Origin of the sequence: Microcoleus sp. D3_18_C4, from assembly GCF_036702355.1 — a bacterium.
Lineage (GTDB): Bacteria > Cyanobacteriota > Cyanobacteriia > Cyanobacteriales > Microcoleaceae > Microcoleus.
Map to the genome: position 1 here is coordinate 1 of NZ_JAUBTF010000005.1, position 115,343 is coordinate 115,343.

Annotated in this window: 77 protein-coding genes, 1 tRNA gene, 1 pseudogene and 1 CRISPR repeat array (1 of these 80 running past the window's edge); of the genes and pseudogenes, 46 read left to right on the forward strand and 33 right to left on the reverse strand. The window is 46.7% G+C overall.

The window, feature by feature from the left end:
• Nucleotides 1-41: 41 nt before the first annotated feature.
• The gene (locus tag QUA90_RS03610) at nucleotides 42-809 is read right to left on the reverse strand and encodes a hypothetical protein (RefSeq protein WP_333443871.1); all 768 of its coding nucleotides are present in this window, start codon (nucleotides 807-809) and stop codon (nucleotides 42-44) included.
• 33 nt (nucleotides 810-842) lie between these two features.
• On the opposite strand from QUA90_RS03610, the gene QUA90_RS03615 reads away from it, so the two are divergent.
• Nucleotides 843-2,273, forward strand: a complete 1,431-nt coding sequence (locus tag QUA90_RS03615; protein ID WP_333443873.1) for an SLBB domain-containing protein — start codon at nucleotides 843-845, stop codon at nucleotides 2,271-2,273.
• 24 nt (nucleotides 2,274-2,297) lie between these two features.
• Nucleotides 2,298-4,529 (forward strand): polysaccharide biosynthesis tyrosine autokinase, encoded by a 2,232-nt coding sequence (locus QUA90_RS03620; protein WP_333443875.1) that lies wholly within the window; start codon nucleotides 2,298-2,300, stop codon nucleotides 4,527-4,529.
• Nucleotides 4,530-4,776: 247 nt separating this feature from the next.
• Here QUA90_RS03620 and QUA90_RS03625 read toward each other — a convergent pair whose 3' ends face one another.
• Together QUA90_RS03625 and QUA90_RS03630 are read right to left on the reverse strand one after the other, a co-directional pair.
• Nucleotides 4,777-5,676, reverse strand: coding sequence for a S1 RNA-binding domain-containing protein (locus QUA90_RS03625; protein WP_333322989.1), 900 nt, complete (start codon nucleotides 5,674-5,676; stop codon nucleotides 4,777-4,779).
• 99 nt (nucleotides 5,677-5,775) lie between these two features.
• Nucleotides 5,776-6,522: a dienelactone hydrolase family protein gene (locus tag QUA90_RS03630; protein ID WP_333443877.1), complete on the reverse strand. Its 747-nt coding sequence runs from the start codon at nucleotides 6,520-6,522 to the stop codon at nucleotides 5,776-5,778.
• Between the two features lie 538 nt (nucleotides 6,523-7,060).
• Here QUA90_RS03630 and QUA90_RS03635 point away from each other — a divergent pair.
• Entirely contained in the window at nucleotides 7,061-7,222 is a 162-nt protein-coding gene (locus QUA90_RS03635; RefSeq protein ID WP_333443879.1) for a hypothetical protein, read from the forward strand.
• Nucleotides 7,223-7,504: 282 nt separating this feature from the next.
• A CRISPR array of direct repeats spans nucleotides 7,505-8,769; the repeat unit is 37 nt; unit sequence GCCGGAAAAAACCTAAAACCCTATCAGGGATTGAAAC.
• A gap of 81 nt (nucleotides 8,770-8,850) precedes the next feature.
• On the opposite strand, the gene QUA90_RS03640 is transcribed toward QUA90_RS03635, so the two are convergent.
• Nucleotides 8,851-10,077, reverse strand: coding sequence for a glycosyltransferase family 4 protein (locus QUA90_RS03640; RefSeq protein WP_333443881.1), 1,227 nt, complete (start codon nucleotides 10,075-10,077; stop codon nucleotides 8,851-8,853).
• Nucleotides 10,078-10,305: 228 nt separating this feature from the next.
• Nucleotides 10,306-12,624 (reverse strand): IMS domain-containing protein, encoded by a 2,319-nt coding sequence (locus QUA90_RS03645; protein ID WP_333443883.1) that lies wholly within the window; start codon nucleotides 12,622-12,624, stop codon nucleotides 10,306-10,308.
• A 458-nt stretch (nucleotides 12,625-13,082) separates the two neighbouring features.
• Between QUA90_RS03645 and pdhA the strand changes: the two genes are divergently transcribed.
• The 9 genes from pdhA to QUA90_RS03690 all read left to right on the forward strand — a co-directional run bounded on the left by pdhA (nucleotide 13,083) and on the right by QUA90_RS03690 (nucleotide 21,179).
• Entirely contained in the window at nucleotides 13,083-14,120 is a 1,038-nt protein-coding gene (gene pdhA / locus QUA90_RS03650) for a pyruvate dehydrogenase (acetyl-transferring) E1 component subunit alpha (protein WP_006634162.1), read from the forward strand.
• 243 nt (nucleotides 14,121-14,363) lie between these two features.
• Nucleotides 14,364-14,816, forward strand: coding sequence for a clan AA aspartic protease (locus QUA90_RS03655; protein ID WP_333322983.1), 453 nt, complete (start codon nucleotides 14,364-14,366; stop codon nucleotides 14,814-14,816).
• A 443-nt stretch (nucleotides 14,817-15,259) separates the two neighbouring features.
• Complete coding sequence (gene rpmI, locus QUA90_RS03660; protein ID WP_006634164.1) at nucleotides 15,260-15,457, forward strand: 50S ribosomal protein L35; 198 nt, start codon at nucleotides 15,260-15,262, stop codon at nucleotides 15,455-15,457.
• Nucleotides 15,458-15,476: 19 nt separating this feature from the next.
• Nucleotides 15,477-15,833 (forward strand): 50S ribosomal protein L20, encoded by a 357-nt coding sequence (gene rplT, locus QUA90_RS03665; protein WP_006634165.1) that lies wholly within the window; start codon nucleotides 15,477-15,479, stop codon nucleotides 15,831-15,833.
• A gap of 272 nt (nucleotides 15,834-16,105) precedes the next feature.
• Nucleotides 16,106-16,636 carry a tetratricopeptide repeat protein gene (locus tag QUA90_RS03670; protein WP_333053714.1) on the forward strand — a complete coding sequence of 177 codons (531 nt, stop codon included), beginning with the start codon at nucleotides 16,106-16,108 and terminating at the stop codon, nucleotides 16,634-16,636.
• A gap of 236 nt (nucleotides 16,637-16,872) precedes the next feature.
• The gene (locus QUA90_RS03675; protein WP_333213290.1) at nucleotides 16,873-17,250 is read left to right on the forward strand and encodes a response regulator; all 378 of its coding nucleotides are present in this window, start codon (nucleotides 16,873-16,875) and stop codon (nucleotides 17,248-17,250) included.
• Nucleotides 17,247-17,852, forward strand: a complete 606-nt coding sequence (locus QUA90_RS03680) for a chemotaxis protein CheC (RefSeq protein WP_333067864.1) — start codon at nucleotides 17,247-17,249, stop codon at nucleotides 17,850-17,852. The genes QUA90_RS03675 and QUA90_RS03680 overlap by 4 nt, the downstream gene beginning before the upstream one ends.
• On the forward strand, nucleotides 17,849-20,041 hold the full coding sequence (locus QUA90_RS03685; RefSeq protein WP_333322982.1) for a diguanylate cyclase domain-containing protein: 2,193 nt from the start codon (nucleotides 17,849-17,851) through the stop codon (nucleotides 20,039-20,041). The genes QUA90_RS03680 and QUA90_RS03685 overlap by 4 nt, the downstream gene beginning before the upstream one ends.
• 850 nt (nucleotides 20,042-20,891) lie before the next feature.
• Entirely contained in the window at nucleotides 20,892-21,179 is a 288-nt protein-coding gene (locus tag QUA90_RS03690; RefSeq protein ID WP_333443885.1) for a hypothetical protein, read from the forward strand.
• 403 nt (nucleotides 21,180-21,582) lie between these two features.
• Here the strand turns inward: QUA90_RS03690 and QUA90_RS03695 are convergent, their stop codons facing one another.
• Both QUA90_RS03695 and QUA90_RS03700 read right to left on the reverse strand, forming a co-directional pair.
• On the reverse strand, nucleotides 21,583-23,301 hold the full coding sequence (locus QUA90_RS03695; RefSeq protein WP_333443887.1) for an ATP-binding protein: 1,719 nt from the start codon (nucleotides 23,299-23,301) through the stop codon (nucleotides 21,583-21,585).
• Between the two features lie 17 nt (nucleotides 23,302-23,318).
• Nucleotides 23,319-23,708 carry a hypothetical protein gene (locus tag QUA90_RS03700; RefSeq protein ID WP_333385016.1) on the reverse strand — a complete coding sequence of 130 codons (390 nt, stop codon included), beginning with the start codon at nucleotides 23,706-23,708 and terminating at the stop codon, nucleotides 23,319-23,321.
• A gap of 204 nt (nucleotides 23,709-23,912) precedes the next feature.
• Between QUA90_RS03700 and QUA90_RS03705 the strand changes: the two genes are divergently transcribed.
• Nucleotides 23,913-24,959, forward strand: coding sequence for a M42 family peptidase (locus QUA90_RS03705; protein WP_333443889.1), 1,047 nt, complete (start codon nucleotides 23,913-23,915; stop codon nucleotides 24,957-24,959).
• A gap of 87 nt (nucleotides 24,960-25,046) precedes the next feature.
• Nucleotides 25,047-25,119, forward strand: a tRNA-Glu gene (locus tag QUA90_RS03710).
• Nucleotides 25,120-25,232: 113 nt separating this feature from the next.
• On the opposite strand, the gene QUA90_RS03715 is transcribed toward QUA90_RS03710, so the two are convergent.
• Complete coding sequence (locus QUA90_RS03715; protein WP_333443891.1) at nucleotides 25,233-25,724, reverse strand: helix-turn-helix domain-containing protein; 492 nt, start codon at nucleotides 25,722-25,724, stop codon at nucleotides 25,233-25,235.
• Between the two features lie 251 nt (nucleotides 25,725-25,975).
• On the opposite strand from QUA90_RS03715, the gene QUA90_RS03720 reads away from it, so the two are divergent.
• The 4 genes from QUA90_RS03720 (at nucleotide 25,976) to QUA90_RS03735 (ending at nucleotide 29,219) form a co-directional block, all read left to right on the forward strand.
• Nucleotides 25,976-26,878 carry a hypothetical protein gene (locus QUA90_RS03720; protein WP_333443893.1) on the forward strand — a complete coding sequence of 301 codons (903 nt, stop codon included), beginning with the start codon at nucleotides 25,976-25,978 and terminating at the stop codon, nucleotides 26,876-26,878.
• Nucleotides 26,879-26,972: 94 nt separating this feature from the next.
• Nucleotides 26,973-28,409 carry a tetratricopeptide repeat protein gene (locus QUA90_RS03725; RefSeq protein ID WP_333443895.1) on the forward strand — a complete coding sequence of 479 codons (1,437 nt, stop codon included), beginning with the start codon at nucleotides 26,973-26,975 and terminating at the stop codon, nucleotides 28,407-28,409.
• 44 nt (nucleotides 28,410-28,453) lie between these two features.
• On the forward strand, nucleotides 28,454-28,858 hold the full coding sequence (locus QUA90_RS03730; protein ID WP_333443897.1) for a hypothetical protein: 405 nt from the start codon (nucleotides 28,454-28,456) through the stop codon (nucleotides 28,856-28,858).
• A gap of 64 nt (nucleotides 28,859-28,922) precedes the next feature.
• Entirely contained in the window at nucleotides 28,923-29,219 is a 297-nt protein-coding gene (locus QUA90_RS03735; RefSeq protein ID WP_333443899.1) for a hypothetical protein, read from the forward strand.
• Between the two features lie 235 nt (nucleotides 29,220-29,454).
• Here QUA90_RS03735 and QUA90_RS03740 read toward each other — a convergent pair whose 3' ends face one another.
• The 6 genes from QUA90_RS03740 to QUA90_RS03765 all read right to left on the reverse strand — a co-directional run bounded on the left by QUA90_RS03740 (nucleotide 29,455) and on the right by QUA90_RS03765 (nucleotide 37,853).
• A complete protein-coding gene (locus tag QUA90_RS03740; RefSeq protein WP_333443901.1) occupies nucleotides 29,455-30,603 on the reverse strand; it encodes a beta-glucosidase in 1,149 nt (382 codons plus the stop codon).
• Nucleotides 30,604-30,747: 144 nt separating this feature from the next.
• A complete protein-coding gene (locus QUA90_RS03745) occupies nucleotides 30,748-32,631 on the reverse strand; it encodes a glycoside hydrolase family 2 TIM barrel-domain containing protein (RefSeq protein WP_333322969.1) in 1,884 nt (627 codons plus the stop codon).
• A gap of 208 nt (nucleotides 32,632-32,839) precedes the next feature.
• Entirely contained in the window at nucleotides 32,840-33,196 is a 357-nt protein-coding gene (locus tag QUA90_RS03750; protein ID WP_333322967.1) for an STAS domain-containing protein, read from the reverse strand.
• Between the two features lie 104 nt (nucleotides 33,197-33,300).
• Nucleotides 33,301-34,548: a UDP-galactopyranose mutase gene (gene glf / locus QUA90_RS03755; RefSeq protein ID WP_333443903.1), complete on the reverse strand. Its 1,248-nt coding sequence runs from the start codon at nucleotides 34,546-34,548 to the stop codon at nucleotides 33,301-33,303.
• A 129-nt stretch (nucleotides 34,549-34,677) separates the two neighbouring features.
• Nucleotides 34,678-35,979, reverse strand: a complete 1,302-nt coding sequence (locus QUA90_RS03760; protein ID WP_333443905.1) for a glycosyltransferase family 1 protein — start codon at nucleotides 35,977-35,979, stop codon at nucleotides 34,678-34,680.
• An 836-nt stretch (nucleotides 35,980-36,815) separates the two neighbouring features.
• Nucleotides 36,816-37,853 carry an aldo/keto reductase gene (locus QUA90_RS03765; protein ID WP_333443907.1) on the reverse strand — a complete coding sequence of 346 codons (1,038 nt, stop codon included), beginning with the start codon at nucleotides 37,851-37,853 and terminating at the stop codon, nucleotides 36,816-36,818.
• Nucleotides 37,854-38,275: 422 nt separating this feature from the next.
• Here QUA90_RS03765 and QUA90_RS03770 point away from each other — a divergent pair, with 422 nt between their 5' ends.
• The 7 genes and pseudogenes from QUA90_RS03770 (at nucleotide 38,276) to dtd (ending at nucleotide 42,919) form a co-directional block, all read left to right on the forward strand.
• The gene (locus tag QUA90_RS03770; protein ID WP_333067889.1) at nucleotides 38,276-38,677 is read left to right on the forward strand and encodes a fasciclin domain-containing protein; all 402 of its coding nucleotides are present in this window, start codon (nucleotides 38,276-38,278) and stop codon (nucleotides 38,675-38,677) included.
• A 37-nt stretch (nucleotides 38,678-38,714) separates the two neighbouring features.
• Nucleotides 38,715-38,951: a hypothetical protein gene (locus tag QUA90_RS03775; RefSeq protein ID WP_333443909.1), complete on the forward strand. Its 237-nt coding sequence runs from the start codon at nucleotides 38,715-38,717 to the stop codon at nucleotides 38,949-38,951.
• A gap of 171 nt (nucleotides 38,952-39,122) precedes the next feature.
• Nucleotides 39,123-39,282: pseudogene (locus QUA90_RS03780) on the forward strand (GTP-binding protein); the annotation flags it as partial.
• 86 nt (nucleotides 39,283-39,368) lie between these two features.
• The gene (locus QUA90_RS03785; protein ID WP_333385040.1) at nucleotides 39,369-39,596 is read left to right on the forward strand and encodes a hypothetical protein; all 228 of its coding nucleotides are present in this window, start codon (nucleotides 39,369-39,371) and stop codon (nucleotides 39,594-39,596) included.
• Between the two features lie 133 nt (nucleotides 39,597-39,729).
• Nucleotides 39,730-40,893 (forward strand): glycosyltransferase, encoded by a 1,164-nt coding sequence (locus QUA90_RS03790; protein WP_333385043.1) that lies wholly within the window; start codon nucleotides 39,730-39,732, stop codon nucleotides 40,891-40,893.
• Between the two features lie 124 nt (nucleotides 40,894-41,017).
• Nucleotides 41,018-42,157, forward strand: a complete 1,140-nt coding sequence (locus QUA90_RS03795; RefSeq protein ID WP_333323039.1) for a GTP-binding protein — start codon at nucleotides 41,018-41,020, stop codon at nucleotides 42,155-42,157.
• A 306-nt stretch (nucleotides 42,158-42,463) separates the two neighbouring features.
• Nucleotides 42,464-42,919: a D-aminoacyl-tRNA deacylase gene (gene dtd / locus QUA90_RS03800; RefSeq protein ID WP_333385046.1), complete on the forward strand. Its 456-nt coding sequence runs from the start codon at nucleotides 42,464-42,466 to the stop codon at nucleotides 42,917-42,919.
• 192 nt (nucleotides 42,920-43,111) lie between these two features.
• Here the strand turns inward: dtd and QUA90_RS03805 are convergent, their stop codons facing one another.
• Nucleotides 43,112-43,396 (reverse strand): hypothetical protein, encoded by a 285-nt coding sequence (locus tag QUA90_RS03805; protein WP_333385049.1) that lies wholly within the window; start codon nucleotides 43,394-43,396, stop codon nucleotides 43,112-43,114.
• A 43-nt stretch (nucleotides 43,397-43,439) separates the two neighbouring features.
• Between QUA90_RS03805 and QUA90_RS03810 the strand changes: the two genes are divergently transcribed.
• The 3 genes from QUA90_RS03810 (at nucleotide 43,440) to QUA90_RS03820 (ending at nucleotide 47,221) form a co-directional block, all read left to right on the forward strand.
• Entirely contained in the window at nucleotides 43,440-44,678 is a 1,239-nt protein-coding gene (locus tag QUA90_RS03810) for a HetZ-related protein (protein ID WP_333385052.1), read from the forward strand.
• Between the two features lie 535 nt (nucleotides 44,679-45,213).
• A complete protein-coding gene (locus tag QUA90_RS03815; RefSeq protein WP_333443911.1) occupies nucleotides 45,214-46,107 on the forward strand; it encodes a DUF2382 domain-containing protein in 894 nt (297 codons plus the stop codon).
• A 295-nt stretch (nucleotides 46,108-46,402) separates the two neighbouring features.
• The gene (locus QUA90_RS03820; protein ID WP_333322950.1) at nucleotides 46,403-47,221 is read left to right on the forward strand and encodes an ion transporter; all 819 of its coding nucleotides are present in this window, start codon (nucleotides 46,403-46,405) and stop codon (nucleotides 47,219-47,221) included.
• 18 nt (nucleotides 47,222-47,239) lie between these two features.
• Here QUA90_RS03820 and QUA90_RS03825 read toward each other — a convergent pair whose 3' ends face one another.
• Nucleotides 47,240-48,208, reverse strand: coding sequence for a TIGR03885 family FMN-dependent LLM class oxidoreductase (locus QUA90_RS03825; RefSeq protein ID WP_333322948.1), 969 nt, complete (start codon nucleotides 48,206-48,208; stop codon nucleotides 47,240-47,242).
• A 201-nt stretch (nucleotides 48,209-48,409) separates the two neighbouring features.
• On the reverse strand, nucleotides 48,410-49,261 hold the full coding sequence (locus tag QUA90_RS03830; RefSeq protein WP_333322946.1) for a DUF1206 domain-containing protein: 852 nt from the start codon (nucleotides 49,259-49,261) through the stop codon (nucleotides 48,410-48,412).
• Between the two features lie 1,445 nt (nucleotides 49,262-50,706).
• On the opposite strand from QUA90_RS03830, the gene QUA90_RS03835 reads away from it, so the two are divergent.
• Together QUA90_RS03835 and QUA90_RS03840 are read left to right on the forward strand one after the other, a co-directional pair.
• Entirely contained in the window at nucleotides 50,707-51,282 is a 576-nt protein-coding gene (locus QUA90_RS03835; RefSeq protein WP_333081830.1) for a DUF3611 family protein, read from the forward strand.
• 427 nt (nucleotides 51,283-51,709) lie between these two features.
• On the forward strand, nucleotides 51,710-53,341 hold the full coding sequence (locus tag QUA90_RS03840; RefSeq protein WP_333322944.1) for an alpha-amylase family protein: 1,632 nt from the start codon (nucleotides 51,710-51,712) through the stop codon (nucleotides 53,339-53,341).
• A gap of 24 nt (nucleotides 53,342-53,365) precedes the next feature.
• Here the strand turns inward: QUA90_RS03840 and QUA90_RS03845 are convergent, their stop codons facing one another.
• Both QUA90_RS03845 and QUA90_RS03850 read right to left on the reverse strand, forming a co-directional pair.
• Nucleotides 53,366-54,331, reverse strand: a complete 966-nt coding sequence (locus tag QUA90_RS03845; RefSeq protein WP_333322943.1) for an S-layer homology domain-containing protein — start codon at nucleotides 54,329-54,331, stop codon at nucleotides 53,366-53,368.
• Between the two features lie 50 nt (nucleotides 54,332-54,381).
• A complete protein-coding gene (locus tag QUA90_RS03850; protein ID WP_333322941.1) occupies nucleotides 54,382-55,305 on the reverse strand; it encodes a DUF2382 domain-containing protein in 924 nt (307 codons plus the stop codon).
• Between the two features lie 490 nt (nucleotides 55,306-55,795).
• Here QUA90_RS03850 and QUA90_RS03855 point away from each other — a divergent pair, with 490 nt between their 5' ends.
• The 5 genes from QUA90_RS03855 (at nucleotide 55,796) to QUA90_RS03875 (ending at nucleotide 61,304) form a co-directional block, all read left to right on the forward strand.
• Nucleotides 55,796-56,407 (forward strand): hypothetical protein, encoded by a 612-nt coding sequence (locus QUA90_RS03855; RefSeq protein ID WP_333443914.1) that lies wholly within the window; start codon nucleotides 55,796-55,798, stop codon nucleotides 56,405-56,407.
• 406 nt (nucleotides 56,408-56,813) lie between these two features.
• Entirely contained in the window at nucleotides 56,814-57,935 is a 1,122-nt protein-coding gene (locus QUA90_RS03860; RefSeq protein WP_333443916.1) for a hypothetical protein, read from the forward strand.
• 272 nt (nucleotides 57,936-58,207) lie between these two features.
• Nucleotides 58,208-59,212 (forward strand): mechanosensitive ion channel family protein, encoded by a 1,005-nt coding sequence (locus tag QUA90_RS03865; protein ID WP_333443918.1) that lies wholly within the window; start codon nucleotides 58,208-58,210, stop codon nucleotides 59,210-59,212.
• The gene (locus QUA90_RS03870) at nucleotides 59,209-60,534 is read left to right on the forward strand and encodes a DUF2254 domain-containing protein (RefSeq protein ID WP_333443920.1); all 1,326 of its coding nucleotides are present in this window, start codon (nucleotides 59,209-59,211) and stop codon (nucleotides 60,532-60,534) included. Before QUA90_RS03865 ends, QUA90_RS03870 begins: the two co-directional genes overlap by 4 nt.
• A 17-nt stretch (nucleotides 60,535-60,551) precedes the next feature.
• Nucleotides 60,552-61,304, forward strand: a complete 753-nt coding sequence (locus QUA90_RS03875; RefSeq protein ID WP_333443922.1) for a hypothetical protein — start codon at nucleotides 60,552-60,554, stop codon at nucleotides 61,302-61,304.
• 5 nt (nucleotides 61,305-61,309) lie between these two features.
• Here the strand turns inward: QUA90_RS03875 and QUA90_RS03880 are convergent, their stop codons facing one another.
• Nucleotides 61,310-61,450, reverse strand: a complete 141-nt coding sequence (locus tag QUA90_RS03880; RefSeq protein ID WP_333443924.1) for a hypothetical protein — start codon at nucleotides 61,448-61,450, stop codon at nucleotides 61,310-61,312.
• A 456-nt stretch (nucleotides 61,451-61,906) separates the two neighbouring features.
• On the opposite strand from QUA90_RS03880, the gene QUA90_RS03885 reads away from it, so the two are divergent.
• The 3 genes from QUA90_RS03885 to QUA90_RS03895 all read left to right on the forward strand — a co-directional run bounded on the left by QUA90_RS03885 (nucleotide 61,907) and on the right by QUA90_RS03895 (nucleotide 66,475).
• Nucleotides 61,907-62,668 carry a ZIP family zinc transporter gene (locus QUA90_RS03885; RefSeq protein WP_333085227.1) on the forward strand — a complete coding sequence of 254 codons (762 nt, stop codon included), beginning with the start codon at nucleotides 61,907-61,909 and terminating at the stop codon, nucleotides 62,666-62,668.
• A gap of 172 nt (nucleotides 62,669-62,840) precedes the next feature.
• A complete protein-coding gene (locus tag QUA90_RS03890) occupies nucleotides 62,841-65,252 on the forward strand; it encodes a bifunctional serine/threonine-protein kinase/ABC transporter substrate-binding protein (RefSeq protein WP_333443926.1) in 2,412 nt (803 codons plus the stop codon).
• Nucleotides 65,253-65,755: 503 nt separating this feature from the next.
• Nucleotides 65,756-66,475: a PHP domain-containing protein gene (locus QUA90_RS03895; protein WP_333322923.1), complete on the forward strand. Its 720-nt coding sequence runs from the start codon at nucleotides 65,756-65,758 to the stop codon at nucleotides 66,473-66,475.
• 346 nt (nucleotides 66,476-66,821) lie between these two features.
• Here the strand turns inward: QUA90_RS03895 and QUA90_RS03900 are convergent, their stop codons facing one another.
• Entirely contained in the window at nucleotides 66,822-67,988 is a 1,167-nt protein-coding gene (locus QUA90_RS03900; RefSeq protein ID WP_333443928.1) for a CO2 hydration protein, read from the reverse strand.
• Nucleotides 67,989-68,162: 174 nt separating this feature from the next.
• Nucleotides 68,163-69,677 (reverse strand): NADH-quinone oxidoreductase subunit M, encoded by a 1,515-nt coding sequence (locus QUA90_RS03905; RefSeq protein WP_333443930.1) that lies wholly within the window; start codon nucleotides 69,675-69,677, stop codon nucleotides 68,163-68,165.
• 128 nt (nucleotides 69,678-69,805) lie between these two features.
• Between QUA90_RS03905 and QUA90_RS03910 the strand changes: the two genes are divergently transcribed.
• On the forward strand, nucleotides 69,806-70,417 hold the full coding sequence (locus tag QUA90_RS03910) for a Uma2 family endonuclease (RefSeq protein ID WP_333443932.1): 612 nt from the start codon (nucleotides 69,806-69,808) through the stop codon (nucleotides 70,415-70,417).
• 144 nt (nucleotides 70,418-70,561) lie between these two features.
• Here QUA90_RS03910 and QUA90_RS03915 read toward each other — a convergent pair whose 3' ends face one another.
• Nucleotides 70,562-72,436 (reverse strand): NAD(P)H-quinone oxidoreductase subunit F, encoded by a 1,875-nt coding sequence (locus tag QUA90_RS03915; protein ID WP_333385093.1) that lies wholly within the window; start codon nucleotides 72,434-72,436, stop codon nucleotides 70,562-70,564.
• Nucleotides 72,437-73,059: 623 nt separating this feature from the next.
• Here QUA90_RS03915 and QUA90_RS03920 point away from each other — a divergent pair.
• The 7 genes from QUA90_RS03920 to QUA90_RS03950 all read left to right on the forward strand — a co-directional run bounded on the left by QUA90_RS03920 (nucleotide 73,060) and on the right by QUA90_RS03950 (nucleotide 79,626).
• Nucleotides 73,060-73,371 (forward strand): carbon dioxide-concentrating mechanism protein CcmK, encoded by a 312-nt coding sequence (locus QUA90_RS03920; protein WP_006635059.1) that lies wholly within the window; start codon nucleotides 73,060-73,062, stop codon nucleotides 73,369-73,371.
• 96 nt (nucleotides 73,372-73,467) lie between these two features.
• Nucleotides 73,468-73,809, forward strand: coding sequence for a carbon dioxide-concentrating mechanism protein CcmK (locus QUA90_RS03925; protein ID WP_006635058.1), 342 nt, complete (start codon nucleotides 73,468-73,470; stop codon nucleotides 73,807-73,809).
• 315 nt (nucleotides 73,810-74,124) lie between these two features.
• Nucleotides 74,125-74,430 carry a EutN/CcmL family microcompartment protein gene (locus tag QUA90_RS03930; RefSeq protein ID WP_006635057.1) on the forward strand — a complete coding sequence of 102 codons (306 nt, stop codon included), beginning with the start codon at nucleotides 74,125-74,127 and terminating at the stop codon, nucleotides 74,428-74,430.
• Between the two features lie 118 nt (nucleotides 74,431-74,548).
• Nucleotides 74,549-76,186 carry a ribulose bisphosphate carboxylase small subunit gene (locus tag QUA90_RS03935; protein WP_333443934.1) on the forward strand — a complete coding sequence of 546 codons (1,638 nt, stop codon included), beginning with the start codon at nucleotides 74,549-74,551 and terminating at the stop codon, nucleotides 76,184-76,186.
• A 289-nt stretch (nucleotides 76,187-76,475) separates the two neighbouring features.
• Entirely contained in the window at nucleotides 76,476-77,156 is a 681-nt protein-coding gene (locus QUA90_RS03940) for a carbon dioxide concentrating mechanism protein (protein WP_333443936.1), read from the forward strand.
• Between the two features lie 205 nt (nucleotides 77,157-77,361).
• The gene (locus QUA90_RS03945; RefSeq protein ID WP_333202721.1) at nucleotides 77,362-78,135 is read left to right on the forward strand and encodes a BMC domain-containing protein; all 774 of its coding nucleotides are present in this window, start codon (nucleotides 77,362-77,364) and stop codon (nucleotides 78,133-78,135) included.
• Nucleotides 78,136-78,585: 450 nt separating this feature from the next.
• The gene (locus QUA90_RS03950) at nucleotides 78,586-79,626 is read left to right on the forward strand and encodes a tetratricopeptide repeat protein (protein ID WP_333443938.1); all 1,041 of its coding nucleotides are present in this window, start codon (nucleotides 78,586-78,588) and stop codon (nucleotides 79,624-79,626) included.
• 287 nt (nucleotides 79,627-79,913) lie between these two features.
• Here QUA90_RS03950 and QUA90_RS03955 read toward each other — a convergent pair whose 3' ends face one another.
• The 10 genes from QUA90_RS03955 to QUA90_RS04000 all read right to left on the reverse strand — a co-directional run.
• Entirely contained in the window at nucleotides 79,914-81,269 is a 1,356-nt protein-coding gene (locus QUA90_RS03955; RefSeq protein WP_333443940.1) for an aspartate aminotransferase family protein, read from the reverse strand.
• 59 nt (nucleotides 81,270-81,328) lie between these two features.
• Nucleotides 81,329-85,669 (reverse strand): amino acid adenylation domain-containing protein, encoded by a 4,341-nt coding sequence (locus QUA90_RS03960; protein WP_333443942.1) that lies wholly within the window; start codon nucleotides 85,667-85,669, stop codon nucleotides 81,329-81,331.
• Nucleotides 85,670-85,733: 64 nt separating this feature from the next.
• Nucleotides 85,734-91,490, reverse strand: coding sequence for an amino acid adenylation domain-containing protein (locus QUA90_RS03965; RefSeq protein WP_333443944.1), 5,757 nt, complete (start codon nucleotides 91,488-91,490; stop codon nucleotides 85,734-85,736).
• On the reverse strand, nucleotides 91,487-94,726 hold the full coding sequence (locus QUA90_RS03970; protein ID WP_333443946.1) for an amino acid adenylation domain-containing protein: 3,240 nt from the start codon (nucleotides 94,724-94,726) through the stop codon (nucleotides 91,487-91,489). Before QUA90_RS03970 ends, QUA90_RS03965 begins: the two co-directional genes overlap by 4 nt.
• A 22-nt stretch (nucleotides 94,727-94,748) precedes the next feature.
• Entirely contained in the window at nucleotides 94,749-95,798 is a 1,050-nt protein-coding gene (locus QUA90_RS03975; RefSeq protein ID WP_333443948.1) for a TauD/TfdA family dioxygenase, read from the reverse strand.
• 173 nt (nucleotides 95,799-95,971) lie between these two features.
• Nucleotides 95,972-97,513: a condensation domain-containing protein gene (locus QUA90_RS03980; RefSeq protein WP_333443950.1), complete on the reverse strand. Its 1,542-nt coding sequence runs from the start codon at nucleotides 97,511-97,513 to the stop codon at nucleotides 95,972-95,974.
• Nucleotides 97,503-99,191 (reverse strand): pyridoxal-dependent aspartate 1-decarboxylase PanP, encoded by a 1,689-nt coding sequence (gene panP / locus QUA90_RS03985; RefSeq protein WP_333443952.1) that lies wholly within the window; start codon nucleotides 99,189-99,191, stop codon nucleotides 97,503-97,505. Before panP ends, QUA90_RS03980 begins: the two co-directional genes overlap by 11 nt.
• A gap of 97 nt (nucleotides 99,192-99,288) precedes the next feature.
• Entirely contained in the window at nucleotides 99,289-102,564 is a 3,276-nt protein-coding gene (locus tag QUA90_RS03990) for an amino acid adenylation domain-containing protein (protein ID WP_333443954.1), read from the reverse strand.
• Nucleotide 102,565: 1 nt separating this feature from the next.
• Nucleotides 102,566-107,305: an amino acid adenylation domain-containing protein gene (locus tag QUA90_RS03995; protein ID WP_333443956.1), complete on the reverse strand. Its 4,740-nt coding sequence runs from the start codon at nucleotides 107,303-107,305 to the stop codon at nucleotides 102,566-102,568.
• A gap of 34 nt (nucleotides 107,306-107,339) precedes the next feature.
• Nucleotides 107,340-115,343, reverse strand: partial view of an amino acid adenylation domain-containing protein gene (locus tag QUA90_RS04000; protein ID WP_333443958.1) — the 3' portion only. The gene runs 600 nt beyond the window's last position; the window shows 8,004 of its 8,604 coding nt (coding positions 601-8,604); its start codon lies off the right edge, out of view — the gene reads right to left on this strand; the stop codon is at nucleotides 107,340-107,342.

The window sequence follows — 115,343 nt, forward strand, 5'->3', positions numbered from 1 at the left end:
AAACCTTTTAAGTGGACATACAAGGGTAAAGTCTTGGCTGTTTAATAGTCTGTGTATTTACGCCGAGCTGTACTAGCACCACTACAACCTTTTTGCAATCCTATTAAAGCTATTAAAATGATAAATAATGATAAATATCTATACTTAGGCTCCTTAAAAGCATATAAAATCCATAAAGAAGCTGTATTAGCCATTTGAAACGAAAAAGGGTTTTTATGACCTAAAACTCCTGTCCAACAACCGTCCGGAGCTGCATTTGTTTTCACAACTGACCATAAAGCTAATAAACCAGTTAGCCATCTCAATAATCCATAAATTTCTGACCAGCTATACACTTTTCCTACATAAATAGAAACCAGTGTTACTCCCCAAATAGCAAAAATAGCCCTAAAAGTAATTTCAGGAGTTTGTGACCACAATCCCGATAAAGTCAGAATCAACAAAAACAAACCTAAAAAAATGTCTCCTGCTATCCATTTAATGCAGATATAAACTGTTTTTTGGGTAGTTTTAGTTAAGCGGGGAAATATCATTAATATCATAGCCCCATAAATGGCAATTTGACCAATCATCGTTGGGGGTGTAGTTTCTAAGTTGTAGAAAACGTTAGGATGGAGTTTGGTAAAGGGCATGGTCATGATACCCGATCCACCAGTTATGGTAAAAAAAAGTATCCCCACAAAAATCTTTTCTAATGTGGCACCCAATTTGGGATGGCGTGCGGCTAAAATATAAATAGTCACAAAAACTATAAGCGTTAAACACAATAGCATCAACGCAAACATCGGCACCCTTAAAATATCTCTCATGGCTTTACCTCTATCATAAATTTGTTAGTACCTATGAAATGGCTTACTCTCCCTGCTGTACAACTGCCACTGCTGGCGCTGGTACTCACTTTCTCCTACCCTCAAACCAACCTCGCTCAGTCGCCCGCCCCCGCAACAAGTATTAATACTGACTACTATCTAGGTGGTGGAGACAATATTAGAATTGATATCTACGATCTGCCCCAGCTTAGTGGGGAGTATCAAATTCCCGCTGGGGGAGCTATTCAAATCCCCATTATTGGTAGTATTGCGCTTCAAGGATTAACTTTAGAACAGGCAGCCCAAGTTATCAGTAGAGCTTATGGCCAGGTCGTAAAAAGACCTTTAGTTACAATCAGTTTACAAGCTGCCCGCCCGCTTAATATTTGGTTATCGGGTGAAATAAGTCGTCCCGGCTCCTACTTATTGCCCCTAGCTAATGGAGGCGGAAACAGACCATCAGTTCAGTTTCCCACGCTTCCTCAAGCTTTAGAAAAAGCTGGGGGTATTCGAGCTAGCGCTGATATTCGACGAATAATTGTGCGGCGTCGGCTTACGACTAACAAAGAAATAACTATCACTTATAATCTGTGGGATTATTTACAAACTGGTCAGACCAGCCAAGATATCACCTTGCGAGATGGAGATCAAATCTTGGTTCCCCCTCAAGAAACAATTAATTTAGCAGAAACAAATCAACTTAGTGAATCTAATTTTTCTATACCAGCAGAGCAACCCCGTACTGTTTCAGTATTCGGAGAGGTGAAGCGTCCCGGTAGATATGTAGCGATTGGTGGTGATACCCAAAATGGTGAAAGAACTAACGGACAGCCGACCATTATTCGTGCTCTACAACTAGCTGGTGGAATCACATCAATCGCCGATATTCGCCAAATCCAACTCCAACGTTATACTAGAAGTGGCAAACAACAAATTAGAACTATTAACCTCTGGCAATATTTGCAAGAACAAGATACATCTCAAGATACTATACTACAAGAAGGGGATATCATCTTTGTCCCAACAGCGACGGCGATCGATCCGGGAGAAGTTTCTGTTCTAGCTAATGCTAGCTTTGCTCCGGGGACTGTGCAAGTGAGTGTGATCGGAGAAGTCAATACTCCGGGTGGACTCAAATTACCTCCTAATACTACCTTAAATCAAGCAATTATGAGTGCGGGGGGTTTCAGACAAAGTCGCGCTAACTCTAGATATGTGGAACTGATCAGGCTGAACCCTAATGGCACTATATCCCGATCGCAAGTAGCAATTAATTTGAATCAAGGAATCGACGCTCAAAGCAACCCACTGATTCAAGATAATGACATAATTATAGTGGCACGTTCGAGGAATGCTATCTTGGTAGATAACATTAACACTGTTTTATCACCAGTTAATAATATTATTGGTGGAATTCTAGTTCCCACCCGATTCATAGAGCTACTCAGACTATTAGGAAATTAGGAATTAAATAGTAACATTTTTGCTATGGATAAAAAACTGTTGTCTTCCCTAAAGAATGACCTTAATGGTCAATATTTGTCTGTTTCCTCCGCTAATTACCTAGCTAGTACCCCAGCAGAGGATGACCAAGTTCTTGATATGAATTGGGTACTAGCTGTCGTCAAACGCCGCCTTCTAGTGATGGGCATAGTAGCTGCCAGCATAGCTACTTTAAGCGGTAGTTTCGTGCTTAGGGCTGCCAAAAATTCTATTACTGAGTATGAAGGAAAATTTACAGTTTTAGCAGAACCCATTACGGCTGACTATCGGCTATCAAAGCTCTTGGTCCAAGCTCAAAATAACAGTTTAGGCATCACAGACTTGAACAAAATTAAATCATCAGCGGAAGAAGGATCTTCGGTGGATTATCAAAGTTTATCGCGGGTTTTAAAAAGCCCAGAAGTGTTACTACCATTAGTTAATAAGTTGCAAACAAAATATCCAAACTTTGACTATAAAAATTTCAATAACCGCTTGATTATCCAACGCATTACTTTCTTGCGAGATGGGAAGCAGGGTGGTACTAAACTCCTAGATATTAGCTACCGCGATCGAGACCCCAAGCGCATCCAATATGTGCTGGATGAAACTGCCAAATATTACCTAGAATATATGGATCAAGAGCGTTTAAAAGTTAGCAAACAAAGTATTGATTTTATCGCTCGACAAATGCCGCCACTCCAGCAGAAAGTAGATAAATTGCAACAAGAATTACAAATGTTAAGGGTTCAGTATAACTTTAACCAACCAGAACTACGCAGCCGCAGTTTATCAGATCAGCTAGATATTTTAACTAATCGTCGCCTAGAAGTGCAAGGACAACTGGCAGAAAGTAGGCTTCAATATGAAAGCTACAAAAAAAGATCGTTAACGGGCGATAATCGTTGGATTGTTGATATTAGTCCCAAATCTTATGAAAATTTAATTAGCAAAGTAAATGAAATAGACTCACAATTAGCTTTAAGCTCTACTCAATTTTATGAAAATAGCCTTCCCATTCAATCTTTGCGGGAAAAGCAGCAAAGTTTGCGTGATTTAATGAAAAGAGAAGCTGATGCTGTCCTCTTGCAGATGCAGTCACAACTAAAACAGTTGGAAGCTCGCGAGCGGTTGATAACTAATAGCCAAAATTTAGTGCAAGCAAAAATTACTCAAATGCCCACAGCTCAACACCGCTATGATGACATACAATTAAAACTCGAACTAGCTAAAGATACTCTCAAACTCTTCCTCGAAAAACAAAAAACTTTACAACTAGATGCTGGTCAAATTGATGGCTCTTGGCAAATTATATCTAAACCACAGTTAGTCACAAACGAAAATGGTGATCTCAACCCAGTAACAGAAAAACCAACCCGCCGCCACCTAGCAATCGCGATCGTTATTAGCACTTTACTAGGCATTGCTATAGGTTTCCTAGTAGAAGTTTTAAATACTGTTTTCCATACTCCGGAAGAAATTAAATCAGCAACTAAACGCCCTCTTTTGGGAGTCATTCCGATCGCCAAAGCGATGAAAATTAAATCTCGTAGAGGTGAAAGGGTTCCCGCTCAATTTACTAGCGTAAGTTCAAATACTAACAGTGAAAGCTTAAAACGAATAATAGTTTCAAATTACAAAGATTTTCCTGTGGTAGAGGCATTTCACTACTTATACACAAATATTCAATTATTAAATGCGGAACACCCAATTAGTTCTTTAACCATCACTTCGACTCTTAAAGGTGAGGGTAAGTCCACTGTAGCACTTTATTTAGCTAAAACTGCTTCTGCTGTTGGTAAACGAGTATTATTAGTGGATGCTAATATGCGTGTGCCTCAACTGCACACATACCTTGGCTTATCAAATATGAAAGGTTTAAGTAATGTTTTAAGTTCTGATTTAAGCTTAAATGAGGCTATTCAGCGATTACCCGACGATGACAATCTTTTTGTCCTCACTGCTGGTAGTATTCCCCCCGACCCAATTAAATTACTTTCTTCGAGAAAGATGCACTATTTAATGGAACAATTCCTAGCCTTATTTGATTTAGTAATTTATGATACGCCACCTTTAATTGGTTTAGCAGACGGCCATTTACTAGCTTCTCAAACTGATGGTACAGTGCTGATTGTAAAAATAGAAAAAACCGATCGCGGTCTGGTAAGCAAAGCTTTAGATCAACTCAATGTAGCCGATTTTAAAGTATTGGGAGTAGTAGCTAATGGGGTTAAATAACGAACGCTAAAATGAAGTTAGATAGCTCATGGAAGAAGTAAGACAATTTTGGAGTTTTGATTGGCGACAGGTATTAACTTATTAGATAGGGGTTTGGAGTTAGCCTATAGTGGGATTGTTTTGGGAAACTGGTAGAAGAAGTCGATGTAAAATGCAAAATAAGTAATTCAAGCTAATTAAACGTAAAACATCGCACTTTTACAACCCCGACTTCTTAAAGAATTCGGGGTTGTAACTAAATCAAGACTTAAGAAAGAGTCTTTCTAGCACGTTCCGATCGCTCTTCTGCGGTATCCATAACATCCGCCATTTTATCCACCATTTCCCCTGGGTAATTTTCTAGTACCCGAGTAGAAAGCGAAATTCGGCCACGACTTTCATCGAGGTCAACCACGATGGCTTTCAGGGGTTGACCGGGAGCAAACACCTTTCCAAGGTTATCAATATATTTTTGGCTAACTTGCTTGATGTGCAGCAAACCGCTAACTCCTTCCAAGTCCACAAACACGCCAAAAGGCTTGATGCTGCTGACTTTTCCTTCCACCAACTGACCAATTTGCAAGTCCTTGAAGGCATTGGATTGAGTGGCCATCCGCTGGGAAAGTACGAGTTTTTCTCGTTCGCGATCGACCTCCAAAAAATTAACGCTCAAAGATTGACCGATCAGCGATTCTAGGTTATCGCGTTCCACTAAGTGCGATCGGGGAATAAAACCGCGCATTCCCTGAACATCTACTGTCACGCCGCCCTTATTTGCCCCAGAAACCCGCACCTGAAGAACTTTACCGGTTTCCTGCAATTCAACTAAATCTTCCCAAGCTTGCTGAATTTGTAACTGCCGCAGAGACAAAGTAACTTGGCCATCTGCATCTTGTTCGCGGATAATCAAAAAGTCCCGTTCCTCGTCCAGCGGAACCACTTCCGACAAATCCGTTACTGTTCTCAAAGCAGCCTCTTCGATCGGCAAAAAAGCCGAAGACTTGCCGCCGATATCAACATACGCGCCGTTTGAGTCGTACTCGAACACTTTGCCGCGCACTACTTGTCCCTTCTGGAACTCATAATTGTGCTGTTCGAGGGCTTTAGCAAAATCATCCATTGAAAAGGATGCTTTTGCGCTTTGAGAACCTGTAGATTTGGAATTCATGTCAGTTTAGTTGTCAGTTGTCAGTAATTTAGTTGGCAGTCGTCAGTAGAAAAAAATTTCCCACTCTCCCCATCTCCCTATCTCCCCATCTCCCACTCTCTAAGCTGGTTGAAGTTGCTGATGAAATAGCTGCTTCACCTGCACCCACGAGTCGGCTGCTGCCGTAGCGTCGTAACTGCCGCGGTGGTCGCAGAAGAAGCCGTGATCGGCATTGTAGCGGAAAATTTGGTGAGAAATACTGTGTTTTTGCAATTCTGCGGCGATTTGGTCAACTTGTTCTAAGGGAATGCTGGGGTCTTGAGTGCCAAAAAAGGCGTAGAGAGTGCCTTTAATGTCTGCTGTGCGGGCGATCGTAGGGGTGCCGCCTCCGGGGGTTTGGGTGGCGATACCGGCGCCGTAGAACGACGCTGTAGCCTTGATTTCGGGCAAAGTAGCGGCAAGGTAGGCGACGTGTCCTCCAAAGCAGAAACCGATGCAGCCAAAACTTTCTGGTTTAACAGAGGGTAGAGTTTTGAGGTAATCGATGGTGGCTTGGATATCGGCCAGAAGTTCGGCAGCGGTGGTTTTTTCTTTGTATTCTCTGCCGATTTGGATGGCTTCGGGGGTGTACCCGGTTTCAAAGCCGGGGGCTTGACGCTGGTAAATGGCTGGGGCGATCGCCACATATCCTTCTTTTGCTATTCTTTCAGTAACTTCGCGGATGTGGGAGTTGACGCCAAAGATTTCTTGAATTACGATAACTGCGGGAAATTGCCCTGGGGAGGTTGGCTGGGCTAGGTATGCAGCTATTTGCAAATCCCCGTTAGGAACTGTGATGTTTTTGGTGCTAATTTCGGCTTTTGTCATCGGGAGTTTTAAGGTAAATGCCACTCTACTAATTTTAAGTTAATTTGGGGATTTTGTATGCAATTTGCCAATAATATTTTTCGTAACCGCGATGCACAAATACCGCAAATATAGCAGGTAAAAATTCGCTTATTGTTGAAGGTTTAGGTGTCGCTGAATAAGTTGGTGCAAATCACTCATAGCAATTAATTGGGAATTCAATTTCGGTAAAATATAAGTTGTGGTCTGTGATTTTCTAAAGCATAGATTTTGATAAGTCTAGGAATTGGCAGCTTTTATATGGCTTTTTCGTAAGATTTTAGAGATAAGTGTCTAAGTCGTTAGCTGTTGAATATGAGCTAATTTTTTTTGATATATCGGAGTTGTTTTTTAATCGCTTTGCTTTCTGGTTGGCGGAATCGTTTGAGGAGATTGATGGAGGCTAGGACTCAAGTCTAAGTTACGATCGCCACGCCGAAGAAAGTCATGCAACCAGTTGAGGAAATTGATGGAGGCTAGGACTCAAGTCTAAGTTACGATCGCCACGCCGAAGAAAGTCATGCAACCAGTTGAGGAGATTGATGCAGGCTCGGACTTAAGTCTAAGTTACGATCGCCATGTCGAACAAAGTCATCTAACCCAAGGAAGAAGGAAGACAGTATTTGGTTTTTTCCGCTGTATGCTTGCTGTCAGGCTAAGATCGAACGTATTGGTGGCGTAGAGTCCGTTGAGCGCACAGTATTTTTGCTTAGTTTGCGTCAATGGGTAGGTGTTAAAATCTGAGGATCAAATTTTTCGGCTCAAACTCTTGCTGCACATGAGTTTGATGCCCCTAGTGTGAAAAAAAGATAGACGCAAAGTCTGAAAGATTTACAGGACAAGGTTTTGGAGTGAGTATGGAAACTTGGGTATTGACAAGCCGAAGGCTGGAATGGTACTTTTCTTTTAGAGGGACGCAACTGTACGTTGAAAACCAAATACACCAAGGCTTCTGGAACGGGCTGCCGGAAAAAACCTAAAACCCTATCAGGGATTGAAACGAGTCCCAAACCAGACAGAAAACATTTGAGTAGCCGGAAAAAACCTAAAACCCTATCAGGGATTGAAACTGGCCCGCCCCCCCAGCCGCGACAGTCAGAATTTGCCGGAAAAAACCTAAAACCCTATCAGGGATTGAAACTCATGAAGCTTGCCGAAGTCAAAATGGTCAAAAAAGACCGGAAAAAACCTAAAACCCTATCAGGGATTGAAACAGATTTAAGCGATTGTTCGGAATCTCGGTTGTAGCCGGAAAAAACCTAAAACCCTATCAGGGATTGAAACACTGAGCCCTTGGGATTTTTCATGAATCAACTTCACCAGCCGGAAAAAACCTAAAACCCTATCAGGGATTGAAACAGGCGAAAAATGGTGGCTTGAGGATGACGAAGAAGGCCGGAAAAAACCTAAAACCCTATCAGGGATTGAAACTTGGCGGGTGCGGTGCTGTGTGAGTGCGCGGGTGCCGGAAAAAACCTAAAACCCTATCAGGGATTGAAACGAATTGTCCGCAAGGGCGATCGGATGAACCACACCCCGCCGGAAAAAACCTAAAACCCTATCAGGGATTGAAACAGCTATTTTGCCCTTGTATTCTGGCTCATCTTGGAGCCGGAAAAAACCTAAAACCCTATCAGGGATTGAAACAAGAGGGCATCATGGAAAACTACAAAATTGTCAAGCCGGAAAAAACCTAAAACCCTATCAGGGATTGAAACTGGGTAAATATGATCGAATGCAGCTTTGCCGATTATTGCCGGAAAAAACCTAAAACCCTATCAGGGATTGAAACGGAGTCGGTACGGCCATCAGCAATTTATGCAGCTTTGGCCGGAAAAAACCTAAAACCCTATCAGGGATTGAAACTAATTCAAGCCCGATCGCTGGTTGTTATTGAGAGCCGGAAAAAACCTAAAACCCTATCAGGGATTGAAACTGGCTGTGGTCGATCATGTCGCGACTCTAGAGGGGAAAATGCCGGAAAAAACCTAAAACCCTATCAGGGATTGAAACAGGAACACCCCCAAACCACCGAGAGATAGCAGCCTCGGCCGGAAAAAACCTAAAACCCTATCAGGGATTGAAACCGTTTTGAGCGGTTTAATTTTAGCAAAGGCTATGCCGGAAAAAACCTAAAACCCTATCAGGGATTGAAACTTGAAACTCTTCAATTAAAATTAGGAAAAAGTTTAGCCGGAAAAAACCTAAAACCCTATCAGGGATTGAAACGCACTATCTTTTAGATACCTGTGGCAAGCATTTTACGCCGGAAAAAACCTATTTCCCCATCTAGGGCTTGAAACGCCCAAACTACAAAATTATTGGCTCAAAAATAGACCTCTCCTCTCTCTTTCTATCTCCTCCCATAACATCAAGCAATCGATCGACTACACGCCTCCAAGTAAAATTTTCAGCCACAAAAGCCGGGCCCGCAACCCTAGCTTTCGCAGCGATTCCAGGCTGTTCGATCGCCCTTTGCATCAAATCAGTCAAATGTTCCCACTCAGGAGCTAAGATAAATAACGTTTCCCCGTCACTTACCACACTCATAAATTTACTTTCAATCCGCAGTGCAAAGTCCGATCTCGTAAAATCATCTGTAGGGCCGCCCTCCGTGCAAATCACCGGCAAACCGCAAGCTGCAGCTTCCAACACCGGCAGATTAAAACCTTCTGCCAAATAGGGAGAAACATAAACATCTGCAGCTTGGTAAAACTCAGCTATTTGAGCAAAAGATAGCTGGCTACCAGTATAAATTAATCTTGGTAAAACCCTCGCTCTTTCCGCATCGTTGAGCACAACTCGGCACGCTTCGGCAATCTCGTCTCTCGACGGATAAAGCAGTTCAGAACCTTTTAAAACTAATCTCGCATCTGGATATTTGTCAACTACCGCAGCGAAGGCTTTTAATAAAGGGCGAATACCTTTGCGATCAGTTTGTCCTCCGATATTTAAAAATATAAAATAGTTTGACCAGCCGAAGCTTTCGCGCAGTGATTGACGCCGATCGCCCGCAGCAGGATAATAAATATTAGGATCGACCCCCAAAGGTACAACGGCAATGCGATCAGCCTCAACTCCGCTGCGAATTAAGCCGGCCTTTGACCAAGCTGAAGGTGTAATAATTTTGGTTTCTGAGTTAACGGGGGTTTGGGCGATCGACTTAACACCCATCGCCTGTAATACTGAACTGGTAACAATCCCCCATTCTGTGGCTGCAAATACCCAAGTTTGAGCGCTGCTGGATGCGGAGAAGTCCCACGGGCAGTACATTCGCAGGGTAACATCCGCTGGCTGATTTACCGCAGGACTCTTAATGCTGCGAAGTAATGTTTCATTTGGGCGATCGAACAAACTAATTTTCGTCTCCCAAGCTGCATCAATGTAGGGCATATCGCGGTGGAAAAGCTCAATTTGGCTTCGCGGGCGATTCCCTACGAGATAGCTGCGCCGCGCGTGCATTTCCAGCAGTTGAAATTGATTGGCTACGCAATAGGAATGATAAATAAAACGCCAGCCTTCAACAATAATCTGCAATTCAAAACTCCCGCTTTTGGAATTAAAAATTCACCTAATAATCAGAAACTGGTAATTAGTAATTAGCCAGCAAAAATTACCAATTACCAATTACCAGAAAGAATAGGTTTACAGCCAGAACCCCGATCAGGAGAAATTAAAAGAAGACTGTTCATTACTCCAATCCTCTTCCTCCCAGGTAGATGTCGGTATCCCAGGTCAACTGTCAACTGTCAACTGAACAATTCCTTACTTAATCACTTGCCAATCCATAATCCGCCACTGTCCCTCTTGACGGATCAAGTCGTAGCGCACGCGCAGGTTTTCGTTGCGGGAAGAAACGAGCTGATCGCGATCGAACACTTCGGCTTTTTCCGCGACTTGGGCTTCTACTTGAGCGCGATCGGGATTAGTCGGATTCGTCTTAACTCCATTAACTTGCAGCTTGTGTACATAACGCTGGTGCGCGTTGTTTCGCTGTTGAGCTTCTGCCATCAATTGCCAGCGAGACAAAGCCGGTTCTGTCAGAACTTGCTTTAATTCTTCGACAGCGTGATTCGGGCCCAAAGCCGCTGCTTTCGCCGACAGCCAGCTTTGAACTATTTGTCCGGCTGATTCCTCCGTGATTTCTCCCGACACTGCGCCTGTGGCGCTCGGCTCTGGCGCCGCGGCCAAGGCAGGGATTTCTAAGGGCGGTTCTTCCAGGCGGACAAGGGCTTGCTCTCCTCGGAGGGGGCCGGATAGGGCTTGCATGGCGTTAGCCAACAGACTGAGTATTAACCACAGGAATAACAGGCTCAGGACACCTGCGACTATAAACAAAGCCAGCCTGTTTGGAGGCATGGACTTGACTTGGGTGGTAATTTCTGCTGCCTTGGTGCGCGCCCGATCAACAAAATCGCCCTTTAGCCCATTGCCACTTGCTCCGCTGCGCCCTGAATGTTGGCGTCTGCGATGTTTGGAAGTCGATTCAGCAGGGTGTGGCACTGTAGCTATCGGGAGAGAGACGGGGGCAACAGCGCTCGACGCGGCCACAGTTGCCGGGGATTTCGTTCCCGAAGCTACGGTGGAAGCCTCGCCCGGTACGGGGGTCAAAGTGACCGTACTGGCTCCCTGCTTGGCTGTGGGTGGCTGTGCAGGTATGGCAGCGGGCGATCGGCCTGCTGTCGGTTGCAGTCGCCCTGGGGGCTTGCCGGAACGGGGCTGCACGACGACCCATTCGTTGGCGGTTTCTGCGTCCTGTGGCAAAGCTTCTAGGTAAGCTTGTACTTTCGGGTCAGCAAAGTAGTCTTTCAAGGACACTGACTCGTTGGCCAAGTCGCGGAAGTGGGGAAACACTTCTTCTTGTAGCCAATGTTCTGCGTACAAGCACAGTCCGGGCAACAAGTCGGGTGAATCTTGGGAATGTTCGCGAATGAAGGCCAGGGGTTCTTTTTCCGAACTGAGTTCGAGGGCTCTGCTGGCTTCTTCTGTCTGGCCCAGCAGCAGGGAACAGACGGCTTTTTCTAGGTGAACGTCTTGGCGGCGACCGAGCTGCATCAGCATCAGCTTGGCGCGACGGATCATCGATGGCTGTCTGGCGGCAAATCCTTGGGCTAACAGGGTGTAGACCGATAGGTAAGTGGCGACTGCGGAGGGGCGGCCGGCTTCGGCTTCAAATAGCGCCTGCTGCTCGCTGCTGGTTAGGTGTTTACGCATTTGCTGCACGAACCGGAGGAAGTCTTCTATTCCTAAACCCGATCGATCATCTCCCGAACCGTCGATACCGCCTCGTTCTTGAAGCATTTCTCGCAGGATTTGTAGTCCCCGGCGACGCTCGGCGACTTTTTCTTCGGGAAGTGATAATAGCTCTAAAATGTTGTACGGACGGAGTTTGTATATGTCGGCTTGCATTTCACCCCTCACGCTTGCAAATAGGCTTTCGCGCAGCAGCAATTCTTGACCTGCTTCTAATGATTTTGCGGCATTTTCGTACTGACCTTGCTGCCACTGTTCCCGGCCGAGTTCTAGACAGGCAAGGCTGACAGTTAAAACTATATCTGGCCTCACGAGCTGGGGGTCGCCGAAACGACCTTCTGCGATCGCGATGCTGCCATTGTTAAGATACGGGCGACCCAGCTTCTGTACGAGTTCGTATTCTCCCAGTTCTTGCAGTATGAGCAGGGCTCCTACGAATTGGTTGTCATCGATTTCAATACTTGGAGTGTGGGGGTCGGGAGCAGCCTCTAAAGCCTTGGACTCTGCCGGAGCGGTTTCTCCTGCGTCTTGCAGGACTGTGGCCGTGCCTGCTGAGGTTTTTGACCTCTGGTGCTTGGCTTCCTGTGCGGCTTCCGACTCTCGATCGTAAGTTTTGGCTAAAAAACTGGCATCGTAAGCTTTGCGCCCCTCTGAGTCTGACAGAACGGCGCAGGCTTCATCAAGCAGTTGTTTGCGGGCGACGATCGCAACTTCGGAATACTCCCTGCGCGGAAGCTGTAAAGTTCGATCGCGGTGAGCCTGCTGCAACTGTTCGGCAGTAGCTTGAATCGGTAGACCCAAAATCCGGTAGTAATCTAGTGGAATTAACATAAGTTAAAGAACTGTCCACTTCCCCAAAGCGCTAGCAACTGAATTAGCCTATCTTAAGTGACATACTCCCGCAAACCAAATCAAAAATTCTGGTGTTGGCTTCCAACCGCCCCATTCGCGGTATGTTGGACTTGCCGTAGATATACTCTGATTTTTTTCGCTCTAGGGCGTTTTACAGTGAGGAAAATGCCTTGCCCCACTGCCCGTCAGCTAAAGGAGTGGTTTGACTTTTGAGCATTTTCGGGTTTGAGAGTAATGGAATTATATCATTCGTTTGCATGGGGTTTAGATGGGAGTTGGTTCTCCGAGTCCCCGCAATCCGCCCCGCCTGCTAAACACATTTTAACAATTGGTGAACTGTTGCACAGAAAACGTTTGATCGTTTTCTGCTGCGGTTGTGTCCCATCTGGGTTTAAATTTAGAAGTCTAGGAAGCCGATCGTCGGGTATTAATTATTTATGGTTCAGGAACGGACTTTACCAGTTTTTGACGCGCAAAGCGTAAACATTTCTCGGGATGAGGGCTTGATGCTCTACGAGGATATGGTCTTGGGGCGCTACTTTGAGGACAAGTGTGCTGAGATGTACTACCGGGGCAAAATGTTTGGTTTTGTCCACTTGTACAACGGTCAGGAAGCTGTCTCTACTGGCGTGATTCGATCGATGCGCCGGGATGACACTGATTACGTCAGCAGCACCTACCGCGATCACGTTCACGCTTTGAGCGCGGGCGTGCCGGCGCGGGAGGTAATGGCGGAGTTGTTCGGGAAGGAAACTGGTTGCTCGAAGGGCCGCGGCGGTTCGATGCACATGTTTTCGGCCGAACACCGACTGTTGGGAGGTTATGCTTTTGTGGCTGAGGGGATTCCTGTAGCTACGGGGGCGGCTTTTCAATCGAAGTACCGCCGCGAAGCTTTGGGGGATGAAAGTTCCGATGGCGTGACTGCTTGTTTTTTTGGCGATGGTGCTGCAAATAACGGGCAGTTTTTTGAATGTTTGAATATGGCGGCTTTGTGGAAGTTGCCGATTATTTATGTTGTGGAAAACAACAAATGGGCGATCGGGATGGCCCACGAGCGAGCTACTTCTGATCCGCTGATTTACAAGAAGGCTCATGCTTTTGGCATGGCTGGTTTTGAGGTTGACGGGATGGATGTTTTGGCGGTGCGGGAAGTGGCGAAAGAAGCTGTAGCGCGGGCGCGAGCCGGCGAGGGGCCGACTTTGATTGAGGCTTTGACTTATCGCTTTCGCGGCCATTCTTTGGCCGATCCTGATGAGTTGCGTTCTAAGGAAGAGAAGGAATATTGGTTCCCTCGCGATCCGATTAAGAAGTTGGCTGCTGATTTGATCGATCGAACTTTGGCAACTGCTGAAGAATTGAAAGAGATCGATAATAAAATTCAAGCAGTAATTGATGATGCAGTCGATTTTGCTGAGAAAAGCGCTGAGCCAGATCCTAGCGAATTGTATCGGTTTATCTATGCAGAAGATGAGTAAGCTTTTGTGCATTTAACTTGTATGTTTAGGGCTGCCAGGATGCCCAACCCCTACTCCCCACAAGAGTGATAGATCCCCGTAGGGACAGGGCGAAAGCCTTTGTCCCTACTGCACTTCTTCAACCTGCAATACGCTGTAAGACTTACGTACAAACTCTACTTGTAGGGTGTGCACTGCGAATCTTACTACCATAAATTAGGGCTAGAATCAAAGGTAGACTTTATAGACGAAAAGAGAGGCGATATGATAAATCTCGATCGCGATCTAACTCAATCCAGCAAAAATATGGGTGCAGTTCGAGTCAAAGTCAAGCTAACGAATGCCATTGATGAAGAGTTAGTCAAGAGAGGATTGCTCAATCCAAATCTGTTGCGTGTGTACGAAGCTGAAGCACTCATAGATACTGGCGCAGTACGCACAGCTATTCCTGTAGAAGTCTGCGAACACCTGGGTTTAAGAATTAGGAGTCAGGAAATAGCAAAATATGCTGATGGCAGACAAGAAACAGTAGGATTGACTGGGCCTATTATCATTGAAATAGAAGGGCGCGAGACAATTGAGGCGGCAATGGTTTTAGGCGATATGGTGCTAATCGGCCAAACTGTGTTAGAAACTTTAGATTTGCTGGTAGATTGCAAAAATCAGCGTCTAGTTCCCAATCCCGAAAATCCCGAAAGGCCTGTATTGAGAGTTTAATACTAAATTCAGTTTAAATACCTCCTTTATTTGTAAGGTTCGAGTGCTAATATCGGCATGATTCCAGCATTTTTAATTTGCACAAATTTAAGGGTTTACAAACGCTTTTAGTCGTAGAGCCATTCTTCAAACTCATCTCGATCCATAAACTTATGGTTTAATTATTGCGAAATAAATCGACCGAAAAAGGTAAGGCTCGGCTCGCTGGAACCTGTGAAATTAATTTTTTTTGAGATTGAATTTCATGAACGCTTAATGATACCGCAAGTGCGGTATAACATTCTATACTAAGTGTTGACTGCCGGAAACAACCACAAGATTAGCCGATCGCCCATCCTGTATATTGCCCCAAATACAGCGCCGCCCCCAACCCGCAAATCTCCCTTGCAGAAAGTACCACAAATGTGATACGGTTGAAGCTTGTGTCCAAATAACACCAGTCCATGCCAAAACTCAAAACTCGCAAAGCAGCCGCAAAGCGCTTTAGAGCGACCGGCAGCGGTAAGATCGTGCGCCGCAAAGCTTACAAAAGCCACTTGCTACAGCACAAAAGTTCAGCTCGCAAAAGCCGTCTCTCTAAGCTGGTCGTCATCGACGAGACCAACGATGCTAACGTGCGGTTAATGCTTCCATACTTGTAAAGTTTAACGGAAATTAAAGATGACACGGGTAAAACGCGGTAATGTCGCCAGAGCGCGCCGCAAAAAAATTCTCAAATTAGCCAAGGGTTTCCGAGGCGCACAGTCGAAACAGTTCCGCACAGCTAACCAACGGGTGATGCAGGCCCTGCGTAACGGTTATCGCGATCGCAAAAAACGCAAACGCGATTTCCGCCGCCTGTGGATTGCTCGGATCAATGCTGCATCGCGCCAGCACGGCACGAGCTACAGCAGACTGATCGGCAACATGAAAAAAGCCAACATCGAAATTAACCGCAAAATGCTGGCACAAATGGCGATCATTGACCCCGCAACATTCGGTAAAGTCGTGGAAATGGCTAATCGAGCCGGAGCCTGAAAGTTAGGTTGATTTTCAGAATGCACAAAGCAGAAGTAAGAAAGATTTAACTGTCTGCCAGAGAAGGAAAACTCCTGATGAATTTAGGAGGTTGAGACAAACTTTCCTTCTTTGTTCTTACTTCTGGGCTGTTGCTTTTTCAGAAATCGCGATCGGGCCGGTCGATCGCTATTTCCTTGTTTTTTATACAGTTGCAGAGGCAGATATCAGAGATTTCTACCGCCTTAAAATAAATAAAACCTTCCGCAGACCTACCTAAATTTAAGAAAAACATGGATAGTAATTTGCTCATTATTTACTTGTCAGTCCTGCTCGCTATACTCGGCAGCACTTCCTGGTTTGTGGTGCGCCAGATTCTCAAAACTCGGAAGCTGGAAATGTCTCTGGAACGCTTAGAAAATAAGCTGACAGTAGAAAAAGGAACAGCACAGGAATACTACGAATTAGGAAGTATCTATCTAGATAAAAAGCTTTACTCCCAGGCGATCGTACTGTTTCAAAAAGCCCTGAAAGCCAAAGACTTAGAAGGCGAAGAAAATCAAGCTGTTATTTACAACGCCCTCGGTTTTGCACACTTCGGCCAAGAACAGTACGACATCGCCATCCGCCACTACAAAGAAGCCCTGAAGTTGCAGCCAGAATACGTTACATCTCTCAATAATCTGGGTCACGCCTACGAGCGCAAGAAATTAACAGCCCAAGCCTTGGAAATCTATGAACAAGCTCTCGCCTGCGAGCCAGACAATACCACGGCCAAACAGCGAGTAGAGTCCCTTCGGAAGCGTTTGGTAATCTATAATTGAGCGCCCATGTTAGGAGCAATAGAGATCCCGCAAACCTGGTTTCATTCAGAAACCGGGTTTTTTCTTCACATAGTCCAAGATACTAAACTATCCAATACATTAATGCGTTAGTTTTTAAGAACAGGAATTCCAAGTGAAGCTCGATCACACACCGTCCCAGCACTTTAAATTAATGTCAAGATAAAAGCAGTACCTGCAATACCGGTCAGTCCTAACAATAGAAGGAGGAGAACGTAGTGACATCAATTCTCGTTGTCGAAGATTCGTGGTTGACTCGCAGGGTAATCTGCAAAATTCTCCGAGCAGAGGGATACGAGACTTGGGAAGCATCCAGCGGCCCAGAAGCTCTAGAACAGCTCGGCACTAAAACTCCAAACTGTATGCTCTTAGATCTGCTGATGCCAGAAATGGAAGGTCGGGAAGTCCTGCAAGCTATGCGCGATCGAGGATATAAAATTCCAGTGATCGTAATTACCGCAGACATTCAAGCCAGCACCCGCTCCGAGTGCATGGATCTCGGAGCCCTGGCAGTCATTCACAAAATGCCCAACTCAGACGAACTAATCGGGTGGATCAAAAAAGCTCTCAGTGTCAGCGAGGAGAGCGCCCAATGAAATTAAGCACTCGACAGCTCGATGCTTTGCAGGAACTCGTCAACATCGGGATCGGTCAAGCCGCAGGGGTTTTGAATGACATGATCGACTCCCCGATTCGCTTGCAAATCCCGTACCTTCAAATTCTGACTCCCACCGACGTGGAAGAAGAGTTAGAGCAGCACCTCAACGGCGAGCAAATCGCTGCTGTCCAGCTCAAATTCACAGGCTCCTTTGGAGGCATTGCCCAGCTAGTCTTTCCCACCAACAGCGCTGCTTTGCTGGTGACGATGCTCACAGGGGAAGAAGGAACTCACGATCTCGATTCAGTCAAAATTGGTACGCTGAGTGAAGTGGGAAATATTGTAATTAATGGGGTTATGGGTGCAATCAGCAACGTGCTTCAGCAGCGCCTAAACTACTCAATTCCCACTTATAGTGAAGGGACGATTGCTAGTTTGCTGATCTCTGGCGGTTTAGCTACTGATACAGTTGTTTTATTAGCCCAGACCAGTTTCATGATTGAAAGGCTTCACATTGAAGGAGATATTATTCTTATTTTCAATGTTAATTCCTTTGACACCTTGTTGACTGCTATCAATCAACTTGCCGGGGGTCTATGATTGAGGAGAGCAAAAGTATTAAGGAAAAGTTTGGGGTTCTCGACAGCGTACCAGTCGGCGCCTGCTTGCTGCAAGATGATTTTGTGGTGCTGTTTTGGAACACTTGTCTGGAAGAGTGGACTAAAATTCCCCGCAGCCAAATATTGGGAACAAAGATCACAACCCATTTTCCTCACCTGAGTCAGTTAAAGTACGCCACTCGCTTCAAGCAAATCTTTGCAGGAGGCCCGCCAACAATTTTTTCTTCTCAAATTCACAAACACCTGATTCCGGCAACTTGGCAAGACGGCCAGCAGCGAATTCAGCAAACTACTGTGACTGCTGTGCCGGCACTGGAGGCTGGCATTGAAGAACAGGAGATTAGAGATTGGATTCTCCATACTCTTGAGCTGGAATCAGACGGTAATGTCGGCTCCCGATCATCAAGAAGTGCTTTTGTGTCTAGGGAATCTCCACCCTCAGTTTCGTCATCAATATGGCCGGGGGTGAATTCCCCATCGTTCTACGCGCTGCTGGTGATTCAAGACGTGACCGACCTCACCCACCGCATTCAAGCTTACCGCACAATGCGGGATCAAGCTTTGGAAGAAGTGCAAGTGCGTCAGCGGGTGGAGGAAGAATTGCGATCGAGCCAGCATTTCATCCAGCAGATTGCTGACGCGGCGCCTTATTTACTGTACATCTACGATTTGACCGAACAGCGAAACGTTTACGTCAACGGTCAAGCTTCTAAATTGCTGGGCTACACTCCCTACGAAATTTTACAGATGCAAACTGCTTTGTACTCGAGTTTGGTGTACCCAGAAGATTTGCCGAGGCTCAAAGCCCATCAGCAAAAATTTCCCTCGACTCAAGACGGGCATATTTTGGAGTTGGAATATCGCCTCAAACATCGATCGGGCGAATGGCGCTGGTTTCGCTGCCGTGACCAAGTTTTCGCCCGTACAGCCGACGGCTGCCCCAAACAAATTTTCGGCACCGCTCAAGATATCACCGAGTACAAGCGGGCAGAAGAGGCGCTACGGCAGCAGAATGAACGAGAACTGCTGATGGCGACAATTACTCAGCACATCCGCCAGTCTCTGGATTTGGGCGAAGTGCTCAGCACGACAGTGACAGAAGTGCGTCAGTTCCTTCAGGCTGATCGAGTGATGATCGTGCGCTTCAACCCCTGTACCGGCAGTCTCTGCGCGGGCCCGGCGACGGGGGCGGTGACAGTGGAATCTGTAGCTCCCAACTGCCAGCCCATGTTGGGAGAAACCCTGGAAAATTTCTGTTTTGACCAATTCTATCTCGAAGCGTACCAACATCGAGCGATCCGACCGATCGCCGATATCTTGGCCGCGGATTTGCCGCAATATCAAATTGACTTGCTCGCACAATTTGCGGTGAGAGCTTATTTGGTTGTGCCTTTAGTGCAAGGAGACGAGTTGTGGGGGCTGCTGATGGCCCACCAGTGCAGTCCCCGGCAGTGGATGCAGTTGGAAGTAGAGTTGCTGTCTTCTCTGGCCACCCAGTTGGCGATCGCGATCAAGCAAGCAGAACTATACCAGCAGTTGCAAGCGGCCAACCTCAAGTTAGAGCGCTTGGCAACTTTAGACGAACTCACACAACTAGCAAACCGCCGCCGTTTCGATCAGTATTTAGAAATGGAGTGGCGCAGACAAGCCAGGGAACAAACGCCTCTGTCCCTGATTCTCTGCGATATTGATTCTTTTAAAAGCTACAACGATACCTACGGGCACCCAGGGGGAGACGAATGTTTGCGACAAGTCGCCGCGGCGATCGGCAATGCAGTCAATCGCCCCGCCGATTTAGTAGCTCGCTACGGAGGCGAAGAATTTGCCGTTATTTTGCCCAATACCGCGATTCAAGGCGCGGTGCTGGTAGCCGAACACATAGAGCTCAAAATCGCAGCTTTACAGCTTCCTCACGCTGGTTCTCAGGTGAGCTCGTACGTCACTCTCAGCCTGGGCGTCGCGAGTATTGTCCCTGCATCTGAATCGGGAGCCGAAATTCTGGTTGCTGCAGCCGACCAAGCGCTTTATCAAGCTAAACGACTTGGGCGCGCTCGTATCCAACTTTACCAGCCTGAGCCTGCTGCCAAGGCGAATGGGACAGGCACTTCGATACTTCCTGTAGATTTTTCCCTACCCAATACTAATTTACCCTCTCCCACTAGCGCTTGACGAATTGCCATATTTGTGGGTTCCGAGTAGTTATACCACTACGTAAAAAATGCCCCTGTCAGCGCGTGATCCAAACCCTGATATCCATCTTCTGTCACTCTGCGAATTAAAGAAGTAAGAAATAAGCTAGCTCAAACATAAAAATAAAAGGGTTGGAATTGATTTATTCTATCAATTAAATCCTTGAACCCAAGTAATAAATTAAGATTACCGAATATTAGACCTCTTGCAAAATAATTTTATGCTATAATCAAAGGTTTGGCTTAAGTAGAACAGATTGCAGGTTATATCAGCACTTGACAATTATGAGTTGGCTCTCAGGTCTAAAACTCAAAACCTTTAATTCTAACATAGATTTTTTTTGCAAGAGGTCTATTTATAACCAAGGATAAACCAACCAAAATATAAGGATAGTTTAGATAAGCTGTTGTGCATTTAAACTGTGATACAAAATTACCATGATTTGTGTTTTTTAGTCCCATTGAATAATCAACTCTCCGTAAGGATTCAGGTATCTGAAACGTAGCCACAGAAAGACTTATAGAATTCCAGCATTCGCTAAATCAACAGCTTAATTCTCAATAGGTACGAAAATAAAAGCTTTCATGGTTTCTTAATAAAAATGGATATTTGATGATTATTCCACCAAATGTTTACAGCGTATAGGTTTTACTGCTTTTCGCATGACCTGAATCCTTACAACTCTCCTTCATTTAAGACGGGATATAAGAGATCTCTTGCAAAATATTTTTGTGCCATTATGGAAATTTTAGCCATTTTTATAATCTAGCAGGCTACGCAAGTTTAAGCAGATGCCAATCTACCCAATAACTCAAACTTTGACCTAAACTTGAGCAAACTTTTAAGGATCACACATATTTTTTTGCCACAGGCTTATTGCCAGAAGTTAGGTCCAGTAGTAGCCTGCCATCCAGTGATTTTAGAGCAGTTTCTCAAAGATTTTTGGGATTATTACCGGGAATTATTAGCTTACAAAGATTGCCCGAGTGCAGAAGCTGCACGGGAATTAAAGTCTAAATTTTGGCAACTTTTTGACACTTTAAGCGATGATGAGTTATTGGATCAACGAAAACAATTAACTGCTGCCAAAGCATTTCTTGTTGCGAGCGGGTTTTAGAGCATCCCGAATTACCTTTGCATAATAATCCGGCGGAGTTAGCTGCCCGGACTATGGTGCAGCACCGTAATATTAGCTATGGGAATCAGACTATGGAGGGGACTCAGGCTTGGGATACTTTTATGTCTATTGTTGCTATTACTTGTCAGTTGGCAATCAGTTTTTTGAGTATGTGCGTGACCGCATTTCTCAACTGGGAAATATTCCATCTTTGGGGACTATTATTCTCGAAAAATCTTCTCTTCTTCCCTTGGGCTTATCCTGGTAGCTAGAATAACTGCTCCCCCGACTTATTGAGCAGATACCTCACAAGCTTGATTTGCCTTCACCCCTAGCCTTCACCCCAAGCTGACAAGAAGCCCATTATTCTCAAACGCAACATTTGTTCAAGAATACCTGGGTTTTAGCACCTGCTTATACGTCCGGTGAGGCTGGCCACCACCGCCACTAACTCGGCAGCATCTACGGGTTTGGTCAAGTGCATCTGAAAACCTGCTAATAGTGCCTGCTGACGATCGTCATTCCGGGCATAAGCCGTCAGCGCGATCGCGGGTAGCCTACCGCCCCGCTGCACTTCAAATTGACGCAACTTGCGGATCAGGGAGTAGCCATCCTCATCCGGCATCCCAATATCGCTCACTAAAACATCGGGGCTGCGATCAGTTGCGGTTTCGATAATGGTCAAGGCCTCCTTGACCGAAGCCACAGCCATGACATCAGCACCATACTTTTCGAGAATTGTGCTCAGCAACTCTAGCGCGTCAGCCTCGTCCTCTACAACTAAGATTTGTAAGCCTTCAAGGGTCGGCGCGGCCTGAAACCTCCCATGCGCCTCGACGATCGAGTTTAATGGCTCTGGATCGCTCGGTGGTAGATGGATAATCATCACGGGCAGTTTGACTGTAAAGGTCGTCCCCTGTCCTATCCCTGGACTCACTACTGTTACAGTCCCGCCATGTAATTCAACTAATTGACGCACAATGGCTAACCCTAAACCCAACCCCCCATAACTGCGAGTGGTCGTGCTGTCGTGCTGGCTGAAGCGATCGAAGACAAACGGTAGAAAGTCCGAGCTGATGCCTGCCCCAGTATCGCTGACAGTAATTTCAACATGGGAATTAACCCGCTGCAAACGAATCTGGACTCGCCCGTCTTTAGGCGTAAATTTGAGGGCATTAGAAAGTAGATTCCACACAACTTGCTGCAACCTATCGGCATCACCCAAGAGCGGGCCAGCTTCTGAATCGAGCACGCTTTGCAGGCGAATAGACTTTGCCTCAGCCGCCAACTGTACAGACTCAATCGCCGATTCAATCACCGGCACGAGGTTGACAGGACGGACTCGGAGGCGCAGTTTACCTGTGATGATGCGAGAAACATCGAGGATGTCTTCGATGAGCTGGGCTTGAGACTTCGCGTTTCGCTCGATCGTCTCCAAAGCCCGCGCCACCTTATCCTCACTCAGGTTTTTCTGCCTTAACATCGTTGACCACCCTAAGATCGCATTGAGAGGAGTTCTGAGTTCATGAGAAAGAATCGAGAGAAACTCATCCTTGGCACGGTTGGCTGCCTCTGCGTCTGCCCGAATTATTTGTTCACGCATCAATAATTCGTCTTTGGTGCGATTAGAAGCTTCCAGTTGGGCAGTGCGTTCCTGCACCCGTTGTTCTAGCTCCACATTAATCGCCTGGATACGGCGGCGACTCTCTTCTAGTTCCTGGTTTGTAAAGGCAAGTTGAGCTGGACTGGGCGTATCGAGTGCCACTGGAATTAAGGGAATCAGTAAAAAGGTGAACGTATAGAAAGACCAAACACCAGTGACAGCTTTGATCAGTCCTGAAACCCAATAAATGGGGTGCCAAAGTGTCACTATTCCCATCAGGTGCGTCGTGCCACATAATGCAAAGATAAAAAAGAAACCCACCAGCAGCATCACGGTGTGAGCAGGCAGATCCTTACGCTCATTCGTAAAGTAAACAATGGCAAACGCCACCGAGTAATAAGCGAGGGTAGTCAAGGCATCGGACGTTAAGTGCAGCCAGACTAACCCCGGTTTCCAGAGGTAACAATGCCCGTGAGGAATGAAATTATTAGAAAAGAAGGTGCTCAAGAGGTCAGGCATATTAGTTTACGGCACTGTCAAGTTAATTTAGGGGGTGTCATCAATTCAACCAGATGACCGCAGCAGCCAGAAGAATCGCACGCCGGAAAGTTCACCGCCCTAGGGTGATAGCGCGTCGCGATTGCCTGATACTGCTTGAGCTTGGGGAAAAAGTTCTCAATCAAATGACGGGCTTTGTACAATTGAGCATCGTAAGTTTCCAGGGTCTTGCAATTGCGGCGAGGTGAAATGACGGTGATCTTCCCCTCGGCATTGAGGCGGTCAATCACACGCTGATCTGGATCATAGCCCTTGTTAGCCAGCAGTGTATCCGCCACCAGTAATGGCTGCAGTTGGTCGCCTCCTACTCGCGTCACCAGTTTGTCGGGGGTGAGGTGAAACCCCAACGGATTGCTCAACGCATCCACGCGATCGCATGAATCTTGTTACTCAATGGCCCTTTGCTGCCTCCAATTGCTTCATTCCTACGCTCCTCAAAAAGCTCAGCAGGAAGATGTTTCTTTCAAGTGGGAAAATGCCTGAATTGAAACTAAGTGTACCGCCGGGAAATAGTGGGTAAATGTGATTTAATATATGTCGTCAAAATTCGCTCCTAAAAACTAAAATAAAAAATGTTAGAGTTCGATCGCCTGTTCCAAACAATCGAAGAATTAGTAATGCTGCACTCACCCAGCGGTGCGGAGTCGGAAATTAACCAGCGGTTGATGGAAAAATTCGCCGCCCTAGGAGTGAATGCTTGGATCGATCGCGCGGACAATGCGATCGCCCTAATTAAGGGCCGCAATCCCGAAAAGTCGATCGCCATTACCGCCCACAAAGACGAAATTGGCGCCCTAGTTAAAACAATAGGCGAGAGTGGCAGGGTGGAAGTCCGCAGATTGGGCGGCGCGTTTCCTTGGGTTTACGGCGAAGGCGTGGTGGATTTGCTCGGAGACAAGCAAACAATTAGTGGCATTCTCAGCTTCGGTTCCCGCCATGTTTCTCACGAATCTCCTCAGAAAGCTCAGCAGGAAGATGTTTCTTTAAAGTGGGAAAATGCCTGGATCGAAACTAAGTGTTCCGCCGAGGAATTAGCCGAGGCCGGAATTCGACCGGGCACGCGGATGGTGGTGGGAAAGCACCGCAAGCGCCCGCTACGGTTGAAGGATTGGATCGGGAGCTACACTCTGGACAACAAGGCTTCAGTGGCGATTTTGCTGGCTCTGGCGGAATGTTTGAAAGAGCCTGCAGTAAATGTTTATTTGGTAGCGTCGGCGAAGGAGGAGGTTGGGGCGATCGGAGCTTTGTATTTCACCCAGCGCCAGCCGTTGGACGCGCTGATCGCTTTGGAAATTTGCCCTCTGGCGCCGGAATACCCGATTCGTGACAGCGAAAACCCGGTTTTGCTGGTTCAGGACGGCTACGGAGTCTACGATGAAGGATTGAACGCCCAATTGCGCGCAGCAGCCACAGCAGCCGATGTAGAGGTGCAGTTGGCGGTAATTAGCGGTTTTGGAAGCGATGCTTCGATCGCCATGAAGTTCGGCCACGTAGCCCGCGCCGCTTGTTTGGCTTTCCCCACCCAGAACACCCACGGCTTTGAAATTGCTCATCTCGGGGCGATCGGCAATTGCGCCGCCATCCTCAAAGCCTACTGTGACGAGCTTTCGGACGACTAGAAAAAAAAGTTTCGCAAAGTAGTTGACAGATTGGGAAAGATTAGTTAAGGTAATAAAGGTGCGGAACACAAGCAAACGCAACGACGCGCCCCCATCGTCTAGAGGCCTAGGACACATCCCTTTCACGGATGCGACGGGGATTCGAATTCCCCTGGGGGTATTGAAAATTTAAGTCTGATATCAAAGTGATATCTAGTATGTGGGGTGGGCATTTTGCCCGCCCTTATTGCTATTCGGTTTAACATTAAGCTGATGCGTGCGATCGCACTTTCGTTAGTTTGCACCATTGCCATTGATATCGAAGTTTTCTATAATGGGAATTTCTGAAGGTGAGGATGCGACTATTCGCAGGTTGATATCAACTATGATTTGATTTTTATCAACAACTACATTGGCTTTTTTTATTAAGAATTTTATTGGTAAACAATCACCTGATTCAGGTTCGGGAGACGGCTGAGTTTTATATCCTGCGTCCTCCAGCCATTCACAAATCTTCCTCCAGTTTTCTACCTTTTCATCGGCTTTACCTACAAGATTTTTTACATACTGGTATAAAGTATTACAGAAATCAACGGCAATTCCCTTGGGGTTTTTACTGAGCGTTTCGGCAATTTCGGCGGGACTGTAGCCGCAGAGTAGACCCCTTAGATGTTGTTTCTCTGTGGGCGTGAGCCGCTTTCCCTTGGCGGATGCTAGGTCTGTGTAAAGAGTTTCTAAGTCCCAGTCGCGGGCAGCTTCGGAGAAGCGATCGTTAGAGGATGCCATTGCAGGGGATAGGTTTTTGGATTTTTTATAATCAAAGTCTAACACGATTCCTAATGCTTATTAGTTTCTTTGTTAAAGGTAGTTAGATTAGGATCAGGGAAAGCAGGATCGTGATTAATTTTACACAGGAAATTCGCGCAAGGCTCACTTTTTGCGAGGTAGCGTTTTCTGCTCTACAGAGTTATCAAGCCAAAGTCTCTAAAAAAACCTCTGTTTTTAAGATGTCGAGAAATCAGACTTAGGAGTATTTTATGCCTTCATTCTATCCAGGTCAGAAAGCTAATGAACTTGCTCAGGAAGCTCAAAAGCGATTCGAGCGTGCGGTTGAAGATTTGAAAAGAGAAGAAGCAGCCACAAACAGATTAGCCGAAGAGTACGGTCAACTGCAACTGAATGTCATAAGAAGCACAATTAAGCGCTTTGTTACCTTCCTTGAAAATACTGGTCGGAAGGCTTCAGAAAGTGAAAAGCGGCTTTTAGAAGGGATGGATTTTTCTGTTCAGCAGATGAAGGAGTACAAAGCTGCGGCGGTAGGAGCAGAACAATATTTTATGGCTGGCGTTAAATCTGCTGGAGCAGCCGCAGCAGGTTACGGCGGTGCTATTGGTGCTGTTACTTCACTAGGAGCTGCAAGCACCGGAACCGCTATCTCAACTCTCAGTGGAGCGGCTGCTTGGAATGCAACTTTAGCATGGTTTGGCGGTGGAGCGGTGGCGGCTGGTGGCGGTGGTATGGCTGTTGGTGCTTTTGTGCTAGGCGGTATCACGCTTTTACCAGCTTTGGCGATTGGCGGCTTTTTTGCTGCTAGTGAAGGCGAGAAAGCGATGACAAAGGCGCGAGAGCATGAAGCTCAAGTCAATAAGGCGATCGCAGACATGAAACTTGCTAAGGACTTTGCCAAACAGGTAAGACAGCGGATAACTGAGTTGAGAGGAGTGTTTGAATCCATGAACACTCGTGCTGTTGAAGGTTTGAGTAAACTAGAATCTCAGCCTTTTGATGCTAAGAGGGATGCTGAGAAGTTCCAACAGGTAGGACTTCTGATGAAGGGACTTGTAGAAATGTTGAAAACCCCTGTTTTAAACAATGACGGTAAGCTTAATCTCGGTACTGTGAAGGTTTTGGAGAAATATCGGATTTTACCAGGGAAATAGAAATCACGATCGAAGTAGTCTCAAGACTTACGCAGAAAATCTATTTGTAGGGTGGGCATTTCCCACCTTACTGCTTAAAAATAAGGAGGTTGCAATGAATCCGTGGGAAATTTTAGGAAATGTTGGTGATTTACATCAGATATGTAGTGAGGCAAAAGAAAATCAAGCGGGTGCATTTGTAGGAGGAGGTGCAGCACTTGCGGCTGGTGTAACTTTGGGTGCGGCTGCTCTAGGGCCTCTGGCTATTCCTTTAATCATGGCTGGCGGTGTAATGGCTGGTGCCACAGCAGAATCTACAGTTAAGAATGTAGGCAAAGGCGTAGCAATGGCTGGTGCCAAAGCAGAATCTACAGTTAAGAATGTAGGCAAAGGCGTATCTAAGGGAATTACAGGATTTTTTGATTTCTTCAAAAGCGATGAAGACTTTTTTAACCGAGGAATAGAAAAGCTTGAAAGTGGAGATTACGGGGCCGCTCTTGAAGATTTTACGAAAGCGATCGAACTCAATTCTCAAAATGTTTATGCCTACTTTGTGCGCGGCTGTATTCTCGATGAACAGCACAATTATGCAGGAGCAATTTCAGATTACACTAAAACTATCCAGCTCGATCCTAGCTATGTAGATGCTTACCGCAATCGAGGTAACATTTACGTCGCTAAAAATGATTATAACAAGGCAATTGCCGACTACACCCAAGTCATCAAACTCGCTCCCGGCAATGGGGATATCTACTTAATACGAGGAAGTGCCTACAGCGAACTAAAAAATTACAAAGAAGCCATTGCTGACTTCACTCAAGTTATCACTATCGATCCCAGTAATGTGAATGCCTACTACTGTCGTGGTTTAGCATATACTGAACTAGAGGATTATGAGAGTGCTATTGCTGATTATACTCAAGTTATCAAACTTGACCCTAACTGTGTCGATGCCTACTTCACGCGGGGCTGTTTACTTGTTGAGTTAGAACATTACAAAAAAGCCATTGCTGACTTCACTCAAGTTATCAAAACTAAACCTAATGATGCTAACCTTTATTTTCAGCGGGGTTATGCTCGCGGAAAAGTAAAAAATTATAAAGGAGCTATTGCCGATTTCACTCAGGTTATAAAGCTTAGCCCTAATGAAGCAGTTAATTATTTGTATCGCGGTCATGCACACGTAGCAAACAAGGATTATGATAGTGCAATAGCTGACTACAATCAAGTCATCAAGAGAGAACCAAACTGTACAGATGCTTATTTTCACCGGGGAGGTGTCCGCCATGAAAAGGGAGACAAGCGGGGAGCTCTTGCCGACTACAATCAGGCCATCAAAATAGAGCCAGACAATGCTTATGCCTACGTTAAAAGGGGTTCTATACGCAGAGAAAAGGCAAAAAGAGAGGAAGCCGTAGCAGATTTTCAGAAAGCTATCAGCCTCTTTCGCCAAAAATCCATGATGGATGAAGTCCGAAATCTTCAAAAAGAAGTCCGCCATCTTCAGAAGGAAATTAAGAATACTCCTTGGTGGCAGACGCGGGTGTTTTAGGATTCTGTTCTGTTGAAATATCGAATTTTCCCAGGCAAATAGAAATGAGAGCTAAAAAAGTTCCTGTAAAAATCTTTAATCCAGGCTCTGCTGCTGAGTGCTTCCGCGATGTTGTTGAAGCTTACACCGAATACAAAATAGTTGCCGAGCAAGAACAGACTAAACGGCGTGGTATAGAAGCTTGGGAAAAAGCAACAATTGCCGACATTCAAGCAAAACGAGATGCTTTGATCGAGTATCTTGAAGGCTCGTTTGATGAGCGTGCTAAGAACTTTTACTTTCTGTTTAAAAAGGTTGATGAAGCAATAGCAATGGGTGATAATAACCAGTTAGCTTTAGCCATGACTTCAATTACCGAAATAGCTAAGTCTAGTCCGTTCAAAGACCTTGCTAATTTGACATCTGTCAGAACCGCCCTTGACGATCCAGATCATGAATGGGAGTTTTAATCTGCCCTATCATTCTCAAAAACTCAATTGATTTCATTTTGTCAAGAAAAGGAGATTGTAGAATATGACAATTACATCTATACTCAAACAACTCGAAGGCTGGAGTCGTGAAGATATGATAGCTAAACTACAGGCTACCCGCCATGAACTTCAAAGTGAACAACTGAAAAAAATTGTACCAAATAATGACCTTAACAGGCAAATTTTAACAATAAACAGAATTTTAGGTGCTATTGAAATGGGTGTTCGCGGTTCTTTGACTAAATCAGAACTTCAAGAACTTCGTCCAGTTCTTCAACACTTTGTGGAAAATGGAGAGTTTTCTCAATCTAAGTTTAGTTCACTTTACCAAAGAGGATAAAATTAAAGATTGTGCATCGCCCTACAGATGTCTGTTCGTAAGTCCTAACTCAGAAGCGATCGCCCCTCATTCCTCCCAGGAAATAGAAGATCGCTCTCCCCTTTATATCTAATCCCAAATCCGGCTTAAAAACCCCTCAATCTCTTAGTCCGCGAAGGCGGACTTCGTTTGTATAGAAGCGATTTCAATCGCCGATTGAAATCGCCTATTTTTAAATCGCCGATCGCCCCGATTGTTATTTGTTCAACTTCAACAACGGTTCAATCTGCTGCCTTTGAAACTGCAATTCATCCGCCAAAGGCTGGTAAATTTCTCGATCGCCCGATTCATTGCAATAATCCCACAAACCATTGTAACAGTGCCTGTCGTCGTCCCAACCCGGATGATTGACAATCGGATACAAGCAGATTCCCTCTATCGGAACTCCTGCTTTCATCGCCCCCATTACCTCAGTGCACACATAATTAAACCAGACAGGTCTAAAATCGTCTTCAGTACCTGTTTCTGCGATGAATAAGGGGCGGCGGTAGCGCTCAAACACTTCTTGCAGCATTTCACGAAACGGGCGGTACAGCGGATCGGTGTATTTCATCGGGTCTTCATTGTGAATCCACTGATTGCGATCGTAATAATTCACCCCAATAATATCGAGATATTTTTCCTTGCCGCCAAGTTCCGGGCGAAAACGTCCAGCCAACATATCCCAAGCTTGATATTGAGATAAGCGATAACCTTCCGCTGCGTCCCGATCCTCCGGTTTGTCAGGATCGGCAATAATGTTAATTGTGGGATCGATTTGAACGATGCGAGTGCGGGGATTGACTTCCCAAACTGACTCTATCGCTGCGATCGCAGCTTTGACTAACTGGATTTTTAGCCCGTCTCCGCGCCCTTTTGCAAACGGATTGATGTAGGCAACATCGCCGCCGGCCCAAGCAATAAATGAAATTTCATTAACAGGTGTCACGAAAGGTGTTTGGTCTGTTTCCTCAGTTAGCACTTCCATAAAAGCGCGCACCATGTTTGCAAACCTGGACACAAATTCGGGACTGAAAATATCAATATCGTCTGGCCAGCCGTAGTGAAACAAATCCCAAATTACCTGCATTTTCATGTCGCGGGCGGCCCGGATAATTGGCAGGGAACTGGAAAAATCGTATTTTCCGGGTGTCTGTTCAATTAAGTGCCAGCGGAGGCCTTCGCGGACTGTATAAATGCCTTGTTCCTGCAAGCGTTGGTAGTCGGCTGCTGCAAATTTATCGTGACCGGTGGCGGCTGTGACATCGAGGCGTTTTCCAGATTGCACTCTGTGGGTGGAACATTCAAATCCGCCCATGAAAAAACTTTGAAACATCAATCGAATGGGTAATGGGTCATTGGGCATTGGGCATTAGGCATTGGGCATTAGGCATTGGGCATTGGGCATTAGGAATTTAGAAATTGGTAATTGTTAGCAATTAACTAATAACTAATAACTAATAACTAATAACCGATCCCCCATGCCCCATGCCCCATGCCCCATGCCCGATTAGCACTGAGTAATAGCTTGCGGCTGTGAACTTTCTTCGGGAATATCCCAGCCGAGAGTTGCCGCAGCCATCGTCTCTAGGGGAAATTTGGGAGTGCGATCGGCATACAGCAAACCGTTAGCTTCTTGGTAAGTATCGGTCAACTGCGTGTAACAAAATCCACTGAACATTTCCACTTGGTTTACCACCTTCAGCAGCGCGGTGTAGCGCCTTTGCAGTTCCTTCGTGTCCCATGCGCGCACGTAGCCCCAAACCCTGTAAAAATCCGGGTTTTCGTGGCCGGCGCAGGCGATGCCACCGAATTCTGTCAGCATCATCGGCTGTCCTTGGTGCGGGTGGCCGTCGAGGGTGAGGATACGCCCGCCCGGACGCCCGCGATCGAACAAATCGGCTAGCTGGACTTCGGGCCCGTAGCGCTTGGCTAGGGTTTGCGGGTTGTTGTCGTAGTCGTGAATCGCCAAGATGTCGGTATCGATGCTTTCCCAGCCGTCGTTACCGATGACAGGGCGAGTCGGATCGAGGGTTTTTGTCAAGAAATACAGCGCTTGCACGTAGTTGCGGTGGGCTGCCGCTTCGACTAAATTGGGAACTCCCCAAGATTCGTTGAACGGCACCCAGACTACGATACAGGGGTGGCTGGCGTCGCGGTCGATGACTTCCGTCCACTCTCGCGTCAGCCGTTGCACGGCTTTGGGAGTGAAGCGGTAGGCGCTGGGCATTTCTTCCCAAACTAGGAGCCCCAGCACGTCAGCCCAGTACAAAAATCGGGGGTCTTCGATTTTTTGGTGCTTACGGACGCCGTTGAAACCCATTGCTTTGACTAATTCGACATCGTGGCGCAAAGCTTCGTCGGAAGGGGCAGTCATCATGGTGTCGGGCCAGTAACCTTGGTCGAGCACCAGTCGCAAATAGTAGGGTCTGCCGTTGAGCATGAAGCGATCGCGCTGGATGCTGACCGTCCGCATCGCGGTATAAGATTTTACCTCGTCGAGTAGTTTGCCGTCGGCCCACAACTGTACTTGAGCGTTAATTAGCGTCGGCTTTTCGGGACTCCACAGCAATTCGTTGCGGTAGTCGTCGATACCAGGGTCTGAGAGGGCGATGCGGCGGTGGATTTCGCCGTTGATGACTTCGTAGGTGTCGTTGACTAGCAGCAAACAGCCGATCGACAGTTTAACTTTAATCTGGATTCCGGACTGGCGATCGCCCGCGACAAACGCTTCAAAACCGATTTCCCAGCGTTCAAACTGCGGAGTCCAGCGGATGCGCTCGATATAAGTGTGAGGCACCAATTCTACCCAGACTGTCTGCCAAATCCCGGTCGTGCGCGGATACCAAATACTGTGCGGCTCTATTTGCCAGTCTTGCTTGCCGCGCGGTTTCTCCAAATCTTGCGGGTCGTCTTGGGCCCAGACTGTCACCCGCTGCGGCCCGTTGAGGTTCACAATTGCTGTAATGTCTGCGGTGAAAGGAGTGTGTCCGCCTTCGTGTTCTATGACAAACTGACCGTTCACCCAGACGCGGGCGCGGTAGTCTACGGCCCCAAAGTGGAGGAGAACTCTGCCTTCTGTGTGGGGTACGTCAAATTCGCGTTCATACCAGCAGTTGGCGTGAAAATTTGTGTCGCCGATCCCACTTTTTGCGGATTCTGGAGCAAACGGCACTTCTATAGTGTGAGTCCACTCAGAAATATCGATCGGCTGCACGCAGTGGCCCGCGTCATCGTAAGCAAACTTCCACTGACCATTGAGACAAATCCAGTTGCTCCGGCGCAGTTGGGGGCGCGGATAACCTGTTTTCCGTCCTTGAACAGTCACCTTACTATCAAGAGTTGCAGACTCTTCTATTTCACAATTTTCTAGTTCTCTACCTAACCAACTCATCGGCACATCTACCCAAAGTTATATTTATAGGTTAGCTACAATTACCACCACTTTGACAAGTTTTTTGCTGATTAATTTGCAAAAGTTCTGCCCATTAAAACAGCCTCATCTGAAGGCTCTCTTGTGCTGAAGTCATTAGTCAAAAGAAAAAAGAATAAACCAGGAAGATTTTTCCTATGCGCCACTCTCCCCCTCTCCCCCTCTTCCTCTAGCTAGCAAGACTTTGCAAACCTCCTAACGGTTCAGTTGGGTCACTTTTGAGATAAAAGTCTTCTGCAAACGGCAAACACTGAAATATTTGCTGTAGTCCCGTGAGTTCAAAGAGAATTCTAACTTGTTCGCTCATGGCAGAGATCAAAAGTATACATTCGCTGTCTCTCACTAATTTCACGATCGCCACTACAGCCATTAACTCGGAATTTTTCAGGAAATTTATTTTTGAGAAATCCAGCATCAGAATTTTGCCACCGCTTTCAATGAGGCGCTGTATTTCTTTCTGAAACTGAGCAAATTGAGAAACTTCCAAAACCTCATGAGACAAAACAATTTTAACTAGAACGTTCATTTTTACCTCAAAGCTTGTTTGAATTATTAAATAACTTTTGATAAAAACCTAGTAAGGTGCTCAATCAGCACCTTACCTTTTTACCAGGAACTCGCAACTTCCAGCTACTTGCTAACAGATTTGCCGTTGCCGTTGCCATTGCTGTTGCCCTGGTTGACAGCAGCGGCTTCTAGAGAAGCTGCGGCTGGGCGATGGGAAACTCCATTGGATGAGCTTACATTAGAGGCAGAAGCGTTAACATTTTCTACCAATTCAATCACCGGCTTGGTAGTAATTTGTTTGTAAGTTGTCAGAGCTTGAGCGACCACTTGATCCATGTTATAATACCTGTAAGTCGCCAGCCTTCCCACGAAAGATACTCCCGGAGTAGCATCAGCCAAAGCCTTATATTTCTTGTAAATTTCGGCATTTTCTGGACGCGGAACTGGGTAGTAAGGGTCTCCCTCAGCTTGGGGATATTCGTAGACAATGCTAGTTTTTAGATGCTCTTGTCCGGTGAGGTATTTAAACTCGGTGCAGCGAGTATATAAATGCTCGTTGGGGTAATTTACCACCGGTGCTTCTTGGTGTACGGCTACGTTCAGTGTTTCGTGCTTGAATTCCAAGGAACGGTAAGGAAGTTTGCCGTAGCAATAATTGAAATAGGAATCGACTGGCCCGGTGTAAATCATTTCTCCGTAAGGGATAAAACCCTCAATCTCCCGGTAGTCGGTATTCAGCATCACCTTGATGTTTGGGTGAGAAAGCATCTTTTCAAACATCCGAGTGTAGCCGTGCAGGGGCATTGCTTGATAGGTATCGGTGAAATAGCGATCGTCCCGGTTAGTGCGAGTGGGTACGCGCGCAATCACTGAGTTGTCGAGTTCTGACGGGTCCATGCCCCACTGTTTGCGGGTGTAGTTGCGGAAGAATTTCTCGTAAAGTTCGCGACCGACTTTGCTGACAACGACATCTTCGGAAGTGCGAATGTAATCTTTTGGTTCTGCTACTTTTGCGAAGAAATCTTCGACTTCAAATGAGGTGAGATTCAGTCCGTAAAGTTTGTTTACGGTGTTGAGATTGATCGGAATTGGCAGCAGTTGACCGTCAACACTGGCGAGGACTCGGTGTTCGTAAGGCCGCCACTCGGTGAAGCGCGAAAGATACTCGAAAACAGGGCGCGAGTTGGTGTGAAAAATGTGGGGGCCGTATTTGTGTACGAGGATACCATGATTGTCGTAGTGATCGTATGCGTTGCCGCCGATGTGGTTGCGGGTATCAATTATCAGGACTGTTTTTCCAGCCTCATTTGCTAGTCTTTCGGCAATGACGCTACCTGCAAATCCGGCTCCGACGATTAAATAGTCAAACATTGAAACACCTCTGATTGTGGGTAAGGGTAAGGGTAAGGAATAATTGGTAATTGGACATACAGCGAGGAGTGTTGAGTGTTAATTTTTGAATCCGTAAAGTGTAACTCTTTCACTTCAACCTCAACATTCCTAACTTAAAACTTTCATCCGGTCTTCGGCTTTCTGCCGTTTCTCGTCGATCGCACTTTCGATCAACCCCAGCATTTCGCCCCAGGTATTGTCCCAAGAATTGTCTGCTAAAAAGGCGTCTACTTCGCTCAGCCACTTGGTGCGAACGTCCGAACTTTCGCTGAGGATTTCTTCGGCACAAGCAACGAATTCTTCAGAATTGCTAGCAATCCGAACCAAGCCGTTTTCTCCGTAGGGCCGCACCACGTCGCGGATAGCAGTAGAAATCACCGGTTTGCCGGCAGCGAGGTATTCTGGAGTTTTCGTGGGACTAATAAACTTAGTCGATTCGTTGATCGCAAAAGGCAGCATGGCGATATCCCATCCGCCAAGATACGCTGGCAGTTCTTGATAAGATTTGCCGCCGAGATAGTGGATATTTGGGTGAGTTGGCAGAGTTGTCGGATCGATTTTCGCCACCGGGCCAATGATGACTAAATGCCAGTCCGGCCTTGCTTGTGCCATCTCCCCCAGCAGTTCGATATCCATGCGTTCGTCTATAACGCCATAAAATCCCAAACGCGGGTGAGGAATGTCTTTTTGATCTGCCGGTTCTTGTGAAAGATTCCTGGCTGTCGCAAAGTGTTCTTTTTCGATGCTGCTGGGGAAGGCGTGAATGTTTGGGTGCTGGTGCTGTTTAGCTTCGTAAAGGTTGTGTCCCCCGGTAAATACTACGCTAGCGCGCTTTAATAAGTGGTTTTCATTGGCTTTTAAGTCCGGGTGCGCGCCTTGGAATGCTGACAGTTCATCCATGCAGTCGTAGACTACAGCTAGCGGCTTTAAGTGGCTTGTGAAACTGACAGCCATTGGTGTGTAATACCAGAGGATGTACTGGCTAATTTCTGCCGCTCGAAACAAATCATCTAGCATGGCTTGCTGAGCAGTTTGTGCTGTTGCTTCGCTGGTTCCTTCACTCAGGTGCGGTACTATTACCCAGACTCCGCTTTCGTGGATGCTCACATCAAGCCACCAATCTGTAGCCACGCTAAACACAGGTTCTTCTACAAAGAATACGCGACGAGTTTTGGCACAGCGACTCAAGAGATGTTGCGGACGTTGATAGACAAAATTCCAGCGCAAATGGGACAGGCAAACTAAATCTGGTGCATCTAAAGCCTCAGTTTTTGATAAGTTGGCGCGCAATGCGGGCGACGCAGCGAATTGAGATGGCGATTTGGCTGGATCTATAGAGGTAAATCGGATCTCCCATGCTCGCTCTTTATTGCTATAATTATTGTTTACTGAGTTTTCTGGGGGCGACATATTAGCCTCTGGAATTTGTCAATGAAAATTTGTCCGTTAAAATTGGTCAATAGGATATATTTCTCAGCAGGGTCTTACTGAAAGTCGCAAGCATAAATCTGAGAACTTTTATTGACGAGCAAGCGGCGCATTCAGTGAGCCAAACAAAGAAACTGTTTAGCTGCGGTAAGAACAGGCTTATCTGCTTTTTTCAGAATTGAAACTTAGAGATAAGTTAATATGGTTTGACTTGCTATTGTTGTTAAATGTAACCCAGTTTTTTTGCCCTAACTTCTATCTGAAGGATGACTTTTCTCTCAGGAGACACCTAGCTTGCACGCTGGGTTCAAAAGCCGTTAAGATGCCGATCGACCTTGTAAAATGACTTTTAACTGGCAGGTACGGGGTGAAAAAAGAGCGAGTTTTATTGCTTTATTTGAAGATGAGAGAAAATTTGCCATCAAGTTTATGTTGCTTTTTGATTTGACAAACCTTGCTTTTTTTTAACTCATCCGATCGCTAATTTAGAAAATTTGTATCCTAATATACAGAAGATTGACCGACATTTCTGACTTCCGATAGATTAACAATTGACAGTTTATAGAGTGGGGTTAAACTCACCGAAGAACACCTGTCTCAACAATACCCAAGAAACCAGGCAACCGCAACGATAAACCTAAGATTTTGCGCGAGTCTGCGGCAAGAAACCCAGGTGATGACATCTGCGCTGTGGGCGTCAGTTTAACCTCGCGCCCCCAGCACAAATGTCAATCATCCCTCTCAGGGCGGCTTCGCCGATATCTGCAATCAAACGCCAAATATCCACGTAAACCCGCGACTAGAAAATAGCAGCCACTTTACAGTCGGCGGCTGTCAATTTTGGCGATTCCTCCTCCAAAGGCAAAATCTTGCACCGTCGAACTCTTTAAGAAATCGTGAGGGAAACCCAATTCAATTGCACTTACTTTGTCTAACTGCTGCATTTGTTCGGGGGTTAATTCAAACTCCAAACAAGCGAGATTTTCCTGAAGTTGCGAGAGTTTGCGGGAACCCACAATCGGAATAACTTCGACTGGCTGTTGGATCAGCCAATTTAGGGCTACTTGAGAAGCAGGTTTGCCAATTTCGGCTGCTATTTTGCTAACTTCGTCAGCAATTTTGAGGTCTCGTTCGTTAATTTTTCCCGATTCAGGTGAATTCAGCCGTTTAGCTTCGCTGGCGGTTTTTGAAGTGTTGTATTTTCCTGTCAGCAAACCTGCTGCTAGCGGACTCCAAGCTGTGACGCCAATATCAAAGGCTTTTGCCATAGGGATCAAGTCCCGTTCAGGAGTTCGCTCTTTTAAAGAATACTCGATTTGCAAGCCGATAAATGGTGTCCAACCGCGCAGATGGGCGATCGTATTTGCTTGAGAAATAATCCAAGCCGGCGTATCGGAAATGCCGATATAAAGAATTTTGCCGGCGCGCACCAAATCGTCAAAAGCGCGCATCACTTCTTCAACGGGTGTGGTAAAATCCCAAGCGTGCAGCCACAGCAAATCTATGTATTCAACTTGCAATCGCTTCAAACTTGCCTCTACTGCTTGTACCATATTTTTGCGGTGGTTGCCGAAACCGTTGATTTCGCCATTCTTCATGTTGAGGCTATACTTAGTGGCAACTACCCATTTTTCGCGATCGGCTGCGATGAACTCACCGACATATTTTTCGCTAGTACCGTTGGTGTAGAGATTCGCGGTATCAATGAAATTGCCGCCCGCTTCTGCAAAGGCGTCGAACATTTTCCGGCTTTCGTCGTAGGAGCTCCCCCAACCCCACTCTTCCCCAAAAGTCATGGTTCCGAGGCAGATTTCCGAAACGCGAAGTCCGCTGTGACCTAGTAGTTTGTATCTCATGTCACCCTTCCGCTAGTTAGTGGTTGTTAACAGTTTAGATCGGGATTTCCCAAACTGTTGCCATAAGTCGGGGTGGCGGGCTTTTGTAATTTGTTAGCGCTGCGCTGAAGGTTGAATGTTTTGCCACGTTAATCAAAATGTTGTAGCAGGGGCGAGACAGCATCGCCCTTGCGTTTAGTTTAAAAAGCGCGCAGGGGCGATCGTCTTACTAATGTATTTAGGATTACATTGCTAAATAAAAATACACTAAAATTTAAAAATAAATATCTACCTTTAGATAGGTATTTTATGAAAGAAGTTAAATAAAAAATTGTTATCTTAAATATCAGAAAACCAGACAGAACTAAAGAAAAAATTAATGTAGCTAAATTAACTTTTTAGCGTTATAGTGATTTATAGATTACAAAAACTAGGTGACTCACTTGGCTGATATCGTTGATACCGCCGTTTCGGCTGGATCTTTTACAACCCTAGTTGCTGCTGTCAAAGCTGCTGGTTTAGTAGATACTCTCAAAGGCGCTGGCCCCTTCACAGTTTTTGCGCCTACTGACGAAGCTTTTGCTAAGCTTCCCGCAGGTACTGTAGAAGCACTGCTTAAGGACATTCCTAAGCTCACAAAAATCTTGACTTATCATGTCGTTTCTGGCAAAGTTATGGCCGCTGATGTGGTCAAGCTGAAATCTGCCAAGACAGTGGAAGGTTCAGAAGTGAAAATTGATGCTTCCAATGGCGTCAAAATCAATGATTCTACCGTTACAACAGCCGATGTTGCTGCTGATAATGGTGTCATCCACATTATTGATTCAGTCTTGCTTCCTGCGTAAGCACAGATTTAGATAGCGCAATACTATCTTGAGGGCGGTGGCTGTTGTTAGCCACCGCCCTGTTTTCGTTGATAGTGGAAAGTTAAATATTTTACGCAGCTCGATAATTAAAACTATTATAGAGCAGCGGGCATTGGGCGATCGCACTCAGCTTGAGTCTGCCCCCAATTTGTCCCTGCTGGAGTTAGTGGCAAAAACTGCGACAGGTACTCTGGACAAATTTTTATCAAAAAAATCACAAAGTGCGATCGACCGCGTTAGCAATTGCCGATAATTAGCGGCCCACTTATTTTGCACTCGCGGGCTGATTGCCGGTTGATGCGTAGATACCATGCTACCAAACCCAACATTTCTCCGAGAAACTGGGTTTACCAGGCCTTGTCCTAATTAAGATACAATAAGAGCCACAAAGAAAGTGCGATCGACATTATTTGACATTCAAGCTATGCAATCTACAACTCAGTCCGAAACAGAACTGGCGATGGACGCTCCCAAACACGGATTGCCCGTTACAATTATTACAGGATTTCTCGGTATTGATTAATGCAGTTTACAGTGTTTTAGAACGCCTAGAAAATATCGACTATCTAGTAGTCGAAACAACCATATTCGCCCCAGCCGGCGGCATTCCCGACGATTTCGCTCACCCAGACTTTGCACTGCCCGTAAAAAGTAAGTAGAAAGTAAATTTATGTCGGTGGAAAGAGCAAAAAAAACTATTTATTTTAGCTCGCCACTGGGAACATTTGACCAGTTGATGCAGGCAGTTATCGCCCAACCTGCACTTACAGCCAAAGCTAGAATTGCATACCCCCGTTTTCTAGCTAAAAACTGTCCTTGGAAACACGCCATAGACCAGTTGCTAGATGTCATATTACCCGAAAACACGAGCTATAAAATTGAGAAATCCACTTTGTAATCAATAATTTTGTAACCAAATAACCCTTTTTGTTAAGGGTAACGGGTAATAGGTAATTGGGCATTGGTAAGGGGTAATCGGTGATGGGCGAGCGGTAACAAACCAAAACTAACAACTAACAACTAACAAATAAATGCGTATAATTGTTGAAGGCTGGCGCTTTTTGCCGCACTCCTACGCGATAACCAATCAATTTCAGCTACTAGAAATGCTGAAATATCCCAATTTAGAACTTTTCCACAAAGATATCCCCTATCTCGACGAAAATTGGCAGCCAGCAATCGGTTTGTTAGATGCAACTGCTGAAGCAGCAATAAAAAATATTCCCCACCCTTCCGCGTCTATAAAAGCAGACGCTACCTTACGGATCTCAGTACCTTACAATTTTGCACCCTCAAATACAAAACGGACGTGCTTGTTTGCCACAACAGAATGGGGAATTCTGCACAACGAAAACTTTAGAATAACGGGCGCAGCTTCCCTCCGCGAAGGACACAGCAACTCCGATATAATTATTATTACGCCTTCCCAGTGGTCGAAAACCGGATTTATCCGCAGCGGTGCGAATCCCGCTCGCACAATTGTCATACCCTGCGGCATCGATCCAAATATTTACAAACCTTTAACAAAATCGGAACGCGAAGCTTTGCGGAAACAGCTAGGATGGGACGGATTTGTCTTTTTGAATATCGGTGCAGGATCTCCCAATAAAGGCATCGATTTATTGTTAAAAGCTTTCGCAGTTGTAGTTGAAAGTTATCCCGAAGCCAGATTAGTATTGAAAGGAGAAGAATCAATATATGAGTCGGATTCTCTAATCGCTCAAAACCTAGACGAACTGACTTTTGACGAAGCAGAAAAAGTTTTGCCGCGCATGGCTTACATAGGAGAAACACTGCCTTTTGCAAAAATGGCTCAACTTTATCAAGCCGCCGATGCCTACGTATCTCTTTATTTAGCAGAAGGCTTCAATTTGCCCGCACTAGAAGCAATCGCTTGTGGCTTGCCGCTTATCTGCACTAAAGGCGGCCCGACGGATGATTTTACAACTCCTGATTTTGCTTTGCACGTCGAAAGTACGTTTCAAGAAGGTACTTCTAACGGTCAGCCGATATTTCGCATGATGCCAGATTTAGAACATTCGATCGCCTTAATGAAAAATATTATAGAACAGCCGGACTTGTGCGATCGCTCTCGCGAAGCAGGCCCCAAATTTGTAGCGGCTGGGTTTACCTGGAAACACGTTGCAGAACAACTCCTAGAGGTACTTTTGCCAACAATTCCAGCGGTCAATTAAAAAAGTGCGATCGCATAGTTGGCAATTTTAGATAATTAGCGCTTGTAACGCGCTGTTCGGAATTAATATAAGATACAATAAGAACCACAAGTTTAAGCTTCCGACATTATTTGACATTCAAGCTATGCAATCTACAACTCAGTCCGAGACAGAACTGGCGATGGACGCTCCCAAACACGGATTGCCCGTTACAATTATTACAGGATTTCTCGGCAGTGGCAAAACAACCCTGCTCAACCACATCCTGACCAACCAGCAGGGTTTGAAAACAGCAGTTTTGGTCAATGAATTTGGCGAAATCGGCATCGACAACGAACTGATTGTCACCACCGACGACAACATGGTTGAGCTGAACAACGGCTGCATCTGCTGCACAATTAATGAAGATTTAGTTAATGCAGTTTACAAAGTTCTGGAACGTCAAGAAAATCTTGATTATCTAGTAGTCGAAACAACCGGACTCGCCGACCCGCTGCCAGTAGCGATGACTTTTTTAGGCACAGAACTGCGCGACCTGACTCGTCTCGATTCGATAGTTACAGTAGTAGACGCAGCCAACTACAGCTTAGATTTGTTCAACTCTCAAGCAGCGTACAGTCAAATAGCTTATGGCGATATAATTATCCTCAACAAAACAGATTTGGTAGAAGAAGCAGATTTAGATTTGTTGGAAGTTAAGATTCGGGATGTCAAAGAAGGTGCTCGAATTCTGCGAACTGTAAAATCGCAAGTTCCCCTACCGCTAGTCCTCAGCGTCGGATTGTTTGAATCGGACAAATATTTCCAATCTGAAGAAACTCCTAGCAGTCACGACCATCACGACCATCACGACCACGAACATCACGACCATCACAACCACGAACATCACGACCATCACGACCACGGCCATCACGACCACGGCCATCACGACCACAGCCATCACGACCACTCCGACCATTTAGAAAATGACGGATTTACCTCAATTTCTTTCCAAAGTGACAAGCCGTTTTCTCTGAGAAAATTTCAATATTTCTTAGACAAACAACTGCCAACAAATGTGTTTCGCGCGAAAGGAATTATGTGGTTTGAAGAAAGCCCTAAACGGCATATTTTTCACTTGAGCGGGAAGCGATTTTCGATGGATGACGACGAGTGGAAAGGCGATCGCAAAAACCAGCTTGTTCTCATTGGTCAGGGTTTGGATACCGAGACTTTGCGATCGCAACTCGAAAACTGTCTTTGTATGCCTTCAACCAATCGCGGCAAAGGTTTTGGGAAAAACTAAAGGTTGAAAATTAAACAGAACAGACGTGCGCTGGCTAGAAACCAGGTTTTTTCATCGAGACTTCGCGGTTAAAACTTATATCTTGCACCACTCTCAATTAGCCTTTTAGGAACAGGCAAGATGCCTGTTCCACAAGAAAATATACTCTTTGTGGAACAGGCATCTTGCCTGTTCTTGAGTATGGTGCAAGATATAAGTTAAAACCAAGATTTATCCGAGAAACCTATTTTTTTTTCATAATTCCTATTAAAAAGGTAAGTTGACCTTTTGATTTTTAGTTTTAAATTTAAGCATTTCTAATTTCCCATGCGAGTCATCATCCAGCGAGTCAAATCATCTCAAGTCGAAATTGACGGTCAAATTGTCGGCAAAATTGGCTGCGGACTTAACTTGCTTGTAGGTATTGCAGACACCGACACCGAAGCAGAACTCGATTGGATGGCTCGGAAATGCCTGGAATTGCGTTTGTTTCCCGATCCGGCCGGGGATACCGGGCGCTGGGACAAGTCAGTACAAGACATCGGCGGCGAGTTGCTGGTTGTCAGTCAATTTACGCTCTACGGGGACTGTCGCAAAGGTCGGCGACCTTCTTTTGACCGAGCCGCAGCTCCTGAACGAGCCGAAATTTTTTATGAGAAATTTGTCCAAAAGTTGCGCCAAAGCGGCTTAAAAGTCGAAACAGGCGTTTTTGGAGCGATGATGCAAGTCTCGATCGAGAATGACGGGCCGGTGACTTTGGTATTAGAGAGAGAATCGGGGTGAGTTGTTGGCAAACAAAGCTCTCTGTGCTTCTTTCTTATTCCTTCTTCCTTCTTGAATAAGATCAAATTTTCAGATTAACCGGGTTTCCTAACTGCTGTTGCGTAGCTTCAGAAGACATTGCAGTTAGCTACACTCTGCCAAGTCTCGATTCCACAATCTCTAACGCCCAAAACCGCCTCAAATAGCCAGTTATTAGATTGTCCACTCAGCAGCCTGGCAGCAACCTCCATTTTCCTTGCGATCGCCCCACCCCAATAACAGCTCAGAATGCTTGTACAGTAAGGCTTTAACGGCAATAAAACCAATCTTCCACAGCCAGCGCTTAGAATCAGATTCAGCAGCCAAAAACTGTTGCATGAGAGAGTGGAACACTGGCATAACTACGGTTATCTCTACTTCCGTAACATTCAATGTATAGAGAGTTGAATCAGCACAGCAAGCGAAACCGCCAGCAACTGCCGCCTCACTCTCTGACAAATGTCCTCGCACACCCGCTGTGTCCTACCACCCGATAAACGCCATGACTGTCAAAGCTGCCACCAACACCGTCAACTGCAACACCGCTTCTGACCTCAACAGCATTCCGGCTGCATCCAGCGAACAAATCGCCGAAATCAATTCTCTTCCAAGCATCGATATCCTCGCTTTGGCTAACTTCGCCCTCAAAGAATTGCAAGCGGAAATGAAAACTGCCAGCCGCAGCGCTCAAGCAGTGGCGATGCGGATTGCTAAGGAAGTCGAACGGATTTGCCAAAAAAGCGATCGCATCCAAATTTCCGGCGAAGTTGAAGCTTGGCAAATCACCTTGGCGGAGCACCGGTTGCAAAAAACCCTGCAATACTACCGCCTCGGTTCCAAACAAGGCCGCGTCGAACTGCATTCTCACCTCGCGGCGATGATTTACCGCCATGTTGCTTCTTTCCGATCGAACTTGAACTTCCAAGCTCGCTACAACATGATTGAAGACTTTTTGCAAGGCTTTTACATCGAATCTCTCCGAGCTTTCCGCCGCGAACACCAACTCGATGTCACCTACCAGCCCCGCACGCAGCTAGAATTGGCTGAGTACATGGCTTTCACCGAACACTACGCCAAGCGCCAAATCGGCTTACCCGGCCGCAACCGCCAGCGCCTGATCGTGTTGCGCGCTCAAGGATTTGCCAAGGGTCAGCCTCCCGAAACTGCGATCGACATTGAAATGGCTGTAGAATCCGGCAAGGGAGAAGATGCAGAAATTTACAGCCGCTCTCCGGCGCTGCAACAAGTGCGCGAGCAAATGGTATCGGAAACTGTCGATCCTGCTGATGCTGTGCTGCGCGATCGAGTAGTCTCGGAATTAATCGCCTATCTGGAATCGCAAAATCAGCCAGAATGCGTGAATTACTTAACTTTAAAATTGCAAGACCTTTCGGCTTCGGAAATTGACCGCGCGCTCGGTTTGTCTTCCCGCCAGCGCGACTACTTGCAACAACGTTTCAAGTATCACGTCGAAAAATTTGCCCGCACTCAAAATTGGAAACTCGTCCACGAATGGCTGGGTGCTGATGTCGATCAAAAGCTGGGAATGACTTCGGACAAATGGGAAGCATTTCGCGCTCAACTTGCGCCCGAAATGCAGCAACTGTTAGAAATGAAGCGGAATCAAGAAAGCGACAAGGCGATCGCCACCGCGCTCAAATGCACTCCCAAACAAGTCCAAAAACGCTGGGCGCAAGTGTTGGAGCTGGCTAGCCAGACTCGCAACAGCAACCAAGCTTAAGTGGTACTCAAATATGAATGCAACTGTTTTCTTGAGACTGGAAAATGCGATCGGGTGCGGCACCTGTACAGGACTGCCCGCCCCGGCGTCCGCTCTCAAATCAACAATCGCTGCTACTAAATTATCGCCGCTTTTTGGCAAATTCAATTTATTAAAACAACATTACTTTTTTGAATATCTTTCGTTCCCTGGTTAGGCCGGGGAATTTGTTTTTATTAGTTATTACTCATGAGTTATCAGTTATGGAAAATTGCTGGCTGAAGAGGCGGCATTGCATATATTCATAATAATATTTAAACATAGGGAGTAGTATAACAAAGGCAAAGTTGTTCAAAGTTCAAATTGCGAAACTTGAGGGAGCGGAAGATGGATAAAAAATGAGAATTCATCTATCCAGAGACAGAAAAAAATTAAAATAAATATACTCATCGTACTATTCTGTTTTATTTAATACTTCATAAGAAGGAAGCATCAAATTTGAGTTATATCTAAAATGGAGGCATAAGTTGATGTAGATAGAAAGGGAAGGATTCCTATGTTACTTTACAAAATTGAAGATTTTAATCCCCACTACCGCGAAGCGGCTTTTAATGGCGAAGATATCAAAGGCCTGGATATCTATGCTGGAAATACAGATGAGAAGATTGGCTCCATCGATACCGCGCTAGTTGATGAGACAGGACGTTTCCGATATTTTGTTGTTGACACAGGTTTCTGGATTTTTGGCAAGAAGGTATTAGTTCCAGTTGCTCTTTGTCGAGTGGATGTTGATGCAGAGCGCATCTACGCGACGGGTTTGAGGAGTAAAGACCAAGCAGAAAGACTACCCAAGTATGAAGATGGGATGGTGGTTGATTACGATTATGAAGAACAAGTGCGGGGTGTTTATCGTACTCTAACGGTAGAAGGGTCTGCACCTGTAGAAGCATCATTGCCTTTAGAGGCATCTGCACCAGTTTCTATGCCGCGTTCTGTCTCTAACCAAGCTAGCGCTGCTGGTTATGACCGCAACACCTACACTTACGAACAAGAGCCTCAATTGTATCAGATGAACGAGCGCGAGCATCACAAATTTAGACTCTACGAAGAACGACTGGTTGCAGAAAAAAGCCGTCACAAAGCTGGCGAGGTAGCAATTGGCAAGCGAGTTGAAACCGAAACCGCACGAGTTTCAATTCCCACAGAAAAAGAGCGAGTTGTAATTGAAAGTATAACTCCAGGAACGGCAGGTGCACCCGTAAATCGGGATACTCCATTCCAGCAGGAAAAGGTGATGCGTATGGAAGTTTACGAAGAAACTGCTGAGCTAAAAAAAGAAGCTTTTGTGCGCGAAGAAGTTAACATCAGGAAAGAAGTTGAAACGGAGATTGTTGAGGCAACGGAAACACTGCGTCGTGAAGAGTTGGAGGTGAAGAGGGAAGGGCGTTAGAGTGCGAATGAATTGAACAAGGTTTTGTAGTGGCGCTGTCTTCGCCCACATGAGCTGGGTCAGCTAAAAAGCTGGTAGGATACTTTGTTTTTAGGATGGTTTGGTCCAAGGGGTGCGGCAGCGATTTTCTATGCCATGCTGGGGCTACGTAAAACGGGATTAGAGTTAGCTTGGGTCATTAGTAGCCTAATTATTTGCGCGTCAATAATCCCCCACGGCTTTACTGCTGTGCCGTTGGCGAAAGCTTATGCTAAAAGGCAGCGTAAAAGACAACTTCTAATGATTTGGTAGGTAGATGAAGACCCCCAACCTGGCAGAAAAACAAGCCATAGAACAAGAACAAAGCGAGATTTTCCAACAGCTAGAAGATTGGCTGGAAGCTCCCATGCTGGTGCTGGCATTTGTGTGGCTAGCCCTCTTTACTATTGAATTAATTTGGGGATTAAACCCAGTGCTAGAAGTCGTTAGCACTACTATTTGGATTATCTTTATTGCAGATTTTATAGTTAAATTTGCCTTGGCTCCCCGCAAAATTTCCTATATCAAAAGCCATTGGATAACGGCTTTTTCTCTGCTGTTGCCTGCTTTGCGTACCTTGAGGATTGTACGAGTTGTGCGAGCATTCAAAACAGCACGGGCTGTGCGAAGTTTGCAGTTGTTGCGAGTTATGACTGGTACGAATCGAGGGATGCGGGCATTAGCTGCGAGTGTTAGCCGTCGCGGATTTGGTTATGTCGTAGGACTAACGATAATTATTACCTTGGTAGGTGCAGCAGGGATGTATGCTTTTGAAAAAGATGTCGCCGATGGTTCCTCCGGGTTAAATAATTACGGCACAGCCTTATGGTGGACGGCTATGCTAATGATGACAATGGGTTCGGAATATTGGCCCAAAACGCCAGAAGGTCGCATACTTTGCCTTGTTCTGGCACTCTATGCGTTTGCGGTTTTTGGTTATGTAACTGCGACCATCGCCACATTTTTTATTGGTCGCGATGCAGAGGATGACGAAGCAGAATTAGCAGGAGCGAAATCAATTGCAGCACTTCAAACTGAAATTGCTGCCTTGCGGGCTGAGATTCAGCAATTATTAAATCAGAATTCAAAGTCTTGAATTAGGTAGATGCCAAGATCAAGTTTTGGTCAGCGCTGGCACTACTTTTTCGCCAAATACCTCAATAAACTGCTCTTGTTCTCGGTTAACGTTGTGCAAAATTAGTTCATCAAACCCCAATTCAATATCTTTTTGCAACCACTCAATATGCTGCTCTTGGTCTGCCGATATCCGGACGTGTTGATATAACTCCTCTGGTTGCACAAACTCCCCGGCGGCATCAAATTGATCGGGTGTTATCAGTTCTGTCAACATTTTGCTTTTGAAGATGTTACTACGCCATTGATCATGAGCGCCTTGTAGTGCTTTCTGTGCATTACTGTCATAGGAAAGCTGCACTTTCAAAATCATTGGTTTCCCTTCTCCACCACCGCGACGAAACGCATCGACGACTTTTTTTAACTTTTCAGGTGGGCGAGAAGTCGTAATTAATCCATCAGCCCAACTGCCCACCCATTCTGCGGTTTCTGGGGTAACTGCGGCGCCGATAATTAATGGGAGAATTTCCGGGCGGGTATAGAGTTTTGCATCTTCTACGCACACTAAACCGCGATGGGTGACGGTTTCTCCTGCCCAAAGGGCGCGGATAATATCGACACATTCTTTGAGGCGCGCGTTGCGATCGCTCTTAGTAGGCCACTTATCCCCAGTAATATGTTCATTCAAGGCTTGACCGCTGCCAACCGTTAGCCAAAAACGATTGGGAAACATTTCTGCCAACGTTGCCGCAGCTTGGGCAATAATAGCCGGATGATACCGCTGTCCGGGAGCGCAAACAACTCGATAGGAAAGCGTTGGCGTTGCTTGCATTGCTGCACCCAACCAAGACCAAGCAAAACCACTTTGTCCTTGCGCTTCACTCCAAGGATGAAAGTGATCGGAAGAAAGGGCATGGGTAAAGCCAGCTTCTTCTGCCATTTGGACATATTTCAGCAATTCGCTGGGCTTAAACTGTTCGTGGGAAGCGTGATAACCAATTTGTGCCATAAGTTTTTAGGAGTTTTGAGTTGAGTAGGGGCGGTGCCTTCGTGTCCGCGCTGAGTTTTGAGTTAAAATATCCAGACTTAAAAGCAGGTGATTTAACCAGGACGGCTAGTAAAAGTTTTGAGTCTTGAGTTAGATAAGTTTTTAATTCACCCAAAATAATCTTGGACTCAAAATTCATAACTTTCTGTATAACGAGCAAGCTTATGAGTGGAAAATTCGCCGATAGCGAGCTTCAATTACCGAGTAGATGCCATAGGCAATTAAACCCAAAGGTACTAGAGCCAAAATCGCTGGACTAAAAGGCTGTTTTGCCACAATTGCCAACACCTCGCCCAATCCCTTGGTTTGACTGGCATCCGATAGCCTTGCTGCTTGAATTAAGAAAAAACCAATTATAACGAAAACAATTCCACGGGCAGCAATTCCAAATCGACCCAACCGTGTCGCCCACTTTTGCTCGGTTGGACTCATTTCATCTAGCTTGAAATGGCGGCGAAATTTGGCTTTATATGCTTCGTAGAAATAAGAAAAGCCTACACCAATAACAATTGATCCCGCCAATCCTACCAACCATTGTCCAAACGGTTGCGCTAAAATTTGGGCTGTCAAATCTTCGGTTGTATTGCTATTACTACGGCCCGAACCCATTATCAGTTTTACAGCCGTTAAAGCCAAACCTGCATAACCTAAAGCACTTAAGGCGTAGCCAATGCGTTGGGCAATTCGCTTGGCATCCATTTTCTGTCCTTGGTGTTCTGGGTCGAGAATTGTCTGAACGATACGCCAAAGGGCATAACCAATAATGCCAATCGTTACCAGAAATAGCAGAAATTTACCGAACGGTTGGTTAACAATTTCTGATAATGCACCGCTAGTATCCGTTGTCCTGCCGCCCATACTAAAGGCTGCTTGTGCTGCTAGAAAACCGACAATAAAGTAAACTAAGCCTTTGGAAGCATATCCCAATCTTGCCAGTCGCTCAAACCAGGGATGAGAAGCTGCCTGTCCAATTGAGTCTTTAATGCTGTCGGTGGGTGAGTTGTCCCGTTTCATATTTTTTATACTTTAGTTGTTAACGACTGCTGGCATAGGCAATGCTGCATTCCTTTCCAGTTACCTGAGTTCTTAAACAAACGATTTATATTATCATTTATTAACTTAATAATTAGCTTATTTAGAGATTTTTTTCATCTGTCTTGAGCGGGAGTGTCAGCGGTTGATTGAGTGGTGATAAATTTCACATTTATTAGCCTTGACAAATCTCGCTTTATGGGCTAAGAGATAGCTTCCCTGATGGAGCAGTAGACCAGCAGTCTAGTATATCTTTGATTCAAACTTCTTTAACCAAAGTTTAAATAACAATTAGAATGGGTGGCGCTGAAAATAATCCCAAAAAAACCAATAAAAATTTAAATGCTGTCTAGAATGCTAATGTGTAATTGGAAAGCAAATATCCCTGCTTTTTCATAAGGATAGGGGTGACCAAATTTCCTGCTGCACTTTGTTTAATTAGGAAATATAGCAACAACACCTCACCTGTTTTCCAATGCTAATCTAATAAAAGCAGCCCTGCTAAAATTACGCTTAAAAATTCGCCGATATAGGGAATAAAAGCGCATATAAATGCCACAACTCCGTTGAGACAAAGCAGTATCACTTGCCCAACAAAGCAATAATGGTTGTAATATACAAAGCGTAAATTATTGAATTTATTACTGCCTCCCCGAACTCGCGGGGAAGGTTGGGGTGAGGTAAAATATTTATGACTACTGCAAGGATTGCTATAACAGATTAATATGCGAATTTGTTCACCTAAAAATCGTTTTAATTTGTTGGGTTAAATGGTCAATACTCGGAAGGTGATAAAAAAATGTCCGGGTAATCTTGCTTGCAACGAATAGCTCCCAACTCGCATATGAATAGTTGGGAATCTGGAATAGCTGCCCTAACTAGCTTATGGATGTTGTAAGAATGGATGCGCCCCAGTGTGGCTGTTGGGAATCAAGCATCGATCGCCAATAGTGCGATCGATCGCACTTAACTCAAAGCTGTATCATAACTTTTTCCTCAATCATCTTCCATCAGGGGGATATTTTCTTATGGCATCAGACAGATGGCAAGGTCTGGCTAGTTAGATTAAATGGAGATAGAAGCAAGATTTTGAGATGGTGAACAGAAACAAGAGACGTTTTGCCTAAGTCGATTTTTAAGACTCTAAATCCCCAGTGTCGCAAGAAGTTGATTGTTCAGAACCGGGAGGATTTGAGGAAAATCCAATCAACCACAACGGCAGTGGCTGTGTTGAGTTCAACCTTTTATTTACCGGAAATTGCCGAATTCGGTTCCCAAACATCCGGCATCCTGTCCTGCCCTTAACTGACTTTTCAGGAAAACTCTAATAGCTAACCACAAGGCGATCGCTTGCGACAGGAAGACAAGCAGAACCTATTTCTTACGTCGTTTGCTTTCACGATCAATTCAGCAATAAGGTGTATATAATGAATCAACTTAATCAACCAGAACCCTTGTCGCAACCGCTGACCCAAACTGAATTCGTCGCAACTTTTCGCTTGTTTAGTAGATTTAGCTTCTGGATACAGTTATTCTTGGGTGCTGTTTCCGGCATTGTTTTATTATTTGCTATGTTGGGTCGCAACATGAGCGAACAAACCAATAATGCAGGTATTGGTTTCGGGGTATTTTTAGCAATAGTTGGTCTGTTATTGCTGTGCTTTAGAATATTTTGGGACTTTCGCTATAGGCTTTTAGGCAGACTTTTGCACGCCGAAAATTCCCAGGTCTATCCCAGCAAAGAACATATTACTCACACCTTACGGATTGGATTAGTTTCTAGTTTGGTGGGGGTATTAATCGCCTTTGTTGCTTCTGAAGAAACAGTTGCTTTAGTCCTCGCAAAAACTCTTAGTCAGCCCCAAGCGATGACAGCTTATTCGCCAGAAAATGTGATTCGTTCCCTAGATATTTTTGTGACGATGGCAAACGTCAATCTGATTGGCGCTCACTTTTTTGGAGCTGTTACTTCTCTTGGGTTACTCAATTGGGTAGAGGAGTAGTTGGCAGCATTGGCGATCGCTAAAGGCAAACACAACTCCTATGCCGTCAGCACTTACAAGCGCTGGCAGATTTAACTAATGTTTATGCTGGTGCACTGTCTTGGCGAAAGAGAGCGAAGGCAGTGCAGCTACAAGCTAAACTAATTGGCTATTTGGATGAACATCGAATCGGAAATTCCTAGCGATCGCTCCTGCTAACTGTAGTCAGCCGGATCGACCGTTTTTTAATTGAAAAAACGTAATGTATTATCTTGATAGATGTTTAATATACCGTTATATTGATATATTTTTAAGGGGTACAAATACGACTTAGAATTATCTTCCGAAGGATGAGCTATAGCCGTGGAATTCAGCTTGCTCAATAGCCCTGTGGCAGTTTCTGAACACAGCCATGTTACACCGTTTCTCTATTAAGAAATTTACTGATATGAAAGACCTCTGGTATAAAAACGCAATTGTCTACTCCCTCGATGTTGAAACCTTCATGGACTCGGACGGCAATGGTGTCGGCGACTTTCAGGGACTTATCAACCGCCTAGACTATTTATCCGGGCTAGGAATTACTTGTTTGTGGTTGCTGCCGTTTTATCCTTCCCCTAACCGGGACAACGGTTATGACGTGATGGATTACTACAACATTGATCCGAGACTCGGAACCCTGGGAGATTTTGTCGAGTTCATGCACCAAGCAAGGGAACGAGGAATTCGCTTGCTCATCGATCTGGTAGTAAATCATACGTCCAATCAGCATCCTTGGTTTGTGGCAGCCAAAAGCGATAAAAACTCCAAGTATCGCAATTACTACGTGTGGTCAGAAAATCCACCCAAAACTGATCCAGAATTGCTGGTGTTTCCCGATGCTGAGGACAGTATTTGGGAGTACGACGAACAAGCAAACGCTTACTATTTGCATCACTTCTATAAAGAACAGCCAGATTTGAATATTGGCAATCCGGCGGTACGAGAAGAAATCTGCAAAATTATGGGTTTTTGGCTAGAACTGGGTGTGTCTGGATTTCGCATTGATGCTGTTCCCTTTTTAATTAAAGGAATTGGCATTGAAGGTGCAGACCCCGAAAGCCTGCGAGGTTTCTTGGAGGAAATGAGAGATTTTGTGTCATCGCGTCAGGGTGATGCAGTGTTGCTGGCAGAAGCAAATGTCGATCGCGATCAAATTCCTGTCTACTTTGCTAAGGGCGACAGAATGCACATCCTGTTCAACTTTTTGCTGAACCAGCATCTGTTTTTGGCCTTGGCGCGTCAAGAATCCACAGCGCTGCGCGATGGACTAAAAACCTTACCGGATATTCCTGATATTTGTCAGTGGCTTAATTTTGTGCGCCACCATGATGAACTGACGCTAGACCGCATTACTTCATCGGAACGAGAGGAAATTTTTGCAGCGTTTGCCCCTGAGAAAACTATGCAAATTTTCGGGCGCGGGATTCGTCGTCGCTTACCACCGATGATGGGAGGATCTCGCCGCCGGATTGAACTAATCTACAGCTTGCTGTTCACCCTGCCTGGTACACCCATGCTGCGCTATGGCGAAGAAATTGGCATGGGCGATGACCTTTCGCTGGAAGGTCGAGACAGCGTTCGCACCGTGATGCAATGGTCAGATGCACCGAATGGTGGCTTCTCGACGGCTGCAACTGATACTCTTGCCAGACCTGCGATCGCGATCGGAGAATACGGTTACAAACAAGTCAATGTCGCCGCAGCGCAGCGCGATCCTGCCTCATTAATTAACTGGATGGAACGTGCAATCAGCATCCGCAAGCAATGTCCTGAGTTGGGTAGGGGCAAGTGGCACATTCTGGAAACCGACTCTCCCTCGGTGTTAGCCCACTGCTGCGAGTGGCAAGGCAGGACGGTGATTGCTGTCCACAATCTAGCCGACAAACCTTGTACCGCTACGCTCAAATCTCACGAATACAGCAATCTGTGCGATTTATTTGGCGATCGGCTCTATGAATCTCTCGGTGCCGACTCGCTCTCTATTCCTTTAGAAGCCTACGGTTATCGCTGGTTTCGAGTCAATAGAATTCTAGGGTAAAAAAAGTTAATTTTGAGGGAAGAACTAGCGACGTGGACTGTTAGGAATGTACTTAGCAGCGTTCTTGTCTGGAAGCGGTTCTATCTGACCTTGATTGACCAAAGCTTGATGAATTAGGGCAGTAGCACTACCCCGACTCAGCAACTCGTTCGGATTAAGAACTCTGGGATCTGGATAGTTGACCACTATCTTTGCCTTTGTCGCTGCTGCCACGGGTTCAACCGCATATTTAGGAAGTTTCTCGGCATCTTTATAATACGAATTGAGAAAATCTAATGCCGAATTTTTAGCAGGCGCAGTTGCAGCTTTTGTCGTTGTTGGTAGAACAGTCTTAGCCGATTTAGGTGCGGGCGCAGCCGCAGGCTGCTGTCTTGCCACTAGAGGTAATAACGGCTGCATCAAAACAGTCGCTGCAAGGGGAAATGCCAAACGGTTCCTAGCAATTCGACGTTTATTTACTGGAGTTGGGCTTGCTGGAGTTGCAGCAGCTTGATCAATTTTGACAACAGGGGGATTGAAATCCATATTTAAACCCCTCATTAACACAACTAATGCTTGTGCCTTAGTCAAGGGCTGCTTCGGACGAAACTCATTTCCGGGAAAATCATTCATAAATCCCGTTTCATAAGCTTCTTGAATCGGAGTTTCTGCCCAGTAGTTTTTAGGCACATCCTTAAAGTAACTTCCACTCGGTATCTTTCTAACGCTTGCTCGATTAAAAGCTTGGCGGATCATCGCCGAAAATTCATCCCGATCTACAGCCTGTTTGGGCCTAAAAGTTCCGTCTAGATATCCGGTAACAATCTCTTTTTCAGCTAAGGAATCAATAAACGGACGCGCCCAGTAATTCGGCGGGACATCAGGAAATTTCGATTTAGCTTGTTGAGCAGCAACTTGCTGGGAACTTAGCACAAAGCCAGTCCCACTGATACTAATGGCTAAAGCTAAAAAGGCTACGCTGATTGACGGTAAATGCCTGCGATCAGACATGATAAATATCCTCCTGATTTTTACATTTTTAACGAGACTATTTGGCTGAGTTAAAGCGGATTACGTTTTTTTATATCCGATTCCCCTTCTGTTTTTACAACATCTAACTCTTCGCGACGTACTGTGTCTGTTGCCTCAACCGTATCTTGCTCAACTTCTTTTCTGATTTGCACTTCCTCGCGCACGAACGCTTGCTTTTGGATATTCACACTTTCTTCGTAGATTTCAAAATGTGCCATTTCTTCTTGCTTAAAGGCGGTATCTGGGGTTACTCGACTCCCTGCATATTCTGGAGTTGTGTGCTCAATCACAATTCGCTCTTTTTCTACAGGAACTTCCAGTTTTACCCTTTTGGTTTCAACTTGTTTGCCAATTATTACCTCGCCTGTTTTGCGACGGCTTTTATCTGCAACTAATCGTTCTTCGTACAGTTTGAGTTTTTGATGATCCTGTTCGTTCATCTGATACAATTCGGGTTCTCGCTCGTAAGTGTAGGTATCCCGGTCATAAGCAGGATTACTAGCTTGAGGCGAGACCGAATGTGTTGTAGAAACTCGAACAGGTGCTTCTAAAGGTAATGATGCTTCTACTGGTACAGACGCTTCTACTGTGGAAGTTCGATAAATACCCCGCACTTGTTCTTCATAATCGTAATCAACTGCCATCCCATGCTCATACCTGGGTAGTTGTTCCACTTGGTCTTTACTCCGCAAACCTGTAGCGTAAACACGCCGCCCATTAAAATCAATGCGACAAAGAGCGATGGGAAGTAAAACTTTTTTGTCAAAAATCCAAGAACCAGTCTCTACCACAAAATAGCGGCAACGTCCTGTCTCATCTACCAGCACAGTATCGATCGTGCCAATTTTATCATCGGTACTTCCGCCATACACATCCAGTCCTTTGATATCGTCGTCCTCAAAAGCGGCTTGGCGGTAGTTGGGACTAAAATCCTCAATTTTGTAAAGTAACATAGTTGTTTCCTGTACCTATCTACATCAACTTGTGTACCTACTTTAGATAGATATCAGCTCTAATACTTCCTTCTTATGAATGATTCAGCAAATTGAAAATCATCAAGATAGCGATATTTTTTTATATTTTTCTATCTTTAGGTAGATGAATTTCGATTTCCTGTACTCAAGGGGGTAAATTTATCTAATCATTCGTAGGTTGGGTCGAGCCAAGCTACAACGTTTCTGCCAGCAACTCTCACAAGGATTTATTAGGTTTTACGATCACCTTAACTAGGGGATATCCTACAAAATTAAGGGCCTCTCTAAACGAGCTGCTGGTTTTTTTTAAAGGAAGTTGCGATTTTATAAGCGAAGTTACTACTTTTGATATTTAAAATTTTCAACTTAAAAATATTATGCCCATCGGTAGATATTCTGGTAATGATGATTAAGTAAACTTAAATTACCTTCAAGAAAAAAAATGACGTAACGCAGGGGTTAATCTTTTATGACTTATCCAGATCGATCGGGCAATCCACTCACTGAGCCTACAATCGTCAATCCGCTGGTGGATTACCACGATCAAGTGAGGTGGGGGCCAATTTTGGCAGGAATTGCGATCGCTCTGGGCACTCAACTACTTTTAAGCGCTTTGGCAATGGCGATCGGATTAAGCGCCGGTGCAACAGGCGCAGATGCAGGTTCCGTTGGTCTTGGGGTAGTAATTTGGTCGATTATCAGTTTGCTGATTTCCCTATTTTTGGGCGGTTGGGTGATGGCTCAAAGCTGCGGCCCTATGACCAAGAAAACAGCATTTTTGAATGCAGCAATTCTTTGGGGAACTACATTAGCACTTAGTGCTTGGTTATTAGCAAGCGGGATATCGGGTGCTGTTGGTGCTGCCGCTGCTAATGCTGGAGAAATTGCTAATCAAGTACAACAACAGGGCGGCGTTAATATACCGAATCAAGCGCCGAATGTAGACCCAAATCAAGTCCGCGATATAGCTGGTAATACAGCTAAAGCTACTTGGTCATTTCTACTTGGATCTTTGCTGAGTTTGGCAGCGGCAATGAGTGGTGCTGCTCTTGGCGCTCGCAAACCTCGCGTTTATGCTTGATTAGCGATTATAAAACCAGAAAATTCAACAAGCACAGCAGCGAGTCGAATGATTTTATACCATTGTGATGATGATTCATCCTTTCTTGGAGAAGATGAACGAGCTAAAAACCTTTTCTAAGGTTTTGGCATAGAGATTGAAAAGGAGATAAAGCGATGCAAGAGCAGAGGATATGGCAAAAATATACAAGGTTAACAAGTTCGATTTTGTTAACGGCAACGGTTTTAGTTGCTCCCTCCTTCGCCGCTAATACAAACGATGGGGAAAGCCTTGGAGTCGTCGCGAATGGACGAAGAGTGACGATTGAAAGTATAGGAACGGATGGTTGGGTGCCCATTACAGTGCCTCTGAGAGGCTACGTCCAAGCAGAAAACCTGGCGTATTGTAGTTAATTGAAAAAACAGTGATGGATGACCAATCAAACCCAAAAAAAGAAACTAATTCACAGCACAAGTCTGATTTGTTAAATTTCATTGCCCAGACAACAGAATCTGCACTGAATACAGGCAAAGCGGTTGTTGACACAGCAGTTGATTTGGGGGAAGCTGTTGCTAAACAAACTTATCGATTGATTGGACAAGCGACGCAAGGAACCGGAGATGCGGTAACTTATGTTGGCAATCTTCCCTTTGTGAAACAAGTGGCAGGGGTACTCAGGCTTGATTGGTTAGTTGGAGTCAGCGATCGCATCGACTTAGCTAAAGCCGAAGCTCAAGTCAAGGAACTCCAAGAAAAGTATCCCAATGAATATCCCAGCGAAATTGCCCATCGCATTATGGTGGAAAAAGCGATCCACGCCGGTGGTGTCGGATTTGCTAGCAGCATTTTACCCGGTGTCGCGGCTGCACTGCTGGCGATCGATCTAGCGGCGACTACTGCGATTCAAACCGAAATGGTTTATGAAATTGCCGCCGCTTATGGGATGGATTTGCAACAGCCAGCCCGAAAAGGCGAGGTTTTGGCAATTTTTGGGTTAGCGCTAGGCGGTAGCAACGCCATGAAAGCTGGTTTGGGCTTTTTACGCAACGTACCGCTGGCTGGCGCGATGATTGGTGCGAGTACGAATGCGACGATGCTGTATGCGCTGGGATATGCGGCGCGCCAGTTTTACGAAGCCAAAGTCAGGGAAGAGACTGAAGAACCTGGAACCGAAACGCTGCAAGCGATTCAGCAACAAAGTGAGAAATATCTCGATGTGGCGATCGCCCAGCAAGCAGGGATGGATCAAATTATGGTTCACATGATTTTGGCAAGTTATCCCAACAAAAACTGGGAAGATATTCTGCCAGAATTGAAGGCATTGCAATTAAATGCCGATTCTCTCCAAAGGATTGCTGCTAACATCAAGTCCCCCAAACCATTGGGTGCATTGTTAGAGGAACTTAACCCGGACTTTGCAGTACCGCTATTAGCTCAATGCCGTCGCATTGCCGACAATAGCGGAGAGCTTTCCGAAGCAGAACAGAGGGTGCTGGATGCGATCGCACAAAAACTCAACGGTCAAGATGTGGCTTCGATATCCACTTGAAAAAAATTGTTGGTGCGTTAGCTTTCTGCGTAACGAACCCTCCCCAATATTTACTGTTGCTGTGTAAGTCCTAAATTAGCCTCACGTTAAAGTAATCTACAGCCTTAAAAAAGAGTTTGATCTAGCTAATTTTAATACTATAGCAATCCTTGCAGGAGTCGTAAATTTTTTACCCCACCCCAACCCTCCCCGAACCCAAGGGGAGGGAGTAAGAAATTCACAAATGATTTAGGATTGCTATATCAATAACGACTGATGCAAGAGGAAGTTTTATGACAGCAGAAATATCCGGAGTCTGGGACAAGATTGAGAGCATGATCAATGGCTTCATTATCCTGCTGCCTAATATGATACTAGCGTTAATTGTTTTTGGAATCTTTTTCTTTGTTGGCCAGTCAATTAAGAGAGCGGTCAGGCGGCTTACCCGCAACCACCGCCAATCCAGAAATTTGGGACTGGTGTTGGGAAGGTTAGCGCAGGGTATTACTGTTCTGGTTGGTCTGTTTATTGCCTTGTCGATTGTAATTCCCACATTTAGAGCAGGCGATTTGGTGCAACTGCTGGGAATTAGCGGGGTAGCGATTGGTTTTGCCTTTCGCGATATCTTACAAAACTTCCTAGCTGGTATCCTAATTCTTTTGACGGAACCGTTCCAAATCGATGACCAGATTGTGTTTAAAAACTTTGAGGGAACGGTAGAAAATATTGAAACTCGCGCTACAACAATCCGAACCTATGATGGTCGCCGGATTGTAATTCCCAATGCGGAATTGTTCACCAATTCTGTTACTGTGAATACCGCCTTTGATAAACGCCGGATGGAATACGACGTTGGTATCGGCTACGGCGATGATATTCACCGAGCCAAGCAGTTAATGATGGAAGCTATGCACAGTGTGGATGAGGTTTTGAATGACCCTGCTCCTGACGTGTTGCTGATGGAACTTGCAGGAAGTACCGTCAATATCCGCGCTCGATGGTGGATTGCTCCGCCGCGACGAATGGACGATCTGCGATCGCGAGACAAGGTACTTTCTGCGATTAAAGAAAAGCTTACTGCCAACGGCATCGACTTGCCCTTTCCTACGCAGCAAATTTTGTTTCACGACCAAACCGAAGAGACGGATGGCGATCGCAAACGTCAACGCGAAGGATGGCCCGCTGGTAATGGCGAAGTTCCTAAACCCCGCAGCATCAGCGGTTCTCTGCAAAAACTCATTGAAGTGCGATCGCCACAAGACGGCAACGGACAATCTTCGCCCCACCCCTACTCATGAAAAATGTCAAATTAAGCAAACTTTGGGACTCGCTGCACTCTAGCTACTGGTTTATTCCAACGTTGATGGCGGTGGGGTCGATGATTTTAGCGATCGCCATGCTGACACTTGACCGCACGGGTAATACACCAGACTGGAGGTGGATTTACACGGGTGGAGCCGATGGTGCGCGATCGGTTCTCTCATCGGTTGCCAGTTCAATGGTCAGCGTTGTTGCTACAGCTTTTTCCATTACTATTGTGGCGCTTCAGTTGGCGAGTTCAAATTTTGGTCCCCGATTGCTGCGTAATTTTATGCAGGATACGGGCAATCAAATCGTGCTTGGCACTTTCATTGGCACGTTTATTTACTGTTTACTCGTACTGCGAACCATTCATGGAGAAGGAGAAGGATACAGTCTCTTTGTACCCCAACTCTCGGTGACAGTTGGTACCGGATTGGCAATTGCCAGTATCGGCGTACTGATTTACTTTATCCATCACGCATCAACCATTATTCAAGCCTCCCATGTAATTACTCAGGTTAGTGGCGATTTAGACAAAGCTCTAGATCGTCTGTTTCCCGAAAAAATCGGAGAAGCTAAGGCGAACAACTCGCGACAAGTGGGAGAAATTCCGGCCAATTTTGACTCGGAAGCAAGTTCAATCAAAGCCACTGGCGAGGGTTATTTGCAAGCAATCGATGACAAGGAATTAATGAAAATTGCCCGTCAGTACAATCTGCTTGTACGTCTTACAACTCGACCGGGAAAGTTTATCGTTAAGGGTAGCGATGTAGCGATGGTTTTCCCGGAAAAACAGGTTAATCAAAGCCTGAAACAACAGATTAACGATGCTTTTATTCTGGGCAAAGAACGGACTGAATATCAAGATGTAGAATTTCCAATCGATCAGTTAGTTGAAATTGCCTTGCGTGCGATTTCTCCTGCTATCAACGATCCGTTTACTGCGATTCGGTGTATCGATCGACTCAGCGCCGGATTATCCCGCCTCGCTCAAAGGGATTTTCCCTCGCCCTATCGCTACGACGATGAACAGAATTTGCGCGTCATTGTTGAGGGAGTGACGTTTGAAGGGTTAGTGGATGCTGCCTTTAACCAAATTCGCCAGTACAGTAAATCAGATGTGGCGGTAACAATTCGTTTATTGGAAGCTCTAGCTTGCATCGCCACTTACACTCACAATTTCCAACAACGAGAAGCTTTACGGCGTCAGGCGGAGATGATTTTAAATAGTAGCCGCGAACAAATCTCTCAGGAGCAAGACCAGAAAGATGTGCAAGAGCAGTATCACCAAGTCATTAAAGCTTCAAGACAGGATTAATTTGGTAGAGCAGAGTTATGGTAATAACAGCAGCTTTGCGATCGGCTCCTAATACTTTAGCTTTAACCGCGCTGATTGCCATTGGTTTAGCGCTGACACATTTATTTTCCGGCAAGTTGCGGTTTGCTTCTATTCCTCGCAGTGGCTGGCTTTCAGCAGCAAGTGGGGTTTCGGTAGCGTATGTTTTTGTGCATATTTTACCGGAATTAAATCTGCACCAAGTGGTATTAGAGCAAGTAGAAGCAGGAGTTATTTCCTATCTAGAACACCACGTTTATTTAATAGCTTTGTTAGGATTGACTGTATTTTATGGCTTGGAGCGAATTGCAAATTTATCTCGTCAGCGGGGCGAAGAGGATGTGACCAGTCTTGGTGTTTTTTGGTTACACATTGCCTCTTTTTCAATTTACAACGCTCTGATTGGCTATCTGCTGCTGCATCGGGAAGAACCGGGCCTTACCAATCTGCTGTTGTTTTCTTGTGCAATGGCCCTGCACTTTGCAGTGAACGACTCTGGTTTGCGGCAACATCACAAGCATATTTATGACCGCATCGGACGCTGGATACTAGCAGCAGCTATTATTGTGGGGTGGGTGTTGGGGAGCGCTACTGAAATTGGAAAAACTGCGATCGCAGTTTTATTTGCTTTTTTAGCCGGAGGAATTGTTCTCAACGTCCTCAAAGAAGAATTGCCAGAAGAACGAGAAAGTCGGTTTTGGGCATTTGTCCTTGGTGCTGGAATTTACACCGCTCTTTTATTGGCTTTGTAGAGGAATCAAAGGCAGCCCAAACGTTCGAGCTTAAAACCACTAGAACGAGCCAATCCTTCTGTCAGACGACGCTTAAAATTACCGGGATAATTTTTCCGATCGCTGCTACCAACTGCGACGGTATTAACAGTCTTAACTTGAGTCAAATTTATCAGCGATCGACGTTTATTATTCGCATCCTTTGCTGCCAGTTCATTCTTAATTTATCTAGACATCCAACACAGCACAAACGAAGTCAAAATCCGGGTGGTTTCTCACATGATTGCAGCAAAGATTGGTTGGTTTACTTATCTAATTTTTTGGCCAGGATATCCGTCAGCGGAGACGGCGATTAGGAGCAAATATCGTTATTATTGATTGAATAATGCTAGTTAAAAAAATTAGCCCTCTCTTCCGTTAGAAGCCTGGGGCTATCGCTGGTTTCCAGTCAATCGCATCCAGGGGTAAAAAAGTTAATCTTGAGGGGAACACTAGCGACTATAACTATGAGGAATGTACTTAGCAGATTAGGTAAAAAACCCGGTTTATGGCGCTCATCCGTAAGTCCTATATATAATTAATTTTTAGGCGCGCATAAAAAATTTTCCTTTGAGGTAGAGCTGATGTTTCCAGTGTGGTTGCAGGCAGGATTTTGGGGTTTACTGGGGGGTTCGGCGCTGCTACTGGGAGCGGCGGTGGGTTACTTTGTCAGCATTCCCCAGCGCGCGATCGCGACAATTATGGCTTTTGGCGCTGGTGTGCTGATTTCAGCGCTATCCTTTGAACTGATGGATGAAGCTTACAAGCGCGGCGGTTTCGACTCGACGGCGATCGGCTTTTTGGGTGGCGCTGCTGTCTACACAGCCGCCAATTGGTTTTTGAGTCAACAGGGAGCAAAACACCGCAAGCGATCGGGCGCTTTGCACCCAGCTAAAACAGAGTCAGGCGATGGCGGATTAGCCATCGCCCTCGGCGCGCTGTTAGACGGGATACCGGAGTCGATCGTCGTTGGCGTCAGCATGATTTCTGGAGGCGCTGTCAGTTGGGTGACAGTAGCGGCAATTTTTCTCTCCAACATTCCCGAAGGGCTCTCCAGCGCCGCCGGTATGAAAAAAGCAGGGAGATCGATGGGTTACATTTTTGGAGTTTGGGGTGCGATCGCAGTTATTTCCGGTATCGCAGCATTGTTAGGATATACGGTTTTCAGCGGCTTTTCTGCAGAAGTAATAGCCGCTACTACCGCCGTAGCAGCAGGGGGTATTTTAGCAATGATCTCAGATACTATGATTCCCGAAGCATTCGAGGAAACTCACGATTTTGCCGGACTAATTACTGTCTGCGGATTTTTAGCTGCTTTTGTACTCAGCAAGTTAGCAGAAAGATAATTGATAATTAGCGATCGCTCCTCACTAATGTAGAATTGCCAATTGCTGAGAGTTATAGTATTTTTGATATAGACACAGATGAATTTGATATGTTGCCAAGCTGTATTGGGCAACAAAAAAGCTTATAATCAACATTAAAGGCCGCAGCCTGTCAAGAGGTGTTGGAAGATTTATGTGTGTCAACTTAGGGCATATCCTACATGAAAGGTACGAAATTCTCGCTTTGTTGGGAGAGGGAGGGTTTGCTAGAACCTACACGGCTGTACAAATAAACAAACCTAATAATCCTCTGTGCGTTGTTAAGGAAATTCCTTTTCCCCTATCGAACGATCCGCGCGTCTTGGAGAGGGCAAGGAAGCGATTTGAAAGAGAGGCTAGCGCTTTGCGCCGTCTCGGCAAAAACTCGCGCATTCCCGAATTATTCGATAGCTTTGAAGAAAACGATTATTTTTACTTGGTTCAAGAATATATTGAAGGACATCCGCTTAGTCAAGAACTCACTGCGGGCGATCGGTGGAATGAGCAACAAACTGTTGCTTTGTTGCGGGAAGTTCTGGAAACACTAAAATCAGTCCACCAAGAAAATATTATTCACCGCGATATTACACCTTCTAACTTAATTCGGCGCAAAACCGATCAAACAATTGTTTTAATTGATTTTGGGGCGGTCAAAGAAATCGGCACTTTTACCGCTAACTCTACTGGTGAAATATTCACATCGCAGGCGATCGGCACCAGGGGTTATATGCCTGCCGAACAATACAATCCGCAGTCTGTCCCGCAACCCTACAATGATATTTATGCAGTAGGAATTATCGCGATTCAATCCCTCACCGGGCGGCGTCCCACCAATCTGCCACAAGACCCCGAAAATTGCGAAATTATCTGGGATTATTTAACATCTGAACCAGTTAGCGATGGTCTAACAAATATTTTAACCAAAATGGTGCGCTTCCACTTCCAAGACCGCTACCAGTCTGTTGAGGAAGTTTTGCAAGACTTGAATTTGATCGTCCCAGGGCCCCAATTACCCAAAACTTCGCGGAAGTTGCGATCGCGCTTTCGCTGGCTGCTGTTAGGCGTTGCGGGAATTGCGGCTTTTGGGGTGATCGTACTTTTAATCCCCAGAATTTTCCCGCTAATCCCCAGAATTTCCCCGCAACCAACGTTGCTGACACCCTCCGCCGATGGTGTAAGTTCCGGCGAAAAACTCTTAGTGCAAACCTCCGCCCTGTGGTCAAAACAAAGGGGAATAAATGAGTTTGCCGACTCTAATTATCCCGAAGCTTTAAAATTACTTAAACAGTCCTGGCGGGAAGACCGCAGAGATCCAGAAACTTTAATTTACATCAACAATGCTCTGCTGAAGGCAATAAATGCAGAATATTACACGATCGCAATTGTTGTTCCCATTCGCAGAAATCAGGACGGCAGCATCCTCAACGCAAATTTAGCAGAAGAACTGCTTCGTGGCATTGCTCAAGCTCAAACCGAAGTTAATTTAGGTCTTCTGGCTGCAAATGAGAACAATAAAAATTTTCCCGGTCAAGGCTTTCTCCAACCAAAAGCTATTAAAGGAAAAGGTCTCAAAGTCATCATTGCTGATGATGGCAATATCAAATCCTACGCGATTCAAAGGGCTAATTATCTGGTCGCTCAGCCCGATATTCTAGCAGTTATCGGCCACTACACCAGCGACATGACTGTAGAAACCGTAGATATTTACAATCGAAATCAACTAATCGCCATTTCTCCAGGAAGCACAACAGAAGAACTGACGAGAAAACCTCGAAAATTTTTCTTTCGGACGGCTCCTACAACTAGCATAGAAGCTGAAGCTTTAGTAAATCAACTGCTCTTGGTCGGTGAGAAAAAAGCCGCAGTATTTTACAATCCCAACAGTCCGTTTAGCGCTTCTTTGTGGGAAGAATTTAAAGAGCAATTTGAAGCCAAAGGAGGCTCGACTTTTAGAATTAGGAATTATTACGATTTATCTAAAAATAATTTAGACGCCGAAGCAGCAATCAAAGAAGTTGAGAAAGCCGGAAAAACAGCCTTACTTGTCATTCCCGACGGTCAAGTCACTAATTCCCTGGAAAATGCGATCGCAATGATTAAAGCTAATGGCGATCGCAATTGGATTGTCGGGCCCTGGACTCTGTACGAGCCGAGAACGTTAGAGGTAGCAAAAGAGCTAAAGTCTGTTGAAAAACTGGGCATATCTGTGTTTTGGCATCCGTTAATAAGTTTTGACAAAAAATTTCCGCAAAACGCTGAAAAATTGTGGGGAGGCCCGGTCAATACTCGATCGGCTTTAACCTACGATGCCGCCCGGACGCTGATTAAAGCCCTCGAAATGCAGCCAGAACCTAGCCGCGAAGGAATGCAAAAAACCTTAGCCGATCCCAACTTTAAAGCCGAAGGAGCCTCCGGTATAATTGAGTTTGACTCGAAGACTGGAAATCGGAAAAACCCTCCTAAACGAGTGGCGCATATTGTACCGTGTTCTAGAGAACAGTTTGGAGTTACATTTGTGCCGATCGAATTTTCCACAGCCGCAGCCGCAGGTTTAAAGTGCGATTGAATTGATATAGCAATCCTTGCAGGAGATGTAAACTTTTTACCCCACCCCAACCCTCCCCTTATCAAGGGGAGGGAGTAAGAAAATCACAAATGATGCGAGGATTGCTATATCTTGTGGCATTTTCCACAAACCTTTTAAGCGTGGGCAGGATGCCCACTCCACAATAAAATTTACTCTTTGTGGAACAGGCCCGAAAGCCTGTTGCTGAGAATGATGCAATAGGTGCGAGTAAATTGATATCTTGCGGCATTCTCCCCAAAGCTGTAGAGGCGAGTTTTACCCACTATAAATTGCCTAAAATCAATAATCTCATAAACCGACCCCCACCCGACAATAAAATTCTGGATAAAGAATTGTGCAAGATGTGCGAGTGAATTGATATCTTGTGCCGAACGCAACAATCCGCCAGATATTTCAATCCCACAGCAGACTATTGCCACAGGTGCAACATATCAATTTATTAGATATATTAAACAAGGTTAGTTTTTTTTATAATAACGCTTATGGCTGTCAATCTCGCTGCCCCAACAAGTTCTAGTCTCAAACCAGAAGCCCAGAATATCTCAGCACTCAAACAAGTCTTTCAGACAATTGATGCCGATAGCTGTCCGGGTTCCTATAATTTTCATATGCACACAGTCTACTCCGACGGGCGATTGCAGCCAGAGAAATTGATGGAACAAGCCATAGCCGGAGGTCTCAAAGGCTTAGCTATCACCGACCACCACAGCACCCAAGGCTACGTTAAAGCTCAAATTTGGCTGGATAATTGGAAATTAAACCATCCCGACAAAAATAGCGAAGCACCTAGTCTCTGGACAGGCGCTGAAATTAATGCCGAATTGCTCAACAATGAGGTACACATTCTCGGTTACGCCTTTGATCCGCAACATCCCAGTCTCCAACCATACCTACGAGGTAAAAGTACAGAAGGCACTTATTGTTATTCAGCAGCTAGGGTAATTGAAGCTATTCATGAAGCAGGAGGTTTAGCAGTTCTCGCACATCCTTGCAGGTATCGATCGACTGCAGATAAACTAATCCCAGAAGCAGCCCGTTTCGGCATTGACGGTGTAGAAATTTACTATGCTTACGGTAATCCCAATCCTTGGAAACCGAGTCCCAAACAAACTGCTTTAGTCAAAGAATTAGCAGAAACTTATGGTTTGCTGGGAACTTGTGGCACGGACTCTCACGGCCTGAGTCTTCTCGTCCGAATTTAGATAGTTGGGAAATAAGAAGTGCTTTATCCGGTCATTACCAGTCTAAGCGTTAGCGGATATACCTATGATGAAAGCAATCACAATGAACCGAAAACAAACAATTTATCAGGTCATATTAAGTCCGATAAAATGACTATAAAATTGTTTGGTACTGAGGACTTCAGTCCTCATAAAAGTCTGTGGACTGAAGTTTTCACTACTTGCCTGATAACGGCTATTTTACGGGACGTGAGATAATTGCGATCGCCCGGATGATCTTTCGGTATCCAAAAGTAAGCAATTGCTTTCTTCAGGTAATATTCTTGGAACTCCGAGAGACATTGCGCCCTAAAAACCAGTCGCCCTTCTACCGTTCGGGGAACAACTGACAAGCCCGGTTAGTTGGCTGATTTGCCCAATCCAAGCGAGAATTCCCAAATCGATCCATCCAACCTTCCAAATAAGCTCGATTAGCCTTTTTTTCCTCTGGATCTGAGGTATTCATGGGATGAGGTGCTAAACCCAAAATAGTCGCCGTCGTCACGCAAAACATCGACTTCTGAAAACTTTGGCAAATTTGCACCCGCACATCGTCTTCACCCCGACAGCTAGTGCGATAAACTTCGTGCAAATACTCCGGCAAATAATGACGCATATCTTGCATCAATTGAGTTGGCGGAATCCCTGCACCTCCAATAGGTAAAGGGTCAGCAAACAAAGCCCCGTAGGCAAATTCTCTTTGTTCTTCCGGGATTTGATGAGCTTGAGCGTTGTAGGAAACTGTGCCAAAAAACGCAGTGCCCCGGAAGAAAATTGATTCTACATAAGGCACTGCTACATCTGGTAAAAATGTCAAGTTAGCCGAGGCCGGAATGATATCGTAGACTTTGCCGTGAATCTTGACGCTGTAGGTAATCGGTAGACTGGCCGCGGCGACTAAACCGGCTTTGACAAAATTAACTACGTCAGAAATAGACTTTGTTTCCCCTCGTTCGTAGGAATCAGATAAGTCCATAAACAAATCGCTCATTACCCGCCAAAACTGACCGAGGCCGGTGTAGTAAGCCAGCATCCGCACTTGTTCCGGCAAAAAATCAGGAAATGTTTTGTTGAGTCCCTGCATGAAAAAATTGCCTTTCAGCTTAGCTGCGATCGCTTTTTCGACCAAACTGCTAAATTCCGGGGAATCCAAATAACTGTCCAAACCGCCGCCGCCGTGCCAAAGCATTGTTCTCATGCAATACTCAGCATACTCAAAATTTATGCGATCGTGCCACAAATAGCGCATTAATTTGGGCAGATTCACATCTCCGTTGAAATATTTAAAAAATGGGAAGAGCACTAAAAACTGTTCTTCTGCAATATAGTTGAGATTGCGAGAATAGGCATCTAAAACAATAGCATAACTTTTCAGCACGCCGACAACTTCAACCACATTTTCCGTAGATTCAGGCAGTAAAGCTTGGCCTGATTCCAAGATGTCAATGTATGCAGATAGGGGATGGGAAGAGGGTTTTAATACGGTACTTTTCATTTTTATTTAACCTTAATTGAAGGAAGGCACGACACGGATTTGAACACGGATACACTGATGAATGGAATAGGTAGGGACACGGCAGTGCCGTGTCCCTACAGGCGTCTGCTGTATTTCATGGGATTGAAAACTGCCATAGGACTAAAGTCCGATGCTACGAACCTAGGTCATATTTTATTTCAAGTTTTGAGCAATCACTTTAATTTGGGGTGGCACATTAGCTACCATTCCGATCGCAGTTTTTTCGCTCAAAGCAACTACAACTCCCGGCTGCACTCCCATGATTGCAATAATTATTGCTAAAACCAGCGAAGGAATGCGATCGCGCCAGCGGACTTGCGGCAAATTTACCACCACATCCGAAAGGCGGCCGAAAAAGGCGCGGTTGACCATAATTAAAAAGTAAACTGAAGTTAAACCAGTGCCGATCATGCAGAGCAAAGTTTGCACCGGAAACACTGGCAAACTGCCCCGAAATATCAAAAATTCAGCAATAAATCCAGCCAAACCCGGAATGCCGGCACTTGCCATCACGCCGAGGATCATTAAACTGCCAATCATCGGCAAACCGCGATCGGGATTAAACAAACCTTTGAGCACATCGATGTTGCGGGTGCCGGATTTTTTGTAAACAATGCCGACGGTTAAGAATAGTAGCGCCGAAATTAAACCGTGGCTAACCATTTGTAAAACAGTTCCCAGCAGACTAATCGGAGTAGCTGCGGCGCTAGCTAACAAAATGTAGCCCATGTGAGCGATCGAACTATAAGCTACAATTTTTTTCATATCTTTTTGGGCGATCGCGCAACTCGCCCCGTAAAGCACACTCACCACCGCCCAACTCGCCAAAGTCGGCGCCGCCACCGCCCACGCATCTGGAAACAAACCTAAACCAAAGCGCAGCATCCCATAAGTTCCCAGCTTCAAAAGCACCCCCGCCAGCAGCACCGAAACCGGCGTCGAAGCTTCTACGTGAGCATCCGGCAGCCAAGTATGAAAAGGCACCAAAGGCATCTTAATTCCAAAAGCCAGCAACACCCCTGCCAGCAAAACAATTTGCCTTACCAAAGGCAAGGGCAATCCTCCTTGCAAATGCGATGCGCCCGCGGCACCAACCATATCGAAACTCGAAGCACCGCTAAGCCAACCAGTGCCCAAGAAAGCAGCCAGCAGCACAATTCCCGAAAATGCAGTATAGATTAAAAACTTAGTAGCAGCGTAACCCCGGCGCTCGCCTCCCCAAATCGCAATTAACAGGTAAAGCGGAATCAATTCTACCTCAAAAAACAGGAAAAATAGCAGCAAATTTTGAGATAAAAAAGCCCCTGTTACGCCGCCAGTAATTAACAGAATCAAAGAATAATAAAGTCGAGGTCTGCGGATCGACTCATCCGTAGCGTAAATAGCTACCCCTGTCAGCAGAGTATTTAAAATTACCAAAGGCAGAGCCAAACCATCAACACCGAGATTGTAATTCAATCCCAAAACATCTATCCAAGGAATGAATTCCCCAAACTGCAACTGACTGGTACTGGCATCAAACTGAATTGCCAAAATCACCGATAGAATAAAAGCTATACCCGCAATGGCGATCGCGACATTCCGAACTATTTTAGAACTCACTGAACCGGGCCAGAGCCCAATCAGGGCGGCAGCCAACATTGGTATCCAGATTAAAGCACTGAGCATCAATTAAAACTTTCCTTTGTTACACAGTATTTAGAGCTATATTTAACATTAACGCAAAGCAACTGAATAAAAAAGCGATCGGCTGATTTTCTTGTTAACATAGATTCAAATGTCTCTGGAATCCTCCTATGACCTCAAGTCTTACAGAGCCAGAAGATTTGCAAATTAAATCCGGTTCTCCTTCCACCCGCCTCACCGTTGCCGACTTGGAACAACTGCAAAGTATACTCTCGGAAGCACATCTCGACTACCAATTAGAACTGGTAGACGGGAAGATTATCGTTATGGGCCCATCAGACATTGTATCGAGCGAAATTGGGGCAGAGTTAGTCAGACTTTTACTAAACTGGGTCAAACCGCGCAAACTCGGACGAGTGTTTGAGTCCAGCGGCGGGTTTATTCTCCCCAATTCAAATCTTACAGCACCCGATGTTTCGTTTGTGGTAGCCGATCGCCTCAAACAAAGTAAAAGGTATTTTGCCGAACTTGTTCCCGACTTAGTTGTAGAAATCAAATCTCAGTCCGATCGCCTCAAACCCCTGCGAGAAAAAATTTTATCATTTATCGAACTCGGAGCAAAAGTAGGAATATTAATCGACCCAGACAAGCGTACAGTAACAATTTACACTCCGGAAGCAGAGCCAGTGGTATTGAGAGACGGCGACATGATTTCAATTCCCGAACTTTTGCCCGGTTGGGAAGTTGCGGTGACAGAATTATGGCCGATCGAGTTTGAATAAAATTAGATAAAAAAGCAGACAAACCCAGAATAAAATCATCTGCGTTCATCTGCGTTCATCCGCCCTCATCTGCGGTTTAAAATTAAATAACATCAGACAAAAAGCAGACAAACCCCGAAAAATTCATCTGCCAACCTCTGCGGTTTAAAACTGCCAAATAATCAACGCCAGCAACACCGCAACCCCCCCCACAATAGTCAACACATAAAACTGCGACTGACCGGTGCCGCTGTACTTCAACCCTTCGCCGCTGAAAATTGTGGCAAAACCGAACAAATTCACCGCCCCATCCACCACATACCTATCAGTCCAAGCGCTGATTTTAGAAATAAAAGCCACCGCCCAAACGACAGTCAAGCGGTAAACTCGATCGATATAAAAATCGTAAGCGAACAAATCCTGCACCGCCGGCACCGGCAGCCGTACCGGTCGAGGTAATACCCCGTACCAATAAATCGCCACCCCAACCGCAACGCCAATCAACCCAGATAACAACAACAGCGGCGTATCCAGCGTCTTCAAAAGCAAATTTAAAGCATCAAAATCTCCCGTTTCCGCCCAAGGCCCAGTCCAACTAATTAACAGTTGCCACCGCTGCAACATCCAAGGAACCAACAGCCCCATCACTGTCAAAATTACCATCGGCAAAGCCATCGGCCAACCAACTTCTGGAGCTCTGCGAGTTTTCGGCTGCGGTTTTCCAGCAAACACTAAACCGAATATGCGAGTTAAATTTAGCGCTGTCAAACCGTTAACCAAAAGCAACACAACTACCAGCCACAAAGGCACAGTCCAAAAACCGTTGAGCCAGCGCCGCATTGCCCAAAAGTTGCCCAGAGGCAACAGCGCTACCATCCCCGCAGCGCCTACTAAATAAGCCGTAGTCGTGGCAGGCATCTTCGACCACAACCCACCCATTTCTGTTAAATCTTGAGTGTTAGTTGTGGTAATAATTGACCCTACGCTCATGAATAATAGGCCCTTGGCGATCGAGTGGGCGAACAGCAACAGCAAAGCAATGTCAACTTGATTTAGCCCCACGGCGATAAACACCAAACCCATAGAAGCGCTGGTAGAATGCGATAGTGCTCTTTTGATGTCGATTTGGGCGATCGCCACCAAGGAAGCGCCAACAGCCGTTACCGCACCCAAAACCACCAGCACCGCATCCGTCACGGGCGACAGCGCTAAAACAGGCTGAAGTTTAATCAAAACATAAGCCCCAGCGCCCACAACTACCGTATTCCGCATAATCGAAGCCGGGTTGGGCCCTTCCATCGCCTCGTCGAGCCACAAATGGAAGGGAAATTGAGCGCACTTGGCCGTAGGTGCGGAGATTAAAGCCAAACCTAAAAGAGTCGCCACTAGGGGAGACAAAGTTGCTGTTTCCGCCCATGTTTCCAAATCGGAAAAATTCAAACTTCCCGCTAAAGTTGAAAGCGTCACTACTCCCATCAGCAGTGGCACGTCTCCTACACGCTTGGTTAAAAACGCATCTCTAGCGGCCGTTACTACCAGCGGTTGAGCGTACCAAAACCCGACTAGCAAATAAGTTGAAAGCGTCAGCACTTCCAACAAACCGTAAGTTAGAAGCAGCGAGTCGCTAATGGCAATGCCACTAATTGCAGCTTCAAAAAAACCCATCAGCCCAAAAAATCGAGCTAGCGCCCAGTCTTTTTCCATGTAGCCTAGAGCGTAAATTTGTGCTAGCAAACTCAGAACACTAACTAACTCCATTGCTCCGACGCTGACGGTGGAGATTTCTATTGCAAAAGACAAATCTAAATCGGCTGCTTGCACCCAGTGCACGAGCAACTGTTGAGGCGGTTGATCCCAAGTCGCTGTAAAAATAACTGATCCGTGTATGAAAGCCACCACCGTCATCAGCAAGTTGAAGTAAGCTGCAGGTCTTGGCCCTGTTCTGCGAATGGTGCCGGTAGACCACGGCAAAGTTAAAATTGCGCCTATTAAGCCATATAAAGGTACCCACCAACAGGCTTGGAGGAGAAATTGAGTCATTTAATTTATCCCTTAAACTTCAAATTACGAGCTGCCTTTATACAAAAACAGTCGCGGGCGATCGCGCGAGGCCCTAAAACTTTGACTAAACCCGATCGTATAGTTGTGGCAAAATAATTTGCAGTCCAGATTAACTATACATGAAAGCATCAAAACTGATAATTATCTCAACACAAAATTATAGGCTGAGCAGAGGAGGCAGTCAAAGAAAAAAATGCCTGCCGATGGGCCAAGACTGCCTTTTTTGCCGATTTCCCTGCGATCCCCATTTTGAAATCCCCTAGTTTCCCGCCAGCGATCGGCTCCGGCTTCGCATACCGAACTCTACTTGATGAGTATTCTTACTTACTTTAATCCCCCCTAGCTCTCGGTATCTATCCCTCTAAATATTAAGATTATTAAATAAATATTAAATTATTTTAAGTAACATAAAAAATTTTAATTTTTGTTATTAAACATTATGATGTTAGTTTATATTGTCAAGGTGGACACCTTCCCCTATTCTTATAGGATAGGAAGCTTTACACTGCATTACTAAAAAATGTGGGCCTCCCCGTCCAAATTTTTAGATTTCTCAAAGATTTGTAACGGTAATTTCGCTCATCCTCAAAGGAGATTCAAAAATGTCAATTGCCGTGGGAATGATTGAGACAAAAGGTTTTCCCGCTGTTGTGGAAGCTGCCGATGCTATGGTCAAAGCTGCCCGCGTTACCCTTGTGGGTTATGAAAAAATCGGCAGCGCCCGCGTCACCGTAATTGTGCGCGGCAACGTGTCGGAAGTCCAAGCCTCAGTCGCAGCAGGAGTGGAATCCGTCAAGCGTGTGAACGGCGGAGAAGTCGTCTCTACCCACATCATCGCTCGCCCCCACGAAAACCTAGAATACGTTCTGCCGATTCGATATACAGAAGCAGTAGAACAGTTCCGAGGCTACTAAGTTCTTAGCGCACAAAAGTTTTCTTAAAAGAAAATTTGTGCGATCGTCAAAAATTAACTGTTTAGTTCCCCAAATATTCAATCAGGAGTAAAACCAATGGCAATTGCAGTTGGCATGATCGAAACCCTAGGCTTCCCCGCAGTGGTAGAAGCCGCTGACGCGATGGTCAAAGCAGCCCGCGTCACCTTGGTAGGCTACGAAAAAATCGGTAGCGCTCGGGTTACGGTCATTGTAAGAGGAGATGTCTCGGAAGTGCAAGCTTCTGTCGCAGCCGGAGTAGAGTCAGTGAAGCGCGTTAACGGCGGACAAGTGATGTCCACCCACATTATCGCCCGCCCTCACGAAAACTTAGAGTACGTGTTGCCGATTCGCTACACCGAAGCTGTAGAACAGTTCCGTGAAGGCGTCAGCGGCATTCGCCCTCTCAACAGATCATAAGATAGGCGATTCCCTACGGGATAGCTTCGCTTCACGGCTGTTAGGGGCGTTTGGTAATTAAAAATTAAAAATCGCGATGTTTTTGATTTAGCATTTTTAATTTTTAATTGAGGTGGGCATGGGATATTGGTTATTAGTCATGAGTCATTAGTCATTAGTCATTAGTCATGAGTCATGAGTCATGAGTCATGAGTCATTAGTTACTAGACGAATAACTCTAAACGGCGGACAGCGGACTGAGCAAAACTAATAAAAAAAAGACAAGTGACCCTGTAAAAATGACAATTACCAATTACCTATTACCTATTACCTAAAATGCAAATGGCCAAAGTTCTCGGCACAGTTGTCAGTACCCAAAAAGAGCCGACGCTGAGAGGATCGAAATTTCTACTGCTGCAATTCATCGATGAGGAAGGTTCGCCAGTTCCCGGCTATGAGGTAGCCGCTGACTGTGTGGGCGCTGGTATAGATGAATGGGTTTTAGTGACCCGAGGCAGCGCAGCCCGGATCGCGCCCGGAAGCGAAAACCGTCCGATCGATGCTCTAGTAGTAGGCATTATAGATACTGTCAATGTAGAAAACCGCCTCATTTACAGTAAAAAAGACGACCCGTACGGCTAGTTGCAAGCGTTAGCAGTTAGCAGTTAGTGGAAAAATAACTAACAACTAACAACTAACAACTAACAACTAACAACTAACAACTAACAAAAAGATTTTTCAGTTTAGGAGAACTTAATTTATGGCAGTCCGCAACGTTGCGGCTCCCCCGACGCCTTGGTCGAAAAACTTGGCTGAGCCTAAAATTCACGACACCGCCTTCGTACATTCCTTTTCTAACATTATTGGGGATGTGCAGATCGGTTCTAATGTGATGATTGCCCCCGGGACATCTATCCGCGCCGATGAAGGTACTCCTTTTTATATCGGACAAGGAAGCAACATTCAAGACGGAGTAGTGATTCACGGCCTAGAACAAGGCCGAGTCACAGGAGACGACGACAAATCTTATTCTGTGTGGGTGGGGAAAAATACTTCCCTCACCCACATGAGTTTAATTCACGGCCCGGCCTACGTGGGCGACAACTGCTTTATCGGCTTTCGCTCCACGGTGTTCAATGCCAGAGTGGGCAACGGCTGCATTGTCATGATGCACGTACTAATTAAAGATGTGGAGATTCCCCCCGGTAAGTACGTACCTTCGGGAGCCATCATCACTAATCAGAAGCAAGCCGATCGCTTGCCTGACGTTCAAGATTCTGACATTCAATTTGCGACCCATGTCATCGGCATCAATGACGCTCTGAGAACGGGTTATCGCTGCGCTGAGAACATCGCCTGTCTAGCACCAATTCGCAACGAGCAAACTAAAAACCCAAATATGACTCAAACCAAATATTCTACCCATGCCGGCACCCAATTGAGTTCAACTCTTGCCGATAGCATTCGTAATTTACTAGCTCAAGGATACAGCGTGGGAGCCGAACACGCCGACGCACGCCGCTTCCGGACCGGTTCTTGGCGTACTTGCGGCCCGATTTCCTCAACCCGTGACTCAGAAGTGATCGCGGCTTTGTCAGCTTGCATGGCTGAACACCAAGGAGAATACGTCCGCTTGATTGGGATTGACACCAAAGCCAAGCGCCGCGTACTAGAAGAAATCGTCCAAAGACCGGGAGACAACGGCTCTAACGGTTCTAACGGTGCGAAAACTCACCAATCTAACGGTAAAGTTGCACAACAAGCTTCATACCACAATAGCGGTTCCGTGTCAAGCGGAAAATTGAGTGCCGAAACAGTGACTCAGGTTCGTGGCTTGCTAGCTCAAGGCTACAAAATTGGCACGGAACACGCCGACGCGCGCCGCTTCCGCACCAGTTCTTGGCAAAGCGGGGCTTCGCTGCAAGTCAGAAACGAATCTGAGGCGATCGCCGCTTTGGAAGCTGTGATGAACGAGTACCCGGGCGAATACGTGCGCTTGATCGGGATTGACCCGAAAGCTAAGCGGCGCGTGGTTGAAGAAATTATTCAGCGTCCCGACGGCCCAGTTGCTCAATCGGCTAAGCCGACAGCAACCTCGGGATACAAAGCAGCTTCGACTGGTTCAGCCAGCAGCGGAAGTTTGACCGGCAAGACGATCGACCAAGTCCGCAACCTGCTTTCCCAAGGCTACAAAATTGGCACGGAACACGCCGACGCGCGCCGCTTCCGCACCGGTTCTTGGAGCAGTTGCGCCCCGATCGCATCCAACCGCGAATCCGAAGTGATTTCTGCCCTCGAAAGCTGTCTCAAAGAACACAGTGGCGAGTACGTCCGTTTGCTGGGTATCGACTCCAAGGCGAAGCGCCGGGTACTCGAAGAAATTATCCAACGACCTTAATTTGCCTGGTAATTAGCTTGTTTCTCCCGTTAAGCCCTCGCACAGGTGCCCACGGGAGAAATCCAAGCGGATTGAAGTTGGATTTGAGATAGTTAAAAAGCTCGATTGAGAAGGGTTGGTCAAAATCTAGAATCTTCTGGAACTTTCTAGAAAACGTTAAAGCATCAATCTTCTCAGTATTAGTAAATTATCGTTTCTTAGATTGACATGGTTAAATTTATTAGTCGAAAAAACCCATAATTTAAAGTCCTTTGATCTAAAAAAATCGCTCCTTTCATGGTGAAGTTGAATGTATTTATCGCCACTGCAATTAAGTAGCAACTCTCAGATTTTGATGAGTGGCGATGTAGTTGTGAATGAGGGTGCGGCGATCGCCCCTGGAGCAATCCTGCAAGCAGATCCCGGAAGCCGGATCTCGATCGCCGCCGGTGCCTGTATCGGTATGGGAGTTATCCTTCACGCCCGTGAAGGTACTCTGGAAATCGCGGCGGGCGTTATTCTTGGTGCAGGAGTGCTGGTGGTAGGTGCGGGAACGATCGGGGAAAATGCCTGTATTGGCGCCGCGACCACCCTAATCAATCCTTGTATTGACAAAATGCAAATTATGGCAGCAGGTTCTCTACTCGGAGATACCAGCCGCCAAGCCGCCTCAGAAGAAGCAACCGCAACAGCGCCAAAAACAGCGCCAACATCACCAGAAACCCCCGAAGCCACTACGCCACCAGTCGATCGACCGGTCGAGCCGATCGAGCCGCCACAACCCCCCGAAACACCGCCTCAAACTGCGCCGGAGACGGCCCCAGACCCGCCGGAATCCACCGCCGCAGATCCGCCCCAACCAGGGGAAACACCGACTATTCTCTACGGTCAAGCTCACATCAATCGGCTGTTGGGGACACTGTTTCCGCACCGACAAGCTTTTAATCGATCGGAGGAAAACGGCCAAACTCTATCGGGCGGTTCCGGGTAGCCGTCATTTCGGCAAAAGGCAGCTATGCTGAAGGCAGAAAGATCAAATATAAATAGGTAATCTCATATTATTGGTAGCTCAGCAATTTGTCAGGCCTTGCCGTAGCAATCTGTGTCTTGTAGCTCGTGCAGTCTGTCTTCTCATCTGAGAAACTATAAACTATCAACAAATTTTTATTTTGGGAAGTTTCTAAGGGTAATAGAAGATGGACGGACAAACAGATCGTAACAGTCACGAAGAGCGATCGCAGCGCCAGGAATACTTCAAAGACACTGCTTTGGGTTTGGTATCCACCAAGAGTTTTCCGGCAATTGTGGGGACTGCTGACATGATGCTGAAGTCGGCAGGAGTGATTTTAGTAGGATACGAAAAAATTGGTTCCGGTCACTGTACCGCGATCGTCCGGGGCAGAATTTCGGATGTGCGTTTGGCTGTGGAAGCTGGAGCTCAAACTGCCGAACAGTTCGGGCAGTTTGTTTCTAAGTTGGTGATTGCTAGACCTTTGGCTAATTTGGAAGTGGTTTTGCCGATCGGCTTTCGGCTGACTGAACTTTCGGAAAAAGGCAGTTATTCTCGGCTTAGCAATCAGGCGATCGGTTTGCTCGAAACGCGGGGATTTCCGGCAATGGTCGGTGCTTGCGATGCTATGCTCAAATCCGCAGACGTACACTTAGCAGCTTACGAGAAAATAGGCGCCGGTTTGTGCACGGCAATTATTCGCGGTGCAGTAGCAGATGTAGCAGTAGCCGTAGAGGCCGGAATGTACGAAGCTGAGCGAATTGGCGAGTTGAACGCGGTGATGGTAATTCCGAGGCCTTTGGAAGATTTGGAACAAACTTTACCGCTGGCGAGTTGCTGGATCGAGCAGCGTAAACCTGTGATGATGCCCATGTCGGTTAAGGAAAAGGAACAAGAATTGATTGAACTTCCCGATTTGGAGAAATTGAGAGTTTATGTGGAAGAGGAAATCAATCGGTAATTGGTAATTAGGCAACAAAAGTTTGTAGAGACGTACGGCAGCAAATACTGAGACGAAGTTTGTCAAAAAAATATAGAGTTTACTCGGTAGGACGGCTGGTAACAATTTATACTGAGTAGCGGTCTCAAACTTAATTTGGCGATCGAGCCGATCGCCGCCACATCAAGAGACACAGATCACCAAGTAAAACTAGACTTTTGAGATTAAGTCGATCGGGTAAACAATCGAACTGACTAATAAGTAAATCCAGCAGACGTGCAGAGCCTTTCAACAGGATTTAACTACTGTTAAAATAAACCAAAAATCCTGTTTACGGTAGATTGCCGGGAATCATTGAAGAGTTAATCTAACCGCAGGTGGATGCTCTTTCAACAGATTAACGGCTGTCGAACTCAAAACTGACAGCAAAGGAATCAACCCCCAGAATCAAGCACTCTTGAAAGTTGACCTATGAACCTCAAACAATTTTACAAGCGCGGTTTGCACAGCGCCAAGAAAGGAAACTATGAAGCGGCACTTGAGGACTTCGATCAGATACTGCAACTCAATCCCGCCGATGCCAAAGCCTATAACAATCGCGGCTTGGTTTACTATTACATGAAAGACTACCAAAAAGCGATCGCCGACCTCAGCCAAGCCCTAGATATCAATCCTAATTTGTTCGAGGCTTACTTGAATCGAGGCAATGCTTGGCGTCATCTCGGAGAACACAAAAAAGCCATTGAAGATCTCAACTGCGCTTTAGCAAATAAGCCTAACAGCCACGCTATCTACAACAACCGGGGACTTGTACTTGCTAATTTAGGAAATTACGAAGAAGCAATAGAAGACTACAATCGAGCTCTATCTATCAATTCCAACAATTATAAAACCTATTACAACCGGGGGCGCGCTTACTACCTTTTGGGAGAAAAAGAGGCAGCCACAGAAAACTTTAATGAAACGCTGCGGTTGAATCCTAAATATATCAAAGCTTACATAAATCGAGGTCTCTGTTACCACCAATTAGGAGACAATACGCAGGCGATGGCCGATTACAACATTGCACTCGCCATCGATCCACAAAATGTTTATGCCTATTATAACAGAGGTTGCGTTCGCTATAAATTAAAACAAATGCAGCTTGCAATTGAAGACTTTGACAAAGCAGTAGAACTCGATCCGAACTATGTTAAAGCTTATCTCAACCGGGGTTTAGCACTGTATAAACTTGGAGATGTGACGGCAGCAAATAAGGATTTTTACCACGTAATGTGCATTAATGCGGAAGCTTATGTATACTACCAGGCCCAGCGGTGCACCCCTGATATTAATTCGTACTTTAAGGAAGCGCCACAGGTAGAACTTAATAATGCTGTAGAATACTACAATACAACCTTAAATACGATGTCAACTTCCTTAAGTTCCGCAGCATTAAACGCGGTCTGGAATCAAGAAGATTTGGAGAACAGAGACTCGATTATCTGTGAAGGTGAATTTATTAATGATTGATTTAGTAAGTAGTCAGTAGCCATTATTCATTAGACTTATTGCCTCAATCTTTGAGCGAGGAAACCGCAGATGCAACGCACAGACATTTAAACCCACATTCCGCAACCCCCAACGGGCAGCCTACATGGATTGAGTAGATCAAAGTGAATCCTCCGAGACAATGGTAAGTAGAAATATTCAATAATTTCTGTCCCTAATGCTCACCCAGTTCTCCATTCCTGAAAATTGAGGTTCGGAGGTGAGTTAAATCTGATTCCGTTAAAAATGCGCGAGATCACAAACCAAGTTTATTGTTGAGTCGGGAAAAAGCCTCCTTCGCGCATTTCTTGAATGCTCTCTTTAACCGCCTGAATGATGCGATCAATGTCTTCATTAGTGTGGGCGGTGGAGAGAAAGCAGCTACGACCTTCCGATATGAAAATACGCTTTTCGAGTAAGTGAAAAAGTAGCGGATCTATCTCAACGGATGCAGCAGCGCGAAATTGCGATCCGAAATTTACAAGCCAGACGGAGACTTCATTTTCTTTGAAATAAGCATTCAGGGTTTCAACTAGCTGCGAAGTTCGCTGATTCAACTGCTGCTGAAGGGCTGGGCCTTGACTTTTAAGATAGCGCAGCACGGAACGCGCAGCGGCCAGAGCAAGTGGGTGCTTGCAAAAAGTGCCTGCAAAAATTGTTGTTTCTACCTGGGGGTAGGAATCATCGCCGTAGTTCCACAAACCGCCGTCAATTTTATCCATATAAGCAGCTTTTCCAGCGATAATTCCAATGGGCATACCGCCCCCGACAATTTTACCGTAAGTTGCAATATCTGCCTCAATGCCAAACCACGCCTGCGCGCCACCTTGATGGATTCGGAAACCACTAACCATTTCATCAAAAATCAGCGCAATTTCTGATTCTTTTGTTAATTGCCTGAGTTGCTGGAGAAATTCTTTGGGTTGCAAATCGAGACGGCGGCTTTGCACCGGCTCCACGAGAACCGCCGCTAATTCGTGCTGATGAGCTTTGATAATTTCCAGGGCATGAGGGCTTCCGTAATCCAAAACTAAAACATCTTCAATAAAATTAGCGGGAATTCCTGGCGCTTTTGGAATGGTGCGTAAATCGCCATCTATCTTTTTTACAACTGCGAGAGTTCCGTCAAAATGACCGTGATAAGAACCAGAAAACAAAGCAATTTTATTGCGTTTAGTTGCCGCTCTAGCTAATCGTAGAGCTGCCATCACTGCTTCAGTGCCGGTATTAGAAAAAGCGACGCGCTCCATTCCAGTTAATTCGCAGATTAATTCCGCAACTTCTCCGGCAAGGTCTGCTTGTGCGCCAATTTGCACGCCGCGATCGAGTTGCTCTAATAGGGCTTCTTTAATAAAGGGCGGATTATGACCGAAAAGATTGATGCCAAATCCCATTGTGATATCGATGTATTCGTTGCCATCCACATCCCACATTTTAGAGCCAAGCGAGCGATCGGCTACAATGGGATAAAACATCTCCTTGACGGGAAAGCGAAACCCATCTGAAGCCCGATTGTCAGCGAGAACCGGACGGTATTTTTGCGCGAAATTCTTAGAGGTCTTTGTGCGATCGGTGTAGCGATATATGAGCGCTTTCATGTGTCTTTGCTGCAATTGTTCGTTCATTTTGAATTCTCCAGAGATTGAGCTAAATAAGGGCGCAATGCTTTGCGCCCTTAGAGGTTTTAATTGCGGCTACCTATCAAGCCACAATCCGCGAGATAGGAAAAGTAAGTGCGAAACAAATTCGCATCCGCTTGGGGACAGGTGATGTCAGTGGTAGCAAGTCCATCTAGCGTATTTTGGCAATCGAAATGTAGCGTTCCTGATTGTGGCATTTCCGCTTCAGAAACTTTTTCGGAGAAAAGACCGACTAGCGGGTACAAAGCATGATCGGGAGAATTTCCAGCGCGATTGATTATTTCTGCTTGCCAAGCCTCAGAAGAAACTCGTTTGATTGGATAACCCATTGAGCCAATCCAGCCAAGCAATTCACTCATTTGAAAGGACTGAGTGTTGACTAAATGAAAAGTCTTTCCGAGCAATTCTTTTTGGCTCGAAAGATGAACGATCGCTCGGCTCACATAGTCAACAGGCGCTACATTCATCAGCTTATCGTCATCGGGCGCACATCCAAGTTGCACGCAACCAGCGATTAACCTGTACAGTAAGTCACTCGGATTGCAAGCCCCTGTTTGGCTGTCCCCAGAAATGCGACCGGGCCTGTAAATGCTCACAGGAATGCCACGATCGCGCGCGACCTCTACTAACTTTTCTGCCACCCATTTAGTCTGAGTGTAAGCGCCCTTGAGACTTTCTCCCGGAGTAAGTTCATCCTCTTCTCGCACGACTTTAATCCCAGATTCTCCCCTTGCCGAGAAAACGGAAATTGTAGAAATTAAATGCACTGGTTTTAGCTTACTTTGACTCGCCAATCTCAGAACTTCCTGCGTCCCCAAAACGTTAGCGGGTTTGAGAACAGAGTAGGGATAAGTAAACTTGACAAACGCGCCATTGTGGTAAATGACATCAATTTTACTGGCTAAAACTCGGAACTGCTCCTCGGAAAGTCCCAAAAGTGGTTGAGACAAATCTCCAGCAATTGGGATAATGCGATCGCTGCTGGTTTCATCCCAAATTAAATAGGATTTGAGGCTGCTTTGAATCCGCTTTTTAGCTGATTTTGCATCGGCAGAACGGACTAGGCAATAAATTTCTGCTTGAGTTTGTTGCAAGAGATCGCGGAGTAAAAAGGCTCCCAAAAAGCCCGTCGCCCCTGTTAAGAAAATGCAAGCTGGTTCAGTATTTGGCTCGCTCAATGGAGTTGCAGGGCGAATTGCCGGATCTAAAACAACTTCAGCGTTAATATCGAAACTTGCAGTGCGATCGCCCGCTGTGTTGCCCCCTTGTTGGATTTCGATTTTTTCAGCTAAACCAGCTACAGTAGGAGATTCAAACAAAACGCGCAAAGGCAATTCCACCTGAAAAATTTCTCGCACTTTGGCTAACAACTGAGTAATCAGTAATGAGTGTCCCCCCAAGTCAAAGAAATTGTCGTGAATTCCTACCTGTTTAAGGTTGAGAAGCTGGCTCCAAATTCCGGCAAGAATCTCCTCACCGGCAGTGCGAGGGCCTACAAACGTATCTGTAAAATTGGCTGCTATGGACGGTGCAGGAAGCGCTTGACGGTCTATTTTGCCATTGGGAGTCAGTGGCAGCGCTTTCAGAAGCACAAAAGCAGAAGGTATCATGTATTCGGGCAGCTTTTCTTTGAGGAATGAACGCAGGCTTTCAATCAGTTGTGAGTCCTGAACGCTGAGTTTTGAGTGAGAAACGATATAGGCGACTAAACGCTGATTCCCCGGTTCATTTTCTTGAAGTAAAACGGCTGCCTCGCGTACAGAGGGATGATGAGACAGCGCCGCCTCAATTTCCCCTAATTCAATGCGGAAACCTCGCAGCTTTACTTGGCGATCGACGCGATCGATAAATTCTATATTTCCGTCTGGCAAATAGCGAGCTAAGTCGCCAGTTTTGTAAAGTCGAGTTTCCGGTTCCTGAGTCAATGAATTGCCAATAAATTTTTCTGCAGTGAGTTCTGGTTGGTTTAGATAGCCGCGAGCCAATCCCGCCCCAGCAATATATAATTCACCGGCTACCCCTACAGGAACTGGCTGCAAGTGCGAATCGAGCAAATAAATCTGCGTGTTGGGTAGCGGGCGACCTAAAGGAACTGTCTGGGAAATGCGATCGCCTTGCATTTTTACCTGATAAGTCAGCACGCCTACAGTTGTTTCTGTCGGCCCGTAATGGTTGAAGATCGAACAGTCTGGATTGTATTTCTGAATTGTTTCAATTAAATTCCACATCAAAGGCTCACCGCCGAGAATTAATCGCTTTTTCGGCAAGATTTGCGAGGCGTTAGAAGCGCTCAACAAAGCTTTTAAGTGAGAGGGAACAATTTTCAGACAATCGATAGAATGTTGCTGAAAATAAGCGCCCATTGATTCTGAATCGGTTGCGCGTTCTTGAGAGATGATGTGCAGGCATCCACCCGAACACAAAGCCGGAAAAATAACGGTGTTTCCCAAGTCGGCGGCGAAGGTAGAAACGGTGGCATAATTTGCACCTGATGGCAGGTTTAATTTTTCCTGAATTCCGTGCAGGTAATTGAGCAGTTGTCGGTGTTCAATGGCGACTCCTTTGGGGGTGCCGGTGGAACCGGAGGTATAGATAATGTAAGCTAAATTTTCAGGAGAAGCAGAGACGAAAGTAGTAGGAGAAAAAGAGGGGAGGTCTGTATCTAAGCAGACGATATGTGCCTGAGTTTCCGGCAAATTTTTGATGAGATGCTGTTGCGTTAACAGCACAGGAGTCTGAGCATTTTGCACCAGCAATGCTAGGCGCTCTGTGGGCATGGCTGGGTCGAGCGGTAGGTACGCGCCACCTGCTTTGAGGATGCCTAGAATTCCAGCGATCGCCTCTAAAGAGCGATCGGCGCAAATGCCGACAATCACCTCTGGTTTTATGCCTAATTGCTGCAAGTAATGGGCGATTTTGTTAGCGCGGGCGTTGAGTTCGCTGTAGGTAATTTGCTGATTTTCACAAACAGCAGCTATGCGGTGCGGCCATCGCTCTGCTTGTTCTTCAAATAGCTGGTGAACGCACTTATCGAGCTGGTAATCTGCTTTTGTGCTGTTGAATTCTACTAATAATTGATGTCGGGCGCGATCGCTCAGCATTTCGAGCTTGTCGATTGCGGTTTGTGGGTTGGTGGCTACACTTTGCACCAAGGCGTAAAATTGCTCTGCCAAGCACCGGATACTGTTGTCTGCCAGGAAGATAGGATCGTAGTGAAACTCAGCGGCGAGCGAGTCATTTTGGCGGTGGCAAGAGAGTTTAACTTTGAAGCGATCGCAGCACGCATACTGCTTGTAAATCGAAAAATCTACGCCACTAGCCGAATGCTTTTCGAGGTGTTCCTCAAACTCGAAACCAAATGGAAAGCCCGAAGAGTTGCCTATATCTTCGGGGGAGAAATATTCTTGATACTTGTATGCTTCGCGTTCTTGCTGCTGAATTTGCTGCAAGGTTTCCGCGAAGGAAAAGTTTTCTGTTAGTTGGCCCCGCAGCGGTAAAAATTTGGCAAACAGCCCAAGCGCTGGCTCTAGTTCTTCGTATTTTCGACCGTCGAATGCCACGCCAACAGCGATCTCTGATTGGCCAATCAGCCGCCAGATCAAAATTTTCCAGCAAGCGAGCAAAAATGTAGAAAGTGAGGTGTTGTACTGGCGGGCGATCGCTTCCACTTGAACCAGCAACGCTAACTCTAATTTGACCTCAAAAGCTTGGGGAGTAAATTGAGCTGGCGCGTTAATTAATCTATTTTCCAACGGCAACCTTAAACTCGCTAGCGCTGAATAATTATGCCCAGTCCAGTATTCTTTGCCCTCCGCCGCTTCCTCATCTTCGAGCAATTCATTTTGCCATTCTGAAAATTGAATGTATTGCACAACTTCATCGGTAATTTCTTCGCCGTGAAGGCAGGCGGCATAGCACTGGCTGATTTCTTGAACCAGATTTTTTAGTGTGCGACTATCGGCGCACAGTGCGGGCAAACTAACCAGTAAAATATGCCTCTCAGATGAAAGTGTAATTAAAGACAAGCGCCAAACAGGATTGCGATCGAAGTTGAATAAAGCGCTCTTTTCTTGCTGAAAAATATCTTCTAGTTTTGCTTCTTGCTCCTGGGGAGTCACTTCCCTCAAGTTAACCGAGTTCCACGAAACCGAGCTATGTTCGGAGATAACTTGTATAGGAATTTTTAGCCCGGTTTTTCCCTGAAAGCTTGTGCGGAGAATTTCGTGGCGATCGCTAACTTTTTCTAAAGCTTTCTTTAGGCGATAGGTTTGAAGACTTCCCTCGATCAAAATAGCGGATTGAATGCGATAAGCAGGGCTGTCTTGCTGCAACAGCCACAGATATTTTTGCTGCGGTGAAAGCCGAAATCCATTAATTGTTTGCATTGTTCCTATTTATCAAAGCACTACTTTATTCTCGTTACCTTTGCCGGGAAGAGATGATAGGGAATTAAATTTCTGATTCAGGAATCATTTCGCCCATCGCTACAACAATTTTTCGCGAACCGATAAATGGATTGCGACTGTGAGCGGCAAGCATATTATCTAGCATTAAGATGTCTCCTGCTTGCCAGGGAAAACTAACAGCAGCTTCCCTGTACACTGCCTGAATTTCTTCCATTACCGAGTCTTCAATAGGAGTGCCGTCACCGTAATAAACATTGCGGGGGAGGTTCTCTTCTCTAAAAACAGAGAGCAAGGAAGCGCGGGTTGCCGCATCTAAGCAGGAAATGTGGTGCAAGGGAAGTTGATTGAAAAATACCATTTCTTGGGTTTTTGGGTGCTTGGCAATTGCGGGGCGAATTTTGCGAGTTCTCAAATTATTTCCTGCTTTCCACTCAAATTCCATCCCAGCTTGCCGGCAGTATTCCTCAACCACCGATTTGTCTTCCGTTTTGAAAAAATCTTTCCAGCTTACATCGAGTCCGTCTGTGTAGTTACGGACGTACATAATTTGCTTTTGGGCAAATTTTTCTCTGAGTTTCGGGTCTAGCAACTGGTAAATTTTACGGCAGTCAACAATCGGTGTTTCTCCGCCTTGTTGCGCTGGCTGAACGCAGAAAAACCAGATTTTCATCGGCCAGCGGTGCAGGTGCGAACTCTCGCTGTGAAATAAGATAGCTTTATCTGCTGGGTAAGGAGTTGAACCGTAAACTTTTCCGCTAACTCCTTCGCGTGGCAAATCCCCGTACTCCCCAAATAATTCCGAACAAATTGAGTGAGCAAACTGCTCGAATGCGGAAACCACAGGGCCGATGAACCCTCGAAAAAGAATCCCTCCATGCTGTAGCAATTTTGCGTCTATAAATTCGTGGTTATTTTTCGCCCAGTCTGCGAGATCGACATCGGCTACTGCGGGTTTTGCCACTAAAGGAAAGAGTTCGTCGGGGTGCAGGCACTCGGTTTTTATCAATTCGCCTTGCGGCAAAGCCACTGGCTTCGGCTTGACGCTTTTGAACTTACTAAAATTGCTTTTTTCACGCTTTAATTCTTGCATGGCTTGTTCCTGTTTCTGGGCTTCTGTGAGAATTTCTAAACTGTTCAAACGACTGTCAGGCTGGGCCACAATGCTGGCGAGGAGGGTTTCAAAGCGATTTGACATTTGAGCGATCGTCTCCCTGTCAAATAGGTCGGAATTATACTTCCAACTGCCGACAATTCCTGTCTCTGTTTCCGACACAAATAGCGCTAAATCAAATTTAGCCGTACCGCTATCAATTGCCACCGGCATTAAAGTTAAACCCGCCATTTCTAAAGCCGGCATAGGCGCATTTTGCATGACGAACAAAACTTGAAAGAGCGGTGTCTGACTCAGGGTGCGATCGGGACGCAGTTCTTCTACCAGTTTGTCGAAGGGCAAATCTTGGTGAGTGTAAGCTTTTAATGTCACCTCGCGCACGCGATCGAGCAGTTGGCGGAATGTAGGATTGCCGCGCATATCGGTTCGCAAGACGAGGATATTGACAAAGAAACCAATTAAAGCTTCTGTCTCAACTTGTGTGCGGTTTGCTAGGTCAGTACCGACGACAATATCTTCTTGATTTGTGTAGCGATAAAGCAGCGTTTGAAGTGCTGCCAACAAGGTCATAAATAAGGTGACATTTTGTTGCCGACTGAGTGTGTTTAGGGCTTCTGAAACTTGCCAATCAAGCTGGAATTTTTGAATCTCAGCTCGATCGCTAGAAACAGCAGAACGCGGTTGTTTTGCTGGCAATTGCAGCGGGGGCAAAATTTGACCCAACTGCTGCTTCCAGTCAGCGAGTTTTGCTTCGAGAACTTCGCCTTGCAGCCAGTTTATTTGCCAAACAGCATAGTCTGCGTACTGTACAGAAAGTTCGGGTAGGGGAGAAGGTTTGCCACTGCAGAAAGCTTCATAAAGCGCCGCCACTTCCCGCACGAGTACCCCCATCGACCAGCCATCAGCTACGATGTGGTGTACTGTCACTAACAGCAGGTATTCTGTCTCGTCAAGATGTAACAATGTGACGCGCAGTAACGGCCCTTTTGTTAGGTCAAAAGGCTGTCGCGCTTCTTCAGCGGCGAGTCGCATTGCCTCGGCTTCTCGTTCAGCTTGCGATAACTCTCTTAAGTTTACGATCGGCAATGTGAAATTAAAAGATGAAATAATAACCTGAGCGGGTCGTCCTTCCACCGAATTAAAAGTTGTCCGCAATGCTTCGTGTCGCTTGATAATCTCCTGAAAAGTTTGCTCTAGAACTGCTACATTGAGCGCCCCCTTCAAGCGCACGGCTGCTGGGATATTATAGGCAGGATTTCCCGGCTGCAATTGGTCGAGAAACCACAGTCGTTGTTGTGCAAAAGAAAGGGGCAATTCTCCCTGCCTTGACGCCCGCTTGATGGGGGGTGCTTTCAGTTTTTGCTCGGCGCGATATTGCAAGAGGCTTTCGGTGACAGTTGCGACGGTAGGCGATTCAAAAAGAGAGCGCAAGGGTACTTCAACTTGAAAAGCTTCTCGCAGGCGAGAAATCGCCTGAGTAGCCAGCAATGAATGACCTCCCAATTCAAAGAAGTTATCGTGAATTCCAACTCGCTCTAAACCGAGAACTTCGGCCCAAATTTCTGCTATTAATTGCTCGTCGGGAGTTCGAGGATCGGCAAAATTGCTCTCGAATTCTGCTGTGTTTGTGTCAGGTGCTTTAAGCGATCGCCGATCGATCTTTCCGTTAGGCGTTAAAGGCATTGCTTCCAACAGCACAAACGCTGACGGTATCATGTACTGCGGCAGTTTTTGTTTGAGAAAGACACGCAAGTGATTAATAAATTCTGAATGCGTAGGAGTAGTGTCCCCGTGTCCGGCCCGGAGTTCTGAGTTAGCAACGATATAAGCTACTAAACGCTTGTCGCCCGGATTGTCCTCTCGAACCAGTGCGATCGCTTCTCGCACGGCTGGGTATTGGCTGAGTACCGCTTCAATTTCGCCTAATTCGATGCGAAATCCGCGAATTTTAACTTGGTGGTCGCTGCGCCCCATAAATTCAATGTTTCCATCTGGGAGATAGCGAGCCAAGTCCCCGGTTTTATAGAGGCGTTCTGAAAGAATAAACGATGAAGGATGAAGGATGAATGAAGCATGAATTCCGTCCTCTGCAAAGGGGTTAGGAATAAACTTCTCTGCGGTCAATTCCGGTCGGTTTAGGTAGCCTCTAGATAAGCCGGCACCGCCGATGTGCAGTTCGCCAAAAACGCCAACGGGAACCGGCATTAAATAGCGGTCTAATATGAAAATTTGAGTGTTAGCGATCGGGCGACCGATGGAAACTGATTCATGTTTGCCATCAACCTGATAGAGAGTAGACCAGATAGTGGTTTCTGTAGGGCCGTATAAATTCCACACAGAAGCGCCGCGCAAAAGCAACTGATTGGCGATCTGTCGGGGTAAAGCTTCTCCCCCGCACAGTATTTTTAATTGATTGTTTCCCTGCCATCCTGCTGCTAAAAGCATTTTCCAACTGGCTGGAGTAGCTTGCATGAATGTCGCGCCAGAATTTGTTAATGTTTCTAAAAGCTTTTCCCCGTTAGATGCCACTTCTCGGCTCGCTACAACAACGCGAGAACCTGTTGTAATAGGCAGGAACAGTTCCAGCGCTGCAATGTCAAAAGATAAGGATGTTACTGCTAGCCAAACATCGCCGTCTGCGATCGCGAGTTGTTGGCGCATAGAAGTCAAGAAGTTAACGACAGAGGCGTGGGAAATTTGCACTCCTTTGGGTTTACCTGTTGAGCCTGAAGTATAGATGACATAGGCTAAATTGGAGGAATTTTGTAAACCCACGACTGGCTCGCCGCAGCTCGATATGCTTTCCCAATCTGCATCCAGAAACACGAGGGAGGCACTATTTTTTGGCAGGGTTTCTAATAGCTTTTTCTGAGTGAGTAACACTGAAATTTTCGCGTCTTCCAGCATGAATCCCAGGCGCTCTGGTGGATACGCTGGATCGAGGGGAACATAAGCGCCACCGGCTTTGAGGATGCCGAGAAGCCCTACCATCATTTCTAGGGAACGCTCGACATAAATTCCCACCAAAACTTCTGGGTTGACACCGATTTTTTGCAAGTAACTTGCCAGGTTATTTGCTTTTTTGTTCAGTTCCCGGTAAGTCAGATATTCATTTTGAAAGACGACAGCGATCGCATCCGGCGTCCGCTCTGCTTGCGCTTCAAATAATTCGTGTACGCACTGATTTGTCGGAATTTCCGATTGAGTATTGTTCCACTCAAACAGCAGTTGCTGCTGTTCAGGTTTCGTCAACATTGGCAAACTTGAAAGGCGCTGTTCGGGATTGGCAGCTATACTTTCTAGTAAGGTTATAAAATGTCCGGCTATCCGTCGTGCAGTGCTAGCATCAAACAAATCCTGGCTATACTCAAGCGTTGCATTAATACCCTCTAATCCTTCCTCCAGGTCAAGCGCTAAATCAAATCTCGCCGTGTTCCGTTCTATTTCCAAACTGCTTAACGTCACTCCTGGCAATTTTATCTCCGGCGTCCGAACATTTCGCAGAGAAAACAATACCTGAAATAGCGGATTATGACTTAAATCTCGTTCGTGGTGGATGATTTCTACCAGTTTCTCGAAGGGCAAATCCTGGTGGTTATACGCGCCGAGAGCTACTTCTCGCACGCGGGCTAGTAACTCTTTAAAAGTCGGGTTGCTCGACAGATTGGTGCGGAAAACTAAGGTGTTAGCAAATAAGCCAATTACTTCCTCGATTTCGCGTCGGTTGCGGTTAGCAATGGGGGAGCCGACTAAAATATCTTCTTGCCCGGTGTAGCGATAGAGCAAGGTTTTAAACGCTGCCAGTAGGGTCATAAATAAAGTAGCTTTTTCCCGCTGGCTTAATTGGGCGATTTCCTCTGCGATTGCTTTGGGAATGGTGAATTTATGCACCGCACCTCGGAAGGTTTGTACTGCCGAGCGGGGGCGATCGGTTGGCAAATTTAGTACCGGGAGATTGCCTCCGAGCTGTTTTTTCCAGTAAGCAAGCTGCGTCTCTAAAACTTCTCCCTGCAACCACTGGCGCTGCCAACTTGCAAAGTCTGCGTACTGTACCGACAGTTCGGGAAGGGGAGAAGATTTGCCAGTGCAAAAGGCTTGATAAAACGTGGCGAGTTCCTGGATGAATATTCCCATTGACCAGGCATCGGAAATGATGTGGTGCGTACTCAATAGCAGCACCCAGTTTGAATCGCTCAATTGCAGCAATTTGGCACGCAATAAGGGTGCTTGTGACAGGTCGAAAGCAAGCTTTGCTTCTGCGGCGATTAACCGTTCAACTTCGCGATCGCGTTCAGTTTCAGGAAGCGATCGCAAATCTATTTCTAAAATTTTCAATTCCAGATTGGAAGCGATCGCCTGAACGGGTTGCCCGTTTATTGTCTTAAAAGCCGTTCGCAAAACTTCATGACGCTTGACAAGTTCGTTGAGACTGCGATCGAGGGATCTCGCGTCGAGTGTTCCCGTCAAACGCACGCCGGCGAGGATGTGATAGGTAAAGTTGCCTGGAGTTAGTTGCTCAAAAAACCACAACCGCTGTTGAGCAAACGATAGAGGAAAAGTGTTAGACTCTCGACTTTGAGGCAGAATTTTTTCTAGCGAAACGCTTTCTTTTTTCTGGTTGAGCCGCTGCAACAGCAACTCGCGCTTTTCAGGAGAAAGAGCCGCGATGCGTTCGATTAAATCACTCATTTGCTGACTCCTTGCTGGGCGAGAATTTCCTGAATTTGTGCTTCTGACAGTTGCTCGAGGTCTGCTAACACCTGAGCGAGCATTTCATTGTCTGTTTGTTCGGCTTGCTTTTGCGCGATCGCTAAAGCAAAATCGGCGACAGTGGCCGACTCAAATAAACGGTGCAAAGGCAACTCCACCTGAAATGCTTGGCGCACTCTGGAAATTACTTGAGTTGCTAATAGGGAATGCCCTCCTAATTCAAAAAAGTTGTCGTAAATGCCGACTTTTTCAAGTTTGAGAACTTCAGCCCAGATAGCGGCTAAAACTTCCTCGATATTTGTGCGAGGCGCGACAAAGTTTCCTGTCAACTCCGGTCGCATTTCGTCAGGTGCGGGCAGCGCTCGTCGGTCTACTTTTCCGTTAGAAGTTAAAGGCAAACTTTTGAGGATCGCAAAAGCAGAAGGCACCATGTACTCCGGCAATTTTGACGTTAAGAAATTGCGAATTTCCTTGTGGGTAGGTGCTTGTTTCTGCTCGGAAACCAAATAAGCCACGAGACGCTTTTGTGCCATCTCGTCTTCCCGCGCCACAACTACAGCCTGCGCGATATCTGGATGTTGCCCCAGCACCGCCTCAATTTCTCCCAATTCAATGCGGAAACCGCGAATTTTTACTTGGCCGTCAATTCGCCCGATAAATTCGATGTTTCCGTCTGGCAAATAGCGAGCCAAGTCGCCAGTTTTGTACAGTCGCGTCTTTGCTTGCGTGTCAAATGGATTGCGAATAAATTTTTCTGCGGTTAATTCAGGGCGGTTAAGATATCCGCGTCCCAAATTATCACCGCCGATGTACAGTTCACCAGGTACGCCTATCGGCACCGGCTGCAAGTAAGAATCCAAGATATAAATCTGAGTGTTGGCAATCGGAAGACCGAGTGGAACCGTGTCTAAATCGCACCCAATTTTATCAAATTCTACTTGATAAGTCAGGACACCTACAGTTGTTTCTGTTGGCCCGTAGTGATTGAATACTGAGCAACTGGGAGCAAGATTGCGAAGTGTTTTAATTAAGCTCCAGTTGGCAGATTCACCTCCTAAAACAAGCCGTTTACCAGGCAAAATAGACTTGGGTTGAGAGCAATTTAAAAGGGCGGCTAGGTGAGAGGGAACTATTTTGAGGCAGTCGATGGGATTGCGGCCGAAATATTCACTCAGCGCTTCTGGATCGGTTGCGCGTTCTTGGGATACTATATGCAGGCAACCGCCGAAACAAAGGGCGGGGAAAATCGCTGTGTTTCCTAAGTCGGCGGCGAAGGTTGAAACGGTGGCAAAATTGGCACCTGATGGCAAGTTTAATCTTTCCTGAATAGCGTACAGGTAATTGAGCAGTTGCCGGTGTTCGATCGCGACTCCCTTGGGCGTGCCAGTGGAACCGGAAGTATAGATGACGTAAGCTAAATTGTCAGAAGAGGCGCGAGGCGTGTAAGAGGCAGAAGTAGTGGGAATGTCTGTATCGATGCAAACAATATTTACCTGAGTTTTCGGCAAGCTTTCGATGAGCCGCTGTTGTACGAGCAAAACCTTCACCTGAGCGTCTTCTAGCATTAGCGCTTTGCGCTCTATTGGGGTCGTTGGATCGATCGGTAAATAGGCACCACCGGCTTTGAGTACGCCCAGCATTCCTACGATTGTTTCTAAGGAGCGATCGAGGCAAATGCCAACAACGACTTCTTGTTCAACTCCCAAGTTTTGCAGGTGACGGGCGAGTTGATTGGCGCGATCGTTGAGTTCTCGGTAGGTGATTTGTTGACTTTCAAAGACGACGGCAATGCTGTCTGGGTTGCGATCGGCTTGTTCTTCAAAAAGCTGGTGAACGCATTTATTTTTCGGATAATCTTTTTGAGTTTGGTTAAAGTCAATGAGAAGTTGCAGCCGATCGCGATGGCTCAGTATGTCTAGCTGACTGATAGCGACTTCGGGATTTTTGACTGTGCTTTCTAAAAGCGCCTGAAAGTGTTCTGACAAGCGCTTTATATCTGCCGCACCAAATAAAGCGGAATCATAGTGAAATTCAGCGCTTATGGAATTGCACAGGCGGAGGCAGGAGAGCTTGAGTTTGAATGGTTCTAGACAGGCATCTTGCCGAACAAGGGAAAATGAAACGCCTGAATTACCATAGTCCTTATGCTCTGCTTGGAAGTCAAAGCAGACGGGCCAAAAGCTGCTGCTTTTTTCGTTTTCTAAGATTTCTTCCCAGCTAAAATATTCTTCCCAGTTGTACATCTCGTTGAGATTAAGCTCAACTTGCTGCCTCGCTTGTGAGAAATTTAACTCGTCTTGCACTTGCCACTGTAGGGGTAAGTATTTGCACAGCAGCCCCAGAGAGTTTTCTAATTCTTCATATTTTCTGCCGTCAATCGCTACGCCGATTATCGGGTTTTGCTCTCTGGTAAGCCGCCAAATGAGAATTTGCCAGCAAGTCAGCAGGAAGGCAGAAATATCGCTTTTGTGCTTTAGGGCGATCGCTTCCAGGCTGTTTAACAAATCACCCCGAATTTCCACCCTTTCTACTTGTGGCTGAAATTCCGCTTCTGCATTCTTCTTTTCCCAAGGAAGCGTTAATAAATCCCAAGATTCAATGTTCAGCTTTCGCCAGTATTCTTGGCCGATTGCCGTTTCTTCTGATTCGAGTAACTCATTTTGCCACTCAGCAATATCGGCATATTGCATTGGCTCATCGGCTGGTTCTTCTGGGCACGCACAGGCTGAGTAGGAAAGACTGAGTTCGCGGGTGAAATTTTTCAGGGTGGCACTATCTGCAATTAAGGCAGAGAATTTTGCGAGCAATAGGTGCTTGTCTGGGGCGAGAGTGGCTAAAGAGATGTGCCAAAGTGGGCCGCGCTCAAAATCAAAAGCAAGCAGACTTAGTTGCTGAAAAAGCGCTTCAATTTTAGATTCTTGTTCTTCGGGAGACAAACCGCTCAGATTGTATTCCGAGATAGGAACTTCACCAGTGCAGGCGATCGCTTGCAGGGGTAGTGTCATCCCAGACAAGCAGTGAAAGCTAGTCCGCAGGATTTCGTGCCGATTTACGACATTTTGCAGCGCCTTTTTAAGAATCTTTTTATCAAGGTTTCCTGAAATTAAAATTCCACCTCGAACGCGATACATCTGTTTAGGATTATTTTGCTGTAACCTCCACAGGTGTCGTTGTTGTGGAGAAAGTCTAAACCCTTCGATTGTTTCGTTTTGCATTTCTAAAGTTCCTTTAATAAGCCTAAATATCTTGACAGCTAAACGCTTCTGCCATACCGACAACAACCCGACGCGAACCCGAAAATGGCGTGCGTCCGTGCGCGGCTAGCATATTATCTAACAGCAAGACATCTCCTTCTTCCCAAGGGAAAACAATCGTTTCTTGCTGATAGCAGCGACGAATTTCGTCTAATATAAAATCTTCAATGGGCGAGCCATCGCCGTAATAAGCATTGCGGGGTAAATCTTCCTGTTTAAAAGAAGTTAAAAGCTCTTTGCGAACGACGGGTTCGAGATTGGAAATGTGGAAGAGGTGAGCTTGATTAAACCACACCATTTCCTGCGTTTTTGGGTGCCCAGCGACCGCTTGACATATTTGCCGAGTTCTCAAGCGATCGCCACTTTTCCATTCTAACTCAATTCCCGCTTTTTTGCAATACTCTTCTACCTGAATTTTGCTATCAGTATTGAAGACATTTTGCCAGGGTAAATCTACGCCACCGCCGTAATTTCGCACATACATAACCTTTTTTTGGGCAAACTTTTCTTTAATCTTTGAGTCCAGGCTTTCAAACACTTTGCGGCTGTTAGCGATCGGAGTTTCTCCTCCCTGTTCGGCTTTCTTGACGCAGAAAAAAGCGATTTTCAGCGGCCAATTGCGAGAATAAGCCATTTCATTGTGCAGTGGGATGAATTGCTCGGCAGGATACTCGGTGGAAGTGTAGATATTTCCGCTCACCTGACTGCGCGGAGTTGAGCGAAAAGAATATTCCAACAAGTCGCCAGCAATAGTTTGAATAAACTGCTCGAAACCCTTCACCCCGCCAACTTCAAAGCCTCGAAAAAGTATTCCTCCGTGCTTCCATAACTGCGTTTCAATTGATGAGCGATTGTTCTGTGCCCAACCTGCGAGATTTAATTTTTCTACGGTTGGCTGAACAACTAGAGGTAGAAGGTTTTCGGGCTGGAGGTAGGCGGTTTTGACTAATTCCTCTGAGGACAGGCTGACGGCTTTGCGCCTAACCAATCCTAACTTTTGGGAATTGAGATTCTTTGTTTCTGTATTTGTCATAGTTTTTGGTTTGGTGAAAAATTTATCTCTTTTTCCCGAAAAAACTTGAGAGATTGATATCAAATCCGTTAGCACCGGAACTATTCATCTCTCTGTTCTCTTCCTCTGCGTTCTCTGCGTTCTCTGCGGTTTAATCATTCCAATGCAACCGGAATTGATATGAGCCATCATTTTCAACTTTTCATAACTTTGCGTTTAGCCATTTTTAATTTTTGAATTCCCGAAAGATGAATTTGTTTTTGCTGCTCGATTTGGTGCTGCCTTTCTGCTTCGGCAAGAATTTCTGCCAAGTCGTCGATTCTGATATCTGACTGGATGACTACCTGGTTGAGGAGGATTTGAAAACCTCTCACCATTCGGGCAATAGTCGCAGCCTCAAATAAGTCTGTTTTGTACTCAAATAAGCCTTGAATTCCTTCTGAATCCTCCCAGAGAGTGAGGCTTAAGTCGTGTCTCGACATACCGACATCGAATTCCAAAATGCTCAAGGTCAAACCAGCTAACTCCAGGGGTGGCATGGGTGCATTCTGGAGTACAAACCACACTTGAAACAGCGGGTTATAGCTGAGATTTCGCTCCGGCTGCAATTCCTCCACAAGCTTTTCAAAAGGAACATCGGGGTGAGCGTAAGCTGCTAACGCTACCTCGCGTGTTCGACCGAGTAGTTCGCGGAAAGTTGGATGACCGGCGGTGTCAATTCGTAGCACTAAAGTATTGACAAAAAATCCAATTAGTTCCTCTAATTCAAGGAATGTCCGGTTGGCAATAGGAGAGCCAATAGCGAGGTTATCCTGCTTTATGTGGCAGGATAGCCATGATTGAAATGCTGCCAACAACGTCATAAATAGCGTGACATCTTGTTGCTGCGCGAGCGTTTTCAGCCTTTCAGTTAAAGAAGCAGAAATAACAAAAGATTGCTGCGACCCTCGGAAAGTTTGCACGGGAGAGCGCTGCTTATCTGTTGACAGTACAGCTAAACCGCCTCCCAATTGCTGTTTCCAATAAGCGAGCTGTTTTTCTAATTTCTCTCCGTGGAAATGCTGCCGCTGCCAACTGGCGAAGTCGGCATACTGCACGGGAAGTTCAGGCAGCGGGGAGGGTTTGTCAGTGGAAAAAGCTTCATAAAGTGCGGCTACTTCTCGCACCAATACCCCCATAGACCAACCATCAGAAATAATGTGGTGTATTGTCAGCAGCAACACATATTCTGCCGCACCCAGTTGCAGCAGAGTGGCCCGCAGTAAGGGATCTCGCGTTAAGTCAAAGGGGCGTTGGGCTTCTTCAAGAGTACGCTGCTCTATTTCAGCTTGCTGCTCAGTTTCTGGTAAATGTCGCAAGTTTACCACCGACAAAGCGAAATCCAAGGAAGGAGAAATCAGTTGGACAGGTTCCCCGTCCACTTCTGCAAAAGCAGTGCGTAAAACTTCGTGACGCCGGACAATTTCATTGAGTGTTTGTTGCAGTGCCGACAAATTCAATTGCCCTTGCAAACGCACAGCAGCAGGAAGGTTGTAGGCAGGGTTTTCGGGAGACAATCGATCGAGAAACCACAGCCGTTGCTGGGCAAAAGAAAGGGGAGCCGTATGTTGCTGCGATCGCCTGGGAATGCGCTGAGATTGCTCAGCCTGTACTGCCTGTTTGCCCAATGCTTTGAGGAGGAGCGCTCGCTTCTGGGGCGAGAGGTTTTTTAGTCGTTCTGAACGATTAGTAGACATGATGATTCACCTCCTCGCAGTGGTCGCTGTTTGTGATAGTTAAGGAAAGCTTTGCTGCTATTTTGAGCTGGTCGTTTAAAACAATGTTGATATCTGCTTCAGTGGTAAGGGGGTTGGCAAGGACGACTCGAAAAGCAACAATGGGAATGGTTTTGCCATAACAGGTGTTTTGCAGGGTTGTTCGCGATACGAAGGTGTGACCGGCTTGCCGCTGGGCTTCCTGAAGGCGCTCGTTAAATTGATTAATGAAATGATTGTCTGCTTCGGTTAGTTGTTGTTTGGCTGCTTTTTCCCTGAATGTTTCTGGAATGTAGCGGTATAAAAGAATATTAATTTCTGGTTCTAGCAGCAATTCAAAGGCTGGATTTTCCCGAATTAAATTGGCCAAGTGCTGCGTTTTATGGATGCCTCCATCTATCAAAAATTCATAGCCTTGATGGCCGATGATATTCAAGGCGGCTTGCAAGTACAAACTCGCACCTGGTCGAGATCCTTCGAGAGAGCGCTTGCCTAAATCGATGGAGTCTTTTCGCACCGTGTAGGGTGCGTGTTTTTCAATAACTTTGGCGGTTTGGGGATTGCGGAATAAAACCAGACCAATTCCCATTGGCAAATACATTTGTTTGTGTCCATCTATGGTGACGGAATCTGCTAGTTCAATGCCTGCGAATTTGTGCCGGTGACGTTCGGAAAAAAGCACGGGCCCGCCCCAAGCGGCATCGACGTGAAAGTGAGCGTTTGCTTCTTGGGCGATCGCGGCTATTTCTGGAAGCGGATCGATACTTCCCGAATCGGTGCTGCCTCCAATACCGATAATTGCCAGAATGTGCAGATTGCGATCGCGACATTCGGCCACAGTTTGGCGCAGCGCTGCCAAATCCATGCGGTGATTGCAATCAGTGGGAATTTTTAGGAGATTGCGATCGCCAATGCCTAATAAACCAGCAGCCTTTTCAAAAGAATAGTGCATCAAATTGGAGCCGATTATCACCATTCCCTTGTAGCCGTAAAACTCTAAAGCTGCGTACAAGCCTTCTTTTTCAATGCCACTAAAGTTATTTTTTGGCCCTAAAGAAGCGTTGCGAGCGCACCACAAAGCTGTAATATTAGCTAGGGTGCCGCCCGTTGTCATGATACCGAGCGTGCTGTCACTTTTTTGAATGTGCTGGTTATAAAAATCCTCAGAAAAATCGTAAATTAATCGGTGCATCATTGCCAAAGTCTGGCGCTCGCAGGGGCTTAAAACTTTGGCAGTTTCCATCTTGACCAAATTTTGATTCATCGCGGTTAAAAGCTTCGCGATCGGGCGCACAAAATAGGGAAGTGCGCTTGTCATGTGACCGATATATCGGGGGGAAGATGTGTGAATGGAATGGGCAACGAGGGTTTGGGTCAAATCATCGATATAATTCCCAACATCTGTAGGAAGGGCGGGAATTTTGTTTTCCCTAAACTCCTGAATAATTAACTCTAAGTCAATATCTGTACTAGCGGTTTTTGCGTACAAAAAGTCTTGAACTAGGCCCGAAATTCGCTCCTCCATTGCTTCTTCTGCCAAAAAGGACTTTTCTGAAGCACTGAATAGCTCCATTAACTTTTTTTCAAGTGGGGTAACACAGGCTTTTAAGGGCTGCATTACATCTTGACAATCTTTGGCTTGTACTGTTAGTTTACTCATCCCGAATCAATCCTTTTAGAGGGTTTTTATTATCTCCTATCCCCACCGAAGCCTTAAGGATAAAAGGGCTGTTTGTGTTTTTTCACCAAGCCGATATTTACTCAGTCAGCATCACAGTTTGTGCTGAGTCTCCATCACTCTTTTCTAAGAGAGCGAGCAATTTATCTATCTGGTTAGAATCGGCGTTTGCCAGAATTTCTTCCTCGATTAGTTCAGCTAAATTCTCAATGGTGGGAGCGGCAAAAAAATCGCACAGCGCTAACTCTACCCCAAAGCACGATCGCACTCGCGATATTAACTGTGTTGCCATCAGAGAGTGACCGCCGAGGTCAAAAAAGTTTTGGTTAGTTCCTACTTTTTCTAGCCCTAAAAGAGCAGTCCAAATCTCAGCGATTTCTGCCTCTGTGGGCGTTTGTGGCTCAGTGAAGGCTGTTTCCTCAGAAACGTAATCGCACCTTTGAGATAAGGCGAGGCGGTCAATTTTTCCGTTGGGCGTTAGTGGCAGCGCATCTAATAGCACAAAAGCTGAAGGCACCATGTAATCGGGCAGTTTGTGCTTCAAGAATGAACGCAGTTCGGAAATAAGTTCTGGGTGCTGATTTATGAGCCCTGAGTTAGGAACTAGGTAAGCGACTAGGCGTTGACTGCCCGGTGCTTTTTCTTGAAGCAAAACAGCAGCGGTGGACACAGAAGAATGTTGAGAAAGTGCTGCCTCTATTTCTCCTAGTTCGATGCGGAAACCGCGAATTTTTACTTGGCAATCGTCACGGCCCAGAAATTCTATATTACCATCCGGCAGGTAACAACCGATATCGCCTGTTGTGAACAAAACTTTTTGATGAGAATTACCGAGAAAATCTAATTTTTCTTGTCCAAACGGGTTAGGAATGAATTTCTCCGAGGTTAAGTCGGGGCGGTTTAAGTAGCCCTGTGCCAATCCATCGCCGCCGACGTAAATCTCGCCGGGAATTCCTATGGGAACGGGTTGCAAATTGCGGTCGAGCAGATAAATTTGCGTGTTGGCGATCGGGCGACCGATGGGAACTTTCTCAACACAGTGAGTTGCATCGTACCACGTCACGTCCGCAGCTACTTCAGAAGAGCCATAAAGATTGATTAATACCCGTTGGGGCATCTGCTCTCGAAATTGCTGGCAAAGTTCCAGCGGCAGAGTTTCTCCGCTGCAAATCCAATATTTTAATTGAGGCAAACGCCTGTCTACATCAGGGAATGAATCTAAGATAGCGCGCAACAAAGAAGGAACCAGCACCAGTCGCGTTACATTTTGTTTTGATAAAGTCTGAATGAATTGGTTAATATCTTTGACGGCTCGATCGCGAATAATCACAGTGGGCAACCCATGCAGCAAAGGAGCAAAAATTTCCCAAACCGAATCGACAAAATTTAAGGACGTTTTTTGACAGCAAATATCTTTTTCGATAAAAGGGTAGGGGTTCCAAAAACAGCGATTGACTGTGCCTCGGTGGGTGCCGAGTACGCCTTTGGGAGTGCCTGTGGAGCCGGAAGTGTAGAGGACGTAAGCGAGGTTTTCGGCTTCCACTTTAACAGCGGGGTTGCGATCGCTCTGGCGGGAAATTTCCTCCCATTCGGCGTCGATACAGACGACTTTTGCGCTGTGTTCGGGGAGGGTTTCTAGGAGGTTTTTTTGAGTCAAAAGCATCGGAACTTTTGCGTCCGCCAGCATGAAGGATCGGCGTTCTTGGGGATAAGCAGGATCGACAGGAACGTAAGCGGCACCGACTTTTAAAATGCCCAAAATGGCTACCAGCATTTCCAGCGATCGCTCTAAGCAAATTCCCACCAAAACTTCGCGTTTTACACCTAGAGATTGCAGGTAATGCGCGATTTGGTTGGCTTTGGCATTCAATTCGCGGTAAGTCAATTGTTCATTTTCGCAAATTGCAGCTACTGCATCTGGGGTTCGCTCTGTTTGCGCTGCAAATAATTCGTGAATTGAGGAATTTTTGGGGTAATCCGCTTGGGTGTCGTTCCACTGGACAAGTAATTGCTGGCGTTCGGCGGCGCTCAATAGGGGCAATTCTGACAGTTTCCGCTCAGGATTGGCAGTCATTCCCTCTAGTAAAGTTTGCAGGTGTCCGAGCATCCGCGCGATCGCACTGTCCTCAAAGCGGTTGCTGTTGTAACCAATTTTGAGCGCCAACTCCTCACCCGGCACCACCGTCAGCGTTAGGGCATAGTTCGTCTTTTCAAAAGAAAGAACGCTTTCTATTTCCAGGTTTTTAACCCGCTTCTGCAAAGAAGACTCTAAGGGATAGTTCTCAAAAACTACCAGGGTGTCAAACAAAGGCAGCGTGCCCGGGACTTCGCTCCACCGCTGCACCTCTACCAAGGGGCTGTATTCGTACTGCCGCGCCTCTATTTGTCGATCCTGCAACTGCTTGAGCCAAGACAGCAGCGAGTCTTTTGGGCGAATCTTGACGCGCGCGGGCTGGGTGTTGACGAACAGCCCCACCATCGATTCTACTCCCGCCAAGTCTGGTGGACGACCGGAGACAACCGTTCCAAAAATGATGTCTTCCTCGCCGCTGTAGCGGCTCAGAAGCAGCCCCCAGGCTCCTTGCACTAGAGTGTTCAGCGTCAATTGCTGCTGCCGAGCTAACGATCGCAGCGCTGCTGTTGTCGCTACAGGCAGCAGGATTTGCTGTTCCCGATCGCTTTCTTCTCCCGCTGCGGACCCAAAATTCCGCTCAATTGGCAACGGCGTGGGTGCGGTAAAGCCTTGGAGGCGCTGCCGCCAAAACGACTCAGCCTCAGACAAATTCTGCTGCTGTATCCACACAATGTAGTCGCGATAGGGGCGCGGGCGCGGCAAGGACAATTGCTCGCCGTTGAGTTCGGCTTGGTAAAAATCAAAGACTTCTGTGAGGATCGTGGGGTTAGACCAGCCATCTAGCAGCAGGTGGTGGTGGCTCCAGATGAAATAATAAGTATCTTTTGCCAGTTTGATGAGAGTCATCCGCATCAACGGCGGTTGCCGCATATCGAAACCCCGATCGCGATCGCTTTTGAGAAAGGTTTCTAGCTGCTGTTGCTGTGCTGCGGGCGCGAGCCCTTGCCAGTCGCACTCCTCCCAAGGCAGTTGGACTTGCCGGTACACGACTTGAACGGGTTCTTTGACGCCTTCCCAGACGAAGGAAGTACGCAAGATGGGATGTCGATCCGTCACGTGCTGCCACGCCTGCTTGAATGCCTGCGCGTTCGCCAGTTTGCGAAGCGTGCAAGTTAATTGCTCGAAATAAACTCCGGAGTTGGGAGAGTAGAGGGTGTGAAAGAGCATCCCCTGCTGCATGGGCGAGAGGGGGTAAAAATCTTCAACGTTTGCTTTGCCCATTTCAAACTTTTCCAATTGCTGAAAGAATGTCTTCTAGGTCGTTTTGCGTCCACTGACTCCACTTGAATTCTGCAAAGTCAGAGGGAGTGCAGCCGAATGCTTCGGGTTCCTGGGAAGCCAGGGCGATCGCTCGCAGCGCTTCGGCAAATTTTTGCGCTAAATTCTCCACCGTAGAACGTCGGTGAATTTCCTCGCTGTAAGTCCAATCCATTCGCAACTGCCCGCCCGCAACAAATCCGTTAATTTCTATCAAATAGCTGCGGTTTCCTTCGGGACTGAAAGGCTGCCCGACGGATTCCCCAGACAGGGCAAATAAAGATGATTCAGGGAGAACTTGGTCGAACTGTCCGAAGTAATTGAAACTCACCTCGGCGGTCGGGAGGGAGATCAGTTTCTGGGAAATTTCGCCGCCGAGATATCGCAGTAACCCGTAACCCATACCGCGATTTGGGATGGCGCGCAACTGTTCTTTCACAGCCTTTAAGCCATCTGCGGGAGTGGAAGCTTCGCCGATCGACAGCAGTACCGGAAACACGGAAGTAAACCAACCTACAGTCCGCGAAACGTCTGCATCTGGGAAGATATCTTCCCGCCCGTGCCCGTCTAAATCAACCAGCAGCGAGCGCTCTCTGGTCCACTGGGCAAACGCCCACGCCAGTGCTGCCAGCAGCACGTCGTTAATTTGGGTTCGGTAGACTTTGGGAACTTCGTGCAGCAAGACGTTAGTGTCTTCAGCAGCGATCGCCACCGACACGATGCGCGACTGCGCTACCGCATTGCTTCCCCCAGCGAAATCTACTGGCAGGGGAGAAATCGGCTTTTGCAGGTGTGCCAGCCAGTAATCGAATTCTTGGTGCAATGCTTCTGACTGAGCATATTCAACCAGCCGCTGTGCCCAATGTTTGAAAGATGTCGTCTTCGGCGGCAGCGAGATTGCAAGACCCCTGCTCAACTGTTCGCAGGCATTCTGCAAGTCTTCGAGCAAAATTCGCCACGATACGCCATCGACAGCTAAGTGGTGGATAACTATTAGCAGGCGCGAAGGTTGCTGCGCCCCCAGATCGAACAGAACAGCGCGCGCGATCGGTCCTTCTGACAGGTTTAAGCTTGCCTGTAGTGAATCGGCTTTAGACAAAATAGCACAATTTTGCTCATTTGTCAACACATTAGATAAATCTAATTTTTCAAACGGCACGGCTCCCCCCGGTTCCGCATTGAACTGCTGCCAGCCAGATTCGCCGGGGGCAAAGCGCAGGCGCAGGGCGTCGTGGTGCGTCAGAAGTTGCGCGAACGCTCGCTCCAGCAGCACTGCTTCGAGGGGTTGCCGCACTTCTAACATCACGGCTTGATTCCAGTGATGCCCAAAGGCAAAATTTTCTTCAAAGAACCACTGCTGCACGGGAGTCAGCGGCACCGCGCCCGTCACCGGTTTTTGCTCGGCTCGCACAGCCTCGACAGTGCCAGCAGCGGCTGCCAGAAACGCGATCGTCTGGTGCTGGAATAGCAGTTTGGGAGTCAGTTGAATCCCCGCTCGATTGGCTTTGGCGACAATCTGAATGCTGAGAATCGAATCTCCGCCCAACTCGAAAAAGTTGTCGTGTATGCCCACTCGCTCGATTCCGAGAACCTCCATCCAAATACTGGCTAGCTGCTGCTCGAGGCTGCTGCCAGGAGCCGCGAAAGTCTCTTCCAAGTCGGATCGCGTCAAGTCTGGCGCTGGGAGCGCAGCCCGATCGAGCTTGCCGTTAGGCGTTAGAGGCAGTTTCTCCAGCAAGACGAAGGCAGACGGCACCATATACTCTGGCAAGCGTTCTTGCAGGAACTGGCGCAGCTCGCTAGAAGAGAGTGAAGAATTTTGCTCTCGGGCGTCGGGGACGACGTAAGCGACGAGACGCTTGCGAGCATTCGCCTTTTCCCACACCAAAACCGCGCTTTCCCGCACTGCCGGATGCTGGGAGAGTGCCGCCTCAATCTCTGCGAGCTCGATGCGGAAGCCGCGAATTTTCACCTGATTGTCAATGCGACCAATTAGCTCGATATTGCCGTCTGGCAAGTAGCGAGCTAAATCCCCAGTTTTGTAAAGGCGATTTGAAGGCCCGAAAGCAGAAATTTCTTCGCAGAAGGGGTTGGCAATGAATTTCTCAGCAGTTAATTCGGGGCGGTTGAGATAGCCTCGCGCCAAGCCTGCACCGCCGACGTGCAGTTCTCCGGGAACCCCGATCGGCACGGGCTGCAAGGAAGCGTCTAAGATGTAAAGCTGGGTGTTGGGAAAGGGCCGTCCGATGGGCACTAACTGCTCGCCCGCTAAATTTCCCGTCGCGCTTTCAAAATAGCAACTGTCGATGGTGGCTTCAGTGATGCCAAAGGAGTTAATCAACCGAGTTTCAGGGCCGCAAAATTGCCGGAATTTTTCATATTCCGAGGCATACCAACTGTCTGAGCCGCAGACGACGATTTTCATAAAGTCGAGCCGCTGTCCGCTCTCTTCTAGGTACTGGATCAGGTTCCTCAAGACGGCGGGAACGAATTCGGCAAAGTCGATCTTTTGCTGCCGCATCAGTTCGTAGAGTTCCTGCGGCGCGAGCAGCAAATCGCGATCGCACAGCACCAGTTTGCCGCCAGAACACAGCGATCGCATCAAGTCGCCGCTAAAAACGTCGAAGGAGAAACTGGCCATCTGCAGGTGAGATGTTACCCCAGAGCGAAGCTCATAAGCGGTTTTCCAGCCTAAATAGGCATTTACCAGACTGCTGCGATTGACTGCCACCCCTTTAGAGCGTCCAGTAGAACCCGAGGTGTAGGTAACGTAAGCGAGGTTTTCAGGCGTGGCTGTGTTAGAGGGGTTTTCTTCGCTCTCCAGGGCAACTTGCTCCCAGTCTGCGTCCAAACAAACGACTTTGCAGGAGTGCGGGGGGAGCTTGTTTAACAGGTGTTGTTGCGTCAGCAGCAGTGGTGCCCCGGCGTCTTCGAGCATATAAGCCAAGCGCTTCGGCGGGTAAGCAGGGTCTAGGGGCAGGTAGGCTGCACCTGCTTTGAGGACGCCCAGAAAAGCCGCGATCGCCCCCAGGGAGCGATCGGCGCAAACGCCCACCAGCACCTCTTTCCTTGCTCCCAGCTTTTGCAAGTAATGGGCGATTTGGTTTGCCTTGGCGTTGAGCTGTCGGTAGGTTAGCTGCTGGTTGTCAAAGACTGCCGCCGGGGCGTCGGGGGTTTGCTGCACCTGTTTTTCAAACAGATCCTGCGGGCACTGGTCGGGCAAATAACCCGTATTGGTGTTATTCCAGTCCAGCAATTGCTGCTTTTCCGCAGCAGTCAGCAGGGGCAAGCTGGAGAGATGCTGCTCTGGATGAGCGGCGATACCTTCCAACAAGGTTTGCAGGTGTCCGAGCATCCGGGTAATGGTGGCGCGATCGAACAAATCCGTGCTGTATTGCACTGAGGCTTGCAGCCTTTCCCCCACTTCTTCTAAATCCAAGCTCAAATCACACTGCGTCGTATTCGTTTCGACCTCGAGCAGACTTAAAGTTAATCCGGCCAGATCCAAGGGCGGCATGGGGTTATTCCGCAACTGGAACATAACCTGAAATACCGGGTTATAACTCAGACTGCGATCGGGTTGCAGTTCCTCAACCAGTTTCTCAAATGGCAAGTCTTGGTGCGCGTAGGCTCCCAAAGTCACCTCGCGCAAGCGTTGAAGCAATTCTCGAAAAGTAGGATCGCCGGCAACGTCAGTCCGCAACACCAGCGTATTGACGAATACGCCAATGAGCCCTTCTATTTCCGCGCGGTTGCGGTTGGCGATCGGCGAGCCGACTAGCAAGTCTGTCCGCCCTGTATAGCGGTAAAGCAGCGTTTTAAATGCCGCCAGCAGCGTCATAAACAGGGTAACGTCCTCCCGCTGGCTGAGGTTTTTGAGGGCGGCTGTCAGCTCCTGAGACAGCAATAGCGACTGGGTGGCGCCTTCGGAGGTCTGAATTGGAGGTCGGGGTCGATCGGCAGGCAGTTCCAGCAAGGGAGGCGCTCCCTCCAACTGCTGCTTCCAGTACGCAAGCTGAGTTTGCAGCACTTCGCCGCTGAGCCAGTTGCGCTGCCAGATCGCAAAGTCGGCATACTGCACGGGAAGCTCTGGAAGCTGCGGTTGGTTTCCGGCGGATAAGGCTTCGTAAATTGCCGCGAGTTCCCGCGCCAGCACTCCTATGGACCAGCCATCTGAAACGATGTGGTGCATCGTCAGCAGCAAAACGTATTCTTCTTGGCTAAGCTGTAGCAAAGATGTCCGCAGCAAGGGGCCTCGTTCTAAGTCAAAGGGCTGTTGCGCTTCCTTTGCAGATAGCTGGTTTACGGCTGCCTCTCGATCGCTCTGGGGCAGTTCTCGCAGGTCTATTACTGGCAGTCGCAGGGGAGTTCCAGGAGGAGCAATGACTTGAATTGGCTGTCCCTGAACCTCAGTAAAAGTCGATCGCAAAGCTTCGTGCCGGTTGACGATTTCGTTGAAAGTTTGCTCCAACACGGCCACATTTAATTTGCCTTTGAGCCGGATAGCGCCTGGGAGATTGTAGAAAGATTTTCCCGCCTCGAACTGGTCGAAAAACCACAGCCGTTGCTGGGCGAAAGACAAGGGGAGCGAGTCGCCTTCTTTCCTTCTAGGAATTCTGCGATCGCTTGAGGATTCTACCCCCTTTTCTCGTAGCATCACTTCCAGCAATGCGCGTTTTTTTGCAGATAGTTTCAAATAGCTCATTTGACCCTGATTAATTTTGACTAGACTGCTGGAATTAATAAGTAGATGGAGAGGCGATCGCCAATTCCCGATCGGGGAGAGAAGTTTTCTCGGCTAGCATTCGCTCTACTTCTTCATCGGAAAGTTCCGCAAGACTCAGCAGCAATTGAGCGGTATTTTCAACGTTCTCTCGCTGCGCGGGATTTTCCACCAGGGCAGCTGCTTGCTCGGATGCGGTAGGCGACTCGAAGAAGGAGCGCAGGGGGACATCTACCCCGAAGGTGTCGCGCACGGCTGAGATGATTTGCGTTGCTAATAGGGAGTGCCCTCCTAAATCGATAAAAAAGTTGTCGTGAATGCCGATTTTTTCCACTCCGAGTATTTCAGCCCAGATGCCTGCGAGAACTTTTTCAACCGGGGTGTTAGGCGCGACAAAGGTTTTCGGAAGGAAGGCGGCATTCGGTGCCGGAAGAGCTTTGCGGTCTACTTTTCCATTGGCAGATAGCGGCAGCGCCTCCAGCATGACAAAGGCAGACGGCAGCATATATTCGGGCAGCTTTTGGCTGAGAAATTGCCGCAATTCGCAAGTTTCTGGCGCTGCATTTTGTTGGGGAACCACATACGCTATTAACCGTTTCTGACTGCGATCTTCCCCGAATGCCGTTACTACACACGATCGCACTGCCGGGTGCTGGTTCAAAGCGGCTTCAATTTCTCCCGCCTCGATGCGGTATCCCCGAATTTTGATGCGGAAGTCTTCTCGCCCTAAAAATTCGATATTCCCGTCAGGAAGGAAGCGCCCTAAATCTCCCGTTCGGTACAAGCGTTCGCCTGTGACGGGGTGTGTGACGAAGCTGGCGCGAGTTTTTTCTTCATTCCGCCAGTATCCTTTTGTCAGTCCAACTCCGGCACAGCACATCTCGCCGGCAACCCAGACGGGACAGTCTTCTAGCCTTTGATTCAAAATGTAATAGCGTGTATTGGCGATCGGCGATCCGTAGGGAATGCTGTTCCAAGAAGAATCAACAGTTTCTACCGGATACCAAATATTCCAAAGGGTAGTTTCCGTTGGCCCGCCGACACTGACAACGCGACATTCTTTGACGATCGCCCTTAACCTCTCAGGCAGGGTTATCGGTATCCAGTCTCCGCCGAGAAACGCCCAGCGCAAGCACTCTGGCAACACTTCAGAACGTCCGCCAGCGTAATCGAGCAGCATTTCCATCATCGGCGGCACCGAGTTCCAAATGGTGACGCGCTCTTTTACCATCAATTGGGCCCAGTGAGCGGGGTCTAGCCGTTGTGTGGCATCAGGAATGACGATCGCTCCTCCGGCTGCTAGGATGCCGAAGATATCGTAAACCGACATATCGTGGTGCAGTGCGGTGACTGCGATCGCGCGATCGCACTCGGCCACATTAAACACTTGGTTGGTCTGAGCGATCGCATTGACTGCACCGCGATGCGCGATCGCCACGCCTTTCGGCAAGCCTGTTGAGCCGGAAGTATAAATCACATAAGCTAAATCTTCCGGTTCCTGCACCGCCTCTAAAGCTTCGCTGCTTTCGGCAGCCAATTCGTCGTTATCGAGACAAATTCGCCGCACATTTTCCGGCCATTCCAGGCGCTGATTTAACTGAGATTGCGTCAAAACAATCTCAACTTCGCCATTTTCCAGCAAATACCACAGCCGCTCTTTTGGCAGCGCCGCATCTACGGGCAAATAAGCTGCCCCGGATGCCAGAATGCCCAGCACAGCGACGATTTGCTCCCATCCTTTTTCCATAACCACGGCAACCAACTGGTTAGGGCGAGCTCCCAGCTTCCGCAATCGGTGAGCGACTTGATTCGATCGCAGATATAGTTCCTCGTAGGTGAGGGTGCGCGTTGAAGTAATCACGGCGGATTGCTGCGATCGCGACGTGACTTTCTCAGCAAACAATTCGTGCAGCAATACATCGGGAATGGGTGCTTCGATGCCCTTAGCCACGGGTTGCTGCTGCAACTGCGCCGTTCCCTGCCAAGCTGACTCCGAGCTTGCGAGGCGCTGCAACAGGTGGCAATAGGCGTCAAACATATCGTCAATCATCCCTGGCGGGAAGAGTTCTTCCACCGCATCCCAGTTCAAGAATAGAGTGCCGCCAGCTTCGCTGTACTGATTGTCTATCCAAACTTGGGGAGTTTGACCGACGACATAAACAACCTCTCCGATTTCTGTGATCGCGCCCAGTATGGAAGAATCGCTTTGTCCGGCGTTATTCTGCGGATTAGTCGTGAATACCACTGGCATCGGTGCCGCCGATGTCATCCGGTGCAGTTGCGCCAATTCTCGCAAAACGCGCACGCCGCTGACGTACTGGTGCTCTAAATCGTGCCAAAGCTGCTGAGTCAGGCGTTTCGCCCGCACTTCAAAACTTTCTCGGCGCGAGTTGTCTACCTCCAGCAAAGTAAACGAGGCAAACTCGCCGATAATGTCGTTGACTTGCGGGTGGAGTAAAAGGCGATTGAAGCGCGGCACGTTGAGGGTAAACCGAGGGCTTTTGCTCCACAGGCTAAGAACTTCGGCATAAGCAGCCAGCAAAACGCTTGTCGGAGAAAGCGCCGATCGCGCGGCTCTGGCTTTAAGTTTTTTCCAGGTTTCCGGCTCTAACTGAGCGCTCCAGCGCTTGAAGCGAGGCTGTGTCAGGGAACTCGGATGCTTGGCTAAGGGGAGTTCGGGCGCTGGTGGCAGAGTGGCGAGGCGATTTTTCCAATACTCTAAAGATTGCTGGAAAAATGAGGAATCTTGGAGCGCGATCGCAGCTAAAACGTAGTCGCGGAATGACAGTTGCAAAGGCGCGCGCGGCGGAGCTATCCCGTAGGGAATCGCTGCGTTGGGATTGCGGTAAAACCTCACCAAATCTCCGAAGAGAATTTGATAGCTCCAACCGTCAATGCACAAGGCGTCAATGCTGACGTGCAAGCGGATGCGGCGATCGCGTATAAGCGAGGCGCGAATGTCGAAAAGTGGCCAGCGATCGAGCGGCAGCACTTGGTGAGACAGGGATTCGCGAATTGCTTCGAGTTGGGAATTCACCGCCTCTGGGCTTTGTCCGCGCAAATCTAATACTGGAATTGCATAAGCTGGCACTGTTTCTAAAATTTGCTGTTGCCCGTCTGGATGGACGATCGCGCGCAGCATATCGTGGCGTTCCACCACTCGCTGCCACGCGAGGCTAAACCGCTCTAAATCTATATCGTCACCTTCAATTTCTACATAGCCGTGAATGGCGACATTTCCCATTTCAAAAAAGCTATTTCTCCCGATCCAGTAAGCCTGCTGCATTTCATTGAGCGGAAAAGGTTCCCAGCGATTTTGAGGATCGGGGACGATTTCCGGCAGTTGTGCAATGGGGCGAGATTCGATCGCCTGCTGCGCTTTAGCGATGGCGATCGCTTCTGCCAAACTTTCCACCGTCGGAGACTGAAACAAACTCCGCAGCGGCAACTCTACCTGAAACGTTTCTCGCACTTTAGCAATCAGTTGCGTTGCTAGCAGGGAATGTCCTCCGAGCTCGAAGAAATTGTCGCCAATTCCTATTTGTTTGACGCCGAGTACATTGCTCCAAATTTCAGCGAGTAACTGTTCTTCCGGAGTGCGAGGTGCCAAAGCGGCGTTTAATGGGAAGTTTTCTGTATCGGGCGCTTTCAGCGCTTTGCGGTCTACTTTTCCATTCGGCGTCAGCGGCAGCGCATCTAGCAGCACAAAAGCCGAAGGCAGCATATATTCCGGCAGCTTCTCCTTCAGGAAAGAACGCAATTCACTTGCGGCGATCGCGCCCTCTTGGCTGAGCACTGCATAAGCCACTAAACATTTATTGCCTGGTTCATCTTCTCGAACCACAACCACAGCTTGTCGCACGTTCGGGTGCTGGCTTAATGCCGCTTCAATCTCGCCGAGTTCGATGCGGAAGCCCCGCACCTTGACCTGATTGTCAATGCGATCGACATATTCGATATTTCCATCGCTCAGGTATCGGGCTAAGTCCCCGGTTTTGTACAGGCGCGCCCCCGGGCGATCGCGGAATGGGTGAGAAATAAATTTTTCGGCGTTTAATTCCGGGCGATTCAGATAACCTCTAGCCAATCCGTCACCGCCGATGTGCAGTTCGCCAACAATTCCCACCGGAACCGCTTGGAGATTGCCATCGAGAATGTAGATTTCAGTATTCGCGATCGGGCGTCCGATCGTCTCAGGAACATTTTGGCGTCGATGCCGAGATTCCAAAGCATTGACGTGGCAAGTTGTTGACCAAACTGTCGTTTCTGTTGGCCCGTACATATTCCACAGAGAACCGCCTTTTTCTAATAGCCGATCGGCCAGTTCTCGTGGCAAGGCTTCGCCGCCGGCGAGCATTTTTAATTGAGGGCTACTTTCCCAGCCAGCCGCCAGCAACAAGCGCCATGTGGCAGGCGTTGCTTGCAAAACTGTGACACCACAGTTCTGCAATGTAGAGAGCAATAGTTCGCCATTGGCGGTGACTTCTCGACTTGCTAATACTATCTTTGCCCCTACCATCAAGGGCAGATAAATTTCTAGAGCCGCAATATCAAAACAGATGGTAGTGACCGCCAGTAAAATGTCCGACTCTGTTAATCCCGGAGCCTCGCGCATGGAATTTAAGAAGTTGACCAAAGACTGGTGGTAGATTTGTACGCCTTTTGGTTTTCCTGTAGAGCCGGAAGTGTAAATGGTGTAGGCTAAGTTGTCGGAGTTAGCGCGTTGGTCGGGGTTCGCTTGGCTCTGTTGAGAAATTCTACCCCAATCTGCATCCAAGCATACCAATTGCGCTTCCTGTTCTGGCAGTAAAGCCAGCATTTTTTGCTCAGTTACAAGGATTTTTACTCGAGCATCTGACAAAATATAGGCAATGCGCTCTAGGGGATAACTCGGATCGATGGGAACGTAAGCGCCGCCTGCTTTGAGAATGCCGAGCAAACCGACAATCATGTCGAGCGATCGCTCCGTACAAATTCCCACCAAAACTTCTGGTTTTACACCGAGTTTTTGCAGGTAGTGCGCGACTTGATTTGCTCGTTCATTCAGTTCGCGGTAGGTAAGTTTTTGGTCTTCAAATACGACTGCAATTGTATCGGGATTTCGATCGACCTGCGCTTCAAATAATTGGTGAATGGTGGAATCTTTTGGATAATCGACTTGCGTATTATTCCACTCGATTAGGAGTTGATGCCGATCGCGATCGCTCAACAATGGCAACTCTGAAATGCGCGTGTCGGCATTGCCGATAATTCCTTCCAGCAAAATCTGAAAATGCCCGTGCATCCGCGCGATCGTGCTGGGTTGGAACAGATTCGTGCTGTACTCCCACGTCGCCGTCAACCCCCGCTCGGTTTCTTCCAGAAATAGCGTCAAGTCAAAGTTAGCGGTTTCGGTATCAATTTCATGGGAATTTAATGTCAGCCCTGGCAATTCTAGAGTCTGCGTCAAGCCGTTTTGCAAGGCAAACCCCACTTGAAACAGTGGCGAGTAGCTCAAATCTCGCTCTGGCTGCAACTCCTCGACCAGCTTCTCAATCGGTACATCTTGATGCGCGTAAGCGCCTAATGCCACCTCTCGCACGCTCCTTAGCAACTCTCGAAAAGTCGGATTTCCATTTAAGTCAGACCGCAGCACTAAAGTATTGACAAAAAATCCAATTAATGATTCAATCTCGCGGAGATTGCGGCTGGCGATGGGAGAGCCAATTAAAATATCTGTCTGCCCCGTGTAGCGGTAAAGCAGCGTCTTGAAGGCTGCCAGCAACGTCATAAATAGGGTGGCTTTTTCTTGCTGGCCCAACCCGGCCAGGGCCAAGCTCAAATCTTTGGGCAACTCCCAAGTTTGTCTCGCACCCTGGAACGTTTGAACGGCGGGGCGAGGAAAGTCTGTTGGTAAATTTAGAATCGGCAAGCTGCCACTTAACTGCTGCTTCCAGTAAGCCAGTTGCGTCTCTAATATTTCTCCTTGCAACTGCTGGCGCTGCCATGTGGCAAAGTCGGCGTATTGAATTGGCAGCGGGGAAAGCAAGGGTAAACGATCGCTAGAAAAAGCTTGATAAAATTCTGCCAACTCCCGGAGAAATACGCCTAGGGACCAACCATCAAAAATGATATGATGCACGGTTAGAAGTAAGACGTGTTCTGTTTCGCCCAGGCGCAGCAGTTTGGCGCGCAGCAGAGAGCTTTGCCCCAAGTCAAAGGGAGCTCGCGCTTCTTCCGCAGACAGCCTTTGCACCTCGGCCTGGCGATCGTCTGGAGAGCGTGAGCTCAAATCTATCAGCGGCATTTGGAAATCGCCCGCAGCAGCGACAACCTGTATCGGTTGCCCTTCCACAGCGGCAAACGCAGTTCTCAAAATCTCGTGTCGCTCGATAATTTTCTCAATACTTTGCCTGAGTGCTTCTGCATTAAGTTGTCCTGTGATCCGAACTGCACCGCAGAGGTTATAAAAGGGGTTTCCTGGTTCCAATTGGTCAAAGAACCATAAGCGCTCTTGAGCAAAAGACAGGGGGATGTTTTGTAGGCGAGAAACTGCCTGAATAGACGCTATTTTCGGCGCTTCTGCCAATTTTTCTAAAATTTTTTCAGCCAGTTGAGCAAGGCTTAATTCCTGGAATAAGTCTTCTATTGATAAAGCTATTTTTAGATCGGTTTCGATCTGATTTTTAAATTCAAAGACCGCCAATGAATCCAAACCCAAGTTACTAAAACCCTGTGCTGATTGGATTTGAGAAATGCTGACTTTCAGCACCCTCGCTACCTGCTGTCGCAAATAGGTTTCTAACTGTGCCTGCTGTTCGGCTAACTCGGCTGTCAGCAGATTTTCTCGCGTGAGGCGATTCTCGATTTCCACCGAATCAGCTAACTCTAAAATGCTACTGACGACAACTTCCAATTTGTCAGCTAGAAAGTCAGCACAGGCGGCGCGACGTTGAATTTTACCACTGGTAGTTTTCGGAATGCTTCCCGGCTTAATCAGCACTACTCCATAGGCTTGTACTTCATATTCGATCGCAATGCGATCGCGGATGGCGCTGATAATTTCCTCGCTATTGGTCGGTGTTTTGCGAGATTCTATTTCTTGGACAATAACGAGTTGTTCAGTGTCGGCAATTTTTACGGAAAATGCTGCGTTAGCCCCCAACCGTAAAGTGGGGTAACTTTGCTCTGCCGTTCTTTCTATATCTTGGGGGTAAAGATTGCGACCTCGGATGATAATCAAATCTTTGAGTCGCCCTGTAATAAACAGTTCTCCGTCGCGTAAAAAGCCTAAATCTCCTGTTCGCAAAAATGGCCCTTCGCTGGTATCTGAAAGATATGCTTGAAAGGTTTTTTCTGTCTCTTCTGGGCGATTCCAATAGCCTCGCGTCACTGTTTCGCCAGCTACCCAAATTTCTCCGACTTCGTGCGGCTGGCATTGCGTCAGAGATTCGGGATTGACGATCGCAACTTTAGTGCCAAATTCAGGGAAACCGCAGCCGACTAAAGTTCTCGCGCCACGATCGCCTTCCAAAACTTCTACAATGTGATTATTTTCCAGCGCCCCCGCGTCAACAGGTAAGAAAGTCGGTGTTGCGCCGCTGCGAACCGTGGCAATTTTTAGCGTGGTTTCTGCCATTCCGTAAGCAGGACAAAAGGCATTGGCGTGAAAACCGCAGGGCTCAAAAGCTTTGGTAAATCTCTCTAGGGTTTCTTTGTGGATGGGTTCTGCGCCGTTATAGGCCACGCGCCAACTACTCAAGTCGAGCATTTTTTCGCCATCGCCCAAGATTTTGCTGATTTTGCTAGCACACAAGTCGTAAGCAAAATTTGGCCCGCCGCTGTGGGTGGCTTTGTAGCGCGAAATCGCTTCCAACCAGGACATCGGGTTCTGAATAAACGCCGCTGGTGGCATGAAGTAAGAGGGAATTCCCAGATACAAAGGTTTGAGCAATCCGTCAATTAACCCCATGTCGTGAAAGGGGGGAAGCCACGTTACGGCAACGCTTTCGGCATCGTGCTGAAAGCCTCGGTGAATGTA

What these genes read in the sequence shown, in the direction of transcription:
- QUA90_RS03835 (WP_333081830.1), top strand. Translation starts at nt 50,707, where the DNA reads ATGAATCAACTTAATCAACCAGAACCCTTGTCGCAACCGCTGACCCAA.
- QUA90_RS03915 (WP_333385093.1), bottom strand. Translation starts at nt 72,436, where the DNA reads ATGACTCAATTTCTCCTCCAAGCCTGTTGGTGGGTACCTTTATATGGC.
- QUA90_RS03630 (WP_333443877.1), bottom strand. Translation starts at nt 6,522, where the DNA reads ATGACAAAAGCCGAAATTAGCACCAAAAACATCACAGTTCCTAACGGG.
- QUA90_RS03955 (WP_333443940.1), bottom strand. Translation starts at nt 81,269, where the DNA reads ATGAACGAACAATTGCAGCAAAGACACATGAAAGCGCTCATATATCGC.
- QUA90_RS03980 (WP_333443950.1), bottom strand. Translation starts at nt 97,513, where the DNA reads ATGTCTACTAATCGTTCAGAACGACTAAAAAACCTCTCGCCCCAGAAG.
- dtd (WP_333385046.1), top strand. Translation starts at nt 42,464, where the DNA reads ATGCGAGTCATCATCCAGCGAGTCAAATCATCTCAAGTCGAAATTGAC.
- QUA90_RS03940 (WP_333443936.1), top strand. Translation starts at nt 76,476, where the DNA reads ATGTATTTATCGCCACTGCAATTAAGTAGCAACTCTCAGATTTTGATG.
- QUA90_RS03740 (WP_333443901.1), bottom strand. Translation starts at nt 30,603, where the DNA reads ATGCCCAATGACCCATTACCCATTCGATTGATGTTTCAAAGTTTTTTC.
- QUA90_RS03655 (WP_333322983.1), top strand. Translation starts at nt 14,364, where the DNA reads ATGATAAATCTCGATCGCGATCTAACTCAATCCAGCAAAAATATGGGT.
- QUA90_RS03765 (WP_333443907.1), bottom strand. Translation starts at nt 37,853, where the DNA reads ATGAGATACAAACTACTAGGTCACAGCGGACTTCGCGTTTCGGAAATC.
- QUA90_RS03820 (WP_333322950.1), top strand. Translation starts at nt 46,403, where the DNA reads ATGAAGACCCCCAACCTGGCAGAAAAACAAGCCATAGAACAAGAACAA.
- QUA90_RS03790 (WP_333385043.1), top strand. Translation starts at nt 39,730, where the DNA reads ATGCGTATAATTGTTGAAGGCTGGCGCTTTTTGCCGCACTCCTACGCG.
- QUA90_RS03825 (WP_333322948.1), bottom strand. Translation starts at nt 48,208, where the DNA reads ATGGCACAAATTGGTTATCACGCTTCCCACGAACAGTTTAAGCCCAGC.
- QUA90_RS03745 (WP_333322969.1), bottom strand. Translation starts at nt 32,631, where the DNA reads ATGAGTTGGTTAGGTAGAGAACTAGAAAATTGTGAAATAGAAGAGTCT.
- QUA90_RS03920 (WP_006635059.1), top strand. Translation starts at nt 73,060, where the DNA reads ATGTCAATTGCCGTGGGAATGATTGAGACAAAAGGTTTTCCCGCTGTT.
- QUA90_RS03645 (WP_333443883.1), bottom strand. Translation starts at nt 12,624, where the DNA reads ATGTTAATTCCACTAGATTACTACCGGATTTTGGGTCTACCGATTCAA.
- QUA90_RS03850 (WP_333322941.1), bottom strand. Translation starts at nt 55,305, where the DNA reads ATGTTACTTTACAAAATTGAGGATTTTAGTCCCAACTACCGCCAAGCC.
- QUA90_RS03635 (WP_333443879.1), top strand. Translation starts at nt 7,061, where the DNA reads ATGCAACCAGTTGAGGAGATTGATGCAGGCTCGGACTTAAGTCTAAGT.
- QUA90_RS03870 (WP_333443920.1), top strand. Translation starts at nt 59,209, where the DNA reads ATGAAAAATGTCAAATTAAGCAAACTTTGGGACTCGCTGCACTCTAGC.
- glf (WP_333443903.1), bottom strand. Translation starts at nt 34,548, where the DNA reads ATGTTTGACTATTTAATCGTCGGAGCCGGATTTGCAGGTAGCGTCATT.
- QUA90_RS03950 (WP_333443938.1), top strand. Translation starts at nt 78,586, where the DNA reads ATGAACCTCAAACAATTTTACAAGCGCGGTTTGCACAGCGCCAAGAAA.
- QUA90_RS03875 (WP_333443922.1), top strand. Translation starts at nt 60,552, where the DNA reads ATGGTAATAACAGCAGCTTTGCGATCGGCTCCTAATACTTTAGCTTTA.
- QUA90_RS03620 (WP_333443875.1), top strand. Translation starts at nt 2,298, where the DNA reads ATGGATAAAAAACTGTTGTCTTCCCTAAAGAATGACCTTAATGGTCAA.
- QUA90_RS03905 (WP_333443930.1), bottom strand. Translation starts at nt 69,677, where the DNA reads ATGCTCAGTGCTTTAATCTGGATACCAATGTTGGCTGCCGCCCTGATT.
- QUA90_RS03615 (WP_333443873.1), top strand. Translation starts at nt 843, where the DNA reads ATGAAATGGCTTACTCTCCCTGCTGTACAACTGCCACTGCTGGCGCTG.
- QUA90_RS03730 (WP_333443897.1), top strand. Translation starts at nt 28,454, where the DNA reads ATGAGAGCTAAAAAAGTTCCTGTAAAAATCTTTAATCCAGGCTCTGCT.
- QUA90_RS03935 (WP_333443934.1), top strand. Translation starts at nt 74,549, where the DNA reads ATGGCAGTCCGCAACGTTGCGGCTCCCCCGACGCCTTGGTCGAAAAAC.
- QUA90_RS03900 (WP_333443928.1), bottom strand. Translation starts at nt 67,988, where the DNA reads ATGAAAAGTACCGTATTAAAACCCTCTTCCCATCCCCTATCTGCATAC.
- QUA90_RS03685 (WP_333322982.1), top strand. Translation starts at nt 17,849, where the DNA reads ATGATTGAGGAGAGCAAAAGTATTAAGGAAAAGTTTGGGGTTCTCGAC.
- QUA90_RS03990 (WP_333443954.1), bottom strand. Translation starts at nt 102,564, where the DNA reads ATGGGCAAAGCAAACGTTGAAGATTTTTACCCCCTCTCGCCCATGCAG.
- panP (WP_333443952.1), bottom strand. Translation starts at nt 99,191, where the DNA reads ATGAGTAAACTAACAGTACAAGCCAAAGATTGTCAAGATGTAATGCAG.
- QUA90_RS03930 (WP_006635057.1), top strand. Translation starts at nt 74,125, where the DNA reads ATGCAAATGGCCAAAGTTCTCGGCACAGTTGTCAGTACCCAAAAAGAG.
- QUA90_RS03830 (WP_333322946.1), bottom strand. Translation starts at nt 49,261, where the DNA reads ATGAAACGGGACAACTCACCCACCGACAGCATTAAAGACTCAATTGGA.
- QUA90_RS03845 (WP_333322943.1), bottom strand. Translation starts at nt 54,331, where the DNA reads ATGTCTGATCGCAGGCATTTACCGTCAATCAGCGTAGCCTTTTTAGCT.
- QUA90_RS03975 (WP_333443948.1), bottom strand. Translation starts at nt 95,798, where the DNA reads ATGACAAATACAGAAACAAAGAATCTCAATTCCCAAAAGTTAGGATTG.
- QUA90_RS03960 (WP_333443942.1), bottom strand. Translation starts at nt 85,669, where the DNA reads ATGCAAACAATTAATGGATTTCGGCTTTCACCGCAGCAAAAATATCTG.
- QUA90_RS03895 (WP_333322923.1), top strand. Translation starts at nt 65,756, where the DNA reads ATGGCTGTCAATCTCGCTGCCCCAACAAGTTCTAGTCTCAAACCAGAA.
- QUA90_RS03945 (WP_333202721.1), top strand. Translation starts at nt 77,362, where the DNA reads ATGGACGGACAAACAGATCGTAACAGTCACGAAGAGCGATCGCAGCGC.
- pdhA (WP_006634162.1), top strand. Translation starts at nt 13,083, where the DNA reads ATGGTTCAGGAACGGACTTTACCAGTTTTTGACGCGCAAAGCGTAAAC.
- QUA90_RS03625 (WP_333322989.1), bottom strand. Translation starts at nt 5,676, where the DNA reads ATGAATTCCAAATCTACAGGTTCTCAAAGCGCAAAAGCATCCTTTTCA.
- QUA90_RS03970 (WP_333443946.1), bottom strand. Translation starts at nt 94,726, where the DNA reads ATGCAAAACGAAACAATCGAAGGGTTTAGACTTTCTCCACAACAACGA.
- QUA90_RS03715 (WP_333443891.1), bottom strand. Translation starts at nt 25,724, where the DNA reads ATGGCATCCTCTAACGATCGCTTCTCCGAAGCTGCCCGCGACTGGGAC.
- QUA90_RS03995 (WP_333443956.1), bottom strand. Translation starts at nt 107,305, where the DNA reads ATGAGCTATTTGAAACTATCTGCAAAAAAACGCGCATTGCTGGAAGTG.
- QUA90_RS03680 (WP_333067864.1), top strand. Translation starts at nt 17,247, where the DNA reads ATGAAATTAAGCACTCGACAGCTCGATGCTTTGCAGGAACTCGTCAAC.
- QUA90_RS03720 (WP_333443893.1), top strand. Translation starts at nt 25,976, where the DNA reads ATGCCTTCATTCTATCCAGGTCAGAAAGCTAATGAACTTGCTCAGGAA.
- QUA90_RS03670 (WP_333053714.1), top strand. Translation starts at nt 16,106, where the DNA reads ATGGATAGTAATTTGCTCATTATTTACTTGTCAGTCCTGCTCGCTATA.
- QUA90_RS03925 (WP_006635058.1), top strand. Translation starts at nt 73,468, where the DNA reads ATGGCAATTGCAGTTGGCATGATCGAAACCCTAGGCTTCCCCGCAGTG.
- QUA90_RS03735 (WP_333443899.1), top strand. Translation starts at nt 28,923, where the DNA reads ATGACAATTACATCTATACTCAAACAACTCGAAGGCTGGAGTCGTGAA.
- QUA90_RS03865 (WP_333443918.1), top strand. Translation starts at nt 58,208, where the DNA reads ATGACAGCAGAAATATCCGGAGTCTGGGACAAGATTGAGAGCATGATC.
- QUA90_RS03695 (WP_333443887.1), bottom strand. Translation starts at nt 23,301, where the DNA reads ATGCCTGACCTCTTGAGCACCTTCTTTTCTAATAATTTCATTCCTCAC.
- QUA90_RS03725 (WP_333443895.1), top strand. Translation starts at nt 26,973, where the DNA reads ATGAATCCGTGGGAAATTTTAGGAAATGTTGGTGATTTACATCAGATA.
- rpmI (WP_006634164.1), top strand. Translation starts at nt 15,260, where the DNA reads ATGCCAAAACTCAAAACTCGCAAAGCAGCCGCAAAGCGCTTTAGAGCG.
- QUA90_RS03750 (WP_333322967.1), bottom strand. Translation starts at nt 33,196, where the DNA reads ATGAACGTTCTAGTTAAAATTGTTTTGTCTCATGAGGTTTTGGAAGTT.
- QUA90_RS03890 (WP_333443926.1), top strand. Translation starts at nt 62,841, where the DNA reads ATGTGTGTCAACTTAGGGCATATCCTACATGAAAGGTACGAAATTCTC.
- QUA90_RS03705 (WP_333443889.1), top strand. Translation starts at nt 23,913, where the DNA reads ATGTTAGAGTTCGATCGCCTGTTCCAAACAATCGAAGAATTAGTAATG.
- QUA90_RS03965 (WP_333443944.1), bottom strand. Translation starts at nt 91,490, where the DNA reads ATGAGTGATTTAATCGAACGCATCGCGGCTCTTTCTCCTGAAAAGCGC.
- QUA90_RS03860 (WP_333443916.1), top strand. Translation starts at nt 56,814, where the DNA reads ATGGATGACCAATCAAACCCAAAAAAAGAAACTAATTCACAGCACAAG.
- QUA90_RS03795 (WP_333323039.1), top strand. Translation starts at nt 41,018, where the DNA reads ATGCAATCTACAACTCAGTCCGAGACAGAACTGGCGATGGACGCTCCC.
- QUA90_RS03840 (WP_333322944.1), top strand. Translation starts at nt 51,710, where the DNA reads ATGAAAGACCTCTGGTATAAAAACGCAATTGTCTACTCCCTCGATGTT.
- QUA90_RS03610 (WP_333443871.1), bottom strand. Translation starts at nt 809, where the DNA reads ATGAGAGATATTTTAAGGGTGCCGATGTTTGCGTTGATGCTATTGTGT.
- QUA90_RS03855 (WP_333443914.1), top strand. Translation starts at nt 55,796, where the DNA reads ATGACTTATCCAGATCGATCGGGCAATCCACTCACTGAGCCTACAATC.
- QUA90_RS03815 (WP_333443911.1), top strand. Translation starts at nt 45,214, where the DNA reads ATGTTACTTTACAAAATTGAAGATTTTAATCCCCACTACCGCGAAGCG.
- QUA90_RS03785 (WP_333385040.1), top strand. Translation starts at nt 39,369, where the DNA reads ATGTCGGTGGAAAGAGCAAAAAAAACTATTTATTTTAGCTCGCCACTG.
- QUA90_RS03810 (WP_333385052.1), top strand. Translation starts at nt 43,440, where the DNA reads ATGACTGTCAAAGCTGCCACCAACACCGTCAACTGCAACACCGCTTCT.
- rplT (WP_006634165.1), top strand. Translation starts at nt 15,477, where the DNA reads ATGACACGGGTAAAACGCGGTAATGTCGCCAGAGCGCGCCGCAAAAAA.
- QUA90_RS03885 (WP_333085227.1), top strand. Translation starts at nt 61,907, where the DNA reads ATGTTTCCAGTGTGGTTGCAGGCAGGATTTTGGGGTTTACTGGGGGGT.
- QUA90_RS03760 (WP_333443905.1), bottom strand. Translation starts at nt 35,979, where the DNA reads ATGTCGCCCCCAGAAAACTCAGTAAACAATAATTATAGCAATAAAGAG.
- QUA90_RS03910 (WP_333443932.1), top strand. Translation starts at nt 69,806, where the DNA reads ATGACCTCAAGTCTTACAGAGCCAGAAGATTTGCAAATTAAATCCGGT.